Here is a 115,343-nt window from a genome sequence, read left to right as displayed (position 1 = left end):
ATGGAATTATCTGATGCTGATTAAAAAATGAATGCACAGTAATATGAACAGGAAAGAGAGGTTTTTATTCTTTTTGTTGCTGATTGGTTCTTCAGTTGCATTTTCACAAACTGATGTTTCAGGAGTGCAATTGAAAAAAGTCCGTGATTTTTCTCAGTTAATTATAAACGGGAAACCATTTATCGTATTAGGAGGGGAGTTGGGAAATTCCATCGCCTCAAACATGGAGTATCTGAAACCATTTTTTCCTAAGATAAAATCAATGAATCTCAATACGGTACTTGCTCCTGTTTACTGGGAGTTCCTGGAGCCGGAAGAAAATAAATTTGATTTTTCATTGGTTGATGGAATGATAACCGAAGCAAGAAAAAATGACATGAAGCTTGTGCTTCTCTGGTTCGGTTCATGGAAAAACAGTATGAGTTGTTACGCCCCTTCGTGGATGAAAACAAATTCAAAACGATTTCCAAGAACCGTTGATAGCAATGGAAGGAGTCATGAAATATTTTCTGTTTTTGGAAAGGAAACACTTGAAGCCGATAAGAAAGCATTTGCTGCTTTAATGAAACACATCAGGGAAACAGATGTTCAGCAAAAAACGGTTATCATGGTTCAGGTGGAAAATGAAATTGGGATGCTTACAACTGCAAGAGAAATTTCCAAAACAGCAAACAGTTATTTTAATGAAAACGTTCCGCCGGAGCTCATGACTTATCTGCAGAAAAACAAAGACATGTTATTGCCGGAACTGAAACAAAAATGGCAGCAGTATGGATCAAAACAAAATGGTACATGGGCAACTGTTTTTGGCGAAGGTGATGGAGCAGATGAAATTTTCCAGGCATGGTATTATGCAAAATATGCAAATGAAGTTGCAGCCGCAGGGAAAAAGGAATATAATCTTCCCATGTTTGTGAATGCAGCTTTACCAAGACCGGGAAAGCGTCCCGGTGAATATCCAAGTGCCGGACCTTTGCCTCATATCATGGATATATGGCAGGCAGCAGCAACATCGTTAGATATGTTGTCACCAGATTTTTATAACCCCGATACAAAATACTGGTGCGATTTGTATACAACAAATGGCAATCCACTCTTTGTTCCGGAAATGAAGCTTGATGAATCCTGTGCTGCAAAAGCATTTTTTATTATTGGTCACTATAAGGCGTTGGGCTTTTCTCCCTTTTCAATTGAAAATGCCGATGGTAAAGTAAAGGAAGCATTAGGTAAAAGTTATGATATCATTAATCAGGTTTCAGAAATTCTATTCAATAGGAAATGGCTCAGCTATGATGGCTTGCTGGTAGATAAAAAAGATGGCGCCCAGCAATTGCAAATGGGAAATTATATGCTTAAGGTTAGTCATGAATACACCATGGGATGGAGTGCAGGTGCAAAGGATTCAGTCTGGCCATCTTCCGGTGTTATGATCATTCAGCTTACTGAAAAGGAATTCATTGTTGCAGGTACAGGTGTTGTGATAACATTTGAAAATAAGGATCAAAACAAAGTCACCAACCTTTTAGCTGTCGATGAAATTGAAATAAAAGCTGGGAAAGAGAATTTTTTGCTCAGGTTGAATGGAGATGAGGATCATCAGGGCCGACATGTGAGAATTGCAACCGGCAATTGGCAGATACAGAAGGTAAGGTTGTATGATTCTCCTGCAAAGGTTGATCAGTAAATCATATTCTTAATGAGTAATCAAAATAGTATTATCATGTTAGTTTGTTTAGGGTCATTAGCAATCAAAAACAGGGGGAATGTTTTCATTCTCCCTCTATTTAATCATTCTAAACCGTAATTTTGACAATTATGTTATTACTTGGAATTGATATTGGAACCTCATCTGTAAAAGTATCTGTTGTTGACGCACATTCTCAAAAGTGTATTGTATCCACGTCGTATCCTGAAACGGAATCAGAAATTATTTCAAAGCAGGCTGGATGGGCCGAGCAGTCGCCATCGATGTGGTGGGAGCATACACAGCAGGCTATTCTGAAAGCAAACGCAACAAAGAAATATCATTCAGCAGAAATTGAAGCTATCGGTATTTCTTACCAGATGCATGGATTGGTAACGGTTGATAAAAAAGGAAATATTTTAAGAGACAGTATCATCTGGTGCGATAGCCGTGCTGTTGAAATCGGTAATAAAGCATTTGATGAAATCGGCCCATCAACCTGTTTGCAGCATTTATTAAACTCTCCCGGAAATTTTACAGCCAGTAAACTGGCTTGGGTAAAAGAAAACGAACCGGAGTTGTATGAGAAGATTGACAAGATAATGTTGCCCGGGGATTATATCGCATTGCAGTTTACAGGTACGTTAACAACAAGTATATCTTCTTTATCTGAAGGCGTATTCTGGGATTTTGTAAAAAACGAATTATCGCAGGATGTGTTTGATTATTTCGGGTTCAGCAAATCCATTATCCCTGAAATCAAAGATGTTTTTTCAGAGCATGGAAAACTCAGTGCGTCCATTGCATCAACTTTATCATTAACAGCAGGCATTCCTGTAACCTACAAGGCAGGTGATCAGCCCAACAATGCATTATCTCTGAATGTGCTTGAAGCGGGTGAAGTAGCCGCAACAGCAGGAACAAGTGGTGTAATTTATGGTGTAAGTGATCAGTTGACATTTGACCCGCAATCAAGGATCAATACATTTGCACATGTTAATCATACAAAAAATCAAAAGAGGCTGGGTGTACTGTTATGCATTAATGGAACTGGTATCCTCAACCGCTGGATGAAAAATGCAACAGGTAATCCAACCTATCAGCAAATGAATGATGCAGCGCAGAAAATTGCAGTGGGCAGTAATGGATTATTTATTCTTCCTTTCGGAAATGGTGCAGAAAGAATGCTGGAAAATAAAATCGCAGGGGCACATGTAAATAATCTTGATCTCAATATTCATACAAACGCACATTTGTACAGGGCATCACAGGAAGGAATTGCCTTAGCGTTCCGTTATGGGCTGGATATCATGAAAGAAAACAAAATGAATCCTTCCATCATCCGTGCAGGAAGGGCCAATATGTTTTTAAGCGATGTATTTACAAACAGTTTTGTAAATACCTTAAATATTCCTGTTGATCTGTATAACTGTGATGGAAGTGTAGGTGCCGCTATTGGTGCAGGAATTGGTGCAAAGGTTTATGCAACGGCCAAAGAAGCATTTGTGCATACAAAACCATTGGCAACTATTGAACCGGGCACATCAGCAAAACAGTATGATGAATTATATGAGCAATGGAAAGTATTGCTTGAAAAAAGTTTGAGTTAAATAATCTTAGTCATAAACAATCCTGCAGCAATTGCTGCAAATAAATGAAGAAAACCATGAATGTAATTACAGGACAAACAGAATTTTTTAAAGGCATTCCGCAAATTAAATTTGAAGGAACAGGATCAGATAATCCTTTAGCCTTTCGCTGGTATGATGAAAACAGGGTAGTAGCAGGAAAAAGCATGAAAGAGTGGCTCCGTTTTGCATGCGCCTACTGGCACAGCTTTGTTGGAAGTGGTGCTGATCCTTTCGGCGAACCGACCCATATTTTTCCATGGGACAAAAAATCAGATGCAGTTGAAAAAGCAAAAGATAAAGCTGATGCTGCCTTTGAATTTATGACCAAGCTCGGATTACCTTTTTATTGTTTTCATGATGTGGATGCAGTTGAATATGGAAATGATATCAATGAAAACGACCGCAGGCTGCAAGCTATCACAGCATATTTTGCAGAAAAGCAGAAAGCAAGTGGCATTAAGTTGCTGTGGGCTACTGCCAATTTATTTTCAAACCGTCGTTATATGAACGGTGCTTCCACCAATCCTGATTTTCATGTACTCACTCATGGTGCGGCACAGGTGAAAGCTGCATTAGATGCAACTATTGCTTTGGGTGGAGAGAACTACGTGTTCTGGGGCGGAAGAGAAGGATATATGAGTCTGCTCAACACCAATATGAAAAGAGAGAAAGAACATTTAGCCGGGTTCTTACATGCTGCAAAAGATTATGCAAGAAAAAATGGTTTTAAAGGAACTTTCTTTATCGAACCAAAACCATGTGAGCCAAGTAAACATCAGTATGATTATGACAGTGAAACAGTAATTGGTTTCTTACGTCAGTATGATTTACTGAATGATTTTAAAATTAATATTGAAGTAAACCATGCAACACTTGCAGGTCATACATTCCAGCATGAATTACAGGTAGCAGCTGATGCTGGCATGCTCGGTTCAATGGATGCCAACCGTGGCGATTATCAAAACGGATGGGATACAGATCAGTTCCCCAATAACATTAATGAACTGGCTGAAGCAATGCTGGTGATTATTGAAGCAGGTGGTTTTGCAGGAGGTGGTATTAACTTTGATGCAAAGATCCGCCGTAACAGTACCGATCCTGCAGATCTGTTCTATGCACATATTGGTGGTATGGATGCATTTGCACGTTCATTGATTGTTGCAGATGATATTCTGCAGAAATCAGATTACAAAAAGATCAGAACAGAGCGTTATGCTTCTTTTGACAGTGGCAAAGGAAAGGAATTTGAAAACGGCAAATTATCTCTTGAAGATCTGAGAGCGTATGCTGTTGAAAATGGAGAGCCTGCTGTTATAAGCGGTAAACAGGAATACCTGGAAAATATTGTCAACCGCTATATCTGATAAGCCGTTTATTGAATTTGTATAGTTGAAGCAACAGGCCGGTTCGGTTCAGAAATGTACAGAACAGCCTGTTGTTTCATTTCAGGTATCTTTGCCTGGTCAATGATTCACAGAATAAATATAAACAGAAGATTATGTTGATGCATCAAACTATGAGATGGTACGGGCCAAATGACCCTGTAAGTTTATCTGATATACGCCAGGCAGGATGTTCCGGTGTTGTTACTGCCCTGCACCAAATACCTGTTGGGGATATATGGACAGCTGATGAAATTCTCATCCGTAAACAAATGATTGAAGATGCAGGAATGACATGGACAGTGATTGAAAGTCTTCCGGTGAGTGATGATATTAAACGGCAGTCGGGCAATTACATGTATCATATTGAAAATTACAAAGCAAGTCTGCGTAACGTAGCTGCCTGTGGTTTAAAAGTAGTGACCTATAACTTTATGCCGGTGTTAGACTGGCTTCGTACTGATATTGCATACCCCATGGTTGATGGCAGTACGGCTTTATATTTCAACAGGGTTGATTATGTAATTTTTGATTTATTCCTGTTGCAACGGCCCGGCGCTGCTGATGATTATTCAGCCGAAGAAACAGGAAGGGCAAAAGAACGTTTTACTGCAATGACGAAAGAGCAACGGGCAAAGCTCTTCAACAACATGATGTTGGGATTGCCCGGAAGCGATGATGCATTTACACCTGAACAGGTATTAACTGAGTTAACGAAGTATCAGGGCATAGATGTTGCAAAACTAAAGGAGCATCTGTTTTATTTTTTGAATCAGGTTATTCCTGTTGTGGAAGAATGTGGATTGAAGATGGCGATTCATCCTGATGATCCTCCGTATTCAGTGCTGGGCTTACCAAGAATCATGAGTACAGAACAGGATGCTGCTGATTTAATTGAAGCAGTTCCATCGCCGGCAAATGGTTTTTGTTTTTGCACCGGTTCATTTGGTGCCAGGGCCGATAATAATATTCCGAAAATGCTCAAACGTTTTGGTGATCATATTCACTTTCTTCATTTGCGTAATACCAAGCGTGATGCAGAAGGAAATTTTTATGAAGCTGATCACTTAGCTGGTGACACAGAAATGTATGAAGTAATTAAAGAAGTGGTACTGCTGCAACGCAGAAGAAATATTTCTATTCCCATGCGGCCTGATCATGGCCACCAGATGCTCGATGATCTCAATAAAAAAACATATCCCGGTTATTCAGCCATTGGAAGATTGCGTGGCCTCGCTGAATTGCGTGGCGTTGAATATGCGTTACATAAAAGTTTGGCTTAACAAGTAAGTATAAGCTGTTTCAACATCGGCAGGACTTATTATTTAACCAGAGAGGTTGAATTTCTTTCAATCAATGCAGACGACAAGACAACTGTTGTATTGTTCATGAGTGTATGATTGTTTTTCTCAATCATTTTAAACAGAAGTTCAGCAGCTGTTTTACCAATTTCAAAGGCCGGTTGTGTAATAGTGGTAAGCGATGGGTTGAGGATCGGCGCTGTTTCAAGTGTGGAGAAAGCGATTACTTTTAAATCTTCAGGAATACGTACACCCGATTCAAGGCTTGCCAGATAAATCTGCATGGCTAATCTTTCTACTGAAGCAACTATTCCATCTGCATGATTTTTTTTAGACAGCAGTTCTTTAATCTGTCTGAAAGTTTGTTCAGGGCTTCCTGAACAATAAATAACCGGATCTTCTTTGCTTATATCTATTCCGGCTTCTGCAATTATTGATTTAAATCCCTCGGCCCTTTTTGTACAAATCGGCAGGGAAGAAGAGACGGATAAAAATACAGGATGTTTGCAGCCCTTTTCGATTAAATGTTTTGCAGAAAGCCGGCCACATTCGAAATCATTTGTGATGACTTTAGCTGTATCAGCAAACTCAAATTCCCTGTCGAAGAAAACAAAGGGAATTTTTTCATTTGTTAACTTAAGGATGTGATCTGCATTGGTTGTTTCATCTGATATGGAAATTAAAACACCATCAACCCTGCCACTGCAGCAATGTGAAACAATGTTTTTTTCAATTTCAAGTTTTTCATGTGAAAGATAAATCAGTACATGGTAGTTTTTTGATTCTGCTACTGATTGAATACCATTAATTGCCAGCGAAAAAAAATTGTCGGCTACTTCAGGAAGAATAACGGCGATAGTTTTACTTTTCTTTTTACGTAAGCTGCTTGCATAGGGGTTAGGAGAATAGCCAAATTTTTCTGCAGCTTCTAAAACAGTATTTTTTGTGTGCTCACTTATTTCATGACTATCCCGCAGCGCTTTTGATACAGTTGAAATAGACAGGTTAACCAGCTTAGCCAGTTCTTTGATATTTATTTTTTCATTAGTTCAGTTTCAGCGCTTTCGCTATACTTATATGACTGTTTTTCAGGCGAAATGCTGCTTCATTACGAAAACGTTTTCGTAAATAAAGCTATGGCTTTTTGCAAAAGTGTACTTAAAAAAAATCAATTTACAGTCGAAACAAGTAACAAGCCAAATTCGATTGCATGGAGCCAATAAACAAACACTTCACTGAAAGTGAGGTGAATCCTTTAAGCAGTCTTGATCAATGGGAAGAAGATGTACTGGAGCGTTATCCAGATCCCGAATCTATTGCCACTGCAAAATCAACCACCGAATACCGCAATTATGAAGATCCCGCAAGAGATTCTGTAAAGGAATTCTACCGGTTGAATCATACTTACCAGACATATGATTTCGTTAAGCAAAAGCAGGAATATTTTCTCAAGTTCGATAAAAAAGAGATGCCTTTATGGAGTGCTTTTGATTTTCTGAACCAGCTGGTTGATGATTCTGATCCTGATACAGACCTGGATCAGTTTCAGCATTTACTACAAACTTCAGAAGCTATCAGACGGGATGGACATCCAGACTGGATGGTGCTTACCGGGCTGATGCATGATATGGGAAAAGTGCTTTGTCTTTTTGGTGAACCTCAGTGGGCTGTTGTTGGCGATACGTTCCCGGTAGGTTGCGCCTACTCTGATAAAGTAGTTTATCCTGAATTTTTTAAAGATAATCCGGATTATAATAACCCTGCTTACAATACTCCACTCGGGGTTTACAACAAAGGCTGTGGATTGCGGAATGTTCATATGTCCTGGGGCCATGATGAATATGTGTATCAGATGCTGAAAAATTATTTACCCGAACCGGGCTTATACATGCTGCGCTATCACTCCTTTTATGCCTGGCACAGAGAAGGGGAATATGAATACCTCCTCGACGACCACGACAGGGATATGCTGAAATGGGTAAACCTGTTTAATCCTTACGATTTGTATTCCAAAAGCCCGACAGTACCCGTTTGGCAGGAATTAAAACCTTACTATGAAAACCTGGTAAGAAAGTTTTTACCTGAAACATTAAAGTTCTGAGTTAATACCATTGGCATTTTAAACTCCGTATTAACTCTGACTATTATTTGCCAGGGCCAGAAAGTGTAAAGTCAAGTTTAACATAAACAACTTTTTCGATTAACCCCAAAAAACCGATTATGAGATTGCTTCATTTAAAAATGCTGAAAAAGAAGGCTTTTGAAATCCTTGCCATCTTTTTATTGTTGCCGGTAGTAATGCTGGCACAACCAACAGGAACAAAAGACGTTAGTGGAAAGGTTACCGATAATTCCGGTAATCCTTTAGCCGGTGTAACAGTTGCTGTAAAGAGTACATCAACCGCAGTTGTTACAAACGCTGCAGGTATGTTTTCCATTAAAGCAAAACAGGGCGATGTACTGGTATTCAGTTTCGTTTCTTTTGCTCCAAAAGAAGTTGCCGTAACAGGTACTTCAGTATATAATATTACAATGGAATCAGCTGCCAGTGCATTAACAGATGTAGTGGTGGTGGGCTACGGTCGTTCTTCTAAAAGAACAGTTTCCAGTGCCATCACTTCTATTAAACCAGAAGATCTCAATCGTGGTGCTATTGGCGATGTGGCCCAGTTGTTACAAGGTAAAGTACCAGGTCTTAACATTACAGCCAGTGGTGATCCTAACCGCCCGGCTGCTGTTATTCTTCGTGGTGCTTCAACCGTAAACAGTCCGCAAGGCCCGTTTTATGTTATTGATGGAATACCAGGTGCAGATATTAATGCTGTTGCTCCGGATGATATTGCTTCAATGGACATTTTAAAGGATGCATCTGCAACGGCTATCTATGGTAACAGAGCAAGTAACGGTGTTATTATGGTTACTACCAAGAAAGGTAAAAAAGGCAAACTGCAAGCCGCTTATAACGGCTATGTGGGTTTTGAAAGTGTAAGCAGCAGTTTAGATTTAATGGATGCAAATCAGTTAAGAGCATATGCGCAAAAAAATAATTTTACGCCAAGCACGAACGACGATAAAGGTGCCAATACCAATTGGATGAAGGCTGTGCAAAAAGAATCAGCCTTATCTCATAATCATAATCTTTCTTTCAGTGGCGGTACAGATAAAAGTATGTACAGCGCAAGCTTAAATTATCTGAAAAAAGACGGTATCATGTTGCAAAGTAGTTTGGAACGGGTAATTGGCAGAATCAGTGCGGAGCACCATGCATTAAACGACAAATTGATTTTGGGTTTGAACATTATGAGCAGCAGCAGCAAAGCTTCCAACGTTCCTTTACAGAACATGGTGTTTCAGCAATCAGTAAAATTCAACCCGATGTCGCCGGTATATAATGCCGATGGTACTTTTTTTGAAAACCCAAATAATACCCAGTATTTTAATCCGGTGTCCATTATCAAAAATGCGCTTGATGATACCAAGTACGGTTCATTGCAGGGAAATTTTACAGCAGAAGCTAAACTGCCTTTTAATTTAACGGCTAATGTAAACCTGGCTTACCAGCGTGGTACCTGGCTGCATGGAGAGTATTATAACAGTTACTATTCACGTAACTACAGTACAGGAAGTTTTTATACCAATGGCGATCCGGGTGGTGGCCGCAGTCTGCGTAATTTTTATTCCAATGGTCTTGCCTACAGAGGCTATTACCAAAGCAGTTCTAAAACATTGGAATCTTATTTAACCTGGGGTAAAAAATTTGGAGCACACAACATCAAGGCTGTGTTGGGTCACAGTTGGCAAAAAAATACCAACAACGATGGGTTGCAAACAAGCCAGACTAATTTTGTAAACGATTATACAGGATATACAAATTTGGGTCTTGGTAACTACCAAACAGTAAATGGTTTTGCAGTAGATTATGGCGGAGCTGTTTATGAGGAAACAAATTTCATCTCCGACTTCTTCCGTGTTAACTATGATTTTAATGAAAAGATACTGGTACAGGCTTCTGTTAGAAGAGATGGCAGCTCTGTATTTGGTAAAAATAAAGAGTGGGGCTATTTCCCTGCTGCAAGTGTTGCATGGCGTATTTCTGAAGAAGATTTTATCAGGAACATCGCTTTCATTAACGATCTGAAGCTGAGAGTGAGCTATGGTGAAACAGGAAATGCTTTTGGCCTGGGTGCGTATAATGCTCAACGCCTTTACAGTAAATCGGGTACTTATTATAACAACGGTGTTTTTGCAGCATCGTTCAGATCTTCTCAAGGTTCTAACCCCGATTTGCAGTGGGAAGTTACAGCTACCAAAAACATTGGTTTGGATTATGGATTCCTGAAAGGAAAAATCAACGGTTCGATCGATTTGTATGAAAAAACCACTACCAACATGGTGTTCCCTTATGCCGTAGCACAATCGATTGACCCAAGTGGTTTCTTATGGTTGAATGTGGGTAAAATCAGAAACCGTGGTATTGAGTTTAGTGTAAATGTAAATGCAGTAAGCCAAAAGAACTTCAGCTGGAATACAGGTTTAAACCTGGCAACTAACCAAAATGTAATATTGGATTTAAAAGGACCGGAACAATATGGTGTAAATGCTGATTCTACTTATTATACGCAAATTGACGGACCCGGCACCACCGGTAGTCGTCTTCAGATATTGGCAGTAGGCGGTCCATTAGGTCAGTTTTATTCGTTCCAGTACGCAGGAAAGGATGGTTCGGGTAATTCGTTGTTTTATAAGAAAGACAAAACAACAACAACAAGCCCTTCTAATGTAACAGATTACTTTTCACTGGGCAGTCCGCATGCTAAACTGATGTTTGGATGGAACAACTCTCTCCGTTATAAAAACTTCGACCTCAATTTCTTTGTAAGGGGTGTGCTTGGTAATAAGATATTTAATGCAACCCGTGCAGATCTTTCTTATGTAGTAACTGCAGGGCAAACCAATATTAGTCCTTATGCAGCCGATGATAAAAGAACTGATTCACGTAACAACAACTTTTCATCACGCTACGTAGAGAATGGTTCTTACCTGCGTTTCGACAATGCAACTTTAGGTTATCGTTTCAATATCAAAAACGAATACATCAGTATGTTACGGTTTTATGCTACAGTAAACAACCTCTTTGTAATTACAAAGTACAAAGGAATCGATCCTGAAATTAACCAGGGCGGTGCATCTTTAGGTGTAGACTACAATAGTTTCTATCCAAAAACACGCACTATTCTTTTAGGTGTATCAGTTGGTTTTTAACGATTAAAAAACATTTTATGAATAAGAATTTGAAACAATTTCTAATAGTGATAGCAGCCGGCTTATTTATAATGAGCTCCTGCCACAAAATTGAGGTGAAGCCCAATTCACTTTACACAGAAGATGTATTCCCTAAGACAGACGCCGAATTTCAGTCGGTGATGGGTACCATTTACACAAGCTTGCGTGGACACTATTCTCTTGGTTACTGGTTTGCACAGGAAATCAGCTCGGATGAAGCCATACTGCCAGTATATGGCGGTAACTGGTTCGATGGACAAGGATATATTCAACTGCACCGTCACGACTGGAACAAAGATCATGGCTGGATAACAACAGTTTGGAATGATGCTAATTCAATCGTAGGTCTTTGTAACCAAACAATGTATATTTTCAAAAGTGCACCGGAGGGCGATTCGAAAAATACAGCAATTGCAGAATTGAAAACATTAAGAGCATTTGCTTATTGGGAACTGCTGGATATGTTTGGTAATGTGCCTTTAGATACGATTTATCCAAGCCCTGGTGTGCAGGCAAAAGCTACACGTGCACAGGTGTTCAGTTTTGTAGAATCTGAATTAAAAGCTGCGCTTCCTTATTTAAAAACGGCCACAGGAAGCAGCACTTACGGTAAAGTAACAAAATGGATGGCCAATGCGCTGCTGGCAAAACTTTATTTGAATGCAGAAGTGTATGCAGGCACTGCTAAATACAATGAAGCTATTGCAGCTTGTGATGCAATCATCAGTTCCGGAAACTTTGCAGTTGAAGGAAGAAGTACTTACCTCAATCAATTTGCGCCCACAAACGGCCCCGCATTTAAGGAGTTTATTTTTGCAATCCCCTACGATCCTTCTACAAGCAATGGTTATTTATTTCATGGCCGTTACGATCTTAACCGTAACCTCGGCATAAAGTATCGTTATTCAGGAAGTACACCGGGCAGTTATTCATTCAATCAAATCATTTTGAATCAAACTTCCGGAAATGGTTTGATCAATGCAAAGCCCAGCGGCCCCGTGCTACATTATCCAGTTTTTATAATAGTTATTTTAAAGCTGACGCTAATGATATCAGAAATAATCAATGGCTGGTCGGCAATCAATTCTGGCCCGATGGCAGTCCGATTATGGTAAAAACCACTAAAAAAGGGTACGATCAGTTTTATACAGGCACCGATGGTGGTGATAACTATACGTATCAACTCTATATTGATTCAGTTATTTCTGCACGTTTGAATCCTACTTCCATCGATTTAGGCAACGATGAAATTGCATGGAACATGGGTATCCGCAATGTCAAGTTTGCACCTGATGCAAATTCATCAAGCCGTAATCAAAGTAATGATGCACCGATATTCCGCTATTCAGATATTCTCCTGATGAAAGCAGAAGCTATCTTAAGAGGTGGTACGGCAACAAGCAGCCACACAGCTCTTTCTCTTACAAATATGGTACGCAGCAATCGCAGCACTTCGGCTGCATGGACTTCAGTAACACTTGACGATTTGTATGCTGAACGTGCACGTGAGTTTTCATGGGAGTGCTGGCGCAGAAATGATATGATACGTTTTGGTAATTATGAAACATCGTATGGCTTCAAAACCAATTCAGATACTTATCGTCGTATTTTCCCAATTCCAACTGCGGCAATGAACACAAATCCTAAATTGGTTCAGAATCCAGGATACTGATTTTTTTCATATTAGCAGTACATCTAAACCCGGAGTCTATACTTCGGGTTTTAATTTTAAATTGTAGAAAAATAGTTCAGCATGAAGCGTAAATTGATGATCGTTTTATTGTACTCAGGTTTAATTAATGCTTCGGTTACTGCACAGGTATTAATTAAAGACAGCCTGAATTATATTCAATCTCCAAAGATTTCTGCCAACTCCTTTGCATTAAACTTTATAGCGATGGGTGATTGGGGAAGAAATGGAGAAGATCATCAAAAGCAGGTAGCTGTGCAAATGGGTAAAACAGCAGCTGAAATAAAAGCGCAGTTCATTATTGCAACAGGTGATAATTTTTATCCCAGTGGTGTTATCAGTGAACAGGATCCATTGTGGAGATATTCTTTTGAAGATATTTACACTGCTTTTTCGTTGCAATGGGATTGGTATCCTGTATTGGGTAATCATGATTACAAAAGTAACCCCGATGCACAGGTGGCATATACAAAGATCAGCCGCCGATGGAAGATGCCTGCCCGTTATTATTCGAAATTGATTCCAATTCCAGGTGATACTTCCAGTAAGGTTTTGATTTTATTTATTGATACCAATCCATTGATTCCGGAATTCTATTCTAACACGGAATACGGGCCGAATGTAAAAACACAGGATAGCAGCAAACAAAAAAAATGGATCGCAAAAGAACTCAGTAATACTGATCCAAAGATTAAATGGAAAATTGTGGCGGGTCATCATCCGATGTATTCAGGCGGCGGCAGAACAGATGCTTATGATACAAAGGCTATTCGCCGTTCGTTAAAACCCATCTTTGATAAATACGGAGTGGATGTTTATTTAGCAGGGCATGAACACAGCCTGCAGCATTTGGTGGCTGATACAAAAACACAGCATTTTATTTCAGGTGCAGCATCTGAAAAAACAGCTGTGCATTTAACACCCGAAACTAAAATGGTTGCTTCGGAATATGGGTTTATGATTTTTTCAGTTACAGGCAAACAGTTGCTGGTACAAACCATTGATGCTGACGGCAAACTTATTTACAGCACAAGTATTGATAAGTAAGAACAATAATTCAGCATAGTTTTAAAACGATCTTGCATGAAAAGAATTAAAAGAAAATCTTTTATAAAGATGACCGCCTTAACTGTGCTGGCATCTTTGAATCATTCTTCTTTACTGAAAGCAGCAGCAGAACCTGCCAATCGTTTTTTAGTACCGGATGATATCATGAAACGGTTAACAGCTGCCAATGATCTGCAGGTTACATCTTTATTACAAACAGTAACTGAAGGAAATATTGTATTCAGCAGAAAGATTGGGTATGATTTTGCAACTTTGTCTGCAGCTTATGCTTCAGCAGGTTCGCAGTTTTATCACAGTCCATTGATTATTCCCAAACTGGAATTATTAACCCGTGCTATTGCAAGTCAGCAGGCAGAAGATGGTACGGTTAATATTGCCAACCTGGAGTCTCCTCCCGATACCGGCTTTTTAGTGGAATTACTTTCAGCTGCTGCATTTATTTTGATAAAAGATAAGTCAGCTGAATTACAGCATACAAATACTGCCATCAAAAATATTTTGTTGAAAGCTGGCGAAGGATTAAGAACAGGAGGTGTGCATACGCCCAATCACCGCTGGGTTATTTGTGCGGCATTGGCAAGACTTCATTCACTTTATCCAAATAAAAGATATACTGAACGTATTGAAGAATGGCTGGCTGAAGGTATTTATATGGATGCTGACGGGCATTATCCCGAACGAAGTGCAAGCATTTATGCAGTAGTGGAAGATAATTCACTCATCACCATGTCGAGGTTATTAAATAAGCCGGCATTGCTTGATTTTGTAAGGAAGAACCTGGAGATGACCTATTATTATATGGAACCCAATGGCGATATGGTGACAGCTGATTCAAGAAGGCAGGATCAATGGGTGGCAAAAAATGTGATGGGCTATTATTTGCATTACCGTTATATGGCTATTAAAGATGGCAATAAAAAATTTGCTGCCATTGCACAGCAAATTGAAAACATGAAAGGCTTTGAAGAAGAGATTATAAAGAAGGACCTGTTTCATTTTTTAGAAAACGTAACATTGCAAAAACCACTACCTGCACAGGCCGTACCTTCAGACCAATATGAAAAATTATTTACCACTTCACAATTGCTGCGGATAAGAAGAGGCAATACTACTGCTACATTATTTGGTGGTGTTGACTGGCCATTAATCATTGCATCGGGCCGTTCCTGCAGCCCCAACTTTTTTTCTTACCGTAAAGGCAATGCCATTTTAAAATACATGCGGCTCTCAACTTCTTTTTTTGGCATGGGATATTTTTACAGCGAAGGATTGAAAAAGGATGGCAGTAAATATATACTGCACAAGAAATTAACTGCACCTTATTATCAACCACTGCCAAAAAATCTGCGAAACAGTAAAGGAGATTATAAACTGGTGCCAAGTACTGACGGACGTTTCTGGAATAAAATGGATTTTAAAAAGCGGCCGGTAAGTAATGTGAAAACACAGGATACAAGAATTACATTTACAGAAACGAATGGAGCAGTACAATTAGATATAAGTGTTACCGGACAAGCTAACGTGCCTGTAACAATTGAACTTTGTTTTGCTGAAGGCGGACAATTAACCGGTGTTACTTCACCCGAAAATGGAAACAGTTTTTTAGCAAATGATTTTGCTTCATATGAAATGGGTACTGATGTGATACGGTTTGGGCCCGGAGTAATGGCACATAAAAAAATTACTGACCTTGGAGGAGAGAAGTACAGCACACATTTCGGAAGTTTACGAACTGAAGGTATGCATGTGTATATAACAGGAATGACGCCTTTTAAACATCAGCTTACCTTCAGTTAAATACGCTCAACTTCATTCATTACAAATGACGCAACAGAACCAAACCAACACAAAAGAAAAACCAGCAGGAAGATTACTTTCACTGGATGCACTGCGTGGCTTTGATATGTTCTGGATTATCAGTGGTGAAGGGATTTTTCATGGGTTTGCAAATGTGGTGCTGAAGAAGCATTCTTTATACCGTAACCCGGTTGACTGGCAAATTGCAGCAAACGGTGATTTAAGTTTTTGGGAACGCATTGCTGCAGGCATCAGTAATCAGTTACATCATACAGTTTGGAACGGGTTTACTTTTTATGATATGATTTTTCCGCTGTTCATTTTTATTGCCGGTATATCCATGCCGTTTTCATTCAGTAATCAGCTGAACAAACCCGGGCTAACAATTGCTGCAGCAAAGAAGAGCATTTACCGTTCTTTAATCAAACGTACACTGATCCTGCTTTTCCTTGGCATGGTGGTGAACGGCTTGTTTCAGTGGAATGGATATGAACATACAAGATTTGCCAGTGTACTGGGAAGAATTGCTTTGAGTTGTTTTTTTGCTGCCATCATTTTTTTAAATACAAAACTGCGTACACAAATCATCTGGTTTTTTGGATTGCTGTTTTTTTACTGGGCAGTAATGATGCTTGTGCCTGTTCCCGGTTTTGGCGCAGGTGTATTAACACCTGAAGGTAATTTTGAAGGTTATATTGACAGGCTTTTTTTACCGGGAAGGTTTCATAACACTACGTTTGATCCTGAAGGATTACTTTCTACTATTCCGGCTGTAGGTACAGCATTGCTGGGCGTTTTTACAGGACAGTTTTTGCGTAACAACGAAATAGCTCCGGCTAAGAAAGTACTTTGGTTAATTGTTTCTGCTCTCGTATTACTGTCAGTTGGGTTGGTATGGAATATTGTTTTCCCGATTAATAAAAGTATGTGGACGAGTTCTTTTGTGTTGTTTGCAGGAGGCTGGAGTGTGTTGTTACTGGCTATCTTTTACTATATCATTGATGTGGCAGGGTTTAAAAAATGGTGCATGCCATTTGTATGGGTCGGTTGCAATTCTATTTTGATTTATATGGCAGCACACGGGGTTGTAAACTTTGAATCAACCTCGGCATTCCTGTTTCATGGTTTGTACAGTAAAACACCTGAGGTATGGCATGATGCATTGATGTGGATGGGTGTGGCAGTCATTCAGTTTGGAGCATTGTATTTTTTATATAAGAAAAAATGGTTTTTAAAAATTTAGTTTTTTAGAGTTGCCAACCTTTAAAAGGTTGGCAACTCTAAAAAAGAATATCAATAACGAGTGTAAATTATTTCACAGGAATGAACACATTACAAATCGCTGATTATATTGTCTTCTTTATATATTTTATCTTGGTATCAGCGTATGGTATCTATATCTATAAAAAGAAAAAAGCAGCCACCACTAGCTCCAATGATTTCTTTTTGGCCGAAGGTTCATTAACCTGGTGGGCAATCGGTGCATCATTGATTGCATCAAATATTTCAGCAGAGCATTTTATTGGCATGAGTGGTTCAGGTTTTGCATTGGGTCTCGCTATTTCAACGTATGAATGGATGGCGGCAGCTACGCTGATTATTGTGGCCATCTTTATTCTGCCTATGTACCTGAAGAATAGGATTTTTACTATGCCGCAGTTTTTGGCCAAGCGGTATAATGATACAGTGAGTACCATCATGGCGGTGATCTGGCTGCTGGTTTATGTATTTGTAAATCTTACTTCCATTATTTATCTCGGTGCATTGGCAATTTCATCCCTTGCGCCCATCAGTTTTGAATGGTGCATTGCAGGGCTCAGTACCTTCTCTATTGTGGTAACACTTGGTGGTATGAAAGTAATTGGGTACACAGATGTATTCCAGGTATTGGTATTGATCATTGGTGGATTAGTAACAACATATTTATCTCTAACCTTATTATCAGAGGAGTTTGGATTTGGAAAAGATATATTGAAAGGGCTTTCCGTTTTGCGTAAAGAAGCGCCGGAACATTTTCACATGATCTTTGATAAATCCAATCCGCATTATATGGAATTGCCCGGACTGTCGGTTTTAATTGGCGGTATGCTGATCAATAACCTGGCTTACTGGGGATGCAATCAATACATTGTGCAACGGGCCTTGGGTGCTGATCTGAAAACAGCCCGTAAAGGAATTTTGTTTGCAGCTTTTTTAAAAATGCTGGTTCCTGTAATTGCAGTATTGCCTGGTATTGCCATGTATGTGATGCATAACAATGGAATGTTTCAGACAGAGATGGCTGATGCAGGAGTGGTAAAACCTGATCATGCATATCCCACATTAATGAATTTATTACCTGCCGGATTAAAAGGCGTTGCTTTTGCTGCATTAACAGCTGCTATTGTTGCATCACTTGCAGGAAAGGCCAACAGCATCTCCACGATTTTTTCATTAGACATTTATAAAAAGTATTTTAACAAGAACGCATCTGAAAGAAAGCTGGTACTTACCGGAAGATGGGCTGTTATTATTTCGATGCTGATTGCTGCAATAGTTGCACCTGCATTAAAATCCTTAGACCAGGCTTACCAGTTTATACAGGAATATGCAGGTTTTTTCTCTCCAGGAGTATTGGCGATTTTCCTGTTGGGAATGTTCTGGAAAAGAACAACAGCAGCAGCCGGTCTGGCTGGTGCATTGCTGACTGTGCCTATTTCAACTGTATTGAAATTTTTACCAACATGGACAAACGGAGCTTTTCCTGATTATCCTTTTTTAGACAGGATGACGATTGCCTTTTTGCTGTAGTGATCATTATGGTTGCTATCAGTTTAATTAAACCAAAACCGGCAGGTGATAAGCATGTAATTGAAATGGATACATCTTTATTTAAAGTATCGCCGGGCTTTATTGTGGGTTCCTTTATTATTTGCGGTATACTGGCTGCATTGTATACTGTGTTCTGGTAAGTAGCGAAATGTATAAAGAAAGATTATAGTAGTTCTAAATAGAGTTTAAGTTCATGATGGAGGAATTCAACCATACAGCAGATAGAAATATTTTGAACATCTGTATTAAAATGATACTGGTTGCTTTGATGATTGTTCTTTTTCACAAAGAAACGTTCAGTCAAAACCTGTTACAGTATGTGCAGCCTTATTCCGGTACAGCTCCTTCCACTACATCAGCAGCATTAAAACACAGTGAAGCAGGAAGTGAAAAAAATGCCAACACTATTCCTTCTGTTGGTTTACCATTTGGCATGACACAATGGGTTGCCCAAACAAGAACAACAGAAACAAAATGCATTCCGCCTTACTATTATAAAGACAGTTTACTAACAGGCTTCCGGGGAACACACTGGATCAGCGGATCATGCATGCAGGACTATGGAAGTTTCACCGTCATGCCGATTGCAGGAAAATTGAAAACAAATAATTATGCAACTCCTTTTTCGCATAAGAATGAAACAGTAACACCTGCTTATTATAAACTTGAGCTGAAAGAATTTACTTCTGAAATGACTGCCTCTTTGCGCTGCGGTATAATACAGTTTACCATGAAACAGGATGATAGTTTGTATGTTCTTCTGATGCCTAACAGCGATTATGAAAAGGGATTTGTAAAAGTTGATGCTGCAAAAGGAATTGTTTGGGGTTATAATCCTGTTCACCGCATTTACCAGGGCTGGGGACAACCTGCAGGATTCAGCGGATGGTTTTATGTCAGGTTTGAAAAAGCAATTGTTTCAAAGGGAACATTTGCAGAAGGAAAAACCTTTCAAATCGACAGTATTCAGCAGCAAAAAGGAATTGGTGCATATGTGGGCTTTAAACTAAATAAAGGCGAGAAACTTATTTTAAGAATCGGAACTTCTTTCAGCAGTATGGAAGGAGCGAAGAAAAATCTGCAGAGTGAAATTGGAAATAAGCAATTTAATGAAGTTTTAAAAGCAGCTAAACTGCAATGGGAAAATTCTCTGTCAAAAATTACCGTACAAACAACTGATGAAAAAGCAAAGCGTATTTTTTATACAGCTATGTATCATTCCATGCAGCATCCCCGGTTGTATAATGATGTGGATGGAACCTATCCAAAATTTGCCGGAAAGAATGAGTTAATGAATGCAGGAAACCGGAATTATTATGACGATTTTTCTATGTGGGATATTTACAGGGCACAATTGCCTTTGTTTGAGATACTCGATGTTTCAAAAACAAATGATTTTGTTTTCTCGATGATTGAAAAAGGGAAGCAGGGCGGATGGTTACCTATTTTTCCTTGCTGGAACAGTTATACTTCTGCCATGATTGGCGATCATGTTACTGCATTCATTGCATCAGCTTATAACAAGGGCATCCGCAATTATAATATACAGGAAGCATACCGTTTGATGCGTAAGAATGCATTTACAGTTGCAGGCGAAACAGATTATGTAAATGGAACGGGAAGAAGAGCTATGATCTCTTACTTAAAGTACAATTATATTCCACTTGAAGACAGTGTGCCGGTTGCCTTTCATAAAAAAGAACAGGTAAGCCGTACACTGGAATATACTTATGATGATTACGCACTGAGCATTGTAGCGAAGGGTTTGAAGAAAACGGAAGATTACAAGGCGTTATATCAACGTTCATTTAATTATAAAAAAGTATTTGATCCATCAGTACAAATGATGAATGGAAAATATGCTGATGGAAGTTTTTATCAACAGTTGAATCCGGATAAACGGGAAGCTTTTATAACAGAAGGCACTGCACGCCAGTATACGTTTTACGTGCCGCACGATATTCCGGGATTATCGAACCTGATGGGCGGCAGAAAGAATTTTGAAAATTCATTAGACAGTTTGTTTGCAAAAGGCGAGTACTGGCATGGAAATGAACCGGGACATCAGATTCCTTATCTCTATAACTATACTGCATCTCCATGGAAAACGCAGAAAATTGTGAGAAATATATTACAGGAAGAATATACAGACGGACCAGGTGGATTGAGCGGTAATGATGATGCTGGCCAGATGAGTGCCTGGTATGTTTTTGCAGCGATGGGTTTTTATCCGGTTGATCCTGTTTCAGGAGAATACCTGTTGAGTTCTCCATTGTTTGATAAAATAAGCATCAGCGGAAACAACGGAAAAAAATTCGAAATCATATCACATAAAAATTCTTCTGAAGCGGTTTACATCAGCAAAGTACAATGGAATGGGAAATTGTATAGTCAGAATTTTATCACCCATACAATGATTGCACAGGGAGGTAAATTAGAAATATGGCTGCAGCAGCAACCCTCAGAGTGGGGAGCAAAAATGAGTAACCAGCCAAAGGGATTATCGGGCAAATAAAAAATGAACAGATGAAAAAGATTCTCTGCATATTGGTAACAATAACTACAGTCTTGCAACTTTCAGCGCAAAAAGTATTTAACATTAGAACATATGGTGCAAAAGGAGATGGTATAACCAATGATGCTGTTGCCATTCAAAAAGCAATTGATGCATGTACTATAGCAGGAGGAGGAAGAGTACTTGTACCTGCTCCATTTACATTTATAGCTGGGCCATTCAATTTAAAATCGAATATTGATTTTCATGTGGAAGGTGGAGCAATGGTAAAAGCAAGCGCAAATGAAAAGCTTTATACAAAAAGTGCATTCCGTACAAACCCGGGTGAAGGAAGTATTTGGATTGGAGCTGAAAATATACAGAACCTCACCATCAGCGGCAGTGGAAAAATTGATGGAAACGGCATTGCATTCATGGGCGATGAACTGGAAGATTCTTATGTGCTGAAACCTTTCAATGTGTTTGATCCACGTCCGCATGTGCTTACAATCATTGGCGGTAACAATATCCGGATTCATGATGTACATATTGGTAACTCAGCTTACTGGACGGTTCATTTGGTTGGTTGTAATGATGTGCTGATAGCAGGAATTACACTACTGAACAGTTTAAAAGTCAGAAACAGCGATGGTATTGATCTCGACCACAGTAAAAATGTACGGATCAGTGATTGTTATATTGAAAGTGGTGATGATTGTATTTGTATCAAGAACAGGAGAGAGTTTGAAGAGTTTGGAAAATGTGAAAATATTACTGTTACAAATTGTACCATGACTAGCCGCAGCTGTGCAATAAAGATTGGTTCAGAAAACATGGATACAATTCAGCAGGTGCTGTTTAATAACTGCATCATTAAAAACAGTAACCGTGGTGTTGGTATCCAGCATAGAGATGAAGGGGTGGTAAGAGATGTGGTCTTTTCAAACATGATTATTGAAAGTCATTTGTTCAGTGATGTGTGGTGGGGAAAAGCGGAACCAATTTATGTAACTGCTTACCGTAGGGCAAAAGGAAATAACAAAGATGCCAACTGGCGTTTTCCGAAAGGGGCCACAGAAGGAAGAGTGGGGCAAGTGAGCAATATCACGTTCAGCAATATCAAATGCATCAGTGAAAACGGCATCTATGTAAGTGGTGAATCGCAGGATAAAATTGACAACATCATTTTCGACCAGGTGGATGTCATGATTAATAAAACGACTGCGCTGCCGGGTGGAGTATATGACCGCCGTCCCTGCGAAGTGGATGGATTTGTAAAAGGACGCACTTCAGGTTTTTATATTGATGGTGCAGGTTTGGTCAGTATCAGAAACAGTTCTGTTCAGTGGGGCACAAACCGCCCCGATTATTTTGCACATGCCATTGAAAGCAGTAGTAGTCGCATAATAAATATTATCGGGTTTACGGGTGAAGCAGCTAATCCTCAAAGATTCCCGGCAATAAAAAAGTAAAAAACGAAACCGATTTTTGAAATAAAGAAATGTGTATCTGTAAACTTCAATTCTATTAGAATAAAGCGGCGCTTCAATATTCATTATGGAATCAGGAAGTGAAGTCTTATTTCTTTTTTGCAACGCACATCCAGTCCCAGGGAAAAGGTTCAGTGAGCCATTTTGGTGGATTGTTGAATTCTGTTTTCCAGGTATAGTTTATTTTTTCAATCTGTTCAACGGCAAAACCTTCCAATGTAAGCAATAACTCCAGTTCTTCTTTCAGGTAATGTTTGGTAGGCACATTGTCAATATCCGTTACACCCTGTTTTATATTTTTTGCAAGGGCGAATGCTTTTTCAACCGATTCTATCTTTTCTTTATTATCATTATCAACATTCCAGCGGTTGGCAATGATGTTGGTATAAAGTTTTGATTCAAGTGAGGGGACTACCAGTATAAGATAGCCGTCCTCATTTAAGCAGATATTCAGTGCCTGGAAAAAATTGATGCGCTTTTTGAGATTATCAGTAAGTATGGCATTAATACATACAGCAACATCGCAGGGCGTAACAGTAAGTGTATCGGCACTCATGTCCATCCGCTGGTATTCAACATTCAGGTAGTCTTTACATTTTTCCTTTGCCAGTTCAAGATTAATGGCAGAAATGTCTGTTGCAATAACCTGTTTAAAAGCGGTTGCTAATAATGGAATCCATTTGCCAATGGCGCAACCAATATCTGTAACTGATTTTTCTTTGGATGCAATCCGTTCAATGGCAGTTACAATTTTGCCCGACTTGTCATTTTGTAACACATCAAATATTTCCACGTTATAGTTCGGTGCAATGCGTTCCCAGTATTTCCTGTCCATGTATTGGTATTTGTTAGTAAGGCAATGAAAACTGTTTAAAGATAATTTTTTTGTTTCAGAAGAAATCAACAGGAACTATCTTTAATATAAAATCATTTTCGGGCTATTCATAATAATTCAGTAATAATACAGAAGATAATGAATGAGATCAGTATAAGACTTGCAAACAGCGAAGATGCTGAGCTGATTGCAGAAATGAGCCGCATAACATTTTATGATGCTTTTGCAAAAGACAACACAAAAGAAGACATCGACTTCTTCCTGAACGAACAGTTTACAAAAACTGCATTGACGAAAGAAGTAGAAGAAGCTGACGGTATTTTCATACTGGCTTATGTAAATAATGAGGCGGCTGGTTATGCAAGAATGCGTTTAAAAAACAGCGAGAACATATTGGCAGAAGAAAATGCAATTGAAATTGCACGCATTTATGCATTGTCATCCGCAATTGGGAAAGGCGTGGGAAGTGCCTTAATGCAGAAGTGTATTGACATTGCAGCAGAACAAAATAAAGCGGTGATCTGGCTTGGTGTTTGGGGAAAAAATGAACGGGCAATTGCTTTTTATACCCGTTGGGGATTTGAGAAATTCAGTGAACACAGCTTCCTTCTGGGCAGTGATTTACAGACAGACTGGCTGATGAAGAGAGCTGTAGTTCTGCCTTAACTCACTGATTTCCTGTTGAAAGCCTGTTAAAAAAAGGCGATAACACTGAAATTAGCCTTCGAAACAATGAAACTTCCGGAAAAACGTTTTATCTTGTACTCTACTGTTTATTTATCCAATTTAAAACCAATAACCATGAAACGTTTTGAAAAAACTCAGGTTGTATACAACCGAAAAGACATTCCTCTGATTGTGTTCCTGATCTTCTTTACGCTGGCAGTTATCATCAGCATAAAATTCAACGCATAAAGTTTAACTGAACCGCAGAATAAAAGTAAGCTGATTTAAGCCATGGGTTTCCATGGCTTATTCTTTCTTTAATACGATTTTCTGGCCTTCATCTTTTTTGATCGATTCAAAACTGTTTGCCACTTCATTGTATTGCTGGGCAGGTATAATATGTTTGTTCAATGTGAGTTGTGTTACTACTTTCAATTCATCTCCCGTTTCGTTTATCTGAACTTCGGTTTTATAGAAAACGAAGTTGTTTTTAATTTCTTTATTTGGTGGCAGGTTTTCTTTCTTAAAGTTGCCGGGTAATTTATAAACAGTTGAATCAGATTTTATATAAGGAAAGTCGAAGAGGTATTCAAACTTTCTTGTTTCTGCTGTTTTGATTGTTTCATCATTCAGCTTGTATTGGCGCAAGGGGAAAAAATGCTTTGCTCCGGCTTTGAAATCAAAAAACTGCCTGTATTCCATGTTCAGCTGTATTACATGCCCGTCAGCTGAATCAGTTACAATTTTTAATTCATAATCATCGGGGGCCTTATAACCAAATACATTCACCAACGCTTTTTTAATATCGTCTTTTGATTTTGAATCAGTATAGGCATAAATATATTCCCAGAATTCACCCGATACAAAAATGCGGCTTTTCACAAATGCACTGCCATCATCAAACAGTTCAACATTAGTTTTTGCCTGCCATTGATTGTCTGAGCTTTTACTTACAGGTGTATTCACCAACACCCCTCCGTTTTCAGTAATCAGCAGTGCATTTCTGTTTTCAGTGAAGTTTCCTAAAATGCCGGGTTCAGGAAGTTTAGATGTGCATTCCAGCCAGACTGTATCCTTATCATTCGGCACACAAAGTATTACATGATCAAAGCCTTCATTTGGAAAGGACGGATCTGCAGGATAGGCATTCTTTCCTGATTTAATGATAGCTGCATATGACTTAATACCTGCTGCTTTCAAAAGGTGTTTCATGTAATTTGACAGTGCTTTACAATCACCATACTTTTTCTCTTCAACAAAGGATGCAGGAAAAGGTTTCAATCCGCCGATTCCCAATTGTATACTTACATATCTTGTATCGGTCTGCATTTTTTTATACTTAGGAGCTATGCTTATCCTGGGAATTGTTAAAACAGATCCATAGCTTTTACTTTCTGCCGGGAATATTTTTTGATTTTTAACCTGCCACTCATAAACTTTATTATTTCCATCTGTGGAAACTGCAGGGGTAAGCGTTGTATTATATGCTTTATAGCGAATATCTAAATCCGTTGGTACAACAATTTTGAAACGGCTTAATTCAAATGATTCATCAGACGAGCCAAATTTCCAATCGGGGAAATCGATATAACCGTAGAGTTTTATTACAGAGGTTACTTCAATTGTAAAAGGAGGCTCCGGCATTGGAGCTTCAAGGTAATAATATTTATTGTCGGTTGCCAGTGAACTTTCATAAGGGTTGCCAACAACAGAAAAATCTTTCTTCCTGTATTTTTTTATTTCAAGTCCCAGGTCATTGTAAATTCTTACTTCCGCTTCATCCAGTTTTATTAATTTATCAGTAAGGAAAACAATGCCACTATGCCTGAGTCCGTCTTTATTGAGAATGGTAATAATCCTGTGATCACTGACTGTGTATTTTGACGCAGAGTTGATTTCAACTACAGTTTCATCCAGTCTGAATACCGCATCAGCACCTTTCTTTAAACTGTCGGGTATTGTTAACGATGAATAAGTAAGCAGGCCTTGTGAAAAAGCGATATGCTGAATGAAAAGGAAGAATACCGTAAGGATGTTTCTCATGGTTTTGGGTTAGCTTTTTTCTTAAACACGATCTGCTCGTTTAAGCGTTCAAACAGTTGCGCATAAAACTCTTTAAAATCAGCATATTCATCAGCATAGTATGTAGGACGTTTTATTTCAAGTATAATACGCAGTGATAGACTGTTCTCGTTTTTCTGCATGAAACGCTGCAGCACTATACTTGTATCGGGCATGATCATTTTAATATTCTTTGGCAGTTCTTCCGGCTCCATATTTTCAGGAAAGTGAATGGTAGAAACAATGGTGTAATATTGGGTAAAACCAAATTCAACATCTGTAAACCGCTGATCGGAAAGAAATTCATTCTTCTCCAGTTCCATAAGGAAGTTTGGTGAATAGAAGAAATAGTCTCCGCTTGCGTTAAGTTGTGTATTGAATTTTACCTGGTTTTCAAGAGGCAGAGAATCATTCGCTTCATTTTTCACCTGCAAAGAATCGAATTTGAACTCAGGATGTGGTTCAGAAAAATATTCAGTGAGATATTTTTCTTTGCCTTTATTAAATGAAGAAAGACGCTGATTTTTTGCATATTCATAAGCCAGCAGGTAAGCTGAACATTTCAATATTCCTTTTTCATCCAGGTCTGCTGAGATGGAGGCACTGATTCTGAACCGGTGTTTTGTGTCAGCAAGAGGAATAAAGCCTGCTTTTGTTTTATCTACCAAATATCCATCAGTAAACTGAACATCCCAGGGAACCATAAATGCAGGGTTATGAGGATTACTGGCATCCAGTATATAACGGTTGCCATCAACTTCTGTTACCACATACACATTGTTAAACTGGTAAATAAACGGGTAAAAAGTATTGATCCTGCCATTATCTCTTGTGCTCACAAGTAATGGGTAGGCATTTACTCCTGCATCTCTTAGTAAATTGATCACCAGAAGATTCATATCTGCGCTGTTGCCGGAATGTTTTTCTAAAGCAGTCTTCAATCCATTAGAAGAATACCTTCTGTTTTCTCCGTTCCAGGCTACGTTCTTTTTTACGTAATTAAAAACAGCAAGAATCTTTGCATAGTCAGATGTTAGTTTCTTAAGTTCATCTTCCAGTGGCAAATTTTTCAGGATGTTTTTTTTCAGCTGCAGGCCAAAATCTTCATCATCCAGCAATTCTTCATTCAGCTGGGTCCATGTAGTTAAAATGGGTTGATTATTGATTGATCTTAGCTGGAAATCTATCCGTTGTAAATAATCCTTTGTACAGCTCATGTATGGCTCTCTGTCAAGACCTGGAATATCGGTCATGATGAACCGTTTTGTATTGTTAATCCCTTCAACAGTTTCTTTTACAGGAAGAGTGCGTTTTACCTGGTAAGTAAATTCAAGCACCGAAGGGATGGTTACATTGTATTCACTGTACCTTACAGGAAGGCTGCGTTGAAAAATCCAGTCTTCTATTTCTATATAATTAGTTTTGGAGTGATCGTATTTGTATTCAATAACACTTCCCACTTTTACATTTGGCAATGTAAAAACAGCCATTTCATAATTTTCATCAACCCGCTGCTCCAGTACAGACTTTCTCTCCAGTTTGGTTCTTTCAACTTCGCCTTTTTCATTAAGGTTATAAGTATAGCCGTCAATGCCTCCAATTTTTGGCGGTTATTTTTGGAGTAATAGGGAATACGCACATTTGCAAGCTCAAGTCCTTTTCATTCAGGATTTTGATACGTATGCGATAACTTGTTTCGTTGATAAAGTTTGATGTACTGATGAAATAGTTTACTTCACCATAATCAATGAGGTATTCTGCCACAGCAGATTTATCGTAGCTGCATTCCTTGTATTCAAGATCAGCTTTGTCAATTTTGCCAAACGAGGGGATTTTTTGAGCAACTAAACCTGAATGGAAAATAAACATGGATAACAGGCACAGGAGGGTTCGCATGATGCAGTGTTTTTGGTTTGTGCAATAATAGAGCAGCAGGGTAAGATTACCAATGATTCAGTGAAAAAAAATCCCCCTTAGTTTTAAAACTAAGGGGGATTACTTATTTGTAAAATCGATGATTAATACTGCTCCAGACCACTGAAGAAAAAGCTTCCTTCAATTTTTGCATTTTCATCACAGTCGCTTCCGTGTACAGCGTTTTCACCAACTGAAGCTGCATAGAGCTTACGGATGGTTCCTTCATCGGCTTTTGCCGGGTCGGTTGCGCCAATCAGTGTGCGGAAATCTGCCACTGCGTTATCTTTTTCAAGTATGGCTGCAATGATTACACCGCTGCTCATAAATTCAACCAGTTCACCAAAAAAAGGTCTTGCCTTGTGAACAGCGTAAAATTCGCCTGCAGTTTCAGTAGTTAGTTTGGTTTGCTTTAATGCCACCACACGAAAGCCTGCCTTGATGATTTTGTCTAAAATAGCACCTGCATGGCCGTTTTTCATGGCGTCAGGTTTGATCATTGTAAACGTACTATTGCTCATAGTATTCTTTGTTTTTTGCGCCGCAAAGATAGGGAAGATGAGAGAAGGAAGGGATTTCGTAATCGGGAATTAGTAATCAGGCATGGAGAATCGGCAGGCTGTTCATAACTCTGTACTTATCCAAATTCCTGACTCCCACCTCCTTCTTTTCCCCTACATTTGCAGCCGCCCGATATGCAAGCAATCAACGAATTATACCCCTTACTGCACAGTCCCGGAAAAGTGGTTATCACCACTCACCACAAGCCCGATCCCGATGCTATGGGATCGTCGTTGGGGTTGTATCATTTATTAGTACAGCTTGGACATACCGTTCAGGTCATTTCTCCCACTAACTGGGCTGCTTTTTTTAAACTGGATGCCCGGTTGTGAAAATGTACTCAACTACGAAACGAATATCGATAAGTGCAATACGATCTTAAACGATGCCGATTGGATTTTTTGTCTCGATTTTAATGCACTCAACCGTACCAAACGTATGGCAACAGCATTGGAAAATGCAAAGACACAAAAAGTGTTGATTGATCATCATCGTGAACCACAGACAGAAGTATTTGCTTATGGCATCAGTAATACCGCCAAAAGCTCAACCTGTGAAATGGTGTATGATTTCATTATGCACAGCGGTCATATTGAAAAACTTACCAATGAAATGATGCAGTGCCTGTATGCCGGAGTAATGGGCGATACGGGAAGTTTCCGTTTTGCATCAACCTCTGCATCGGTATTTGAAATGATTGCCGATTTTAAACGCAGGGGCCTGGAGCACACAGTTATTCACGATCATATTTACGATAACTTTTTAGAAAACCGTTTCCGTTTTATTGGTCATGTTCTCATGAACAGGATGGAAGTGGATTATGAAATCAACACCGCACTGATCTGGGTTACCAAGCAGGATTTGCTCCGATTCCAGATTAAAACCGGCGATACAGAGGGTTTGGTGAACTATCCGCTCGGTATCCAGGGTATAAAACTGGCGGCTTTGATCATTGACAGGGACGAAAAAGAAAATGGAGCTTCCGCAGCAAAGGAGAGTTTGATTGTAATACTTTTGCACGCCAGCATTTTAACGGGGGTGGACATTTCAATGCGGCAGGTGGAGAAAGAGACGAAAGCCTCGAAGCAAATGTGAACTTATTTAAAACGGTTATTCAGAATTATAAATCGCAATTATCAACTATTTAAATACAAACAATGAAGAAAATTCAATCCATTTTTGTTGCCATGCTTGCTATAGTGGTACTGGCATCATGCGGGGGCGGCTCTTTCAAAAAAGCAAAGAGTGGTTTACTGTACAAAATTATCTCTGATGGCAAAGGTGCTCAGCTGAAAGCTGGCAGCTTTATCAAATTCAATGCAATTGTAAAGCAAAAAGATTCTGTTACCTATAATTCATATGGTAAGATTCCTGCGTTTACTGCAGTTGACAGTGTTGGGCGTCCATATGATCTCTCTGAAATCCTTCCAATGCTTCATGCGGGCGACAGCTGTATTATTGTTCAGAGTGCTGATTCAATTGCAAAACTGAATATGGGTCAAATGCCTCCCGGTTTAAAGAAAGGTGATAAAATCACGATCTCTATTCGCATTACAAAAGTAATGACCGACCTTACTGCTGCTCAAAATGAATTCAATGCTGAAATGACTGCACAGAAAGAAAGAGAATTCAAAGCTGTTGAAGCCTATCTCAAATCAAAAAATATTACTGCAACCAAAACTCCTTTGGGAACCTATGTTGAAATTCTCAACCCGGGAACCGGTGATAAACCAGACAGTGGAAAGCAGGTTTCTGTAATGTATACAGGTGTGAATTTTGAAGGAAAGAAATTCGATTCAAATATTGATACTTCTTTTGGCCATACTGATCCAATGAGTTTTGTTATTGGTGCACAGGGAATGAGTCCTGGTTTTGAAGATGGCGTGAAGCAACTGGCAAAAGGCGGTAAAGCAAGAATCTACGTTCCTTCAATGCTTGCTTATGGCATGCAGGGTAATCCTCCTGTAATTAAGCCTTACGAAAACCTGATGTTTGAAGTTGAAGTACTGGATATAACAGTTCCAAAACCACAACCTCAAGGACCTCCGGCTCCTCCAACAGGTGGTAATCCAAACCAATAATATAAAATATTGAAATAGCGAACCGGAGACAGGAAACTGTCTCCGGTTTTTTATGCACGGTCTTAAGCCCTCTACTGACCGGTAATTACAAGTTTATGCATTTATAATAGCTTGGTGTAATTGAATTGCTTCCACTGCTTCCTTCACATCATGCGCTCTTAAAATAGAAGCGCCTTTTGTTAAAGCAATTGTGTTTAGCACTGTTGTGCCGTTCAGGGCTTCTTCGGGAGTTGTGTTCAATGTTTTCCAGATGGTTGATTTGCGGCTGAGTCCTGCTAATACAGGAACATGAAAAATTTGAAAGGCTTCGAGTTTTTTCAGCAGTTGAAAATTATGCTGAATGGTTTTGCCAAAGCCAAAGCCGGGATCAATGATACTATCTGTAATACCTGCCTGTTTGCATTCATTCAGTTTGTGAATGAAGTACTCAATCACTTCTTTTGCTACATCTTCATAAGCAGGTTTTTGCTGCATGGTTTCAGGAGTGCCCTTCATGTGCATGGCAATATAGGGGACATGAAGAGCAGCTACTGTTGAAATCATTTGCTTATCCATTTCACCTGCACTGATGTCATTCACCATATCTGCACCCGCAGCAACAGCTTCTTTAGCAACTGTTGAATGATAGGTGTCAATTGAAATAAACGTATCAGGAAATTTTTCTTTGATTTGCTGAATTGCCGACAATACTCTTTGTAATTCTTCCTCTGCCGATAAGCGGTCGCTGCCGGGTTTGGTGCTTTGTCCGCCTATATCAAGAATAGCTGCGCCCTCATTGATCATTTGTTCTGCCTTTGAAAGAATCTCATCTAATTGCTGCACACGGCTGCCGCTGTAAAATGAATCGGGTGTAATGTTCAGAATGCCCATTACAACAGGCTTTTCGATGACCAATAATCTTCCTTTGCAGTTGAGTGTGTACATTGTATTTTTGAGGACTGTGAAACAAGCACGAATTAACGAAACAATTCTGAACAAGTAATGAGTACAATTGATCAATATACAAAGGCAATTGCTGAATGCAGGGATATTTTTAAGAAGAAAACCATTGATTACGGAACTTCATGGAGAGTGTACCGCACTATTTCCATCGTTGACCAGATCTATATCAAGGCTAAACGTATCCGTACCATCCAGGAAAAACAGGAACAAAAGATCGGCGACAGCTTTGCTTCAGAATTCAAGGGAATTCTCAATTATGCTGTTATCGGATTGATTCAACTCGATTTAAAAGAAGGCGAAGCAGAAGAACTGCCGGTAAATAAAGTGCTGGAACTGTACGATACAAAAATGGCCAAAGCCCAGTTACTGATGCTGGATAAAAATCATGATTATGGAGAAGCATGGCGTGAAATGAGCCAGGAAAGTTTTGTTGATTTGATTCTGGCCAAGCTGCAACGCATCAGGCAGATTTTGCTGAATGATGGTAAAACATTGGTGAGTGAAGGAATTGATGCCAATTATTATGATATCATCAACTACGCCGTTTTTGGATTGATCCTGATTGGAGAAGGAGTTCACCAGGGGTGAGGAGATGATGGAAGTACGTGGTAAGATGTAGGAAGAGCGATGTACGATCGGAACGCTGAAGGCGGTCTGAACGATTTTTAAAAGAGATAACAATTCGCATGAAAGTAATACTCACAATTATCCGCTGGTTTGTTGGAATTCTGTTCATCTTTTCCGGATTGGTAAAAGCCAATGATCCCTTGGGCCTGAGTTACAAAATGCAGGAATTCTTTGAAGCATGGGGATTACAGGGATTTCATGAATATACGCTGGGATTATCCATCCTGATGAATGCATTTGAAATAATTGCCGGTGTTGCTGTGATTATTGGCTGGCGAATGAAACTCTTCAGCTGGCTGCTATTACTTCTTATTATCTTTTTCACTTTTTAACCGGCTATGCATGGCTGGCAACTAATCCTGATGGAACAGCGAAGTTTGCATCCTGCGGATGCTTTGGTGATTGCATTCCGTTATCTCCAAAACAATCTTTCTTCAAAGACCTGCTCTTGCTGGTATTGATTCCGATTATTTTGATGTATCGGAACAGCATAAAACCATTGTTTGCAAAAAACTGGTTGAATGTGATGAAAATTACGGCAGCAGTGATCCTGAGTTTTGGATTTCAGTGGTACACACTGAAGTATTTGCCCGTGGTTGATTGTTTGCCCTTCAAAAAAGGGAATGATATTTTTGAATTAAAGAAAATGCCGGCTGATGCAATCCCGGATAAGTTTGAGTACATCTTCATTTATGAAAAAGAGGGGAAGAAGCAGGAGTTTACGATGAAGAATCTTCCTGACAGTACCTGGAAATTTGTTGACCGTAAACAGTTGCTTGTTACAAAGGGAAAAAACAATGAACCGAAGATTAAAGACTTTGATCTGAAAACAGCTGACGGTGCTGATTTAACAACGGATGTGCTACTTCAACAGGGAACCTATTATTTATTGTTTATAAAAAGTACCGATGATCTTCATGCAGATGATCCATGGATAAAAGAAGTTTCAGCTATTGCAGCAAAAGAGAAACTATTTATTGTTACGGCTGTGCCAGATGCTGCCCGACAATTGTTCAAAGACAACGAAGTATTAAGTCGGCTCACCGTTCTTTCCTGTGATGTTACAGCGATTAAAACAGCTGCACGTGCAATCCCAACTTTATATAAAATGAATGGCCCGGTGGTAGTGGAAAAATGGAGTGGGGCGAATTTTAAAAACGTAAAATAATATCTTCGCTATTGGGCAGATACATTCTTAAAAAATTCTTCTACGGCATCCTTGTTCTGGCAGGTGTGGTTACGGTTGTGTTCTGGATGTTCCAGGGGTTTGGCGACCCTGCAAGACTGGTGATGGGGCAAACAGGCGACAGTGCCACCATCGCCAATATTAAAAAAGAATTGTATCTCGATCAACCCAAATGGAAACAGTTTTTATTGTATGTGAATGATGTGTCGCCCATTGCCATTCACAGCAAAGAAGAAATTGAAAAGAAAAAATTGCAGGGATTATTTATTGGAGGAGAAAAAAACTTCGCTGTCAAACTTCCTTACCTGCGCCGCAGTTATCAAACAAAAAAAGAAGTGGGAGAGTTGCTGATGGAAGCATTACCCGGCACCATTCTGTTAGCTGTGGCTGCAATGATTTTGGCAACAGTGCTTGGTGTTTTCCTGGGTGTAATTGCAGCAGTTAAAAAAGATACCTGGATGGACACCACAGCTGTGTTCAGCAGTATCATTGGTATTTCAGCTCCATCTTTTTTTATGGGAATTGTGATTGCTTACCTGTTTGGATTTGTATTGAACAAATACACCGGCTTAAACATGACAGGCAGCTGGTTTGATATTGATGTAGAAACGGGCAATCGGTACTATACCTTACAGAACCTCATCCTTCCTGCAGTAACATTAGGTATTCGTCCCTTAGCAATCATTACACAACTTACACGCAGTTCCATGCTGGATGTATTGAACCAGGATTATGTGCGTACTGCTTATGCAAAAGGATTGAGCAGGAGAGTGGTGATCTGGAAGCATGCTTTACGCAATGCACTCAACCCGGTAATTACTGCTGTTACAGGATGGTTTGCTGAATTGCTGGCCGGTGCTTTTTTGTTGAGTATATTTTTGGGTGGAAGGGTATAGGAAAAGTTACGGTAGATGCGCTGGAGAAATTAGATTACCCTGTGGTAATGGGAAGTGTGTTGATCAGTGCTTTCATTTTTGTGTTGATCAATATGCTGGCTGATGTATTGTATGGAGTTGTTGATCCCCGTGTAAGAGTCAGCTGATTTTTTCTTTCGTTTATTCAAAACTGTTTATATGAGAATCATTCTTTTCATTGCAATTTCAGTGTTCTTCTTTTCCTGTAAAGAAAAAACAACAACACTAACTGTTGCTGATTACTTTAACTATGGTGATACAGGTGTACAGTCGGCCGGCATTAAAATGATTCCCATTCAAACTCCTGTTGGTGAATTTAAAGTATGGACAAAACGCTTTGGCAATAATCCACGAATTAAAATTTTATTGCTTCATGGTGGTCCGGCAATGACGCATGAGTATATGGAATGTTTTGAAAGCTTTTTTCCGAAGGAAGGGTTTGAGTTTTATGAATATGATCAGTTAGGATCCTACTACAGTGATCAGCCGAAAGACAGCAGTCTCTGGACAACAGCCCGTTTTGTAGAAGAAGTAGAACAGGTGCGTAAAGCTATTCATGCCGACAGCAGTAATTTTTATGTACTGGGAAATTCATGGGGCGGTATTCTTGCAATGGAATATGCATTGAAGTATCAGAGCAATCTTAAGGGAGTGATCGTTGCCAATATGATGGCCAGTATTCCGGAATATGGAAAGTATGCCAATGAAGTACTCGCAAAAGATATGGATTCAAACGTATTGAAAGAAATCAGGGCTATTGAGGCAAAAGGTGACTTTGCAAATCCACGTTACATGGAATTACTGCTTCCCAATTTTTATAAAAAACATTTATGCCGTTTGGAAGAATGGCCCGATGGGTTTAACCGTACCATGAAGCATGTGAACAGTGAAATTTATGTTATGATGCAGGGGCCTTCAGAATTTGGTGTTGCAGGAAGGTTGCTGAACTGGGATATAAAAAGCCGGCTGAAAGAACTGAAAGTGCCAACGCTGATGGTAGGTGCAAAGTTTGATACCATGGACCCCAAAGCAATGGAAGAGCAAAGTAAACTGGTGCAGAAAGGCCGTTATCTCTACTGCCCCAATGGAAGTCATTTAGCAATGTGGGACGATCAGCAGGTGTTTATGAACGGAGTAATTAGTTTTATTCATGATGTGGATGCTGGAAGTTTTTAAGCGAAAAAAATAACTGTATAAAAAGCAAGACACCGCCTGGAAGGCAGCGTCTTTTAACAGCTGACCGATTGCTCGGTTAGATTTATCAGGATACTACATCCATTTAGTAAGGTATTCGTTGAATTCCTGCCTTAATTCTTTCACTACTTTTTCAAAAACAGAGAATTCATCTTTCAGTTTTTCGTGCTCTGCTATCCGTTCTTCTTCAATCTGGTTAGCATGCCTTTCAGCATCCAGTTTTACTTTATGCACATGTTCATTTATGTTGTGACGCAGTTCGTCAATATTGTTTCGCTGTACGATAAACTGGTTCTGAAAATGTTCAACTCCTTCCAATGCTTCATGACTTGTATTTTTCGAGACAATCTCTGCAAGTCTTTTTTGAAGCAGATCAAATTCGCTTTTGTAAAATTCAATTGCATGTAACCATTCCTGGTGTTCTGTACCGCTATGAGAAACTGTTAAAGAGCTCATGGGTTTATACTTTAGAGGTTTTAGATATTGTTGTCACTCTCAAAGTTGTATGACAACATGCAGATAAACCATGATCTGAATCAGTAAATGAAATGAGATAATTCATGCCGGAGCTGAAAGGGCTATTTGATAATAACTTCTTTCACCGCATGTTCGTTAAAAAGCTCGTTGATGCGGTTGCGGATTTTCTCCCGTTGAAAGATCAGCTCCTGTTTTAAAGGGGCCATGCTGGTGGTAATAATGAGCTGCTGGTTGATGAGTTTAATATCTTCTGTGTACTTGGCAATGGTTTTGCCCATCAGGTCTTCCCATACATCTTTTATTTCCAGGGCACGTACTCTTTGTTTGAGTTTACTCTGCTCTAAGAACTGTTTCATGGCTTCCTGTATGGATACTTCGCTCATGTTGTAAAGTTAATTGATCGTAAAGTAATGAAGGGTGAAACTTATAAGCTGATCACCTGCACTTTCATTCCCAGCTCTTCAAATGCTTTCGTCATCCGCTGCTGGTGTGTATCAGTTAAAAATACCTGCCCGCCATGTTGTGTACATACATAATACAGGAGATTGTGCATCCGTTGCTGATCTAATTTTTCAAACACATCATCTAACAGCAAAAGAGGAGCAAAGCCTTTATGTTGTTTGAGTGTTTCAGCTTCAGCCAGTTTTAAACTGAAGAGCATACTTTTTCGCTGTCCCTGCGAAGCCGTCAGTTTAAAAGGCTCTTCATTCATTTCAAAGAGAAGGTCATCTTTATGAATACCGGTCGAAGTGCGTTGCAGCAGGTAATCTTTCTCCCTTGTTTGTTTCAGCAATTGTTCAAAAGGTTGCTCCAGTAACTGACTTTCGTACTGCACATGAATGGCTTCTGCTTTACCTGCAATAATTTTGTAAAAGGCTATTACAGCCTCATTAAACTTTGGTAAAAAGCCTGCTCTTTTTTGATGAATGAAATTTCCGGCAGCAACTAACTGTTCATCCAAAACATCAAGTAGCGCATTATTTTTTGTTTGGGTCTGTGCAGAATTTTTTAAATAGCTGTTGCGTTGCTGAATTACTTTATTATGAATAATGAGCTGTTGCAGATAGTTGGGGTCGAGTTGAGAAAGCAGCGTGTCTAAGAATCTGCGTCGTTCTTCACTGCCACCAATAATCAGTTCCACATCATCAGGTGCAATCACAACACAGGGATATTTACCAATATGCTGTGAAAATTTTTCATATACTGATCCGTTGCAACTAACTTCCTTTTTGCCATTTTCCCGGAGAATGATGGTGGTATTGATCTCTTCAGCGGCTTCTTTTAAAACACCCTCAATGCGGAACCCGGCTGCACCATGAAGAACATTGTTACTGTCGATCCCGGTAAAATAGCTTTTTGTAAAGCAGAGATAGTGAATGGCATCGAGCAGATTGGTTTTGCCAATCCCGTTAGCCCCGGTTATAGCAACAATGGGCTGATCAAAGACAAAGTCCTGGAAAGTATAGTTTTTAAACTGCGTTAATGAAATTGACTTCAGCGAAAGCATGGGCTGCAAGATAAGAAGGAAGAGGTAGGAGGCAAGAGGGAAGAAGTAAGAATGGCACTCTGAGTGATTATGCCCCTCTGGAGGGGATACATAATACTACATATAAACAATGATAAAAGGGGTGGGTTGTTGAATAGAATTATCAAGCGTACAAGTGAGTGACACAACTACAGCTAAATATTGGCAAAACAGCCGGTTACACAAAAATCCACATCGCTAAAAAGGCGATTTAAATTTGACTGTGTACCTTATCTTTGCCACTCTAAAAAATTACGAAGTGGCCACTAAATTTACAAAAGAAACCTACTTATACTGGTACGAGTTGATGCTTTTGCTCCGTCGATTTGAGGAAAAAACAGGTCAGCTGTACGGAATGCAGAAAATCCGTGGATTCTGCCATCTTTATATCGGACAGGAAGCAATTGCTGCAGGTTGTATGACGGCAACAAAGCCAGAAGATACTATGATCACTGCTTACCGTAACCATGCGCTGGCTATTGCAAAAGGCGTTAGTGCCAAAAGCTGTATGGCCGAATTGTATGGTAAGGCAACCGGTTGTTCAAAAGGAAAAGGTGGAAGCATGCACTTTTTTGGTGTGGATGTTGGTTTTTTTGGGGGCCACGGAATTGTGGGTGCACAGATTGGTACCGGTGCCGGGTTGGCTTTTGCAGAAAAGTATAAAGGAACTGATAATGTATCTCTTACTTTCTTTGGCGATGGTGCTGCACGTCAGGGTATGCTGCACGAAACCTTCAACTTGGCCATGCTGTGGAAACTGCCGGTAATTTTTATTTGTGAGAACAACAACTATGCGATGGGTACTTCGGTTGAACGTACCAGTAACGTGGTTGATATTTATAAATTGGCTGATGCATATGATATGCCTGCGGACAGTGTTGACGGAATGGATATGGAAGCTGTTCATGAGAGCGTAAGCCGTGCGGTGAGCCGTGGTAGAAAAGGCGAAGGCCCAACCTTGCTGGAGTTTAAGACCTACCGTTATAAAGGTCACTCAATGAGTGATCCGCAGAAATACCGCTCCAAAGACGAAGTGGAAGAATACAAAGAGAGAGACCCGATTGAAGTTGCAAAGCGAAAATTGCTGGATGTGTTTGGTGTAAAAGAAGATGAAATTGAAGTGATCAACGAACGTGTACGGTTAGAAGTGGAAGAGAGTGTTCAGTTTGCAGAAGACAGTCCGTTTCCGGATGCAGATGAATTGCTGAAGGATGTATATGTTGATGCAAACTATCCATTCATTACAGATTAATTGAGTTAGAACTAATTTTTATAAATCGAGAATATAAAATGTCTGAAATTAAAAAAACAACAGCGGAAGAGTTAAACGAAGTGCATGCCATTAAGAAAGCCAAAGATTTCTGGGGTAAATTTTCAAAGCCCGTTACATATATCGGTGGTTTAGTGATTTTGCTGGCAGGAGGTTATTTAGTTTACAAGAATTTCTTCAGTGGCCCGAAAGAACTGAAAGCAACAGAAGCCATGACACAGGCAGAAGCCTACTTTGCAAAAGATTCACTTGATCTGGCATTGAATGGTGATGGTGCTTCGGCTGGGTTCTTAAAAATTATCAAGACCTACAGCGGAACAACTGCTGCAAATCTTGCTCATTACTATGCCGGTTCTATTTACCTGCGTAAACTGGATTACAAGAACGCTATAACACAGCTCGAAGATTTTTCAACAGATGCTACCCAGATTCAGAGTGCAGCATGGCGCATGCTGGGCGATGCATATATGAGTACTGATAAGAAAGAGAAAGGTGCTGAGTATTATGAAAAAGCAGGTAAGCTGAATGAGAAAGATGAATACACTTCATCTGAAAACTTATTCCGTGCAGCTATGGCTTTTGAAGTAGCCGGCAAAAAAGATAAAGCAGCTGATTTGCTGAAAATTCTGAAGGAAAAATATCCCAAGACACAAACAGGCGGACAGGCGGATAAATATCTTGCCCGTTTGGGAGTTGTGAACAATGATTAATTAAACAATCGCTTAACCAATTGTTTTATGGCAGAGGTTAGCAATAGTAATTTATATCAGTTAACTGCAGGCACTCATGATTTTTCGGGTGCCTGTGTTGTGCTGGTACGTACCGAATGGAATGCGGCCATTGTGGATGAACTGGAAAGAGGCAGCCGAAAGGTATTGGAAGAGTTTGGCGTAAAAGAAGTTGTAACTGTTACAGTACCCGGTGCCGTAGAAATTCCTTTTGCTGTAAAAACGTATTGGGAAAATAAATCAAGACACATCAATACCCGTCCGCATGCTTTTATTACTCTTGGTTGCGTGGTAAGAGGTGGTACACCGCATTTTGAATATGTATGCAAAGCAGTTGTGGATGGTGTAACACAATTGAACATGCTGATTGATGTGCCTGTGATCTTTGGTGTATTGACAGTGGATAATCCGCAGCAGGCTGAAGAACGCATTGGTGGCATACATGGCCATAAAGGTGAAGAAGCTGCTATGACTGCACTGAAGATGATTGTATTGAACTTATCTTTAAAGAAATAACTTGCTTCGCCCGGAAAAAGAAAGCAGGAATGTCTTTTGTTTTTCTTCCCGTCTTACTTTCATTCCGGCATTATAACATTTACACCTTATCTCCTTTATTCATATGAATGTTCAAATATTTATTCCCTGCTTTGTTGATCAGCTTTATCCGGAAACTGCTTTTAATATGGTGAAGGTGCTGGAAAAGTTTGGCTGTACAGTTTCCTACAATACCAATCAAACCTGTTGCGGACAACCGGCTTATAATGCAGGCTTCCAGGATGAATGCAAGGATGTGGCAGGAAAGTTCATGAAAGATTTTGCCGGAACAGATTATATTGTTGCACCCAGTGCTTCCTGTTCCGGATTTGTGCGAAACTATTACAGTAAAATCTTTGACAATTCCTCTGTGCATAATGAAGTAAAAGGAATGCAGAAACGACTGTTTGAATTCAGTGAGTTTTTAACGGATGTGCTGAAGGTTGGAGATGTTGGTGCAAAACTGGAAGGGAAAGCAACTTACCACGACAGCTGTGCTGCATTGCGTGAATGCAGGATCAAAGCTGGTCCACGCAAATTATTAAGTCATGTAAAAGGACTGGAGCTGGTGGAAATGAATGATAATGAAACCTGCTGTGGCTTTGGTGGAACCTTTGCTGTTAAGTTTGATACCATCTCTGCTGCCATGGCCGATCAGAAAGTAAACAATGCACTTGCCACAGGTGCTGAGTATATGATCTCTACCGATCTCAGCTGTTTGATGCACCTTGATGGATATATTAAACAGAAAGGCCACAATCTTAAAACCATGCATCTTGCAGATGTGCTGGCGAATGGATGGTAGTGCATTCAAAATGAAAAATGTGAAATGAAAAATAACAAATGAAAAAGTGGCGGTTCGTCCAACTTTTTTATTCTTCATTCTTTATTTTTAATTCCTAATTTCTTCCTTATGGCTCATTGGTTAGTAAAATCAGAACCGTTTAAATACAGCTGGGAGCAGTTTGTAAAGACAAACAAACCACCTGGGATGGTGTACGCAATTATGCTGCACGCAATAATCTCCGTGATATGAAGAAAGGAGATGAAGTATTTTTTTATCATAGTAATGAGGGATTGGAAATTGTGGGCATTGCAAAAGTTGCCAAAGAAGCTTACCAGGACCCTACAACAGATGAAGAGGCTTGGGTAGTGGTTGATCTGAAACCAGTCCGTAAACTAAAGAAACCTGTAACACTTGTAGAAATGAAAGCAGACAAGCGTTTAGCAAATATGGATCTATTGCGCCTCGGCCGTTTGAGTGTGGGAAAGGTAACAGATGAAGAATGGAAGATTGTGCTTGAGCTGGCAGGGGAGTGAGCTAAGAGTTCAAAAGAGTGAAAAGAGAAAAGAGTTGAGTGTAAACTCAACTCTTTTTTATTGATCATCTATTTATAAAGCTTGAAATATTTTTATTGATAAAAACATCGATTCTCTTTTAACTCTTTCCTTCCTTTGTACTCTTAGCTTTCTTTAACAATTCCGAAAGGTTACTTTTTATTGTTAACAGGTATCAATGTCAGATTCTGTTGCAAAAGAATCTGTTCTTCTCGCAGGATACATCAGCAGTTGAATGATTTGTTTTGCCGGCAATGAATTCAGCAATTCCTCCGCTGCTACTGCATCTTGATTTTCTTTATTCCTCATCAATTAAAAAACATTTCAAAATGAAAAAAATCATTTTGGCTGTCATTTTACTGGCAGCCGCTGGCGGAGCTGTGTATTATTTTCAAACAAAGAAACCTGCTACCACCTCAGTAAGTTCTTATCAAAAGCAATTCTCGGCGAATGGAAAATTGATTCGATTACTTAAAAGACAGCAACAGCATTGGTTTGCTGCTGCTGTCGCTCGATTCTAATCTTACAAAGTATACGTTTCGATTTACTGCTGAAGGGGACATTACACAACTGCTCAATGATAGTATTACACCACAGAAAGGGAAGTATGAATGGAAAGACAGTACCCGGCTAGTTATCATTGAAGGCGATTCATTAACTGATCAGGAAGTAATGCAGGTACTTACGTTTACACCTGAACAATTAAGTTTAATGAGTGCCGATAGTGCAGTAGTGCACTTTAAGAAAAAGAAGTAAACTGTTAAGTCCGGCTGATGAAAACATTGGCCGGACAATTTTATGTAAATCAAAATTTCCTGCATCTGTATAAAAAATAATTTATGAGATACATTCATTTCATCTTCATCGCCTTTTTATTTTTAGCATGCGGCCGTTCTGAATCTTTGAAATACAAAACAGAAGCTGTAGCATTTGCTGCACCTGATACAAAGCAGGAAGAGCAGAAAGAGCAAACGGCTGTTGCAGATACGGCAGCTTCCTTTTCACCTCCTCAGCCTGGAGAACCGGAACAAACAAAGCAATCACCAAATCCTTCTCAATCACCAGCAAGCAAACCCGACTGGAACAGGAAGATCATCAAGACAGCAGCGCTGAATGTTGAAGTAAAAGACTATCAAAAATTCAATCAGCTGGTTCATTCAGCCGCCAATCAATTCGCTGGATATATTGCAGATGAACAGCAAACTGAAACCGAATACAAAATTGAAAATATAATTACCATTAAAGTTCCGGTTGATCAGTTTCAATCGGCAGTGGATTTTCTTACAAGAGGTGACGGTAAGATCAATGAAAAGAAAATCAGTTCTGAAGATGTAACAACACAGTATGTAGATACAAAATCAAGACTGGAAGCAAAGAAGCAGGTTCGACTGCGTTATCTTGATCTGTTGAAGCAGGCAAAAAATATGGAAGAGATTCTGCAGGTGCAGAATGAGATCAATGAAATACAGGAAGAAATTGAAAGTGCTGCAGGAAGAATTAACTACCTGTCCAATGCATCAGCAATGAGCATCATCAACCTTACTTTTTACCAGGTGGTGAATGCTTCTGCAAAAGATGCTGATCATGCCGGCTTCTGGACAAAAACAAAAGAAGCATTTGCAAGCGGATGGAATGGTTTGGGTGATGTGTTGGTAGGCATCGTTTATATCTGGCCACTGCTGATTGGAATTGTACTTGCTGTATTTCTGATCAAACGAATTTCACTGAAAAAGAAAAACACAACACAGGGATAAGCATTCATAAAAAAGTGACCCCGGTAAGTAAGCCGGGGTTACTCCTGTGTTAAAGATTTTCTTTCACCAGTTCAATAAACTCATTTCTGTCAATCATTCTTGCGCCCAAACTTTCCAAATGTTCAGTGTAAACCTGGCAGTCGATTAATACAACGCCTTCCTTTTGTAAATGCTGCACAAATGCAATGAATGCATACTTGCTGGCATTACTCACTTTCGCAAACATGCTTTCACCAAAGAAAAGCTTGCCCATGCGGATGCCATATAAACCACCAACCAGGTTGTTATCCTTCCATGCTTCCACACTTACTGCATAACCGAGTTTGTGCAGTTGAGTATAGGCATCTTCAATTTCAGCAGTGATCCATGTTCCGTTTTGTCCTCTACGTTTTTGTCTGCCGCAGTTACGGATCACTTCTGTAAAAGCTTTGTTCATGGTAATCTTAAACGATCTTCGAGTGAACAGTTGCTGCATACTTTTACTAACATATAATTCTTCAGGAAATATTACAAACCGTGGATCGGGACTCCACCAGAGTGGTGGTTCATCATCATTATACCATGGAAATATACCACTGCGGTAGGCAAGTAACAAACGTTCAGTACTCAGATCGCCACCAATTGCCAGCAAACCATCTGCTGCAGATTGTTCAACTGGGGGAAACCAAAGCTTATCTGTTAATACCTGTAAAGACATGTGTAAAATAACGGGAATGTAGGGAAGAAAAAAATCAGGCAACCACTTCAACTGTTGCGCCAATGCCCCTGTCTGTAATTGCATCGCATAAAGGTTTCAAATCATCATAAGAACCATTCTTAACAGCATACTTGCCTTTTGTATGAATAAACCAGGCACATTGTTCAGCCTGTTCGGGTGAATGTCCGCATACATCAACCAGTGTTTCTATCACCCATTCAAAGGTATTTACCTCATCATTCCACATGATTAAGTGACAGGGATTTTCAACATCTGTGAGTACATCTGTTTCAATCAGTTCTTTGGTATGTGTGGAGAATTTGATCATGCTCAGTGCAAATTTAAAAAACGGCGGCCAGAAAAAATAATTCATTCGTAACCTTCAAGCAACAATTAAGGCCCAAATTTTGTCTAACAATCAACTTAGCCAACAATTTCATGAAATTTCGACTGCTTAACAGAAAGAAAGACACTGATAAGAACCCTCCCGATGGGAAGGCAATCGTCCTGTCCATCAATTCCACCAATCGTGGACTTGATTTTCTTGTTGAGCTTTTTCAGAAAATAAGACCTGCCAATGTAAATAAAACAGAAGAAGCAGAACTCAAGTTCAAAGCTTTGCTGTTCCAGTTGCAGGATGATAAGTCGCTGCTGTTTTCACTCCGCCGGTCACTGCTTTCTCAATTCGTCAACAGTGATATTACAACCGCATTAACTGAAAGCGGACTCATCAGCTCAAGAGGATTTATACAGGAACTGATTTCAAAAGTGAAACATAAGTTTCTCCCTGCATTATTGAAGCCAACAGATTTTTTGTTTGTGGTTGAGCAGATCTTTTACAAAAAAGATGATTATGTGTGGATGGAGAATATTGATGAAGATTTGTGGGTCAGGTTTTTTGAAATGATTGGTATAGAAGTGAATCTTTCAGAGCCGCAGCTGATCAATCAGCTGTCACAATCAATGCAGGTATTGTCGTACCGCCTGTCGATGATGGGTTTGGAAAAAGAAGTAACCCGGCAGTATGAAAAAGTGAACGATGCCACTTTCCCTTTTTTGGAACAGAACCGTTTGGTAAACCTGCTCATTGAGAAAAAGCAGAAAACCTATCATGAACAGAAGAAGATTCTGGAAGGTATTGCTGAAGCATTGCACAATTGTTTACAGAGTATTAAATGGATCAAAGATCAGCGCAAAGAAGTGGGTACAAGTCTTGCAGAAACATTTTTGCTGACACGCATGGAGCAGCATGTGGAACGTATCTTCATGATCATTGATGCGCTTGATAACGATAACCACTTCAACACAAAACGGTTTATTCATTACTTCATAACTGTTATAAGGAACCAGAACAGGAAAAACAGTTTGGGTGAATTCCTTTCGCAGAATTTTGGATTATTGGCTTACCAGATATCTGAGCATGGTGGCAAGCGTGGCGACAGCTTTATTACAAAAACAAAGAAGGAGTTTTATTTACTTTTTTTAAGCGCATTGGGTGGGGGTTTTATTATTTCATTCATTGCTATTACTAAGAATCTTCTGGGTAAAGTTGTTGTTGCACCTTTCTGGCATGGTGTATTATACAGTACCAATTACAGTATTGGATTTTTATTGATTCAGTCAACCGGTTCAACACTTGCCACAAAACAACCGGCATTTACGGCTTCAGCAGTTGCCAGTTCATTAGACAGTAATAAACTGCAGGGCAGGCCCGATCTGAATAGCCTCGCCACAACCATAGCGCAGGTCTCCAGGAGTCAGATAGCTTCATTCGCAGGTAATCTTCTCGTGGTTTTTCCATTGACCTATTTACTGGCGATGTTGTTTTTTGAAGCAACCGGAGCGAAGATCGCAACAGGCGCAGAAGCTCTTGGATTATTAAATGCACAGCATCCGTTTAAAAGCCTTGCTTTATTGTATGCCTGTTTTACCGGCTTCTTTTTGTTCTTGAGTGGATTGATTGCAGGCTGGGTGGAGAATTATGTGGTGTATGCACAGTTGCCGCAACGCATCAGGTTACATCCTTTCCTGCATCATAACCTTGGGAAAAGGCAAATGCGCTGGTTGATTGATATGGTTGAAAACAGGCTCGGTTCTGTTGCAGGCAGCATATCACTTGGTTTTTTCCTTGGAATGGCATCTTTTTTCGGAAAAACATTTGGAATCCCTTTCGATATCCGTCATATTACTATCTCCGCAGGTAATACAGCCATCGGCTTTTTTGGAATGGAAGGCTTGGTTGATTACCGTTTTTTATCAATCATTCTTCTCGGAGTTGCATTGATCGGTTTCCTCAATTTCTTCGTAAGCTTTGGTTTTGCATTTTATGTGGCCGTAAAATCAAGAGGAATCAGGCTGAAAGAATATCCTGAGTTCTTAGGGATATTATGGAGATATATGAAAAAGAGGCCTGCAGATTTTGTACGGCCACCGAAAAATGCAGGAGTATAATCAATGCGGTTATAAGAATGTACAGGTTGATTTCTCTTCAAAAAAATATCTGGAAAAGTCTGAAAAAAAGTTTTTCCGAAAACGATCATACCCTTATCTTTGCCCTCCCAAAAAGGGAGCATAGCTCAGTTGGTTCAGAGCATCTGCCTTACAAGCAGAGGGTCCGCGGTTCGAGCCCGTGTGCTCCCACAATAGCTTCGGAAATTTTCCGAAGCTTTTTTGTTTATGTACAGTTTCTATATTTTATTCTCTGCTTCTGCCAACAAATACTACATTGGTCATACCGGTGATCAGATGGAGGAACGACTTCGTAAGCATAATTCCAATCACAAAGGATTTACAGGTGGTATCGGCGATTGGGTTATTGCTTATACCAAAATCTATTTAACAAAGAGTGAGGCTTACAAAAGAGAACGGGATGTAAAAAAATGGAAAAGTAGAAAACTTATTGAAGAACTTATTGCTAATGAAGGATAAACTCACTTTGTTTAGAGCATCCCGATTTTCAATCGGGAGGGTCCGCGGTTCGAGCCCGTGTGCTCCCACAGAAAAGACCCCGATAAAATCGGGGTCTTTCTTTTTATATCTGCTTCTGTAATTTTTCTGAACAAAGTGCCAATATAAAAGGACTGGCCTTTTTGGTAATTTCTCTTATTCCAGCACCATGCATTGATATCCATGATTATTCATGACTTCAATAACTTTTTCAGGGATGATATGACTGGCTTCCACTCTCAGTATTTTATCACAATCATGCATGTCAAAATTAATCCTGCTTTCATTGAAGTGCGTGACAAGCAGGGCCAGCATCCGCTCAGCCTGTGTACGATCAACTACATTTGTTTTGAATACCTCAATCATACTGTTGATTTTTTTACTCATGAGATAATAATTTTATGACTGTGGAAGTTTTGGTTCGTCCAAGTATAAAATTTCAGGGGTGAAAAATCTATTGTATTTCTCAGATCCTTTCCCGGCAGATTAACAAATATTTTGGTTGGCATGATGTATTCTTTAATGATGATTGGTTTACTGTACTTTAAAACAGTTAAACAACTATTGTTCTGCCAGTTGTTTTACATTTTCCAGTGCTTTTGGCCAGATGTTTTCAAACATATCTTTAAATTCTTCGGTGATATCCATATCAATATGTAACTCTGTTTTATTGCCGGCTTCTTTCAGTGTATAATTTTCTTCTGAACCCGACCATACTTTTACTCTTTCACTGGTTGTGTCTTCAATTCCATTCATTACTTCACCCAAATGCTTGAACGACATAAATTCATTTGGCTTATTTACTGCCACCATGCTCACCATACCCTGTCCTTTCGGATCAAGAAATAAAACCTTGGTTCCTTCTTTCCAGTTATCAGTTACAGCATGAGAACCTTCTGTAAATGCACTGGTCCATTTTCTGTAACTGTTTTCATCCCAAAGAACATTCCACACTTTTTCTTTTGGGGCATTAATGCTGGTTGAGAAACGAAGCTTTTCCATTTGTGTAAGGTTTATAAATGAATAATCAGCCAGGCTTTTACTTCTGACCTTCTTTCTTTTTGTTTAAATAATACTCCCTTTGTTTTTTATCTAATTTTTCAATGGAGTAACGAAGTAAAGTGCGGGGCATCGAGGCTGAATACTTATCTAAAAATTCCAGCAGTTTTTTCCTGTCTTTATCACCTGCAAAACGCAGCATCCATCCAGTTCCCTTATGCACTAAATCTTCTTTGTCTTTCAACAGCATCTCAGCAATCTTAAACGTATCATCTGTTTCGCCCTGCCTGATGAAATAACAGGTGCTGAGGATCGCTGTTCTCCGTTCCCACATATTTTTTGAACTTGCCAGCTTGTAAAGAACTTTGCGTGGCTTATCAAACAAATAACTGCCTGTCATATGCAAACATCCCAAATCAACCAGGTCCCAGTTGTTGATCCTGTCGTGGCGTTTCATGTACAGTGTATAAAATTCTTTTCTTCTGCTCTCCGTTATTTTTTTACTGCGTGATGCCTTGTCCATAATACTCACTGCACCTGCTCTAACTTCATGAATGGGACTCTCCAGTAATTTTTCAATCTCCCTGATGGACATTTCACTAAACTCTTTTGCCAATGCAAAAAGGCTGCCCATTTTCACACCTATAAACTGATCGCCTTCCCCATACTCACCTTCACCCGATTTAAAATAGCGCTGTATCTTTTTCAGTTCAGTTGCCGATTGCATCTTTGTTAACCGTTCAACAAATTGCTTTGCAGTAACATCAACTGATGTTTTACTGACTGTTTTCGCTGTTTTAACGGTTGGCATTGGTTACAGATGTTAGTGCTCTTAAGCATTCTCTAAATCAGCGATAATAATTTTTTTCATTTTCAGCATAGCCTGCATTACCCGTCCTGCTTTTACAGAATCTTTATCACTCAATAATTTTCCAAGTACAGGTGGTACAATTTGCCAGGATAAACCATACTTATCTTTTAACCAGCCGCACATACTTTCCAGTCCGCCATTGGCTGTAAGCTTTCCCCAGAGCTCATCAATTTCCTCCTGTGTTTCACAACTCACCACAAACGAAATGGCTTCTGTGAATTTAAACATCGGGCCACCATTTAATGCAATAAAATCCTGCCCATTGATTTGAAAGACTACTGTTAATGGCTTGCCTCCCGGCCCCGGCGCTGCGCCTGTTTTTTTACCATCTTTAAAAACAGAGATATAGAAATCAACGGCTTCTTCCGCATTACCGTCGAACCATAAGAAAGGAGTGATCTTTTTGCATGTATTATTATTTAAGACGATTAAGAATTGTTTTTACTTTAAAGCGGTTAAACTTTCTTTGTTTTTTTCAGCTGTTCTTTTTCAAGATTCATTTGTACCCTGAATTTTACGATCTGTTTAATGAGTGCAAGAGGAAGTGATTTATCAAGCGGAAACTGAACTGCACCCTTCGATCCTTTATAAACAGACAGCTCTTTTTTAAAGGCTTAAATTCCTGAACCGGTGGGGTAGAAGCCAATATGATTTTTATACGCTGCAAAATATACCAGCATACCATTATAAGTATAAGCGGGCATCTGGTAGCTGATCACTTCCTCTGCCTTTGGCGCAGCGGCTTTAATGGCAGCACGGAGTTTCTGCAGCATTGCCTGCACTTCAGGAGGAAACTGTTTAATATATGCATCCACATTTACAGGTGCTGTTTTATTCATTGCCATTTTATTCGGTTTATATGTTCAGCAATCTGTTTATTTTTTTTCAAGATTCGCTTTCAGGTTTTCGAAGTTCTGCTCCATATCTTTCCCCACTAATTTGTTCATGAACGGGTTCATAATATTCATGGGATATTTTGATTTGCCGGTGAACACTGTTGATACTTTTGTGTTACCGCCATCAACCGCACTTACAGTGGTGGTTGCATAATTCGTTCCTTCAAATGGTTTTTTAAAACGGATTTCCACTTTCATACTTTCTCCTTCTTTCAGTTCCATAATTTCCTGCGCACCAACTCCCACATTCTTATCATCACTTGACCAGGAAGAGATAAAACCAACTGTGCCATCAGTGCCTGTGTACACAATATTGATCTTTGGATCTCTCATTACCCATACACTGTAATGTTCCTGGTTCCTGATCATTTTCAGGTAATCAAACACTTCCTGTTTTGGTTTTTGAATGATGACCTGTTTTTCCAGCCTAAACTCTTTTTTTACAAAGAGGGCAATCAAAAGAATAAGTGCAATAATGCCAACAATAAGGAATAAGATGTAGCTGAGAATTTTCATGTTAAATAGTTTTTGCTGATAAATGGCTGATAGTAAAGTATTAATTTTTTACTGTTCTTTTTCTGCTGAATGGAAATAAAGGATGAATAATTGGGGCAGCCTGATCAGCGGAAAGAAACTGCTTAAAAAAGGGCGGCACAGCCCGATGTTTAGTCCGGTATATTATTGGCTTCATGATCGCTGGTTGAAAGGTGATTGTTTCACAGTAAAGTTAATTCTATACCTGAGGAAATCCGGGTGCTTCTAACGTCAATATTGGGGGCATTTGCGACAAATAATTTTTTATCTTACAGTTTAAATAAGTCAGATATGATAGAGGTTGGAATCATCATTGTTCATGAATACCGGTTGCTGAGTATTGCTGCTATTCTTGATGTGTTTGAAGCCGTGAATAAAATTCAGAAGGAGAAGGGGCTTCCGGGTCAATACAACATCACGCTGTTTTCACTGCCGGGTGCAGAGCCTGTTACTTTTCATGGCTATGAAACAAAACCTATTCATGGAAGAAGTAAAACCGGAGCTGATATTGATTCCTTCTTTCTCAACAGAAAATATTCAATTGGCTGTCCAAAAAAGTGCAGGATTTATTCCATGGTTAATAAAGCAGTACCAGGCTGGAGCAGAAATTGCCAGTTTGTGCAGCGGTGCATTTTTATTTGCTGCCACGAAATTGCTCGATGGAAAAGTGGCCACCACGCATGTGGATGCAGGCAGCGGATTTGCCGCCGCTTTTCCTGAAGTAAAGTTGAGAGTTGATAAAACGGTAACACAGGACGGCCGGCTTTATACCAGCGGTGGTTCCACTTCTTCTTTTCATTTGTTACTGCATCTTGTACAGAAGCATTGCGGAAAAGATATGGCTGTACGCATTGCCAAAATCTTTGCCATTGATATGGACAGGCATAATCAATCTTATTTCAGCACCTTCCGTCCATCGCACCAGCATAACGATGAACTGGTGGCACTTGTGCAGCAGAAAATTGAAACAGGTTATCATGAAATTGAAACCATTGAAGCAGTCATCAAAGACATTCCTTCGAGCAGGAGAAATTTAGTGCGCAGGTTTAAACAGGCAACAGGTATTGCACCCATTGAATACCTGCAGCAAACCCGCATTGAAGCATCGAAAAAATTACTGGAGCAAACCAGCCAGCAGATGACGGAGGTAATTGCACATACAGGTTACAACGATCCCAAAGCATTCCGCAAAGTATTCCGCAAGATTGTGGGAATGACGCCGACTGATTACAGGGAGAAGTTTCAGATAAAGTAGGTTCGTTCATTAACCGATAAGAAAAAATTTATGTTGTCTGCTCTTGTTTTTCATGGCATCAACTGTTGCCACGCTCGTTTCACAGTTCCGTTTTCATAGCATCTTTTTCTGCGTGGCAGTTTATACTGAGCTTAGTCGAAGTATCGCACTCTTGTAAGTTCCATATTTCATAGCAGCAGGAAAACCGGTCGGCACCCAATCGGTCTGAACGATTTATTCAACAGTGGCATTATATTTCCAAATGCACCGTTCGTATATTCACAAACTCGAAAAGTTTTTTTAAGGTTGTAATTTCAATTGATTGATTTTCATGTCCTTTTTCTTTTGAGGACTGCATCGTATATCATAAATTAGCGTATTGTAGGCTACTTTATGACATTTACTCTTCAACAATTAACTAAGGACATAGTCAATGTTGACGTTGCAGACATTTTATCCTGTTGGCAATGGCGTTTGACTGAAATGCAAGCTATAGTGACCATTTCATGTTTAGGAGATATTTTTTATTGGGTCATGACAATGCTATTTACTGGCTTCAAACTGATAGTGGCGACTTAACTAAGGTTGCTGAAGATCTGCAACAGTATCAACAATTCTTGGACGACGAAGAAAAGACTGATAATTGGTTTCTTCCTTCACTTATCGAAAAATTATTAATTGCAGGAAAGGTTTTAAAGGATAACGAAATTTATAGCTATAAAAAATTACCAGTTATTGGTGGTGAATATTCTATTGAAAATATTGAACCTACCGACATGCGTGTTCATTTTGCATTCAGTGGTCAGATATGCGAGCATATAAAAGATTTGCCTGACGGAACTAAAGTAAAAATCAAAGTTGAAAAATAACCCATCTGGCGCAGGCCTCAACGCCCCGGTTCGTGACTCACGAACCGGAAGTTGTTGCTTAAAATTGGTTCGTGAGACACGAACCATGGCGTGAGTGTTTTTAGCAACTAGTAAAACTAAGATAGCTAAAAGAATTATCGTTGCAAATACGAACACAATGCATACCGAAGGTTTTTCTGCAAGGCCAGTAAAATAAAAAATACTATTCCCTGAATTCTCCCTGGTTAATTAGCTTTTCATCAAATTCTTTTTGACCAATGGTTAACCCGTAATAATAGTTGCCGATAAATTTAAAATCTTTTACGATCGCATCTTTAAACATTGCTGATTCTGTTAAGCAATTTTTTATCAGTGCGCCTGTTAGATTGGTGTTTCTTAAATCAATTTTCTTAATGTTGCAATTGAGGAATTGTGCATTTGTTAAGTCACTTCCTCGGAAATCAAGATATAAAAAACAATTCTCAAAAATAATATTAGAAAAATCTTTGTTGGTAAATCCGTCTAAGTATTCAAAGTCTAAGCTGGTAAAATATCTTTCACCGTCTTCGTATGCTTTATAGAATTCAATTTTTGTCATAACTAAAGGTTAATAATCTACTCGTAAACTTTAAGTAGACTCCAATGCTCTTTTATCTTCTTCCCGTTTGAAAACTCGTCTAACCAATTTTTCTTAAACTTTGGGTTCATGTTTAATGTATCAGGCAGGTAAGTCAACTTATATTGAGGCGTAATCCAAAAAATAACGAAGTCGCCGATGTCACTTCTGTAAGAAGTTCCAATAAAATCAAATTTATCTTTTAAGGCAGTTAACTCAGCGAATTTTAAAAAAGGGTCTTTGTTTGGGAATAAATCTTTTGTTAAAAGCGAAGTGTCATTTATATGATCTTGTCCAAGGTTGTCAACCTGCAGAATTCTTATTATTGTGTCGTTTCGTTGAAAAAAGTGTATTGGTGATATCTTGATGTGTCAAAGAAAAAGATGATACAAAATCATTAACGAAATTCAACGGTAAATAAACAGTCAGAGCAATGCTATCATGATTTACTTTATAAGTACATGAATAAAGTATAGTATCTGCTGAAAGCCTTTGCCAAAAGTCATGGTCTCCTCTTCGTCCGTAACTGTATTCCTTTAAGAGGGTTAATGAATTGCCGTCAATATTGTTTGCGAGGTTTAGAGCCGTTTGTTCAGCGATTTTATCTGCATGAACCGAAGTGTTACATTTAATATTAAATGTAACACTTAAAAATGTTGCTATGTAAAATATAAAACGTCTCACAATCTTGAAGGAAACACTAAGATAGGTAAAAGAAATGTCGTTGTTCATGCGAGGCAACGACGGCGGCGTGTTTTTTCTGTAAGAGCAATAAAGGGAAAAATAGCAAGTAAGTTTGTTCAATGCTTTATCGGTAGGTAAGGATACCGGCGATAAAGTAAGACCTGACGAAGGCAGAAAAGCAGAAAGTTATTTAGCAGGAAGATTCTTTTTCTTATAAGTGAGATAGTAAATAATAAAATCCAGCTCATTTTCTGACATGGATTTTTCAGTAAGCTTTTCAGTATGTTCTTTATTCGTTTGCCTGAAATTCCGTTTGTAAGTATCCAGTTGCGCAGGGGTGAAATCGGGTACAACTGTTTTTCCGTTTGTTTTTTTGTTATGACAATCAGCGCAGATGATTTTGTATAATGCCTTCCCTTTGTTATACCGTTCAAGAAAATTCGGGATCACTGAAGGGCTCATGCCAATGGGTAAATCGTATTCAACTTTTTTCTGTGTGGCACAGGCTATTGCAAAGAAACTAAACAGTATGGCGAGTTTGTATTTCATTGTTATTAATACTCTCCGCCAACTTTTCGTTTATTTAATTCCCTGTTTGCAGAAACAGGTAAGCTTTGCGGCGGATGGTCAAAGATAACTTTTTCAGTGAGCGATTTCATGAAAGCAAGTAACTGACTTTTTTCAACAGCTGTGAGATGCAGGAATCAGCTGCCAGTGTTTGATTGGGAACAGTGAGCTTATGACCTGCACCGCCGCCGCCTTCATAAAAATCAACTACTTCTTCCAGCGTTTTAAAAACACCATTGTGCATATAAGGTTTTGTATTCCCCGTATTTCTTAAAGTAGGGGTTCTGAATGCATTCATTGTTTCAGGTGCTGGATTTTTTTCAAACCTTCCTTTGTCTGTGCTCAACGCTTTAAAATTAACATCAGCAGGAACACCAATTACTTCAAATTCATTTTCAACATAAGGCGGTTTCATACCACTGAATGTTGGAACAAAATGACAGGTTGCACACTGGGCCTTGCTCATGTATAAATTAAATCCGCTAATGATGTCATCATTTAATTTCTGCCTGTTATTAAAGGCTTCATCAAAAGGGGAGTAATATTCGCTGAATTTTCCGTAATACATTGTAAGAGCTGATGCAATATGTTCAAACGTAATCTCCGTTTCCTGTGGCGTGTAGCTGAGCAATTTTTTAAAAGTCTTTTTATAGGTGTTACAGCTCAGTATTTTTTCAGTACTTCTTCTTTACTTCCCAGTTCAATTGGATTGGTGATAACTGTATGTGCCTGTTCCTGCAGGGTAAGAACTTTTCCATCGAGATGCAGCAGGTGGTAATAGATTGAATTAAGCAGAGTGGGGGTGTTCCTGGTTAACCGTTCTTCATGATTAAACTGTATAGCTGTGCTGATGGCAGTATCAGTAAAAAATTCTGTTGACTTATGGCAGGAAACACAACTGCGTTGATTGTTACCTGAAAGAATGGGATCGTAAAACAGAAGTTTGCCAATGCTGTCGATTTCTGCCAATACCTGCGGGTCATTAATTCTTCTGTAAATTCCTTTTGTGCTTTGAGCAAAGAACAATGATTTGTCAAAAATTGAAAGGGTTGAATTGTTCAGGGTAAAATCAACATAGCTTTTTGTGTATACATGATACTGTATTATCAACTGCTGGTTTAATGCAAACAGTGGATTGACATAGTCCCTGATAAATGTAAAATGATCAAACTTTGTAAAATCTTTTTCCTGGTTCTGTACAAATGTTATGGCTTTGCTGTACAGGCTGAGATAATTTTCTGTAAGAGGAAAGGCAATGAAAGTTTCATTGTAAGCAGAGTAAATTTCAGTTACATCCTGCAGCATGTTTTGCAATTCGGGAATGATCCGTTCTTTATCGGGGCACTCAAATCCGGTAGTATAGAGAGAAGCAAGATTTAACAGGTAAAGTCTGTTGCATAAATAGAAGCTGTTATGTGTGTTGAGATTGACTGTTGTTGAGTCTGCCCTGAATGTTTCTTCTGCTTTGATTGAAAGCTGTATCAGCGACAGCAAAGAATCTTTTTGAACATCATCGCTGTTTAAATAATTCTCTGCATTAATAAGTCCGGCACCTTCACGTTTATGCGGCTGTTCATATTTTTCAAATACCTCTGTTTCCCATTCAACAGGTAAGGGCCCGTTGATGCTTCTGTAAATGGTAGGATCAAGGTAACGCAGCCAGAAGTCAATCGCTTTTAATTTTCTGCTGGCAGTTTCAATTCCTGTAAGAATTTGCTGATGTGCAGAAGAATCGGACAGATCATTTTTTGCAATAAGGCTGTACAGTTTTTGCTGTTCATCAGAAAACAGATTCAGTTTTTGGTTATAAACAGAACGGTAGGTGGAAACAGGATTGCTCCGAAACGCAAAAACAGAAATGAATGCAAGAAGGATGAATAACAGTACAGTTTTTTTCATGGGCATTTTAACTGGTTATCCGGGTGCTGTGCTTTTACGGCACCGGTCTTTTCAGCAGATGAATGTTTGGTCAAAGATAAACCGGAAAATCAACATTTTATTGTACGGAAAAGGTCATAAAACGGCAATGGTTCGTGTTTTACGAACCATTGCAGCAGAATTTCAGAAAGGAGCAAAGTTTTCAGGCTTCAGGAATGCGTTTTCAGTTTTTTATGATAGAAGATACAGGACAATGTTCCGGGTGTAGATGGCAGCAGCATAAAAAATCATAGAGGTATCTAAGCTATTGATTGCAATTACTGAAAAAGCAGCGCCAATTTATTGTTTATTTGTCAGTTGATCATAATGCAGTAACCAGTGATGACCAAACTTATCAGTAAGGTCACCAAATAATGCACCCCAGAAACTGAGTTCTAAGGGATGATCCTGTTTACCTCCTTCCGATAATTTTGTATAAAGCGTTTTTATTTCTTCTTCGCTGCTGCAATTGAGAATCAGTGAAACTGAATTTCCTTTGGTTAAGCCGTTTTCGCCTACCATATCAGAAGCCATAAGGGTGGCTGATCCACTGGTTAAGGTTGAATGCAGGATGCAGTCCTTCATCTGTGCAGGCATTTTATCAGCCAGCGGCGATTCGCCAATGGTTTGAAAATTGAGCTCACCGCCTAAGCAATCTTTATAAAAAGTCATTACTTCCCTGCAGTTACCATTTAAAGTAAGATAAGAGTTGATCTGTTTCATTTCTGTTTACAGGGATTATGCATTTGCTTCTGTATACTTTTTGAAATTATCAAGAATGCTCTGCCATCCTCCCTTTTGCAATTCAATTGAATTTTCAGTTTCGGCTTCAAAGGTTACTGTTACAACTGTTGAATTGCCACTGCTGTTAAATAAGATCTTTGCTTTTCTGTTATCGCCCAATGTGTAAGCAATCAGTTCATTTGATTTTACTTCATCATAGATTCCCCAGAAATCGAAACCGAAACTTCCATCTTTTGCTTCCATGCGTGAAAGGAATTTTCCTCCCACCCGTAAATCATTTTCTGCATGAGGTGTATGCCAGTCGGGGGAAGCGTTGTTCCATTTTTTAATGTGTTCGGGAGATGTATAGAATGACCATACTTTTTCAACCGGTGCCTGTACGGTTGCTTCTACTGTGATTGATGTTCCTGTTTCCATTGTATTTTTTTGGTTGTGAAAATCAATCCCTGTTTCAACAGTACAAAGATGCGGAGCCTCCGTTGAAAATAAGCTGTACAAAATGGACAATAAAAGGGTGTTTTACGACAGTATCTTCTTTTATCTTTACAGCAACCAACCATTTTGCCAAATGAAAAATGTGAGCATTCTTGTTCCGGAAAGTTCGGTCATGCAGGCCATTGCTGATCCTCAGTATTTATTTTCTGCCGTTAACCAGTTCCTGGCAGCATCCGGTAAAGAACCACTGTTTCATGTTGAATTGGTGGGAGCTACAAAAGAAGTAAAGATCAACGAAGGAATTTTTTCTGTACATACTGATAAGCAACTGAAAGACGTAAAGAAAACAGATATCGTTTTTATTCCTGCTTTGTTTGGTGATATGCAAACAGCCATTGACAAAAATAAAATACTGATACCCTGGATCAATGAACAGTATGAAAATGGTGCAGAGGTTGCTTCTCTCTGCGTAGGAGCTTTCTTACTTGCTTCAACAGGTTTGCTCAACGGGAAAAAATGTTCAACACACTGGGGCTTTCAAAATGAGTTCAGGGAAATGTTTCCTGAAGTAGAAGTAATTGATGGAAGCATTATTACTGAAGAACATCGTCTTTATTCAAGTGGCGGCGCCAACTCTTACTGGAACCTGCTTTTGCATTTGGTTGAAAAATATACCGACAGGGAAACAGCAGTACTGGCTTCTAAATATTTTGCAGTTGATATTGACAGAGACAGTCAAACAGCATTTGCTATGTTCAAAGTGCAAAAGAATCATTCAGATGCTGCCATTAAAAAAGCGCAGGAATATATTGAACAGCATATCAGTGATAAAATTGCAGTTGATGAATTAGCCGATCTTGTTGCTGTTGGCCGCAGAAGTTTTGAGCGCCGGTTTAAACAGGCAACTAATAATTCAGTGCTGGAATATATTCACCGCATTAAGATAGAAGCGGCCAAGCGCAGTTTTGAAACAAGCCGAAAAAATATGAATGAAGTAATGTTTGATGTGGGCTATACCGATACAAAAGCATTCAGAACCGTGTTTAAAAAAGTAACAGGGTTAACACCCATTGAATACAGGAATAAGTACAATAAAATTCCGGTGAAGAATTAGTTGTTTTTCGGAAATAAATGATTCTTCTGTCAACAGGTTCAATTCACTACTTTAATATAGCCGAACCCTTCTGCCTGTTTTTTTACCAGTTCGTAAAGACCATCAGGAACTGTCAATACACCGGGTAACAATTGACTTTTTCAATGTTGTGTACTTTCATGGCCTGCTGGCAAACCACAAAGCTTGCTTTTTTTTTCAGCAGCAAGTTTTCTCAGATCATTTGTTACAGACGATTTTTCCTGCACAACCATATCAAGTGATTTTCCATAGAACACAACCTCAATTTTTGCATCGGGGTTTGAACTGATGATCATGTTGATCCAGCGGATAACACGCTGATGAACTGCTGTATCGGCAGTAGTAATGTCAAATACTACATTGTAAGGTTTTGACTGGGAAAGAAGTGTACTGCTGAAACACAGGCATATTGCGGCAATCAGTATTATACGTTTCATAAAAGATTTTTTAGAATGTATAAATTAAAACATCTGCCTGTAAAAGCAAAGTGTTCAGCAGGAATAATTTGACGGTATTTAAGTTCAGGCAGTTACTCAATCCTTGTTAGTGTCATTTCCCAATTCCATTCCCATGTTTTTCCATGATCAGTTGAAAATGCCTGCGACCATTTTGGGTGATCAGGATTTGCAGTATCCCATTGGTAGAGTACTACAATCTCTTTTTCATTGAAAACATCATTGGCATAAAACTTTCCCAATCCATTTTCAAAGAACCGGTAACAGGATGTTCATCCATTGTTGCTCCATTACTGTCTACCCAGTAAATTGTCCACAGGTTTGTTTTTGCATTAAAAGACGGATAGCCATACCTTCAAAAGGCTTGCCGTCAAATACGGCATAGTAGTTTTCTACATTACCGGTTCCGGCAAGGGTTTTCCGCATATGAAGTTCCGATTCAAACTCTGCCCATTCATTGCTGTTGTTCAACCTTGTTTTTAATTTACGGTTATGTACTTTCCATTTGCCTTCTAAAAAATCAAAGTCGTTTTGTGAAGAGCTGGCTGATGGCTGAACAGGGAAGTTTATTGCAGCAGCAGTTGCAGATTGTTCCATTGTGTTTGTATTTTAATTTTGCTTACAGGCTGTAAGCTGTGTGATTGAAAAAAAGAGTAAATAATAGCAGGTTGATGTTGGTTTGTATCATATTGTTTCTTAAATGAGTCAGAAACAAACATACATGCGGGCACTGACAACCCTATGGCAGTGTCATTTATTTTTTTAAAATAATTGGATGTATTTTTCTATAGTACAGTGTTTAACAACAGAGAGTGGTTTTCTGCTGTAAACAAATCAGAAATAATCTTCACCTTAAAATCCCTGTTTGCTTTTAAATCCTGTCTAACACTTCTTTTGTCAAATCACTTTCTGCATCGCCGGTATTTAAAGTTGTTGCTGGTTCAAACAGCATAACAGAAACTTCCTGTTCAGCCACCGGTCTGTGTTCAACTCCTCTTGGTACAATTAAAAATTCATGTTCGTTTATTACAACTGTTTTATCCCTGAACTCCATGTTGAAACTTCCCTTCAGTACATAAAATAGCTCATCTTCATTATCGTGTTTGTGCCATACAAATTCTCCTTTAAATTTTACCAGTTTTACGTGTTGTCCATTCAGCTCGCCGGCAATTTTCGGGCTGAAATAATCAGAGAATAAGGAAAGCTTTTGTTCAATGTTTACTTTTTCTGTCATGATGATAGTATGATTGATAAAGTTAAATGATTCAGGACTCAGTCGGGCAGGCATCCAACAACAGAGAAGGTTACAAAATGTGGAATGGTATTGTCACCAACTTTGTATTTTGAGACATTGATCAGCTTTTGTACAAGATAGAAATTTTTTGTTTTCAAATTCCCCGATACAATTGGGGCAGGATCAAATGGCATCAAGTGATCCTTCGGAACACTTGCCAGAGGGATTTGTTAGCGGTTGTTTGTCTGTCCGCAATAGGTTTTTATCATATCTTCTGCATCGTTTCTGTCTTCGTCATTCAATGCAAATTGTTTTGCTTTAAAAAAGTACTCACATGCTTTGTCAGTGTTGCCACTTCTTATGTAAATCGTTCCTTGCCAAGACATACAATTACTTTTCTCTTCATAATTGTCGTCAACTAGTCTCTGAAAGTCCGTAAATGAACTTCTAAGACTGTCCATGAAATATTTTACTTGTGCTCTTTGGTATAAAGCTACATGATATGACACTTGTGTCCTTGTTTCTTCGTCTGGATAAGGCAGGTCTTTGTTGTAGCTAATGACAAAGTCGCCATGTGTCTGTAGTGCTATTACTTTATTGAAATCGGCTAGGGCTTCTTTATATTTTTTTATTTGTAAATAAGCAAACCCTCTGTTATAAAAAGCTAATTGAAGTTTACTGTTTCGATTAATTACTTCGTTATAAATTTCAATGGCTTTGTCGTACTTCTTTTGTTTATTAAGATTATAAGCCTTGTCCAACAATTGCTCATTGGTCTGCTTACAGGAGGTAAGAAGTGAAAAAAGTGATATGATGAAAAAAAATGGTTTGAGGCGCATTTTATAATAACTGCTAACACCTTGCTTGGGGTTATAATTTCTATAAAAATCTGTTCATTATCAAAACAATTTAATACAAACCCATCCACAAAAAAAGGACTTCAAAAAGAAGTCTTCATTATTCAGTTTGTAGAAAAACCTGTTTCTCCGGCCAACTCAACTTCACTGTAATCTTTCACTACATTATACAATGTATCACGTTCAACGGGTTTGCGTTTTACCTGTTTAATCAATGCCACCAATTGTTCAGTGGTCATAGCAGGTGATTGTTCTTCGCTGCCAGCCATGCTGTAAATTTTTGTGGTATCATCAATTGTTCCGTCAATATCATTTACTCCAAAAGATAAAGTCATCTGTGCATTATGTCTTCCAAGCATTGGCCAGTATGCTTTCAGGTGAGGGAAGTTGTCTAAGAACAATCTTGCAATGGCATACATCTTCATGTCTTCCACTACAGTACTTTCTGCAATATGGCTCATATCATTATCCATGTTACGGAACTTCAGCGGAATGAAAGTCTGGAAACCATTTGTTTCATCCTGCAGATTGCGTAAGCGGTTCATATGATCAATGCGGTGCCAGTATTTTTCAACATGTCCGTAGAGCATGGTTGCATTACTGTGCAGCCCAAGCTTATGTGCTGTTTCATGAATCTTCAGCCAGCCATCTCCATCTACTTTATCAGCACATATTTTTTCACGGATCTCGGGGTGGAAAATTTCTGCACCACCACCGGGTATAGAATCCAGTCCGTGACTGATGAGTGTTTTTAATCCTTCTTCCACACTCACTTTTGCTTTGCGGAACATATAATCATATTCAACAGCAGTAAATGCTTTGATATGTATTTCAGGACGGTGATCTTTAATTGCTTTTAATAAATCAGCAAAAAACTGCAGATCCATTTTAGGATGCACACCACCTACAATATGTACTTCAGTAACGGGAATACCATCATACTTCTGTACCATGTGCAGCATCTGTTCAATACTCAGTTCCCATCCTTCTTCTTTTTTTGCATATATCTTGGAGTAAGAACAAAAGTTACAGCTGAACACACAAAGGTTGGTGGGTTCTATATGAAAGTTGCGGTTGAAATAAGTGGCATCGCCATGCAGGCGTTCACGCACATGATTGGCCAGTGCGCCAAGAAAGGGGAGACTTCCTTTTTCAAATAACAGTAATCCGTCGGCTTCGGTAATGCGTTCTTTGTTATAAATCTTTTCAGCAATTGCCTGTAATGAACTGTCTACACGGTTGCCTTTGATCAATGCTTCTAAACCTGTTTCCATTTGTTTTTTTTTATTCCGTCCGACGAGGGCGTCAGACGGGGCGTGAACTTCCCGCAAAGTTACGCCGTGAGCAGTTTCGGTAAGGCATCTTTTCTCCACGTCTTACTGATTGCTGTCAGGCCTTCATCTGACCTTACTCTTAATTTATTTTCAAAACTTTTATCGTTTGGGTTTCTTTGGCCCTGTATACAATCTGCACTGTGTAGATACCACTGCTGAGAGCGCCGAGATTTACTTCGAGGTAACTGGGGCCAAAATTATTCCCGGGTATGCCCATTGCTATTTTCTTCTGCCAAACCAATTGCCCGATGTGATTGTACACATTGATGTATTCAATATTGAGCGGTTGCTGGTAATACTGCAGTACAAAGCTTTCCTGAAAGGATTGGGAGTAATCATGATTCCCTTTCGTTTCAAATTAGGGTTGGCATCTTTTACAGTGATATTGATATCATCGATATAAATATTGTTCTCGTAATTGGTTGTATTCTTAATGACGGCCTGCACATAGTCGGCAGTTGAACTGGAAAAATCACCAAGGAATGCAGTATCCATTCTCCATTGACCGGCGGTTGGAACAAAGGCCGTCTTGATTCCAATATTTCCGGTTGTTACCAGGTCTTTGCCCCATTTCTTATATACACTTGTATAGCTTAATCCGCAATCAGAAGTTACCAGTACTTCCAGTGTGTCGGTTGGATTGAATAAAGAATCAGGCGGACTGTAAGTTGCTGCTGCTACCTGGAATGTGAGGAAGGCAGAATCTTTTCCTTTTACAGGGATCAATGGTAAATACATCCAGTCGGTTGAACCATTCAATGTATAATCAAAGTTGTTGATGAACATGGATGCATTACCTGTTTTGGCTGCTGCTGTTGTGCGTTCCCAGGTAATGTCTGCATCAGTATTAAAACGTTGCCAGTTGTTGGGAGGGAAGCTGACATTTTCAAAACCTTCAGAATACGGAAGCGTAACTAATGGAAAAACCACCCCGCCAAGATGCCCCGTATCATTCGCCACTTTCTGATCAACAGCTCCGTTTGGATAGGATGTATATACTATGAGGTTACTGTTTGTGCCGGGGTTCAGTGTCATTGAATTGAGAATAATATCAGCAGTTGCCTGCGGTGCAATTGTACCTGTCCAGTTGGTAACTACTGCTGCACCTGTTCCAAATTTTGCTGAGATGGTAAGGCTGGTAATATTATCTGTTCCCACATTCTTAATAGTAATGAGTGGTTTATAAGAACTGCTGCAGGTAAAAATCAAATCGGTTGTATTTCCGCAGAGTTCATAATAAGCATCTCTGAATTTTTCAAAACGTACATCCCTGTTCAGTGAAGGAAGCGGAGTACATCCATCAGAGCTTGTTAACGCCAGCATCCAGGGAGTAGAAAGTAAAACAGCTTCCATGCGGTTGTATTGTTCTGGTGTGTACATCACCATGGCACGGTCATCAACATAATCCATATAATTCATCCACATAATGCCGGGTGCGGTTGCTGTACATGAATCTGTAATTATGCTGTCTGCAGCGGGTGCTCCGAATGTGCATTTAACTTGTTTAGGTGTATCTCCAATGCCGTCTTCATCCTGGCAGTTCTGTGCGCCATCACAATTGTTAGGACCCCAGATATGATTGAGATCGAAGAAGTGACCAATTTCATGTGTAGCTGTGCGACCGAGATTAAACGGAGCCTGAGCAATAGATCCTCTGCCGAATGAACGGAAACTGTTTACAAATCCTCTTTCAACTAAAGGAATTACAGAAAGTGGATCGGATGCAAAAAAGGTATAACCCAGAAAACCGGAAGGCATCTGGCAAACCCAGATGTTGAGATATTTTGTTGGATCCCATGCATTGCTGCCGCCTTTGCAGGTATACTTCACCGGATCATTATCGCCTGGTGATGAAATGGTGGAAGAAGTAACACGAACAATTCCATTGCTTGCATCTCCTTTAACATCTCTGCGGGCAAGACAAAAGCGGATATTACTTTTTCCAAACAATGGTTTGAAGGCAGCAGGAATTCTTGTTGAGTCAGCATTTAATCCTGCATAATCTTCATTCAAAACATCTATCTGCGATTGTACCTGTGCATCAGTTACAGTTGCGGGGTTTGATAAAACAACATGTACAACTACAGGAATTGTATAAGTGGCATTGGTACGCTGAGCTATTTTGATCTGTTGAAAAGCCTGCAGAGTTTTTTGCCTGTTCTGCTCCATTTCTTTTTTTAGCGATGGATACTTTTTGATGAGTTCATCCATTACTGTTTGTGTGCCGCAGCGGTGATTGCTTCCGGTTGGTACAGATGGAGCCTGCTTTTGTTTTTGTGCGGATCCGGAAAACATTAACAGGGAAAAAACAAGGGAAATACAAATACCTTTCAATGTCATTGATAATAGTTAATATGTGTGAATGTACGACAGGAATTAAAAAAAAGATGCATGTATCCGGTTAAGACATGGGCTTTGCCGGTAAACGCTGCCCAAACGGGAATAATCAGTGACTGAAACAGCATGTGTAAGTTTAATGACATTGAGCAGTCAGACAGTACAATATTCTAAAAACAATTATCTTTCCTTTTTATAGAAGAGGATATTTACAATCAAAACCATTTTGTGATGAGTATAAAGTTTCGTCTTACGATTTTGAGTTTTTTAGAATTCTTTATCTGGGGTTCATGGTTGATTACAGTTGGCGCTTACTGGTTTCAGAACAAACAATGGTCGGGTGCTGAGTTTGGTGCCATCTTTTCCACCATGGGTATTTCAGCTCTCTTTATGCCAACCATCACAGGAATTATTGCTGACCGGTGGGTAAATGCTGAACGTCTGCTGGGAATCTGTCATATCATAGGGGCTGTCATTCTTTTTTTGATTCCGACTGTTGATAATCCCACAACCTTTTTCTGGGTGATGCTGCTGAATATGATCTTTTACATGCCAACCATTTCACTGGCGAATACAGTTTCTTACACAGCATTGAAAAATGAAAATAAAAACATCATTAAAGATTTTCCGCCGATCAGGGTATGGGGAACCATTGGTTTTATTGTGGCGATGTGGATTGTAAGTCTGTTGCATATTGAAACATCTGCCAGCCAGTTTTATGTGGCATCTGTTGCTTCACTGTTATTGGGTGTTTATTCATTCACCTTACCAAAATGTCCTCCTTTATATGTGATTGAAAAAGGCAGATCATTTGTTGATACATTTGGTTTAAAAGCCTTCTCACTGTTTAAAGATGTGAAGATGGCCATGTTCTTCATTTTTGCGATGTTGCTGGGTGCTGCGTTACAATTAACCAATGCTTATGGCGATACCTTCCTGCATGACTTTGCAAAAGTAGATGCTTATAAAGATGCCATTGCTGTGAAGTATCCGGCCATCATCATGTCTATTTCGCAGATGTCAGAAACGGTCTTTATTCTTGCCATACCATTTATGTTGAGGAAGTTCGGTATTAAGAAAGTGATGCTGTTCAGCATGTTTGCATGGGTACTTCGTTTTGGATTATTTGCTTATGGTAATCCTGCTGAAGGTTTGTGGATGATTGTTTTATCCTGCATTATTTATGGATTGGCATTCGACTTCTTTAATATTTCCGGTTCATTGTTTGTTGATTCGCAATGCGACAGTAAGATCAGGGCCAGTGCACAGGGTTTGTTCATGATGATGACCAATGGATTTGGCGCATTGCTCGGAAGTTCTGTAAGTGGAGTTGTGATTGATAAGTTTTATACACTGAGTGATGGATCGAAAGACTGGCATGGCATCTGGATTGCTTTCTCTTTATATTCACTTGTTGTTGCAGTTGCATTTGGTTTATTGTTCCGTCATAAGCATGATCCAAAAGCACTGGAAGCTGTACATCATTAATGATATTAAAAGCATAAAAAGAGCGGATCATTGATCCGCTCTTTTTTTTCGATGTCTGCTCATCCGCCAACTGGCGGATGACTGTACATCGTTTTACTATGTGTTGTTCAGTCACCCGTTGGGTGAACAGACAACAAATCAATTCTTCTTCACTTCCTTCGCCCATGCATCTTTCAATGTTACTGTACGGTTGAAGATGAGTTTGGTTGAGGTGGTGTCTTTATCCAAACAGTAATATCCTTTACGCATAAACTGGAAACGTTCAGTTAACGTTGCTTCTTTCAAAGAAGGTTCCGCATAACCGGTTACCACTTTCAATGAATCAGGATTGATATAATCTTTAAAGTCGCCTTCTTCATTCGCTGCATTTTCAACACGGAACAAACGGTCATATTCCCTTACTTCCACTTCAACTGCATCAGCTGCATTTACCCAATGTAAAGTGCCTTTTACTTTCAGTCCCGATGCATCGCCACCACTTTTGCTTTCAGGTAAGTAACTGCAATGAAGTGCAGTGATATTTCCTGCCGCATCTTTTACCACTTCATCGCACTGAATAATGTAAGCGCTTTTTAAACGAACCATTTGCCCCGGTGCCAATCGGAAAAATTTCTTTGGCGGATTTTCCATGAAGTCATCTGCTTCAATCAATATTTCCCTGCTGAAAGGAAGTTGTCTTTCGCCTGTGCTGAGATCTTCAGGATTGTTTTCTGAATGCATCAGTTCAGTTTGCCCTTCAGGATAATTCGTAAGAATTACTTTGATGGGATTGAACACGACCATTCTGCGTTGAGCAATTTTATTCAGATGTTCACGAACGCAGAATTCAAGTAAGGAAACATCAATCATGTTTTCTCTCTTGGCAATACCGATACGGTCGCAGAAATCACGAATGCTGTCAGGAGTATAACCACGGCGTCTTAAACCTGTGATAGTGGGCATACGTGGATCATCCCAACCTGTTACATGTTTTTCATTTACCAGTTGCAGCAGTTTGCGTTTGCTGGTAACTGTATAATTGATATTGCGTCGTGCAAATTCGTATTGATGCGATGGATAGATTTCCAGTTGTTCAATCAACCAGTCGTATAACTCACGGTGGGGAACAAACTCCAGCGTGCAGATAGAGTGGGTGATGTTTTCAATTGAATCACTCTGACCATGTGCGAAATCATACATGGGATAGATGCACCATTTGTCACCAGTGCGGTGATGATGGGCATGTTTAATGCGGTACAAGATCGGATCACGCATCAGCATGTTGATATGCGCCATGTCAATCTTTGCACGCAGGGTATGTGTACCATCGGGGAAATCACCATTCTTCATCCGCTCAAATAAAACCAGGTTTTCATCGATACTGCGGTCACGGTATGGGCTGTTTTTGCCAGGTTCTGTTGGCGATCCTTTCATCGTTGCCATTTCTTCTGAAGTGGAATCATCTACATAAGCCAGTCGTTTTTTGATGAGGGTGATGGCATATTGATAAAGTGTTTCAAAATAATCAGAAGCGTATAGTTCATGTTTCCATGTAAATCCAAGCCAGCGGATATCATCTTTGATGCTGTCAACATATTCTGTTTCTTCTGTAACAGGATTGGTATCATCAAACCGCAGGTTGGTATAGCCGGGATATTTCTGTGTTAAACCAAAGTTTAAACAGATACTGGACGCATGACCAATATGGAGGTAACCATTTGGCTCTGGCGGGAAACGGGTAACGATGGATTGATATTTTCCACTCTTCAGATCCTCTTCAATCAATTCTTCAATAAAATTCAGGCTTTTCTCTTCACTCATGTCTTTCTTGTAATTGAGGTGCAAAAATAAGGGTTATAAGCAAGCCAATAGCCGGTAGTGGATAGCTGATAGTTATTAGCTGTGGTTACTAATAACTATCGGCTACAGGCTAAAAACTTTACCGGAGAATAAGCAAACTCTTTCTAACGATCTCCACACATTCACTGATTTGTTCTTTTGTGATCACTAACGGTGGGGCTAAACGTATTTTATCGCCATGCGTTGGCTTGGCAAGTAATCCATGTTCTTTCATTTCTACACAAAGATCCCAGGCAGCTTCCGGGTTTTGATGTTTGATGATGACTGCATTCAGCAATCCTTTTCCTCTTACCAGGCTGATGAAAGGGGAGTTGAGAGCGTTTAGCTCATTTCTTAATTGCTGTCCCAATACCTCAGCTTTTTCAGCAAGCTGTTCATCTTTCAATACTTTCAATGCAGTGATGGCTACATGACAGGCGAGGGGATTACCACCATAAGTACTTCCGTGTTCACCTGGTTTTATTGTCATCATGATTTCATTATCCGCAAGTATTGCACTTACAGGTAACACACCTCCGCTTAAAGCCTTGCCCAAAAGAAGAATATCCGGGCGAACATTTTCATGATCGCAGGCAAGCATCTTACCGGTACGGCACAAACCGGTTTGTATTTCATCAGCTATAAATAATACATTGGCTGCTTCGCAGTATTGTTTGGCAGTAGATAAATAACCTTCATCGGGAACAACCACACCTGCTTCACCCTGAATAGGCTCAACCAAGAAACCGCATACATGCTCATCCTGTAATGCTTCTTTCAGAGCAGCTAAATCATTATAAGGAATTACTTCAAAGCCAGGCATATAAGGTCCAAACTTTGTGTAAGAACTTGGGTCGGTGCTGAAAGAAATGACTGCGCTTGTACGACCATGAAAGTTATGGGCACATACAATGATCTTTGCTTTGTTGTCTTCAATCCCTTTCACTTCATAGCCCCATCTGCGTGCAAGCTTGATGGCAGTTTCAACAGCTTCCACACCAGTATTCATCGGTAACACTTTATCATAACCGAAATATTCAGTAACGAACTTTTCATATTCACCCAGCAGGTTGCTGTGAAAAGCCCTTGAGGTTAAAGTGAGTTGCTGTGCCTGTTCAATCAGTGCAGCAATAATCTTTGGGTGACAATGACCCTGATTCACTGCAGAGTAACCGCTTAGGAAATCGAAATAACGTTTATCGTCTACATCATATAAAAACACGCCTTCGCCTTTTTTTAATACTACAGGCAATGGATGATAATTATGTGCGCCGTATTTTTCTTCGAGGTCAATATAATGCTGTGAACCGGCTGAAACAGATACTGTTGTATGCATAGAATGAAAATTAGAAATGAAGAAACCAAAATGTAAAATGAAAAACTAAAGTGTAACGCATTGTTCCCCCTTCAGGGGGTTAGGGGCTTCTTATCCTCGATGATTGAGGAGATCGAGATTCAGCTGAAGTATATGAGTTGCGTTTACCATGAAGCCTCAAAAATACTTTCTTACTTTCATATAATAAAATCGGGATTAATATGAGTTATACAGTTCCTGCACAAACAAGGATTGGTCATGTACATTTAAAAGTGTCTGACCTCGACCGTTCACTTGGCTTTTACCGTGATTTGCTTGGATTTGAAGTAATGCAGAAATACGGATCGCAGGTAGTGTTCATTTCGGCCGGAGGATATCATCATCATATCGGGTTAAATACCTGGCACAGTAAAGGGGCAGGTCCGGCACCGGTTCATTCGGTTGGACTGTACCACACAGCTATTTTGTACCCGACAAGGAAAGATCTGGCAATTATTCTGAAGCGTTTGATGGATGCAAAGTATCCTTTAACCGGGGCATCAGATCATGGTGTAAGTGAGGCGATTTATTTAAATGATCCTGATGGAAACGGGGTGGAACTGTACTGGGACAAGCCCAAAGAACTGTGGCCGCTGGATGAAAAAAATAATTTAGTGATGGTTACTGATGAATTGAACCTGAATGAATTACTACAATTAGCCGATAATTAAATTAGCTTATAGAAATAAGATGAAGGGAATAAAAGTGAAGGCTTTTGTTCCTTGTTGAAAATGCCAAACACTGTACTGCCACTACCCGTCATAGAAGCATACAAAGCACCTGCATCGTACAGTTGTTGTTTGATGGATGCAATCTCCGGATGGGCTTTACTCACCGGTTCTTCAAAGTCGTTAATGAGCTGATCTTTCCAAGTACTTACTGGTTGCTGAATGATTGTTTTAAGGTCTGGTCTCTTGGAGCGGCCTGACAGATTCAGATTTGCAAAAGCCCAGCCGGTATTTACATGAATACCCGGATTGACGATTGCAAAATGATAGGCCGACAAGTCAAGTGGAACTTCCTCCAAAATTTCACCTCTGCCAGTTGCAAAGGCAGGTCTGTTGATGATGAAGAAAGGGCAATCACTTCCAAGTTGCAGGGCATAATTAATCAACTCTGGCTCGATAATTCCAGTTGAAATTTTTCATTCAGCAGTTTCAAAGCAAAGGCTCCATCGCTGCTACCGCCACCCAAGCCAGCTCCCATGGGAATGGTTTTGTGCAGGTGCATTTGAATGGATGGAAGTGCTGGAAAATCTTTTTTCAGAAGATCATATGATTTGATGCATAGATTGTTGTGAGAATCACCTTCAATTATTAGTCCGGTTGAATTAAATGAGATATGGTTATCTCGACTCCGCTCGATAAGCCCGCCAGACCCTTCGACTTCGCTCTGGGTTCTGACCACTTCCAACGCATCTCGTAATGGAATGGGATAAAAGACTGTTTCGAGATTATGAAATCCATCTTCCCGTTTGTTGAGAATCTGTAAGCCGAGATTGATTTTGCAATTGGGAAAAACGATCATTAATGGATAGTTGTATAATTGATAGTGGAAAATTAGTTGAATGGAGGCGGAATTATCAATTGTCCATTAACCAATTATCAATTATTTCTTGCGGTTGCTCAATTCATCCCTGATGGAGATGGCCCGGATATAATCTTCCTGCTCTAAGACTTCGTTCAGCAGGGTTTGTAATTCTTCAATGCTTAATGATTTGAGATCTTCCTTTCCTTCACCCCCGGTAGTAACCGTTACTTCTTCTTTCTCTTTTTTCTCTTCATCATCTTCCATCAAAATTCCGGCGCTTTCGAGGATATGCTCGTAGGTATAGATGGGGCAGCCAAAACGTACAGCCAATGCCAGGGCATCGCTTGTACGGCTGTCAATTTCAACCGTATCATTATCAGAAGAACATAAAAGCTTGGAGTAGAAAATACCTTCCTGAAGATCGTTGATCACAATTTCGTGCAGATCCACATTAAAAGCCAGCATGAAATTTTTCATGAGATCATGAGTCAGTGGGCGGCTTGGCTGCATGCGTTCTAGTGCAACAGCAATTGCCTGTGCTTCGAAACCACCAATAACGATGGGTAAACGGCGCAGTCCATTTACTTCGCCAAGAACCACTGCATAGCTGTGTGTTTGCGTAATGCTGTGGGAAAGTGCTACTATTTCCAGTTCAATTTTTTTCATATCCCGAGGGCAAATTTAAGGGCTTTGCTTTTTAATTGAGTTATTCAACTGAATTATTTCATCTTAAACATTCTGGTTGGTTTAAACAATGAAAAAACGCCGTAAAAACGGCGCTCTCAGTTTATTATATATGGAAGTAATTTAAGCTACGCCTTTCAGCTTTTTTACTTCCAGAATCATCTTCGGCACAATTTCAAAGGCATCTCCCACAATACCATAATCAGCTGCTTTAAAGAATGGTGCTTCAGGATCTTTGTTGATCACCACAATTACTTTACTGCGGTTTACACCTGCCAGGTGTTGAATAGCACCGCTGATGCCGATGGCAATATATAAGTTGGGAGCAATGGAACCACCTGTTTGTCCCACATGTTCATGATGCGGACGCCAATGTTCATCAGCAACCGGGCGGCTGCAGGCTGTTGCAGCTCCAAGCAATTTTGCCAGTTCTTCAACCATGCCCCAGTTTTCGGGTCCTTTAAAACCACGGCCACCGCTTACTACTATATCAGCCTCACTTAATGGAACTTCACCAGTCACCATATTAGTGGAAGTTACTTTTACTTTCGGAGTTTCAACAGTTATGTTTGCTGCAACTACTTCAGCTGTTCCTTCACCTGCAATTGTTTGAAATGAATTCGGGCTGATGGATAAAATCTTTACGGGAGTATTTACAGAAATAAATGCAAATGCTTTGCTGCTGAACACGCCTTTCTTTACCACAAATCCATTACTGGTGTCAGGTAATCCTACAGCACCTGCAACCAAGCCTGCTTTAAGTCTTGCACTCAAACGGGGAGCAACCGCTTTCCCGGTTAAGTTATGTGATAACACAATTACACTTGCAGCATTTGCAGTTGCCACATCAGCAATTGCTTTTGCATATACCTGTGCATCCACATGAGCCAATGCGTCACTGTTTACCTGGTAAATTTTAGTTACACCGTATTTGCCCAGTGCGGCCACATCATCAGCAACTGTACCTAATAAAACAGCTTCAGCACTTGTGCCGAGTTGTTTGGCCAATTGTGCGCCATAGGTCAATGCTTCAAAGGAAGATTTTTTTACATGACCATCAGCGGCATCTATAAAAACGAGAATACTCATAATTGATAATTAGTTAATTGATAAATGATAATTATTTCAGTTTGGATTTAGAAGTTTTTACACTTGCTGTAAGCAATTTCAGTAACTCTTCACAATCCTTATTCAATGAGTCAAACATTTCTTTTGTTATAAAATCTGAAGCAACAAGCAGGTCCAGCCAATACTTTGATTCATTTGCTTCTTTCAGCCCGATTGTAAGTTTATGGATAAAATCTTTCATGCTTTCACCATGTTCTGCTTCACGGATTAAGGCTCCAATAGCTGTTCCGCTTTTCAGAATTTGTTGTGAAAGGATATACTCATTATGCTGCTTTTTTAAGTATTTCCAGAGGTTGACAATCCTTACAGCAAATTCAAAGCTTTTTGTTTTAAGTATATTCTCTTTCATGGAAGCAGTTATCAATTATCCATTAAACAATTATCCATTTTTAAATTGCTTTTGCTTCTTCATGAAGTAAACGAATCAGCTCGCCTACATTTTCCGGATCAACCAGTTTTACACCAGATTTTGCAGGAGGTAACTGAAATGATGCGACGCTGGTTAATGCTTCCACAGCAACCGGTTCAACAACTTTCAATGGTTTGGTACGTGCACCCATGATTCCTCTCATGTTGGGGATGCGTTGTTCGGCCATTCCTTTCTGACAACTTACTACAACCGGCAGATTTACTTCGCAGGTTTCTTCACCACCTTCAATTTCACGTTCAATGGTTGCGATTGTTCCATTCAGTTCAAATTTGGTGGCAAGCGAAACATAAGGTTGGTCAAGTAGTTCAGCAACCATACCGCCAATAGATGAACCGTTGTAATCAATGGTTTCCTTACCGGTAAAGACTAAATCGTAAGCTCCCTGTTTTGCAATTTCAGCAATTTGGGAAGCGATATAAAAACTGTCATGACTGTCTGCATTTACACGAATCGCTTCATCACCACCCAATGCCAATGCTTTGCGGATGATGGGTTCTGTATCAGCAGCACCAACAGTTACTAAATGAATAACAGCGGCGGGGTCTTTTTCTTTCAGTTCAATGGCCCTCACAAGGGCATACCATTCGTCGTAAGGATTGATAATCCACTGTACACCATCCTGTACAAACTTTGTGTTGTTATCTGTGAAGGCTATTTTTGCCGTTGTGTCCGGCGTTTTACTGATACAAACTAAAATTTTCATGCGTTCATTTTTATTTTATTGTCAGCCACATAGTATATCCACAAAAATTATCATCGCTGGTGATATAAATTAGCTTGATAATTTTTATGGATATTGCATGCAATCATTTTTAATCAGGGAAATAAATGGTTGTTTATGCAACTAAAACAAAGATAAAGGTTTGATTTTGAAAACAAACACCTGTTCTTAAAAAATTAACAGCCACATGGATCGTGTTGAACAATTAAAGAAATTCCTCGAAGGAAACCCCAACGACAGCTTCCTGAAGCATGCGCTGGCACTGGAATATATTAAACTGGGCGATGATGAAACAGCCCGTCAATTGTTTGAAGAATTACTGGCAAATGAACCCGGCTATGTGGGCTCATATTATCACTTGGGCAAATTGTTTGAACGAAATGATGATACAGAAAAAGCGATTGAGTGGTACCTGAAAGGGATGGAAGTTGCCAAAGAAAAAGGAGAGCAGCATGCTTTAGGTGAATTAAGAGGAGCCTGGGAGGAACTGACGTTTTGATTTATTATGCCTAATATTTTCAACGATACAGTTTCAAAGAGAGCCTATTTCATCACATCGGCTGCGATATTAATCGGGATGCTTCTTGTTTTTATTCCTGATACCAGTAATGTACACGGCGGAGGGATTATTATTGTAATGGGAGGATTTTTTCTCATTGGCTTATCTTTCCTGGGGCTTATTCTTTTTTTAATAATGAGATTTTTATCAAAGTAATAGATTGTTCAATGCTTTCAATAAATGCTTTTCAACAATACATTCAACAGCATAATCTTTTCTCACCAAAAGATCAGTTGCTCCTTGCGGTAAGCGGAGGAGTGGATAGTGTTGTATTAACTGATCTCTGTTTTAAAGCCGGGTATCATTTCACCATTGCTCACTGCAATTTTCAATTACGTGGAGAGGAGAGTGAAGCTGACGAAATTTTTGTGAGATCACTGGGAGAGAAGTACAGGGTGGAAGTAAAGGTTCAGCGTTTTGACACAGAAAAATATGCTGCTGAACATAAATTATCCATCCAGGAAGCTGCAAGAGTATTGCGTTATGATTGGTTTGAGGAACTCGTCAATGAGAAATTACTTGCGGCACAACCGGAGTTTCTGCATCCGGACAGCTTTTCTGTTCTCACTGCTCATCATGCAGATGATAATAATGAAACCCTGCTGATGAATTTCTTCCGTGGCACAGGTTTGCATGGACTTACATGTATTCCTGTTTCTTATGGTCATATCAAACGGCCATTGCTCTCTTTTAGCAAGCAGGAGTTACTTGCTTATGCTGAAGAAAATCAACTGAGGTACAGAGAAGATTCATCGAACAGTTCAAGCAAGTACACCCGAAATTTTTTTCGGAATGAAATCATTCCGGCTATCAGCAAGGTATATCCGCAGGTAAAGGAAAATCTTGCTGATAATATCAACCGCTTTAAAGAAATTGAACAGCTGTACAATATGTCAACGCAGTTGCTGATTAAAAAGCTTTGCCGGGTAAAAGGAAATGAAATTCATATCCCGGTGAAACAATTGATGCTGTATAATAACCGGGCATTGATCTATGAGATCATTCACCCTTTTGGCTTTTCAGAAAAACAGGTAGATGAATTGCTGAAGCTTGCTGCAAGTGAATCAGGAAAGTTCATCGATTCGCCTGCTTTGCATTTCCGCATCGTGAAAAACAGGCATTGGTTTATTATTACGCCTGTGCAATCAACAGAATCTGCAACAATTGTTATTGAAGAAAAAGATGGATCGGTTTTGTTTGAAGCCGGAAGTTTATCCATCAAAAAATCAATTGCTGCTAATACAGAGTTAAGCACATCCAATGATATGGCTATGCTTGATGCAGATAAAATTACATTTCCGTTGTTGCTCCGAAAATGGAAGACAGGAGATTATTTTTATCCGCTCAACAACACTTGGCTCCATCAATATTGTAAATACTACCCCCCAAACAGCTCCCCATAAATGTGCACTGTGGTTGATGTTATCTCCGCCACGTCTGTCCATGTAAAATGTATACCCAACATAAAGAAGTGCAAAAACAATTGCCGGTAATGGCAAAAAGAAAACATATAAGGTTTGCCATGGAGCTAATAAGATAAATGAAAATAAGACGGCGGTAACTGCTCCTGATGCACCAAGACTTCTGTAACTGTAATTGTTATGATGCCTGATATAGGATGGAATTTCAGAAACAATAATCCCGGCCAGGTAAAAAAATATGAAACCAAGCTTGCCGATCTTTGCAATAAAGAATAGTTCCATGGCCCTGCCAAAGAAATACAGAGTAATCATATTAAACGCAAGATGTGGAATATCTGCATGAATAAAACCAGAAGTAATAAAACGGTAATACTGATTTTTATTTTTGATCATCGGCGGCCAGAAGATGAGGTCGTTGATGATTTTTTCACTGTTGAAAGCAGTGAACGAAATAATACAGGTAATAGCAATAATAGCAAGTGTAATTGTAAATTCCATGGTTTAAATGTAGATGCTAAATTTTAAAAAGAAAAATTAAAAGAATTCTTACAAAGTTGCGGGCAGATGAATTGGCAGTTCGTACATCTGACATCGTACTTCGTACATTTTTTAACTATGATGATATTTTTCATTCCTGTTAATGCTGCAGGCACGGTATACCTGTTCAGCAAGGATCAACCGCACCAGCTGATGCGGAAAAACCAGCTGCGATAAGCTCCATTTAAAGTTGGCTCTTTTCATCACTGCTTCATCAATGCCATAAGCACCACCAATCAGGAACACAAGATTCTTTATACTTTCATTGCTTCTCTTCATAATAAAGTCGGCAAGTCCTTCACTGCTCAATTGTTTTCCTCTTTCATCTAAAGCAATAAGGTAGTCTTCTTTCTGCAGCCAGTCAAGAATCATTTCACCTTCTTTCTTTTTCAGGTCGGCTTCACTCAGCATACCTGAATTTTTGGGCAAAGGAATAATGGTCCATTCAACCGGATAGTATTTAGAGATGCGTTTTGTGAATTCTTCCACACCTGTTTTTATATAAGGTTCATGTGCTTTGCCTACCGTCCAGAACTGAATTTTCATATACCTGTAATAAAAGATGAAATTGAATCAACTTATTCTTTGTAAATTTCGGTATAACCAATCTGATATGAGAATAATTTCTTTTGCATTAGCAGCTGTCTTTATTTGTATTTCCTCATTTGCACAAATCCCTAAAGCTCCTTTGAAAAATGAAGGTGATGGTTCGTATACACAACTCATTTTACGGGGAGTAATCATGATTAACGGTACTGGTACTCCGGCAATGGGTCCGGTTCATAGTGTAATTGACAAGAACCGAATTCTACAAGTTGCCAATGTGGGAAATCCGGGAGTAGCCATCAATCCTAACAACAGGCCCAAGTTAAAAGAAGGTGGAAAGGAGATAAATCTCGAAGGACATTATGTATTACCAGGCTTTATTGATATGCATGGACATATTGGTGGAACCGGACAGGGAGTTAATGCAGAATATGTATTTAAATTATGGATGGCTCACGGCATTACAACCATCAGGGATCCTTCCTGCGGCAATGGATTAGATTGGGTGCTGGAAGAAAAAAGATTAAGCGCAGAGAATAAAATTACGGCTCCACGCATTTTTGCTTACACTGCTTTTGGGATGGGAAGTAAACAACCCGTAACAACAGTTGAGCAGGCAGTTGCCTGGGTTCGTGAAAATGCACAGAAAGGTGCAGACGGAATTAAATTCTTTGGTGCAGCGCCGCAAATCATGGATGCTGCATTAAGAGAAAATAAAAAACTGGGATTAAGAAGCTGCTGTCATCATGCACAGATGGACGTTGCAAGATGGAATGTGGTTAATTCAGCAAAAGCAGGTTTAACATCTATGGAACACTGGTATGGTTTACCGGAAGCTTTGTTTACCAAACAAACCATTCAGCAATACCCGCTTAATTATAATTACAGCAATGAGCAGCATCGATTTGAAGAAGCGGGTAAATTGTGGAAACAGGCTGCTTCTCCTTACAGTGAACATTGGAATGCTGTGATGAATGAATTACTATCGCTTGACTTTACACTTGATCCTACTTTTAATATCTATGATGCCAACCGTGATCTGATGCGTGCAAGAAGAGCGGAGTGGCATGAGAATTATACCTTGCCTTCACTCTGGAAATTTTACGAACCCAGCAGGGTATCGCACGGAAGTTACTGGCATAGCTGGGGAACAGAACAGGAAGTAGAATGGAAAGAAAATTACCGGTTGTGGATGACCTTTATTAATGAATATAAAAATAGGGGAGGAAGAGTAACAACGGGAAGTGACAATGGATTTATTTATCAAACCTATGGCTTTGGTTATATCCGTGAACTGGAGTTATTTCGTGAAGCAGGGTTTCATCCGTTGGAAGTAATTCGGTCAGCAACTTTATATGGTGCACAGGCATTGGGCATGGAAAAAGACCTCGGCAGTATTGAAGTGGGGAAGCTGGCCGATCTTGTTGTGATAGATGTAAACCCATTGGAAAATCTGCAGGTGCTTTATGGAACAGGTGCTATCAGGCTGAGTGCAGAAAACAAAGTGACAAGAGCAGGAGGGATAAAGTATACAATTAAGGATGGTATAGTTTATGATGCAAAGAAACTGCTGAATGATGTGAAGCTGATGGTAGATGAAGAAAAAAAGAAATCAGGTTTTCAAATAAAGCAACCAGGAATGGAATAGCTACTGAAGAAGTTAAACAGCTTGATAGTATTTCAGCACAAATTTCTAACTTATACTTTAACTTTAAATAAAAACACATTTTATGAAACTTGTATTTGCCTCTTTATTTGTTTTAATGGTCAGCTCTTCCTTTGCACAAATTAAACTTCCTTCAACAGGGGGAGGTGGTATTGGAAATCTTGTGAGCCAGTTTACAAATGCTGTTAAGCCCACTTCATTTACTGATGCATGGGCAGGTAATAAAGGCAACTTTCTGAGTAATGCCGGAAAAAATAACGACGCAGTTGGAGTAGGTAAAAGTATTGCATCACTGGCTGGATTTATTAAGCCCGGTATGTTTAAGCAGGGGTTTAATGTGCAGAACCTTATCAGTACTGCCGGCACTGTAAAAACGATGGCACAGGCAACAGGAGTATTAAAGAGTTTTGAAGGTGGATTAAAACCGGAAGCTTTTGCCAGCGGATGGGCTGCAAAAAGACCGGCGTGGTTGAATGCAGTTAACCTGATTAAATAATTCTCATCTGAATTTGAATTATAATCAAAGCCACTCAGAAAGTGGCTTTGATTATTTTCGGGGTGAATGAATTTTTCTTTTTTTGGTCTCATTTTAAAATACCCTACTGATAAATATATGATGAAGGCAAGCGAAATGCCAATGAAATTTGTAATTACATCACGATAGGAAAAACTGATTTCAAAAAGAAGTTTTTGCATTACCTCAAAAAAAGTGGAGAATAGAATTAAAAATAAAAAAAAACTCAGATTCAGTTTTTGAAAAGGAAGTAGCCTGAATAAAACAAGCGTAAAGAAAAAGAAGAAAAAGATATGCTGGAATGCATCAAACCACCAGATACCTTTCGAATCAATCAGCTTTTCAGGATGAAACTGGGGTATTATAAAAACAATAGCGGTTAGGAAGATAATTCCTAACAGCATCCAAAAAGTTGTTCGGTTTTTATTCTTTCCCGGGTGTTTATGATGATGAGATATAACTTTCCGGTTTCTAATATGTATATGTTCAGGGTCAGACATAAAAAGAATTGCAGCAAGTCATAATTAATCTTATCTGCAGTTGGTTTGCTTTTAAATAAAGATCACTCAATCTGTTTAATAATTTTTGCCGGGTTCCCGCCAACAATAACATTCGGAGGAATATTTGAAGTAACAACAGATCCGGAAGCAATAATGCTGTTGTCTCCAATAGTTACTCCCTTTAAAATAATGGAACCCCAGCCAACCCAAACGTTATCGCCAATAATAACTTCAGCCTTTTTTACCTGGTTAAAATCTGTCGGATAGCCCATCGATACTTTTTGTCTTAACATAGGATCAATCGGATGGAAATCAGTATCGGAAATAAACGTTCCGGAAGAAATGAGACAATTCTTGCCAATTTTTATTTTTTTGTAAGCTGTCATTCCTACTCCATTAAGAATGGTATTATCACCGATTTCGAATACTCCAGTTGTACCACAAACAAATTTACACCTCATCACTAAGGGCACATTACTTGTTTTAACACCTGAATCCAGCACAATTCTATCACCAAAAACAATTTTACTTGTACCCGGCATCTTCAAATACGGGATTTTTCCGAAAATAATCAACCGTCCTTTCAATTCAAGCGATTTACCATACTTCAATTTCAGTAAAGCTGTTTTCAGCAAACTTAGAAAACTAACCTTTCTTTGATTTGTAAGTGTTTCCATTCCGATTTTCATTCATTTAAAAAATAAGAAAGAACAGGAATCTAATTTTTAAACTGCTCAGCAATTTTTAACCCTTTAATGATCTGATCATTCAGTGTATCGGTAAAAAACGATTCTGTATTCCTGGTAAAAAATACGTTCGGGTATCTGTCATATAAAACATCTCTTTCATTTTCCAGCAGTTTCCAGTTTTCACGGCTTGGAAGTAAAAGGACATTTTTTAGTGTTTTAAACCCTTCAATAGAGATTGCTTCTGTATCAGAAACAAAACCAAGAGTGGCAAAATCCTGTTTAACTCTTTTAATAATATCTGCTTCCTCTGTTAAGCCAAGACCTTTTAAGTAATCAGGATTCAATTCTACTGTAATTCTTGCATTTGGTTCATCAAATCCTGAACTCTCAGTTTGATTGCATGCCCTGTAAAATAAAGTCTGCCTGTCGGGCGACCATAAAACACTAAATGTTTTTAACAATTTGATCCTTGGAATGGTCATGAACACAAGTGTTGCAGACCATCTGTCGAAAATGTTTGCAGGCTTATCCGTTACGGCAGAAACTAATTGATCGTGTGTTAAACTCCATATTAGTTTTGGAGCAGTAACGTCAAGGCCGCTTTTTAATATAACAGTTGTTTTACCCGGTATATCATCTACTTTTTCAATCGCTTCTCTTACAATAGTTATACCTGCTTCTTCCAGCCTTTTTGAAAGTGTTTCTCCGAATACTCCAACATATCCTGCTTTTGGATAACAGAAGTATGTGTCATGAAAATTCTGCGGACTATCGCTGTATTGTGAAAAAATAGTTTCGGGATAGTATAAAGGCAACCAGCCAATTCTGTGATACAATGCAATCAAACCGGTTGTTGAAAGGTTCGACATCTTTTGAAAGTAGGGTTCAAATAATTCAGAATGCAATGTTGCCCCATGATTGGCAACTGAAGCTTCATAATAACTTTTTTCAATATAAAGTTGATTCGTCTTTTTGTTTTTTGGGTGTAATTCACTCTCTGGCTGAGAGGTGATTAATTGTGTTTCAGCTTTTATGCGGTTGGCTAATACGGGATGTTGTAACACATCTAATCTGTTTGTCATGATTATATCTGGATATAACTGACCGTCATACACAGTGTATGGAGTTTGCATTCTTACCAGTTCAATATGGCTTCGGGTATAGTTTTCAATTACTTTGGTAAACCTTCCCCAGTCATTCCGCACATTTGGCTGATAAGACTTAGGGTCTAATAAACCGGTATCGTTGAAAGCAGTAAATTCATGTGAAATAGCACCGGGGTCAAAATTACTTCCATTGACATTTATTTTTGTAAAATGCCCCCCCCATGCCGGTAACGGATTGATAACGCAAACTTTTTTACCTGATTTTGAAAGTTCTAATGCTGCGATCATTGTTGTTAAATAATTCCCGGCAAGGATAAAGTCGAAATTGTTTTGAGACATTAGGTTATGTTTTAATGATGAATTTAAATAAAATTTTGGGTAGAATTGGGTTGTTTACATACTATAATTTAAAATGCATTTTTATCACCTTTAAAAATCTGGTATATCGTTAAGAAGATAATTCTTACATCGAGCCAAATGCTCCAGTTTTCCATATACCACAAATCATGTTCAACTCTTTTTTCCATATCTTCCAGTCTTTTCGTTTCACCACGATATCCATTCACTTGCGCCCAACCAGATATGCCCGGTTTCATAAACTGGCGAACCATAAATTGGTTAATTCTATTTGAATAATCATCAGTATGTTTTAACATGTGGGGCCGTGGGCCAATAATACTCATATCACCAAGAAATACATTTAAGAATTGGGGAAATTCATCCAGGCTTGTTTTTCTCAGTATTTTACCAACCCTTGTTATCCGGTCATCTTCTTTTGAAGCCTGTTTTAAATTGGCATCATTATTTACTTTCATACTCCGGAATTTAAAACAGTTAAACGGCTTATTATCTTTTCCGGTTCGCTTTTGTAAGAAAAATATTGGTCTTCCGGATTCCAGCCAGATCACCAAACTTATTAACGGAATTAGCCAGGAAAGTACTAATACAATTGCCAGGCTGCTGACGAGTATATCAACGAGCCGTTTTTTGATTCTGTTTGAAACATCTTCAAGAGGTTCTTTACGTCTTGAAAAAACCGGCATTACTCCAAGGAAATCAATTTGTACCGGGAAATGCACAAAGAAATTAAAATTTGGTACAATTCTGAAGCGAATACATGCATGATCAGCCTGCTGAATCAGTTGATAAATAATTTCATTCTGCTCAGGAGTAATAGTTGAAAAAATTTCAGTAACCTCATTTTCTTTTGATACCTCGATTGCGCTCGATAATTCTCCTATGATTGGATGGTTTGATAATTCATGAACTTCTTTTTGATCTTCACAGTAACCGATAATATGTGTGCTGATCGGGTCTTCTTCCAGCTGCTGTACCAGTTTTTTTGAAGTTTCGTTATAACCGATGATCAGCACTTTCCTCATGATGATTTCGCCTTTTCTGAAAAACTGAAGAACAAAAAGATAGGCAACTCGGTTTAGCATCAAAACAGCACAAATGGAAAGAAATAATGTAATGATGAATAAACGGGATAAGTCTGCTTTAGATAAAAAGATGTATAGAATAACAATAGCAAGAAGCGCAAGATAGCTTCTCAATGTAGATCGGCTGAAGGATTCAAATGATGAAATACTTCCCTGTTGGTATATTTTGAAAAGCCAGCTTGAAAATATCCAGGAGAGGTTGAAAAATAATGACAGGTAAATGTATTCAACTTCCATAGCGTCTGTTATCCTTTCATTGTTCAGATACATAACGAACAGGAAAGTAAGATTAAGCATTAGCAGATCCAAAACCAGGAAACTGATTTTTAATAGTCGGAAGAAGTGGAGACTCATAAAAAAAATATTATGATGAAACGAAAAATATTAAATTACCGTGATCCTCTAAGTTTTTCTCTTATAACCAGCCCGATGAAAACAGGCCCGTAATACAGGTACCTTTTCCACATTCTTTTTGGTTCCTTAAGCAAACGTATAAACCATTCTAATCCAAGCTGTATCCATATTTTTCCGGGGCGTTCTACAGTGCCGGCGTAAAAGTCAAATACTGCACCAATTGACCCAATGATGTTAACTGACAGGTTCTCTTTATTCTGATGCACCCATTTTTCCTGTTTAGGTGCAGTCATACCAATAAATAATACATCTGGTTTAAAAACGTTCACTGTATTGATCATTTTTGAGTTATCCTCATTTGTAAACTTCTGTTTAAATGGAGGTGAATAACTCCCGAACCGGATATTTGGATATTCACCTTTCAATTTCTGCTCAATTAATTCTAATGTTTTAGTGGATGAACCTAAGTAAAAGCAGGACCCATTTGTAGTATTCAGTTCGTTCAGTAAAAAATAATGTAAATCGGCACCAGCAATTTTTTTAATTGTTTTACCATGAAGGAACCTGTAAGAAAGAGTAATTCCAATTCCATCAGGCAGAAGGACATCAGATTTTTGCAAAGCTTCTCTGAAATCGAAATCTTTTTCTGCAATGCAGTATGAGTATTGATTAATAGTATTGATCACATTTTTTTTTGTGAGATCAATATCCTTAAGCTGACCTGTAAAAATTGGGTATGCTGACATGGGTCTTTTTTATCCTGGTTAATTGGGTAATACGGTTGCTGTTTCTGCTTTTGGTTTCCGGTCTTTTATTTCAAACCTGTCTTTCAGTTTTAAGAATGGCTGTTCAATTAATTTATAGGATAATACGGCAACGATAAAAATATAAACAATATTTAAAGGGAATTTTGAAAGGGCTCCCATATTTCCGGAAAAGAAAAGCTGTTGCCATATATAAATACTGTACGATAAAACGCCGAGATAGTCCATAACCGGATTGTTAAGGAACCTGAACCATAGATTATTTTCATAGTTTATTGAAATAACAATAATCAAACCAATGCAGATATTGGTTATAGTGCCAAATGAACCTGCAAAGGCTATTGCAGCGTGTTCAGCAAACTTAAAGTCAGGAAATAGCAATGTTATCATTCTTTTTGTGACAAGACAGCACAGTAGAATAAAAAAAGGCGATAGCAGGATGAGTTTACTTTTAGTTTTAATATAGGCGTATATGTCATCATAGTAAATTGCGAACAAACATCCCCACATCAGTGAATCTGCCCTTGTAAAAAAATGCATAACAGAAATATCTGTAAATAAGCGGACAAAGGGTACAATGATTACAATTGCAAGTGCAAACCTGGTTCTGTATTTTTTAAAGAGATAAAAGACGGAAGGCCAGATAAAATAAAAATGTTCCTCTACAGACAGTGACCAGAAATGCCCTGTTTCCCAATCGCCTGGGTCATTAAAATTGAAATACTTTGTATATGTTATTGAAGTAACCCATGAAGTAGGAGTAAGGTAAAAAACATTACACAATTGTAAGATGAAATATACAAGAAGAATGAAATAGTATACTGGGAAAATTCTGATAATTCTTCTTATATAAAAACTCTTTAAGGATATTGTTCCGTAACGTTTTTCTTCTTTCAGTAACAGGAGCGTAATTAAAAAACCTGAGATAACGAAGAATATATTGACCCCTATCTGGGCTCCGGGTGCATCAAGCCGTTTCAGGTTTGCAACCTGGATGTGACCAAAAAGTACAAATAATATACTCAGTGCTCTCAGACCATTTAGACTTGGTATTATTTTCTTCATTCTGTTATTTTACTGATTAAGGGTAATGGCTTTTTCTAATGTTGCAGTTATTTCCTTTTCAAACATTTCAAGTGTAAAATGTTTTTTATATCGTTCAAACCCCTTTTTACCCAAGTCTCTTCTTAATACCGGGTTTTGAATCAGCACCTTCAGTTTAGCAGCTAATTCACCAGCGTTTTTCTGAGGAACTAAAAAGCCTGTTTCACTTTCTTTAACAATATCACGAATCCCGCCTTCGTAAGTTGAAACGACCGGTAAACTGAATTGCATCGCTTCAAGAAGAACTAACGGAAAACATTCATTGTGGTAGTATGTAGGAAATACAAAAACATCGGCCAGTTGAAGTACCTGATTTTTTCAGGGCCATATTTTTTCCATGCACGATTATATTTTCGGTAAGCTTATATGTTGCAACCTGTTTGTAAAATTCAGTTTCAGTCACATCCCCCCAAGGGCCAACAAAATGGCAAACAAAAGGGATATTTTCTTCTTTTAATATTTTACATGCTTCAAGTAAAACATAAACCCCTTTCTCTGCCAGTAAATTAGAAAGAAAAAGCAGGTTACAGGGAGTATCTTCTTTTTTCTCTTCAAGTAATACTGAATCTGTTTTTTCTTCAGGTATGCCGTTTGCACAAAAGAATACGTTGTCAGACCTCACATATTTCTGAATATCCGGGTATAAGGAAGGTGATAACAAAATTGACTTTGTATTTCTGAAGGCAAACCGATACAGATAGTCAGTAAGAACACTTTTGTTATCTGCAATGCCTTTGTTGTGAAAATGGTATATAATTTTTTTGCCGGAAAGCTTTAGCAGAAAAACAAACAGCAAGTCTTTATAAAAGCCGGGGCCCGCAGCAGTTAAGGTTAAGTAATACAGGTTGTATTTTTTTGTTAACAGTGATTTCAAAACATTTTTCAGTAATTTAAGCAACACAAAGAACTTTCTTCCACCTGCTTTACCTATCTCATCTATGCTCTCTGATGTGGAGAGGTTGATATAATCCGTCTCGAAAGTTTGATTGATAAGCTTGCTTTCTTTGATAAACTGGCCTACCATTCCTGCACCATGAATGGGAAGGGGGAGGTGAAGAATAAACAGAATTTTATTTCTCATCATTTTGTGCCTGTATTAAGGGTTTGAAAAACGCTTAAATAGCTCCTGCCCATTTTTTCAAATGAAAAATTTTGAGAAACATAATTAAAGGCAATAGCTTTTAATTCAGCGGTATTATATTTCTCGCCTGTTATTTTTTCCAATATTTCAATAAACGAGTCAGGTTTTTGGGCTTTTGCTAAAAGAGGCCAGCCAGGTGGAAGTGTTTCTGCTAATCCTGGAATATCACTTGCAATAACCGGTACTTTTGAAAAGGATGCTTCAAGGGATAAAAGAACCAGGCCTTCATGCCTTGAAGGCATTATTAAATAGTCAAAAGAAGATAATTTTGATGCCAGCTCAGAAACAGGTTCATGGAAAATACAGTAACTGTTTTTTTTACAGAAGTCCACTATCTGCCCTTGATAAGTGCCGTGCCCTATAATATGAAAAACAATTTTCTCTTTTATATTTGCAGAACAGTTAGTTATAATGCTGAGCAGAGTGTCAGCGCCTTTTTGCAGTTCAAGTCTTCCTGCAAAAGCTATATTGATTTTGGTGCGATCAAGAGAGTATGGAAAATCTGATGACACAGGATTTTTAATTCCATTTAATATGACCTGCTGATTTTCAGATGAAGCCAGCCTGCAATTTTTTCTTAAATTATTATATGCTGTTAATGCGGGCCGGGATACAGCAATAATAGTGTCGTTAATAAATGATTTTTCCGTGATCCTGCCAAGTAAGGAATGTGTTGGCCAGAGTTCTGTATTATGTATCGTTCTGATGATTTTGAATCTGGCTTTGGAAAACATTTTTACCGTCAGTGCTAAAACAAAATCCGGTAAATCAGTATGAGAATGAACAATTTCAGGTTTCCTTTTCCGGATGTAGTACCACAAAGTAAAAGGTGCAATCACGAGACTCAGATATTTGCTCTTCAACCCAAGTGTGTGAAATTCGATGCCCTGCTCAGTTAATTTTTTCTTTTTATTGTCAGAGTAAGTACTCTCTGTTTTATACAGCTCAAAAATAACTGGCTTAAAATTTCCTTCGGCTGTATTTAAATAATCAGCTAGTGAAAAAGCGATATTTTCTGCTCCGCCAAGATTGATGGAAGTAATTATTTGAAAAATCACTCTCATACTACTGTTTATTCGGATTACGGTAAAAGAAATTGAACCATACAATTATATAAAGCTTCTTTAACCACCTTGTCCGTTTATTATATGTGTATTTATCAGCCTCTACATCAGGCAGAATAAATAAAGGATGCTTCATATTTGAATAATCTACTACAGCTGCTTTGTTCGCTATAAATGTATCTTTTTGCCTGTTTTGATGAGTAGCATCTGCGGTGAAACCAATGTTTTCAACAAGGTTAGCATTAGGCACAATTGATAATCCATTATTCACCAGCTGATAATAAGAATACTGGTAATCCCATGTGTCAACTTTTCCTGCTGTTACTTTTCTGTAATCATATAAAGCAGTAAGCGCATGAATTTTTGACGCCTTTAAGTTTGCTTTTAAATCTGTTTTTTCTAACTCATTCAGTGATTCCAGATTTAAATTATAATGTTTCCATACTCTTCTCCAGCTGGCCCATCCCCATATTGGTGTTTCCTGTGAAAAATAGTAATCAGCAGTGCCTCTTTTCTTTCCAGCCTGAAGATTATAACCGCTTAAATGCCAAATACGCTGATCATTTCTGTACTTCTCAAGTAACTGGCTGCAGAATTGAAAAAATGAAACAGATGGCAGGCAATCATCTTCAAGTATAATACCTTCTTCTACCTGATCAAAGAACCAGGTGATAGCAGAACTTACAGCTTTACCGCAACCCAGGTTATTTTCACGGAACAGTGTTTTAACTTCACAATCCCAATTTACCTGCTCAATAATTTTTCTTGTTTCTTCGCACTTTTGTTTTTCATCTTTTTTTGATTCTCTCGGGCCATCTGCAGCAACATACAAATATTTTGGCTGCAGAACTTTCAGCTGGTTGAACACCTGCTGAGTAGTATCTGCCCGGTTGAAAATTAAAAACAGAATGGGTGTTTCAAATGCGTTATTCATTCTTAGTGATGTAAGGTTAAGATTTTAATTTATTCCAGAGTGAAGGAAACAGGGTCTTCATCCAGAGTTTACTGAAAGCAACAGGTGTGTAAAACGGGAAATGCCATTTTATAAATAAAAGATATTCTGCATAAGCTAAATATTTTGGGTTTTTCAAATAACTTATTCTTTGCTTTAATGAATACTCCGATGTAAGCCAGTTCTTTCCATGATCGTCTTTACATACTCCGCAAAAACCGGGGCAAACTAACAAAGGTATCCCGGTCTTTTTTGCTTTCAGTGTATAATCGTAATCTGCAAGACGCTGTGTAAAGCTTTGATTTAATATACCGATTTTTGATACTGCATTTTTCATTACCAATAGAATGTTTGCATGGGCTAAATCACATTCTACAGGCTTGTACTGGTCAGGTTCTGTTAAGATTGATTTCCCTGTAAACTTATTCAGCAATGTTCTTCCTCCATAACTAACTTTGCCAGTTTCAGGATCTTTGTTGAACCGATATAAATACCTTCCTGCTGATATTTATCCAGTGAATAGCTATGTACTCAGCAAACTGCTGAACATATTGCTGCTCATAACTACATCATCATTGATCAGCAGGTAGCCATCATAAGCTGATTTCAAAGCCTCACTCCATGCCATACGCATACCACCAACCCAGAACAGAGAACCAGTGCCGTAAAGCACATTTACAGCGGGGAAACGTTCTTTAACCAGTTTGCCGGTATTATCCGGTGAGTTATCATCAACAAGGTAAATATCAAAAGTTAATTCAGTTCCCGGTTTCTGATTATATATTGATTCAAGGCACTCAATTGTTTTTAAGTGCCTGTTGTAACAGGTAAGTATAACAGCTATTTTTGGTTTCATTTTAATTCTGGAAAACAGGTGATGATAACAGGTTGGTGAAATAGTCTTTTTATTGGTTAAGTAGTTTTTTATATATAGCGGCATATCTTTCTGCAATTTCTTTCCAGGTATGCACTGAAAAGGTTTGAAACGTCTTTCTCTCCGACAGTTTAAAAAAATTAATCAAACTCTTTGTTGCTTTTTCCTTATCAGTAGGGGATGAAAAATAAATTGCATTTGGTTTTTCATAACCTTTTGCCCAAGGCAGGTCGGATAAAAGAACAGGTAAACCTGTTGCACCTGCTTCGTAAACTGATATGCAACCGCTTTCTCCAAAACTGAGGAGTACAAAGCCTGAAGCTTTTTTAAGAAGGGCTACTTTTTCCTGCTCTGTAACAAATCCCGAATATCTTACATATGTTCCATCAACCTGCTCTAGAAATTCTTTATAGTATGCTGATGATTTATCAAACGGGTGGCCGATAAATAAAATTGGAATTTTATTCTCCTTGCAGATTTTTGCAGTAAAGACTGCATTTTTTCTTTCTACGATAGATCCAAGTGAAATCAGAAATTTTGCATCCCCTTTTGTAATATCTCCCTGGAATTTTTCAAGCGAATCAACAGCATGAGGGATAACAAAAGCTTTTGAAGGATCTACATTATATAAATTGATTGCGGTGTTCATATCATTTTGATGCATATAAACAATCGCATCAAAATAGTTGAGTGCTTTCCAGGGAAACAATACATTAAATTTCTCTGGTAAAAGGTTAATAAGTTTATTCTTTACTTTATGATAAAGCAATTTTGTTGATGAAAGATTTGTCAGCCCGTCAAGGATATGTGTATATACCAACTTGTATCCTTTTGCTTTCAGAGCCTTTATCTTATGAAAGTCATTGAAGCCAAAAAATTGAATAACATTTCCTTCCAGTTTCGGGTCGTGCCAGTTCTCATATTCAACATCAACCCCAATTTGTTTCAGGTTATTGAATAGTTTCTCTGCATGTACCTGTTTCCCGCCAGGAAAAGATAGGAGTAGGTGATATCGCTAAATAGAATTTTCAAGGGTTAAGATATTTTGATATGTTGATGAATATTGCGACAAAATTTTACTCCGGCTGTGAAATGCCGATCCATTCTCCCTGGCGCCGGTTGACAACTTTTCTGCAAGATGATCATTCAGGAAAATCTGCCGTATCTGCATGGCTAATTCATATGCATCGCCTCTTCTGAAAACTAATCCGTTTTCGCCATCAGAAATTATATCCGGTGTTCCTCCGCAATTTGATACTACACTTGGAACCCCAATTATCTGTGCTTCCCCTAATGCATTTGAACTGTTTTCCATAAAGGAGGGCAGTGCAAAAAGATGTGTTTGCTGTAAAATGGACGCAATTTCTTTTCCTTCCAGTTTTCCGGAAAAGTTAATATGATTTTGTAATTGATTTGTATCGATAATTTCCTGAATCATTCTGAAATAAGCATTTCCAGAAATTTTACCGGTCATTTTTGAAGTCAGTTTACCGGGCACAGTTACTTTCAGCTCAGGGAATTCTTTAACCAGAAAACTAATAGCTTGCAATAAAACATGAAAACCCTTTACAGGATTTGTGAAAGAGCTTGTGTAAATGCTGTATCTTTTAATTTTCTGCAGGTTCCAGGTAGCAGTATAGAATTCATCACGAAGTAATTCATTCCCGGAAAAATAAACAGCTTGACTGTTGTTTTTTAATACAAAATTTTTATCAAATTGAGTTCGGCCTATAAAATACTTATTGGCCCTTACCGTTTCTTTTTCACATGCAGCGTTCAGAAACCATTGACAATGCATATCAACAAACCCGTTTCTCAGTATATACTCTTTCAGCGTCTTTTCTTTTTTCCACATAGGCAATGCTATATCACCCAAAACTGAATTATACCATTCCGAAATAAATCCCTGTAAAGAAATAACTACCGGGGTCGTTATTTTATTTGTTAGTAACCCGTAGGGTATTTCAGTTCCATGGATATGAATTAAATCAGGCCTGCACTCAGTAATGATCCACTGCAAGTCAGCTTCTGTTTCAGATGACAGGCTATGGTACACTTTTTTTGCCGGATACCTGAAATTGTATGTATCAGCAGCGATTATTTTTTTCTCTTTACCCGGGAAGGCAACAATAATGCGGTTACCTGTTTCAGCTTTCAGGAGTTTAAGCAAAGACTCTTTCCAGAAACCACTTGAAGACTGGCCCTGTTCTATCGTTGTCCTGATGGGATCATGTGTAATCCAGAGTATTCGCATAGTAATTAAAGCTGTTAATTATGATATTCTATAAGCTAGTTGTATTAGCCTGTCTGATTTTATTTAGTTAGTACAACCTGTTATACTGACAGTTCATATTCATTATCAAATTCTTCCTCTTCCTCCTCTTCCTCATGCTTTTCCTGTGCTATCTTAATCGCTGGCGCTGTAAAAAACATCAGGAAAATAGGAAAATTTAAAAACTGTTCTCCCTGCAGTACCAGAACAATAATGATTGTTACAAGGAGGCTGTTTATTATTGAATATGAATTTTTAGCAGCAAAACGATACACACAAACCAGCCAGAAAAGCAGAAAAGGAATTCCCCACCAAACAATAAAGTTTGACATGCCATTTCCATGGCCGATATCCGAATCAACCCAGGGATGAAAACGATACCTGGTTTTACTGTCTAACCCGTTTCCGGTAAATGGCTGATCCATGATATAAATCATATCCATATTAAGCGCACCAAATCTTGTATTCGAAACATCAGTGGCTTCCATTTCAGAAGCCTCGTCATATTGTTCTTCTATTTTTGCATTTAGAAAATCGAGATTGTAATAGGCGTAAAAACTGATTAAAAAAATAATTGGCAATACGAATATCCTGCCATATTTATAGTTCTTAAAGACATAGATGAAAATAAATATTGCCAATATCAGGAAGCCGGTTGTGGACATTGTTGTAAAGAGGCCGATAACGATCCAAAAAGCATGTTTTTTGTAGTTGCCTAAGATGAAATCTTTATTCAGCATTACAATAAACAGTAAAGCTAAAATCAGATACCCTGCAAATGCACCCGGTTCCCAGAACATCCCTGCATTTCTTAATGTTTCTTTCGGCAGATCGAACGATGTATAAATAAGTAGAGACTTCTGATGGGGTGACTCCATTCCAAGCCCAACAAATGCAAAATAGTTTAAAATGAAAAAAGGTATACTGACTTTTGCAAGGAAGGATAACATTTTTATATAAATATCCAGCAGATTGATATCCTTGCAGTAGTAAAGCAGCATTAAAAACATGCCCAGCGCAATTTTAAGCACTAATGCGATAACTCCAGGATAAGACACAGATCCTAATGAATATTTTTGAAAAACGGAAAGTACAATAATGATGAATATTACGAGGGAAAGCTGTTTTAATGCTTTAGTGAGTTCTCTTGCATTTATATATAGTAAAGAATATAAAATGAATAAAGCTGAAAAAAGGATCAGCAGATTCTTCGAATAACCTGCGGATGTAAAAATAGGGTTGCCACTGAAACATAAGATCAGAAATATTGGCAGATAGTCAGCAAAAGAATATTTAACAGCCATAGTATTCATTCAAAAAAGCTAGTTAGTTAGTGGTTAAAAAATTGTCCCAATCCTGATAAATTGTTTCAGGATTATATCTTTTAATTGCATCAACCCTTCCGGAGGCTCCCATTTTTTTTCGTAAATCCAAATCTTCTATCAATGTACATATCTTTTCGGACATGTATTTTGTGTTTGGGAAAGGCACCAGGAACCCATCCTCTGCTTCATTAATCAGTTCATTCGGGCCGCAAACGATATCAAAGCTGACACAGGGCAGGCCGGCAATTTTAGCTTCCAGCAGCACCAATGAAAATGATTCAAACTCAGACGAAAGAACAAAAACAGATGAGTTTAAATAATAATCTTCAATTTGATCGGTTGGGTCAATAATACTGATCGACTGGTTTAGCCCAAGATCATTGATCATTTTTATACATCTTTCTTTCTCAGGTCCGTCCCCAACAATCTGAAGTTGCCAGTCAGTATGAATCTTGTGTACATGAGCCCAGGCTTCAATAAGCAGATCTCTTCTCTTGGCATCATTAAAGTGTCCAACACTAAGTACTTTTTTTGAACTTAATGCCGCAGGCATATCTGGGAAAAATGGATATGTGTTTGGAATCTTTATCACATTACATCCCAATTGTTCGTATGTGCGTTTCTCATGTTCCGTTAAAACAATGACCTTTTTAAGCCGTGGATAGTTGATCCTGATCTGTCTTTGTGCTTCCGGATATTTGTCATAAGCCCAGTAGGGATAATGCTCAAAGGAAATCAGATTTTTTTAAACTTTGTTTTAAAACAGTCGTTTGTAATTGCTGCAGAAAATGAAATTATTAAATCTTCTTTTTGACTCTTTGCTTCCCTATAAAAGACTGCAGTAAAATAGCTCCTGCTATTTTGTTTATTATTTTAAGCAGAATATTAGCAGGATTTTTACTTCTCAGATTTCCGAACCAATACTTTGCAACATGAATTGACTTATTCAGGTTATAGATATTGTTGCTGCCAATGATATTTGTAAGAATCGTAACAGAATACCCCCTTTCAGATAGAACATTTGCAAGGTTTACTAATACCCGCTCAGTCCCCCCCCCTGTATGCAACGATGGCCCAAATAGAATGATGTCGTTTTGTTTCATAGTGTTAACATGTCATTGCCTAGTCAGTAATTTCTCAAAACGTAATTTCCAGTTTAAAAAGCTCAACCAGTTTAGAAGTGAATTATAAGTGTTTAGACTCCTGATTATACCTAAAGTTGCTAATTTCAACAAGAGGTATTGAAGAGAGTAATGCGAAAAATGAATAAAAAGTCTTTTATTCAGTAATTCCTTTAAATAAATAATTTTAAAGAAACGCCTCACATCATCAATATAATTCAGGTTAAGTTTTTGTTGTAATGAAATATTGGTTTCATGCACACGGTAAAATACAAGTGGTTTATTGATATGAAAAAATCTGACACCCGATTTTGATGCTTTTAAGAAAAAAGGATAGTCCTCCAGCAATTTAAAGCGTTCATCAAAGCCATTCAGATTTTCTAAAACTTCCCTGTTTATAAAGCAGGTTGGTGCAGGAAGAATGCTGTTTTTCAGCAGTTCCCTGTACTGCTCTTTGTTTGCCAGCGAAAAAAAGCGCAGCAATTTATTGTTTTCAGTTTCTTCGCCATTTGTGGTGGTATTTGAGAAAATAAATTTTATTTCAGGGTTGGTATTTGCCTGTGCTATAAAGGTTTCAATACAATTTGGGTATAAGTAATCATCGCCCGCAAGAAATTTTATCCATTTACCGGTAGATGCAGCCATTCCTCTGTTGAGGTTTGCAGAAGTGCCTGTATTTTTTATTGATTTTACAATTTCTGTTCTGACAAACCTGCTGTTATTTTCTGACAGCCATTTTTCACAAATAGGTATTGTTTCATCTGATGAGTTATCATCTGAAATAATTAATTCTATATTCTGATATGTTTGATGCTTAGCTGAATTTAGTGTTTCAAGAATAAATTCAGCTGAATTATAGCTAATAATTATAAATGATATGACAGGTTCATTTTGATTCATTTGCTGAATTTCGATTTTACACTTGTTAGAATAGCGGGTATATCAATTCTTTTTTTCAGTTCTGAGTAGGAATAAAAAGAAGAGATTGTTAACAGGAATATAGATGGAATATATGCAATTGGATATGCATAATTTAATACTACAGCAAAAGCTGCAGATGTAAGAATAAACTGAATCAGAAAGAGCTTTAGAAAAGCTTTATCAAATGCAAAATTGTATTTTATTTTGGCAATGAAAAATACCAGCGTCAGGTAAAGAACATAACTTACTAAAAAAGCAATTCCCAGGCCATTCAATTTAAAAAAGTGATAGAGTAATATACTGCTGCCCAGTGTTATTACATTTGAGATCATTTCTGAAATAAAATACAGCTTCCGATCCCCTTTAGCCAGTAAAATAAAAGCTACTGACCATGATCCCGCTTTAAACAGAATCCCAATCAAAGCCCATTGAATGAGGCCAATCACTGGTAAGAAACTATTAGTAAGAAGTATTTTAACCAGAATCGGCAGTGAAGAAAACATTAATAACAGGATAGGCCCTAAAATTAAAACAGCCATTTCAGCCTGTTCATTTACCAGTTTTTTTATTTTCTGGTTATCGGAATTAACTTCAGATAGGCGGGGGAAATAATCAGTTCCCATCGCTGTAAACACCATGTCTACATATCCACTGAGGATGGCCCATGCGGCAGCGTATAAGCCAACCTGTTCCAGGCCGCCGGTTCTGCCTACATACATTCTGATTAAATACATTACACCAGCCGATGCAAAGCCGGTTATCATTACAACACTGCCCAATTTGGCCATATCAATTCCATCCTTAAAAGACTGCTTAAGTGAAATTTCTGTTTTCTCAACTATAATAGCCCGGCTAAAATACCAGGAGAGAATTAAGTTAATACAAGCAGTAATTATAATTGCAGGAACAATCCCTTCTATTTTAAAAAAGTAATAGAGCGGGAGCGATAAGCAAAGGCCAAGAAAGGAGCCTAATACATTAGCTTTGGCAAGTTGCTTCAGTTTTCGTAAGCCTTGCAATAATGCTAATTGGCCACTTGTTAAGGCTTGCAGCAATAGTGTTACAGATAACCATATAAACGCCCATGTATATTTCTCACTTCCAAAAGTCCACTCACTTAGTTTTTGTGATAGCGCAAGAGTTATAAAGGCACCTGCCATTCCTGTAAAATTTACCCATCTTTTCAGTGTTATAATTGTTCTGCTCAGCAACGTTTCATCCTTCAGTGCTGATGACTCTGATATAGTTCTCACTGCACTGAACCCAATCCCAAGATTTGAAATGGAGGCAATCATGTTAGTTGTTGCAGTAAATAAACCCATCAGGCCAACACCACCAGTACCCAGTAATACAGCTACGAACTTCGATCGTATTATACTCAGTATTATATTTACAAACTGCACCCCGCCAAAAATGCCGGTGGCTTTCACAATTTGTTTATATGAGTTCGATTTTTCCATTGTTTCTTTTGGGTAGCGAATAGAGCTGGTAGAATTTATAAAACAATTTTTTCGTTGTATTGATTAATTGCTTCTACCACCTCAAGAATTTCTTTTTGAGTTAACACAGGGCTTACGGGTAAACTCAAAACATGGTTATGAATTTCATCTGTTACAGGTAAGCTTTGGTGTTTTAATTCAATATAGGCCGCCTGTTTATGAGGCGGGATCGGATAATGAATTAAACTCTGTATCTGGTTGCTCTCAAGATATTTATGAAGGTGATCCCTGTTGGTTGCTCTTACAACAAACAGATGCCAAACATGTTCTTCTTCACTTTCAGGTGAAGTAGGCAGAATGATTGATGGGTTACTGATATTTGAAATATAGTAGTTTGCTATTTGCCTGCGGTATTTATTCTCATTTTCTAAATACTTCAGTTTAATATCAAGAAAAGCAGCTTGTATTTCATCGAGCCTGCTGTTTAACCCCTGGTAAATATTTTCATATTTCTTATGCGAACCATAATTGGCCAGTGCACGAACAATATCTGCCAGTTCCTTATCATTTGTTGTTACTGCGCCTGCATCACCAAGTGCACCTAAGTTTTTTCCTGGGTAAAAACTAAATCCTGCAGCATCTCCTAAGGCGCCTGATTTTATGCCATTGTAAGATGCTCCAATAGCCTGAGCATTATCTTCGATAATTTTTAAGTTGTATTTTTTTGCCAGCTCCGTTAATTGTTCTGACCATGCAATACGTCCGTATAAGTGAACGGTCATAATGGCTTTGGTACGACTGGTTATATGCTTTTCAATTTTTGAAATATCAAGATTGTAAGTATCAATATCTGGCTCAACTAAAACAGGCGTTAAACGGTTGTCTGTAATGGCAAGGATACTTGCTATATATGTATTAGCCGGTACAATTATTTCATCGCCTTCTTTTAAGACACCCATTTTCATATAAGCATTCAAGATCAGACGCAATGCATCTAAACCATTTGCAACACCAATGGCATGATTTACACCAATAAATTTCTTTAGATTGGCTTCAAACAGTTTCACCTTTTCTCCCAGCAAAAACCAGCCGGAATCAATGACTTCTGAAGCCGCAGATTTAAGTTCCAGGGCATACTGCTCATTGATTTTTTTTATATCAAGGAACTTAATCATGCAAGTGGTGGTTTAAATGTTTCACTATAATAATGTTAGCGTTTTGGTTAGTAATTTCAAAAATGTATCAGTATTTTTTAGTTTACTGATATTGTTAATTGGGGGATTTTAAAAAAATCATATGTACTGATGGCAGAAGGTTTAGCCGGAGCGCCAATCATTAACTTTCCGTCTTCTGTATTTTTTACAATTAAGGCACCGCTTCCAACAAAGTTGTCTTTGCCCAGTTTTATTTTATCGTTAAAAGTACAGTTTACTCCAAGAAATGAATTTGCTCCAATTGTGCAAAAACCGGAAATGACACAATGAGAAGAGAGGGTAACATTGTCTTCAATAATGGTTTGATGTCCAATATGATTTCCACTCCATAATATTACATTATTGCCAATTTTCACCTTGTGCTGAATGACGTTATTCTCCAGTACAAAGGCATTTTCACCTATTTCTGCATTATGCCATATAAAAGCTTTTGAGCTGATATAACTGGCGCAAGTGTATCCCTTTGCTTTTGCTGCATTGTACATTTTCATCCTGGATCTGTTCAGCTTAGTGAATGATGCTCCTACAAATAATTCAATATCAGTTTTGGGGTAGATACTTTCGATAAGCTCAAAATCTATTACTGGTAATCCCAGGTGTAAGTTTTCTGTTTTATATTCTTTATCAACAGCAAATGCTACTACTTCATAGATTGAATCATAGGTGAAATATTCATACGCTAAGTCAGCAGTTTCGCCGAGCCCGTAAATGACTAATTTTTTAGTTTTCATGTGAATTTTATTAGAATTGGTTATAAAATATACCTGTACGAGGGGCATATTCAGGGTTAAGAACGAAATTCAGTTCAATTTATTGAGTTTCAGTACTACTATTAATCTTCGGGCTGTTTAATTTCATATGCATAGTTTCCCGGAGAACCCCTCTGCCTCCAAATCCCTCTTTAAATCGAAAAAGGCCGAAATTTATTTTTCTTCCTGCTTCCTCATTTGCGGAACCAAGGTTCAGATAACTAAATCCCTGTTCCCATCCCCATTTAAGAATGTAATCAATAACTGCATTCAAAGGTCTTGAATTCTGATAGTTAAGATCTGAAGCAATATATTGTGCGTGCAAAACATTTGGTTTACTGATAAAAAGCACAATTCCACCCACTAGTTTTTCGTCAATAAAGGCGCCAATGAGCTTTATTTTGTCTTCAGATACCTGATTTTTCAGTTGATAGAACTGTTCTATAGTATGAGTTGGTTTGGCTCCATGCTTTTCTGATAGATTAGCACTTAAATGCTGCCAAAACAACTCATAGTCATCGGTTTCTCTAACGGAAACAGCCGATTTTAATGCTTTTTTTACACTTCGCTTTGTCCCGTCTTCATATCTGGATTCCGGATCAGCACACAATTTGATTGCACATTCGAGTTCTCGGCTTTTAATGGAAAAACCATGAAACCACATGGCATAATCTGTTTCATCAGAAGGAAGTTGATAAAAAATCCTGAAGGGATTCCGGATGATAATTTCTTCTGCATTCTTACTTTTAGCAAAGTTGATCGTTTCTTCAACAATTGCTATTGCCTCTTCCACACCAATCGATTCATCAACAATAAAGCCTCCATATGTACTTCTTGGGTGAGAGATGAAAGTTAGTAACCCATTGATTTCCATTAAACAGGCAGGTAAAACGGCTTTCAGCTTTCCGTTTTTATAAAACAGGAGAGAGGTATCATCTTTCTGGTTTTGAGGGTTGTGATTAAAGAATTTTCTTGAATGCAGAAAGGTTGCATTCCTGTTGTTATCCTCAATAAATTTATCCCAGGTTGATTCGAGTGATTGGTTGTATTGTTCAACAGTAATTTCCATTTTTAGTTTTTATGTGTATTCATAGATTTTATATAATCCTGAATCTTGCTGATATCTCCGGCAATATAATCAGGATTTGAATCAAGTAAAGCAGCCATGTTATAAAACCCTGAAAGAACAGATATGCTTTTTATGTTGAGGCTTTTTGCTGTTTGAACATCCTCTGGTGTATCCCCAACTATAAAGTCATTTTCAGTGAGCGTAATCCCCTGCAACCGGATTTCTTCTGCTTTTGTTTTTGGTGATGAAGCAATAAAACAATCAGTGAAATAATCCGTTAGTCCTATGGTTAATAGTTGTTTCAATGTTGCGGCCTTATTTTGCCTGGCTGTAATAATATACAGGGAAAAGCCTAATTCCTTAAAATGCTCCAAAGAACTGATCGTGAATGGAAAGAGATTGTCAAAATTCAGGTATTTTTCTTTTCAATATTTTCAAGCCAGTCTTTTTTGAAATCAGAGGCTTGTAAATCAGAATATTTTAAGATGTTACAAAGAATCCAGCGTTGATCATGCATGCTTCTTTTCAATTCCCAATAATTATTAAAATCCAGAATTGTTTGGCCGGTTAAGTCGCAAAACAGACTGTATAACCTCATTCTTGCATCAATTAAGGTTCCATCAAGATCGAAGAAGATGTTCATGCGAATTTGTTAAGAGGATCAATATTTGAATCTGTTTTAAAGTGTTTTTGTTAAACAGTTATAAGTGTGTTATCAATATCTTTTTGTGTCATTAATTTTGGCAAAGTATCCATACCCCGCATCCAGAACAAACCATCAGGCAAAGGGTTGATTTTTTTTGATAAGGAAGGGAATTCATTTTTAAGGGCAATGTCTCTCACTATTTTCGGCATGTTTAACCCCGCTTGTGTAAAGAAAAGGATTGTTGTAAAAAACCTTGAAATATTTATTTCTGTTGGGTTTGGAAACCCCTGCTTGTCATATCCCATGTCAACCCCATAAATTCCATGCGGCTCTGGATCAATTGCTCTAATTGAATCAAGGGCAACAGTTGTAACAATGTCATTTGAATAAGTTTGCCCTACCTTGGTAACCCCGGTTATTCCAGAAACTGTACGGCTGCTATGAGCCCAGCTTTTTCTGATTCGTGTTTGAGCCACTACCAATTCACCATGATACCATATAGAGAGCCAGGTTACCGTATCAGGTGTTAATAGTTCTGCGGCAACAAAATCATTCCATCCATTATAACGGTTAATCCAACGTTTCGCAAACTCATAGTCATTTGTAGGAAGAGCTCCTTTGCCACCACCACCAATGGAAGAGGCTCTTAGCCAGATTTTCCCATCATTGTCTGCAAGTTGATCAAAAGCTTCTTTTAAATCATGTTCATTTTTTATCAGCTTGTTTTTAGGGACTTTTATGCCTGCCTGCGCCCATTTGTTATAGCTTTTGTATTTGTTGATACAGGTATCGATAACTTCATCTTTTGGCATATATGTTTTTGTTCCTAACTGATGAATATCTTCCCGGTGTTTTGAAATTTCATAAGTCTCCAGATCATTAATAAAAAATACAAATTCAGGACGTTCAAGTGAAAGAACTTTTATTACTTCTTTCTTATAGTCACAACTGTTTGCATAATGTACAAGATATTTTTTATTTGAATTGGATAGAACTAAATCGAATGGATCGCTTCCCATACCGATTATTTTTCATTTGGGTCGGCAAATAAAAGCGAATTTATGACTCCTTCTGCTGGTGCTCCACCGGCTCCGGTAACAAATTGTTTTCATTTTACAGAAATTAAAGGGTATTTACTTGGGTTTAGGGCAGTATAATATTTCGTAAACAGGGTTACGAAATACTTCTATTAATTAATCAGTTTAGTTTTCCATTTCTGATGAAATTTAAATAATCTTTATAATGCCTGAGATAGTCATCTTCATAATACTTGTCAGAAGCTAAAACCAGGCAAATAGAACCGGAAGAAAAATTTTGTAATTCTCTCCAGATTCCGGGAACAATTAATAAACCGTAGTATGGATGATTGAGGTAGAATTTTTTTGATTCTTTTCCGTCATTCAATGTTACTTCAAAGCTGCCACTTGCTGCAACAATCAGCTGATGAAGATTTTTATGAGCATGGCCACCTCTTGATTCGCCTCCCGGAGTGTCATACAGATAGTAAATGCGTTTTATTTCGAAAGGAACATCTTCCATTCCCTGAACAGGTGTAATGTTACCGGCTCTGTTTTGTATTTTCGGCAAATCAATAAGTCTGCAGTCGTTAACGTTTGCGTGTAAAGTAATCATAAGGTTACAAGTTTTGAAATTCGTTAAAATCCCGGATGTATTCTGACTCTTTATATTCCTGGTCAGCTACAATCAGAACCAAAGAGTTGGTAGAAAAATTTTCCATTTGCCTCCAGATCATTTTTGGGACATACAAACCCATATATGATCGGTTTAATGAAAATCTCTTTTCTTCTTTCCCATCATTTAGGATGACATCAAAACTGCCGGATAAAGCAACTATAAATTCCTGAAGAGTTTTGTAAGCATGTCCACCCCTTACTTCACCACCCGGAACATCATAAATCCAATAGGCTCTGGAAATGGAAAAAGGCACATGGTTGTCATTTTCAAAAAAAGACAAATTTCCACGTTCGTCTAAAAATTTTGGCAGCTGTATTATTTTAACTTCATCGAGTGGCATTCGGTAAGAGTTTTCGTAGTTAGGGTTACAAATAAAGGTATTGCAGAAAAACTAATTCAGGAAATAATGTATATGAAATTATAGATAAGGTTCTACTAAGGAAAAACCAAATTAGCAAAATCAGGTTTTCTTAGATGATTTATTTGCTTGATCACAGTAAAATTTTACTGTGATCAAGCAAATAAGATTTGTCATTTTACCATTTTTAGTGGTGTATAAATGGAAGGAATTGTTTTTGTTATTACTTCAACATTTGAATTTTCAATTTCTGCATACATTAAATAGCCCATTGAAGGCAGGTAAACCTTAATTGTCTTGTTTTTTGTTGAAAGAACTTGTCCTTCATACTCCATTAAAGGGCCGCCTAAAATCCGTACATTATCATTTATGCCGATAGGAGTTCTTTCAAGTTTTACGTTTTCATTTTCGGTCAGGAAACGCTTCACTGCTTCAATTTCAGATTCCCGGATAACGGCAGGTTTATTTAACCAGTATACAAGGTTAATAACGCCGTCAGTTTGTCTTATACTTGAAAGTTCAAGTTCTGAAACTTTTATAAAAACATAAGATGTAAATAATGGCTCATAAACAATTTTCTTACGGTCGCTCCATTGCCGTATAACTTTGTTAATGGGTGAGAAGTTTTCAATTTTCTTCTTTGTAAGCGCATCTGCCACCTTTTTTTCTGCTCTTGGGCGGGTGTAAACTGCGTACCAATTTTTTGTGTTGTTCATAATAACGGGCTTGGGTTTGCTTTTTTTAAATTAAACGGAAATCTTATTTCCGGCGGTTAATCATTAATTGGAAAAAAGCTTACAGCCTTTAGTTGATTATTCATAGAAATGGCTTCGCCAAGGTTAGTCACGTGGATAATTATATATATGTTGTCATCTTGTTGATTATTCCGGTAAATATTGAAAAAAATACCAGTCAATAAGTCTTAATTAACTATGCTGCACTTGTTTTTGCTCCTCTTTTCTTATCTCTTTTTGTTTCATTACTGATATATCCATATCCATATCCGTACCCATAGCCGTTCTTTCTGAATCCTCTTGATTTAACACCATTAAAAACAATCGCTAAATTCTTAAGTACATTTATTTTATTGTTTTCATCAATCCTTTGCACAGCTGTTTTTGGTGTATATCTATGCCTGACTATATAAAGAGCTGCATCACAATAGGCCGAAAGAACATAGGCATCTGATAAAAGACCAACTGGCGCAGTGTCAATAATAATATGGTCGAAACTGTCAGTTACACTTTCAAGTAATTCCTGAACACGCTTGTCCATAATTAATTCAGAAGGATTATCGGGCAATTTTCCAGCTGAAATAATATATAGATTTTCATGAATGTTCGTCTTCTTTATAGTTTCTTCAATTTCTGCCTGACCTTTAAGATATTCTGATAAGCCTTTAATGTCACTTTCAGGTACATTTAATTTTTCGCTGAGAGATGGATTACTCAGATCAAATTCAAGCATCAAAACTTTTTTACCTGCCATTGCAAGGCTAACACCCAGATTTGCGGAAACAAAACTTTTACCTTCTCCGGAAATAGAAGAGGTGATTAATAACTTCTTCTTATTTGCATTAATGCCTAAATATGGAAGGGAAGTTCTTAAGTTCCGAAATTGTTCAGCAATGAAACTTCGTTTACCTGCACCGATTACCAATGATTCTTTAGACTCATTAAAGGAAATCTCGCCAATAACAGGAACTGAAGTGAATTCTTCAATTTCATGACGGAATAAAATGGTAGGATTAATTAGTTCGTTTGCTGCAATAATAACGACTGCAATAAGCATTGAGACAGCAATAGCAATTAAATAAATCAGCTTGTTATTTGGACTTACTGGCCCAAACGAAGATTGTGCTTTATCAATAATCCTGCTGTTAACTACGGCTGATGACAATGATAATGCAGTTTCTTCCCTCTTTTGAAGCAGGAAGTTATAAACGTTATTTATTATACTGTGATTACGGCTGATTTCAACCAGGTTCCTTTCTTTTTGAGGTATTGAACTGAGCATTGATGAATACCTGTTTGTAAGACCAAAGAGATTGTTTCTGTTTGCTTCCAAACCACTTCTCTGGTTTCGGATATTTTCAATAATGCTTGGTTTTATTTTTTCAATCTGGTCAGTTATTGAAACAAGCGTGGGGTTATTTTCACCAGTTGTTTTTTTAAGCCTTTCGTACTCCAATTCAGAGTTAAATAATTTAGTAATTAATTCACTCAGCAAGGGATCAGAAATTCCAACAGTAGAAGGTACAATGCCACCTGTATTATTTTTTGCTTTCACATAGTTCTCAACCTGGTTTAATACGGCTAACTGAGTATTTACTTCAGCAAGCTTTTGGTCAACAGCTCCAACATTTTGTAAATACATTGACCCCTGTGAACCGATTTCAACAGCCCCACTGCTGGTTTTATACTGTTGTAACTTATTTTCAATAGTATCTAATTGTCCACCTACCTTTTTAAGGCGCTCTTCAAGAAATTGTAAGGTGTTACTTGCAAGAACATTTCTGTCATTTAGGGCAGCTTTATTATACGCAATCATCAATTCATTGAGGATATCTTCTGAGCATCTTGAATTGCCATCTCTAATTTTCAGAAATATTACAGATGAAAGCTTGTTTGCTGAACTTACCTGTAATTTTTGTAACAGGATGGAGGCAATTAACTTTGGTTCGTATAAATTAAAAAACAGCGGAAATTCACCGGTGTTTTGTGCACCTGTTGGTATAAACTTCAATTCAGCAAATGGGGTTTTAACCCATTGATTTATTGGATAAACCTTGTTATCAACAGTTACCTGTTGTTTTAGCTGATCATATTTAAGTGAAATTTTTTCGTGAGCACCAATAAGAGAATCAGGGTATTTTGCTTCAATCTTAATTGGTGAACTGGAATAAGCAGAAACTGATTTTAGTTTTTGTTCTTCATAAACAGGTGCATATAAGAACAGTTTTTTTACTACCTCATACATCAGGCCCCTTGATTTAATCACTTCCGATTCATTTTCAATAATCTTTTTCGTAGAAAGCTGATTAAGCGACTCAATTACTTTTGAATCGTCTTCTCCTTTCTTTTCATCTTTAATTAAAAGTGATGCACTCGATTCGTATAGAGGAGTGGCAAATTGAAGATATCCCCAGCCCGCGGCAACTGACAAACAAATAAAAACAAAAAACAATGGCCAATAGGGGAAATACTTAAACCAAAGCTGCCCCAGCAGGTTCTGCTCTTTTTTTTCTGATTTCTGTTCTTTAATTATCCGCATGTTTTTCGTGGTTTAACTTATAATATTAACCTGTCAAGAATTATAATAAGTAAAGACAAGCTGCCTAAACCTAATGATATCCATGATTGGTTAATAGATGATCTGGATGCTTTTACAACAGTTTTATCCGGTTCAACATATACAATGTCGTTTGACTTTAAATAGTAATAAGGAGAGGTTAAGAGCTCATCTGAATTCAGGTTCAATCTCTTCAGCATTTTATTTCCTCCTTCTTCCCGAATTAAAAGAACATTTGATCTTTTTGCGTAGATCGTTAAATCTCCAGCCATTCCTATTGCTTCAAGTAAGGATATTTTTTCGTTTGGAACAGTTACAACCGAGGGATTTTTAACTTCACCCAGAACAGTAATTCTAAAATTTAAGAAACGGATACTTACGATTGGGTCAGTCAGTAGCTTGCTTTCAATCAGTTTCTTTGTAATCTCAGCTTTCAATTGCTCTTTTGTGAACCCTTCTGCTTTAATATTTCCAAGAATCGGGAACTGAATAGACCCATCAGCACTAACAAGATATCCATTAGCACTTCCAATTGTATTGGCTGATGCATTAGCTGGATTAAATATAGCTGTTGCTTCAGGGTTCAAACTGCTTACAGTAATACTCAGTAAATCATTTTTTTGGATGACAGATTCCGGTACAGGAATCTTTGAAGCAATTGTAGTTTCTGTAACGGTATTAAAATATGCTACATTTTTGGTGTCAACACAACTTGCTGACAGAAAAAAAAGTACAACTGGAACCAGATATAATATTTTTACAGTTTTCAATTTCATAAATGCTTTTTCGCAAAAAGAAACATTTTTAATGTAACCTTTTAACTCTTGTTATTCAATCTTTTTTGATATGGCGGCTTCGAGTAGGACTGAAGAGGATTGAAGCGGTCTTTGAGAGAGGATTCAGGATTAAGGTTTTATACGGGTAAGCGTAAATCCTTATGCAAGATAGTATTATTACTGAAAAAAAGAAATATTTGTTTGGTTTCTATCGAAAATATGATCGAAAAGAAATATTTTACACTGTAAACACATGTTCTTTTGAAAAAACAGTACTTATCCACACAAAATACACTATAACCAGTTAGTGGTATTTGTGGCATAATATTTGAAAATTCCTAGCAGGCTTTTGATAATGTTTTATTAAAAAAGTGTTAGAGAATGTGTTGTTTTAAAGTCGAATCCAATATACTATTTAAAAATTCAAATCCGTATCTAAATGAAACCCATTTTTTACTTCTTTGGGAGTAAACTGTCGCATGTAATATTAGTTTTAAGTTTTTTAAGTATTGTTCAGGCTGTACAGGCAACCAGTTATTACTTTTCAACTTCAACAGGCGATGATTCCCGTTCAGCAGCTCAGGCACAAAATCAGGCAACTCCTTGGAAATCTATCAGTAAGCTAAACTCTATGTTTGGTAGTTTTGTTGCTGGAGATGAAATTCTGTTTAAAAGGGGTGAAGTTTTTTCAGGATCTATCAACATTACAAAGGCAGGGTTGATTTTTTCAGCTTATGGAACGGATGTTGCCAATCCGGTAATTTCAGGATTTACAGATTTGGTTTGGACAAATATAGGTGGCAATAAATGGGAAAGCCAAGCTCTTTCTGTGAAACCATACTTAGTATTAATTAATGATAATTATACATTGCCTTCCCGGATGCCTAAAACCGGATATTATAATTATGAAAGCTCAGGCGGAACTAATAGAATTACTGATAATCAGCTTACCGGCGACTGGAATGGAGGCGAAGTTTTTGTACGCAAGAATCATACAATCTGGGATAAAGGGGTAATAACCCAATCAGGAACTTCAATTACTTTTCCCAATTTATACGGGGATGGATTTATGAATGGTTATGGATACTTTATTCAAAATCACGTTTCTGCATGTACCCAGCAAAATGATTGGGCATATACTTCGTCAACTAAGAAAATAACACTTTACTCTACTGCTGTTCCGGTAAATTGTAAGGCTGCACAGGTTGCTTCTCTTATAAATGATAATGGATATAAAGCAACAGTTGATGGTATTGATTTAACCGGAGCGAATGAATATGCTGTAAATGCAATCAACATAACATCAGGGGGCTTCATAATTAGAAATTCAAATGTTACCAATAGTGGTAATCAGGGTATATATCTTTGGAATTCTCCAAATTCTCTAGTAGAAAATTGTACACTTTTAAACACAAACAGTTTTGCGGTTCAGGCATCTACCTGTGCTAATGTTGTTTTCAGAAACAATACTCTGATAAATACGGGAATTGAAGGACAAGGAAAATATGCTGAATATGTAGCAATGGAAGTTGCAAATAGCTGCACCAACGCTCTTATTGAGTATAATACAATTACCAACACAGGTCATAACGGTATTAATATTTATTTTTCAAATGGGGTTATTGTCAGAAATAACTATGTGAATACTTTTTGTAAGACAAAAGATGACGGGGGAGGTATTTATTCCTGGCTGGGAAGTGGAAATGGAACCTATTCTGGCATACAAATTCTCAATAATATTGTGTTGAATGGGATAGCTGCCCCACAAGCTAGAACTGATGTTACCTATCAGGCTGCTTTTGGTATTTATCTGGATGATAATGTTGGGAATGTGTTGGTTTCAGGAAATACGGTGGCAAATTGTGCTATGGCAGGTATTTACCTTCATAGCACTAATAATATAAGTTTGATAAACAATACTTCATATAATAATGGCAGTTCAAGTATTGACCCGGCAGGGGCATCTCAGATTTTCTTGGCGTCAAACAGTTTCCAGATAAATAATATGACATGCACCGGGAATATCTTTTTTGCTAAAGAAACATATCAATATCCTTTCCAGGCTGATTACAATACCAATACAATTGCCAGTTCTTTTGTAAACTTGAATAATAATTACTATTGTCATCCAATAAAAGAAAGTTCTTATTCCGCCAGAACATATGTTTCAGGAACTCCAACTGCAATATTTCACACTTTACCTGGATGGAAATCATATACAGGGCAGGATGCTGCAAGCAGTTATACGGCAAAAACGATTACGTCAACTTCTGAATTAAGATTTGAGTACAACCCAACTGCAACATCAAAAATGGTCAGCCTGGGCGCAACTTATATTGATAGTAAGGGAGCAACCTATGCGGGATCGATTACACTTGCTCCTTATTCATCAGCTGTATTGATTTATCAATCAGGGACAATTAATCAGCCACCAACAGCCAATGCCGGTGCAAACCAGGCAATCACTTTACCTGTAAATACCGTAACACTGAACGGCAGCGGAACAGACATAGATGGCTCAATTGCCTCTTACCAATGGACCAAGATTGCCGGGCCAGCTACTTTTACTATTGCCTCAGCAACTTTAGCACAGACAGCAATCAACAACCTTATTCAGGGAACATACCAGTTCGAATTGAGAGTAACTGATAACCAGGGAGCCATTGGCAGAGACACCATCTCTGTATCAGTGAACCCTGCACCAGTGGTGAACGTAGCACCCACCGCCAATGCCGGTGCAAACCAGGCAATCACTTTACCTGTAAATACCGTAACACTGAACGGCAGCGGAACAGACATAGATGGCTCAATTGCCTCTTACCAATGGACCAAGATTGCCGGGCCAGCTACTTTTACTATTGCCTCAGCAACTTTAGCACAGACAGCAATCAACAACCTTATTCAGGGAACATACCAGTTCGAATTGAGAGTAACTGATAACCAGGGAGCCATTGGCAGAGACACCATCTCTGTATCAGTAAACCCCGCACCAGTAGTGAACGTAGCCCCAACAGCTAATGCCGGAGCGAACCAGACAATTACTTTACCAGTAAATACAGTTACGCTGAACGGCAGCGGAACGGATACAGACGGAACAATTGCCTCTTACCAATGGACCAAGATTGCCGGGCCAGCTACTTTTACTATTGCCTCAGCAACTTTAGCACAGACAGCAATCAACAACCTTATTCAGGGAACATACCAGTTCGAATTGAGAGTGACTGATAACCAGGGAGCAATTGGAACAAGCACAGTAACAATAACTGTAAACCCCGCACCAGTAGTGAACGTAGCCCCAACAGCTAATGCCGGAGCGAACCAGACAATTACTTTACCAGTAAATACAGTTACGCTGAACGGCAGCGGAACGGATACAGACGGAACAATTGCCTCTTACCAGTGGACCAAGATTGCAGGACCAACAAGTTTTACTATTGTATCAGCTGCATCTGCACAAACAGTCATTAACAATTTAGTACAGGGAACTTACCAGTTCCAACTGCGGGTTACTGATAACCAGGGAGCAAGCGGAACAAGCATTGTTACAATAATTGTAAACCCTGCACCAGTTGTGAACATCGCACCAACAGCCAACGCAGGATCGAATCAAACAATTATCTTACCAGTAAATACAGTTACACTGAACGGCAGCGGAACAGACGTTGACGGAACAATTGCCTCTTACCAGTGGACCAAGATTGCTGGACCAACAAGTTTTACTATTGTATCAGCTGCATCTGCACAAACAGTCATTAACAATTTAGTGCAGGGAACATACCAGTTCCAACTGCGGGTTACTGATAACCAGGGAGCAAGCGGAACAAGCATTGTTACAATAATTGTAAACCCTGCACCAGTTGTGAACATCGCACCAACAGCCAACGCAGGATCGAATCAAACAATTATCTTACCAGTAAATACAGTTACACTGAATGGCAGCGGAACAGACGTTGACGGAACAATTGCCTCTTACCAGTGGACCAAGATTGCAGGACCAGCATTTTTTACCATTGCTTCAGCAACCTTAGCACAAACAGGTATCAATAGTTTAATACAGGGAACTTACCAGTTCGAGTTGAGAGTAACTGATAACCAGGGAGCCGTTGGCAGAGATACCATCTCTGTATCAGTAAACCCTGCACCAGTAGTGAACGTAGCCCCAACAGCTAATGCCGGTGCAAACCAGACAATTACTTTACCAGTAAATACAGTTACGCTGAACGGCAGCGGAACGGATACAGACGGAACAATTGCCTCTTACCAGTGGACCAAGATTGCAGGACCAACAAGTTTTACTATTGTATCAGCTGCATCTGCACAAACAGTCATTAACAATTTAGTACAGGGAACTTACCAGTTCCAACTGAGGGTTACTGATAATCAGGGAGCTTTTAGTACAAGTACAGTAACAGTAACTGTTCTTTCACCAGCACCTCCACCTGCTCCAATTGCGCCAGTGGCTAACGCAGGTTCTGACAAGACGATTACTCTTCCCACTAACAGTGTAACACTAAATGGAGTCGGAACAGATGTTGATGGAACAATTGCTTCATACCAGTGGACAAAAATATCAGGACCTGCCACATTCAGCATTGGTACTCAAAATCAGGCTAACACTGCTGTTAATAACCTGGTTGAAGGTGTATATCTGTTTACATTGAGAGTAACTGATAATACAGGAATGACCGGTTTAGATACAGTAAAAATTACAGTGAACTCTGACATCACCAGTCTTACGACTACCACAACTGCAAGTAAACTTTATCCTAATCCTGCTGCTACTTATATCAATGTTTTAGTTGACGGGAAAAATATCAGTACAAAATCGTTTATAAGTATTTATAATACGAATGGTATAATTGTATATCAGCAACGGTTAGAAAAAACGCAGACAACTACAGTCAAATACATTGATGTCAGCAGATTAACAAAAGGAGCATATGTACTGAAGTTAACCTACAGTCAAACGAAGACAGAAACCATGAAATTTATGTTACAGTAATAGAAATCTTTCGAACATAAAAAAACCTCTTAAAAATAAGAGGTTTTTTTGTGACCGCGTTAGGATTCAAACCTAAAACCTTCTGATCCGTAGTCAGATGCTCTATTCAGTTGAGCTACGCAGCCTTCCGTTTTGTGGGCTGCAAAAATAAGGGAAAATTGACAAGAGGCAAAAGCATTTTTGAAACATTTTCGTTAATGTATTTCTTAACAAGTCACAGGTGCCTTTAAAAAATCCGGGTAAACCAAATAATACCGGTGGTTTCATATGGTGCATACTGTTTGTCTCAATCCTACGCAACCGTTTTCGTGTAGCAGGCCGCTTAAGTTTTAATATATTTGGGCCGATTAATAAAGAAAACCAATCGTATGCCCAAAAAGATTGTACCAATAGACCTTATAGACAGTTTTGAAAAGATCCCTACTAAAATTTTTCATACAGCCAGGGAAGGCTCCGTATTTGCAGCTCAGCAAGTTGCCCAACTGATCAGGGCAAAACAGGAAAATAATGAAAAATGTGTATTGGGACTGGCAACAGGATCAACACCAAAATCACTGTATTCGGAACTTGTACGGATGCATAAGGAAGAAGGGTTGAGTTTTAAAAATGTGATTGCATTTAATCTCGATGAGTATTATCCGATTGAAAAAGATGCCATCCAGAGTTATCAACGCTTTATGAAGCAGCAGTTGTTTGATAAAGTAGATATTGATCAGAAAAATTGCCATATACCTGATGGTACAGTGGAGAAAGAAAATATCAAACAGCATTGTTCTGCTTACGAGCAGATAATATCAGATGCAGGCGGAATTGATCTGCAAATACTTGGTATTGGAGTAAACGGTCATATTGGATTTAACGAACCGGGATCAAGTGTATTTACCAAAACAAGATTAACCACACTCACCAACTCAACACGTCTTGCTAACAGTTATGAATTTGCAAACATCAGTGCAGTTCCCCGTTTGGCAATAACAATGGGAATTGGAACAATTGTAAAAGCAAAAAAAATCATTCTCATGGCCTGGGGCTCTACAAAAGCACCGGTTATTCAACAGTCTGTTGAGGGTGATGATACAGAACAGGTACCAGCCTCTTTACTCCAAAACCATGATGATGTAACATTTTTTATTGATGAAGCAGCTGCCGGAGAATTAACACGTTACAAAAGTCCGTGGCTTACAGGCGACTGTGAATGGACAAAGAAAATGATCAAAAAAGCCGTGGTAAACATGGCATTGAAACTGGGTAAACCGATTTTGAGTTTAACCAATACAGATTATAATGAATATGGTTTAAGTGATCTTCTTGTTGAGAAAGGCGATGCTTATGAAATTAATCTTGAAGTTTATTATCTTCTGCGTGACAGTATTACCGGATGGCCGGGTGGCAAACCAGATGTAATAATGCCTTCGCATCCTGAACGCAGCGAGCCTTATCCAAAAAAGTTATTTTATTTTCACCACACCCTGATGATGATATTATTTCGATGGGGGGGAACATTTCCAGCGACTGCATGATCAGGGACATGAAGTGCATGTAGCTTATCAAACAAGCGGCAATATTGCTGTAACAGATGAATTTGTTACACGGTTTATGGATTTTGCTGTTGGTTTTGAAGAGATGTTTGGTGTTGACAGTCAAAAATCAAAAAGCATTCTGGCCGAAGCAAGAGGATATCTGGAAAACAAAAAATCGAACCAGGTTGATACAGCCGACATAAGAAATATCAAAGGATTAATCAGAAGATGTGAAGCAGCAGCTACCTGCAGATATGTTGGTTTGAAAGAAGGGCAATGGCATTTTCAAAACTTACCCTTCTATGAAACGGGAACTATTGAGAAAAGTCCGATGGGAGAGGAAGATGTGCTGCTTACCATGAAACTGTTGCGTGAAATAAAACCACAGCAGGTGTATTGTGCAGGTGACTTTGCTGATCCGCATGGAACCCATCTTGTTTGTTTTAATGTAGTTCTGGAATCATTGAAACGAATTAAAGCTGATGGAGATGAATGGATCAACGATTGCTGGCTCTGGTTATACAAAGGTGCGTGGCAGGAATGGCATATTGAAGAAATAGAAATGGCCATACCAATGAGCCCTGAACAGGTGATGAAAAAACGCTTCGGTATTTTCATTCACCAGTCGCAGAAAGATATGGTGCCATTTCAGGGTAGTGATAGCCGTGAGTTCTGGCAAAGGGCGGAAGAACGTAATTCTGCAACTGCTGATTTGTATGGCAAACTTGGACTTACACAGTATGCCGCCATTGAAGCATTTGTGAAATGGCACTTCTAAAGCTGTATAGAAAAATTGATAACTATAAAATCCAGAAAAATGAGTGTGGTTTTCTTTTCAACTGACGAAGCATCTTTTTTAAAGGGAATTCTTGAAGAAAGAAAAAAAGATGTGGAAGGAGATATTACTCACTTCATTCAAAGTGACATAAATTTTTATTATGCTCCTGTAGTTTCATGCATTGAGAAATTGAAGTCCGGAGGAGTAGATAATTTTAGCAAGAGAGAAGTCGAAATAATTAAAAGTTGCATAACCGATAAATATGATTCCTTAAGTGGGAAGAATGAAGGATTTGAAGATGAAAGTGTAAAGAATACGATTAGTTCTGTAATGCTAAAAATAAAATAGCACACTTTTTTATTTGTTTGCTGTGAAGAAGTTTATAATATTATTGTACAGAGAAGTATATAAAACTATTTCAATATTCCTTCCAAACTTCCTCCCTTCACAAATAACCGGTCAATCTTTTTTTCAACAGCAGGATCTTTCTCAACAGGTGGTGCATGATGCGGCTTTAATCTTGCATCAAAAACCACAGGACCATGGCAGCCCCAATGCTTATGATTGATGAATGAATTGATGCCATACACATCATGTGAAGGATTACACCTTGTATAGGTAATCCATAAGTAATTGCGGAGATTGGCAGAGGTGAATGAACTGTCGTCACAGACAATAAGCTGAACAACTTTTTCCAGTTCATTGTTCATGGTTGATAGCTGATGACTTAATACATCCATCTCCTTTGCCGCTTCATCATAGGTTGTAAATTTCTTTGTTTTCAATGCAACAACACCCGGCATACAAAGCTGTGCATTTTCAAAATTCTGTAACTCTTTTAATACTACCGGAACTTCTCTGCACAATTCTCTTTTCTTTTCACCATAGGCAGCGAGCACTAATTTACTTCCACTGTTTAAACCTGTTCCTGAATAATCTAATGTATCAATGGTAGTATTGGTATAAAAATGCAGGTCTCTTGCAAGATCGATCCGTTCAAAAATATACTCTAAGTATTCCTGTACCTGATGTGTGTGCAGTTGATTGCTGTCATCAGCAGTAATAAATAAAAATTTTGCCAGACTTAACTGTCCCGTTCCCAACACATGATTGGCAATGGTTAGAATTTCAGCAGGTTGTTTTGCCGGCATGTATGGAGTGTAACGCTCACTGCCGATAGCAAGTAATAACGGATGCACTCCTGCCGCATCAACAGCATGCACTTCTTTTAATCCGGGTACTTCCTGCGGAATGGCATTGCCTGTTAACTCATGAATCAATTCCCCAAAGCTGGTATCTTCCTGTGGCGGACGGCCAACAACTGTAAATGGCCAGATGGCATTTTTCTTTGCATACACATTGTTCACTTTCATCAAAGGGAAAGGATGTGTTAAACTGTAATAACCCAAATGATCACCAAACGGACCTTCAGGTTTATTATGAAGAGGATCGACTTCACCGGTGATTACAAAATCGGCATCGGTACTGATGGCATCACCCAGTTCATCATACGCATAATGAAATCTTCTTCCTCCCAACACTCCGGCAAAAGTCATTTCACTGATGCCTTCAGGCAAAGGCATTACTGCACTTAATGTATGTGATGGCGGGCCGCCAACGAAACAGCTGACTTTTAACGGCTGACCTTTAGCATTTGCTTTTGTTTGATGAATACCAATACCACGGTGCAATTGATAATGCAGACCGATTTCTTTATTTAATTCATATTCATTTCCACTTAACTGAATACGGTACATGCCAAGGTTTGATTGCATGATGCCTGGTTTATCAGCATCTTCCGTATATACCTGCGGCAGTGTAACAAACGCACCGCCATCCATGGGCCAGTGATGAATCAAAGGCAAATCGCTGATCTTTATTTTATCAAACGAAAAAGAACTTTTCTTTTTTGGTAAAGCTTTCAATGCAGCTAACCCCGTACTGAAATTCTGAATGGGATGTTTGATGGCTTTGATGGGATCGCCTTTGAGTTCTATTAATTTCTGTACCAGTTGAAATGTATCACGGAAAATAAATTTGCTGCGATCTAATGTGCCGAAAATATTGGAAGCAGCACGGTACTTACTTCCTTTTACATTTTCAAACAGCAGGGCAGGGCCCTTGGCTTCATATACACGGAGATGGATAGCTGCCATTTCAAGATAAGGATCAACTTCTTCTTTGATCCGCACAAGATGACCATTCT

96 protein-coding genes, 3 tRNA genes and 12 pseudogenes (1 of these 111 running past the window's edge) are annotated in these 115,343 nt (G+C 38.5%); 43 read left to right on the top strand and 68 right to left on the bottom strand.

All coding sequences use genetic code 11. From position 1 onward, the window contains the following. Window positions 1-43 precede the first annotated feature (43 nt). The 4 genes from IPK31_19710 (at window position 44) to uxuA (ending at window position 5,980) form a co-directional block, all read left to right on the top strand. Window positions 44-1,684 (top strand): DUF5597 domain-containing protein, encoded by a 1,641-nt coding sequence (locus IPK31_19710; GenBank protein ID MBK8089959.1) that lies wholly within the window; start codon window positions 44-46, stop codon window positions 1,682-1,684. 131 nt (window positions 1,685-1,815) lie between these two features. Continuing rightward, the gene (locus IPK31_19705) at window positions 1,816-3,294 is read left to right on the top strand and encodes a carbohydrate kinase (GenBank protein MBK8089958.1); all 1,479 of its coding nucleotides are present in this window, start codon (window positions 1,816-1,818) and stop codon (window positions 3,292-3,294) included. Between the two features lie 56 nt (window positions 3,295-3,350). Then, window positions 3,351-4,679, top strand: a complete 1,329-nt coding sequence (gene xylA / locus IPK31_19700) for a xylose isomerase (protein MBK8089957.1) — start codon at window positions 3,351-3,353, stop codon at window positions 4,677-4,679. 131 nt (window positions 4,680-4,810) lie between these two features. After that, window positions 4,811-5,980, top strand: a complete 1,170-nt coding sequence (gene uxuA, locus IPK31_19695) for a mannonate dehydratase (protein ID MBK8089956.1) — start codon at window positions 4,811-4,813, stop codon at window positions 5,978-5,980. Window positions 5,981-6,018: 38 nt separating this feature from the next. Here uxuA and IPK31_19690 read toward each other — a convergent pair whose 3' ends face one another. Then, window positions 6,019-7,029, bottom strand: a complete 1,011-nt coding sequence (locus IPK31_19690; protein MBK8089955.1) for a LacI family DNA-binding transcriptional regulator — start codon at window positions 7,027-7,029, stop codon at window positions 6,019-6,021. A 179-nt stretch (window positions 7,030-7,208) separates the two neighbouring features. Between IPK31_19690 and IPK31_19685 the strand changes: the two genes are divergently transcribed. From IPK31_19685 to IPK31_19645, 9 genes and pseudogenes are all read left to right on the top strand, one after another. Then, window positions 7,209-8,099, top strand: a complete 891-nt coding sequence (locus IPK31_19685) for an inositol oxygenase (protein ID MBK8089954.1) — start codon at window positions 7,209-7,211, stop codon at window positions 8,097-8,099. A 119-nt stretch (window positions 8,100-8,218) separates the two neighbouring features. Continuing rightward, window positions 8,219-11,260: a SusC/RagA family TonB-linked outer membrane protein gene (locus IPK31_19680; protein ID MBK8089953.1), complete on the top strand. Its 3,042-nt coding sequence runs from the start codon at window positions 8,219-8,221 to the stop codon at window positions 11,258-11,260. Between the two features lie 952 nt (window positions 11,261-12,212). Next, window positions 12,213-12,953, top strand: a complete 741-nt coding sequence (locus IPK31_19675) for a RagB/SusD family nutrient uptake outer membrane protein (protein MBK8089952.1) — start codon at window positions 12,213-12,215, stop codon at window positions 12,951-12,953. An 81-nt stretch (window positions 12,954-13,034) separates the two neighbouring features. Continuing rightward, window positions 13,035-14,018 carry a metallophosphoesterase gene (locus tag IPK31_19670; protein MBK8089951.1) on the top strand — a complete coding sequence of 328 codons (984 nt, stop codon included), beginning with the start codon at window positions 13,035-13,037 and terminating at the stop codon, window positions 14,016-14,018. Window positions 14,019-14,054: 36 nt separating this feature from the next. Further along, a complete protein-coding gene (locus IPK31_19665; GenBank protein ID MBK8089950.1) occupies window positions 14,055-15,836 on the top strand; it encodes a hypothetical protein in 1,782 nt (593 codons plus the stop codon). Between the two features lie 25 nt (window positions 15,837-15,861). Next, window positions 15,862-17,079, top strand: a complete 1,218-nt coding sequence (locus IPK31_19660) for a DUF5009 domain-containing protein (GenBank protein MBK8089949.1) — start codon at window positions 15,862-15,864, stop codon at window positions 17,077-17,079. 80 nt (window positions 17,080-17,159) lie between these two features. Continuing rightward, a pseudogene (locus IPK31_19655) lies at window positions 17,160-18,787 on the top strand (sodium/sugar symporter). A gap of 56 nt (window positions 18,788-18,843) precedes the next feature. Beyond that, entirely contained in the window at window positions 18,844-21,162 is a 2,319-nt protein-coding gene (locus tag IPK31_19650; GenBank protein ID MBK8089948.1) for a GH92 family glycosyl hydrolase, read from the top strand. Between the two features lie 11 nt (window positions 21,163-21,173). Then, window positions 21,174-22,613 carry a glycoside hydrolase family 28 protein gene (locus tag IPK31_19645; GenBank protein ID MBK8089947.1) on the top strand — a complete coding sequence of 480 codons (1,440 nt, stop codon included), beginning with the start codon at window positions 21,174-21,176 and terminating at the stop codon, window positions 22,611-22,613. 106 nt (window positions 22,614-22,719) lie between these two features. Here IPK31_19645 and IPK31_19640 read toward each other — a convergent pair whose 3' ends face one another. After that, window positions 22,720-23,466, bottom strand: coding sequence for a class I SAM-dependent methyltransferase (locus IPK31_19640; protein MBK8089946.1), 747 nt, complete (start codon window positions 23,464-23,466; stop codon window positions 22,720-22,722). Between the two features lie 138 nt (window positions 23,467-23,604). Between IPK31_19640 and IPK31_19635 the strand changes: the two genes are divergently transcribed. After that, complete coding sequence (locus IPK31_19635; GenBank protein MBK8089945.1) at window positions 23,605-24,132, top strand: GNAT family N-acetyltransferase; 528 nt, start codon at window positions 23,605-23,607, stop codon at window positions 24,130-24,132. Window positions 24,133-24,438: 306 nt separating this feature from the next. On the opposite strand, the gene IPK31_19630 is transcribed toward IPK31_19635, so the two are convergent. From IPK31_19630 to IPK31_19615, 4 genes are all read right to left on the bottom strand, one after another. Further along, window positions 24,439-26,175 carry a DUF3857 domain-containing protein gene (locus tag IPK31_19630; GenBank protein ID MBK8089944.1) on the bottom strand — a complete coding sequence of 579 codons (1,737 nt, stop codon included), beginning with the start codon at window positions 26,173-26,175 and terminating at the stop codon, window positions 24,439-24,441. After that, window positions 26,172-27,683: a DUF3857 domain-containing protein gene (locus tag IPK31_19625; protein MBK8089943.1), complete on the bottom strand. Its 1,512-nt coding sequence runs from the start codon at window positions 27,681-27,683 to the stop codon at window positions 26,172-26,174. Before IPK31_19625 ends, IPK31_19630 begins: the two co-directional genes overlap by 4 nt. A 97-nt stretch (window positions 27,684-27,780) precedes the next feature. Continuing rightward, a complete protein-coding gene (locus IPK31_19620) occupies window positions 27,781-28,089 on the bottom strand; it encodes a hypothetical protein (GenBank protein ID MBK8089942.1) in 309 nt (102 codons plus the stop codon). Window positions 28,090-28,211: 122 nt separating this feature from the next. Continuing rightward, window positions 28,212-28,628 carry a nucleoside-diphosphate kinase gene (locus tag IPK31_19615; GenBank protein ID MBK8089941.1) on the bottom strand — a complete coding sequence of 139 codons (417 nt, stop codon included), beginning with the start codon at window positions 28,626-28,628 and terminating at the stop codon, window positions 28,212-28,214. Between the two features lie 174 nt (window positions 28,629-28,802). On the opposite strand from IPK31_19615, the pseudogene IPK31_19610 reads away from it, so the two are divergent. Both IPK31_19610 and IPK31_19605 read left to right on the top strand, forming a co-directional pair. Beyond that, a pseudogene (locus tag IPK31_19610) lies at window positions 28,803-29,816 on the top strand (DHH family phosphoesterase). A 9-nt stretch (window positions 29,817-29,825) separates the two neighbouring features. After that, on the top strand, window positions 29,826-30,749 hold the full coding sequence (locus IPK31_19605) for an FKBP-type peptidyl-prolyl cis-trans isomerase (GenBank protein MBK8089940.1): 924 nt from the start codon (window positions 29,826-29,828) through the stop codon (window positions 30,747-30,749). 93 nt (window positions 30,750-30,842) lie between these two features. On the opposite strand, the gene folP is transcribed toward IPK31_19605, so the two are convergent. After that, window positions 30,843-31,673, bottom strand: coding sequence for a dihydropteroate synthase (gene folP, locus IPK31_19600; protein MBK8089939.1), 831 nt, complete (start codon window positions 31,671-31,673; stop codon window positions 30,843-30,845). Window positions 31,674-31,730: 57 nt separating this feature from the next. On the opposite strand from folP, the gene IPK31_19595 reads away from it, so the two are divergent. The 4 genes and pseudogenes from IPK31_19595 to IPK31_19580 all read left to right on the top strand — a co-directional run bounded on the left by IPK31_19595 (window position 31,731) and on the right by IPK31_19580 (window position 35,594). Next, window positions 31,731-32,279 carry a DUF1599 domain-containing protein gene (locus IPK31_19595; GenBank protein MBK8089938.1) on the top strand — a complete coding sequence of 183 codons (549 nt, stop codon included), beginning with the start codon at window positions 31,731-31,733 and terminating at the stop codon, window positions 32,277-32,279. A 98-nt stretch (window positions 32,280-32,377) separates the two neighbouring features. Next, window positions 32,378-33,486: pseudogene (locus IPK31_19590) on the top strand (DoxX family protein). Between the two features lie 11 nt (window positions 33,487-33,497). Then, window positions 33,498-34,546, top strand: a pseudogene (locus IPK31_19585) (ABC transporter permease). 31 nt (window positions 34,547-34,577) lie between these two features. Then, on the top strand, window positions 34,578-35,594 hold the full coding sequence (locus tag IPK31_19580) for a proline iminopeptidase-family hydrolase (GenBank protein MBK8089937.1): 1,017 nt from the start codon (window positions 34,578-34,580) through the stop codon (window positions 35,592-35,594). A gap of 93 nt (window positions 35,595-35,687) precedes the next feature. On the opposite strand, the gene IPK31_19575 is transcribed toward IPK31_19580, so the two are convergent. From IPK31_19575 to recF, 3 genes are all read right to left on the bottom strand, one after another. Further along, window positions 35,688-36,068: a hypothetical protein gene (locus IPK31_19575; GenBank protein MBK8089936.1), complete on the bottom strand. Its 381-nt coding sequence runs from the start codon at window positions 36,066-36,068 to the stop codon at window positions 35,688-35,690. A gap of 122 nt (window positions 36,069-36,190) precedes the next feature. Continuing rightward, window positions 36,191-36,472 (bottom strand): DUF721 domain-containing protein, encoded by a 282-nt coding sequence (locus IPK31_19570; GenBank protein ID MBK8089935.1) that lies wholly within the window; start codon window positions 36,470-36,472, stop codon window positions 36,191-36,193. Window positions 36,473-36,513: 41 nt separating this feature from the next. After that, window positions 36,514-37,596 carry a DNA replication and repair protein RecF gene (gene recF, locus IPK31_19565; protein MBK8089934.1) on the bottom strand — a complete coding sequence of 361 codons (1,083 nt, stop codon included), beginning with the start codon at window positions 37,594-37,596 and terminating at the stop codon, window positions 36,514-36,516. A gap of 277 nt (window positions 37,597-37,873) precedes the next feature. On the opposite strand from recF, the gene pdhA reads away from it, so the two are divergent. The 8 genes and pseudogenes from pdhA (at window position 37,874) to IPK31_19525 (ending at window position 43,238) form a co-directional block, all read left to right on the top strand. Next, window positions 37,874-38,866 (top strand): pyruvate dehydrogenase (acetyl-transferring) E1 component subunit alpha, encoded by a 993-nt coding sequence (gene pdhA / locus IPK31_19560; protein ID MBK8089933.1) that lies wholly within the window; start codon window positions 37,874-37,876, stop codon window positions 38,864-38,866. Between the two features lie 38 nt (window positions 38,867-38,904). Continuing rightward, window positions 38,905-39,594 carry a tetratricopeptide repeat protein gene (locus tag IPK31_19555; GenBank protein ID MBK8089932.1) on the top strand — a complete coding sequence of 230 codons (690 nt, stop codon included), beginning with the start codon at window positions 38,905-38,907 and terminating at the stop codon, window positions 39,592-39,594. 27 nt (window positions 39,595-39,621) lie between these two features. Continuing rightward, the gene (ribH, locus tag IPK31_19550; GenBank protein ID MBK8089931.1) at window positions 39,622-40,128 is read left to right on the top strand and encodes a 6,7-dimethyl-8-ribityllumazine synthase; all 507 of its coding nucleotides are present in this window, start codon (window positions 39,622-39,624) and stop codon (window positions 40,126-40,128) included. Window positions 40,129-40,231: 103 nt separating this feature from the next. Then, window positions 40,232-40,951, top strand: coding sequence for a (Fe-S)-binding protein (locus tag IPK31_19545; GenBank protein MBK8089930.1), 720 nt, complete (start codon window positions 40,232-40,234; stop codon window positions 40,949-40,951). Window positions 40,952-41,059: 108 nt separating this feature from the next. Continuing rightward, window positions 41,060-41,466, top strand: a pseudogene (locus IPK31_19540) (EVE domain-containing protein). A 347-nt stretch (window positions 41,467-41,813) separates the two neighbouring features. Next, complete coding sequence (locus IPK31_19535; GenBank protein MBK8089929.1) at window positions 41,814-42,005, top strand: hypothetical protein; 192 nt, start codon at window positions 41,814-41,816, stop codon at window positions 42,003-42,005. Beyond that, the gene (locus tag IPK31_19530; GenBank protein MBK8089928.1) at window positions 41,980-42,240 is read left to right on the top strand and encodes a hypothetical protein; all 261 of its coding nucleotides are present in this window, start codon (window positions 41,980-41,982) and stop codon (window positions 42,238-42,240) included. Before IPK31_19535 ends, IPK31_19530 begins: the two co-directional genes overlap by 26 nt. A gap of 83 nt (window positions 42,241-42,323) precedes the next feature. Further along, window positions 42,324-43,238 carry a DUF4349 domain-containing protein gene (locus IPK31_19525; GenBank protein ID MBK8089927.1) on the top strand — a complete coding sequence of 305 codons (915 nt, stop codon included), beginning with the start codon at window positions 42,324-42,326 and terminating at the stop codon, window positions 43,236-43,238. A gap of 49 nt (window positions 43,239-43,287) precedes the next feature. On the opposite strand, the gene IPK31_19520 is transcribed toward IPK31_19525, so the two are convergent. Both IPK31_19520 and IPK31_19515 read right to left on the bottom strand, forming a co-directional pair. Then, window positions 43,288-43,935, bottom strand: coding sequence for a leucyl/phenylalanyl-tRNA--protein transferase (locus IPK31_19520; GenBank protein ID MBK8089926.1), 648 nt, complete (start codon window positions 43,933-43,935; stop codon window positions 43,288-43,290). Between the two features lie 34 nt (window positions 43,936-43,969). Then, window positions 43,970-44,263 carry an ATP-dependent Clp protease adaptor ClpS gene (locus IPK31_19515; protein ID MBK8089925.1) on the bottom strand — a complete coding sequence of 98 codons (294 nt, stop codon included), beginning with the start codon at window positions 44,261-44,263 and terminating at the stop codon, window positions 43,970-43,972. A 110-nt stretch (window positions 44,264-44,373) separates the two neighbouring features. On the opposite strand from IPK31_19515, the gene IPK31_19510 reads away from it, so the two are divergent. From IPK31_19510 to IPK31_19495, 4 genes are all read left to right on the top strand, one after another. Then, on the top strand, window positions 44,374-46,386 hold the full coding sequence (locus IPK31_19510; GenBank protein ID MBK8089924.1) for a hypothetical protein: 2,013 nt from the start codon (window positions 44,374-44,376) through the stop codon (window positions 46,384-46,386). Window positions 46,387-46,500: 114 nt separating this feature from the next. Further along, a tRNA-Val gene (locus IPK31_19505) sits at window positions 46,501-46,575 on the top strand. 36 nt (window positions 46,576-46,611) lie between these two features. After that, window positions 46,612-46,863, top strand: a complete 252-nt coding sequence (locus IPK31_19500; GenBank protein MBK8089923.1) for a GIY-YIG nuclease family protein — start codon at window positions 46,612-46,614, stop codon at window positions 46,861-46,863. Beyond that, window positions 46,856-46,929, top strand: a tRNA-Glu gene (locus IPK31_19495). The genes IPK31_19500 and IPK31_19495 overlap by 8 nt, the downstream gene beginning before the upstream one ends. Before the next feature lie 108 nt (window positions 46,930-47,037). On the opposite strand, the gene IPK31_19490 is transcribed toward IPK31_19495, so the two are convergent. The 6 genes and pseudogenes from IPK31_19490 to IPK31_19465 form a co-directional block, all read right to left on the bottom strand. Beyond that, window positions 47,038-47,247 (bottom strand): hypothetical protein, encoded by a 210-nt coding sequence (locus IPK31_19490; protein ID MBK8089922.1) that lies wholly within the window; start codon window positions 47,245-47,247, stop codon window positions 47,038-47,040. Between the two features lie 195 nt (window positions 47,248-47,442). Further along, the gene (locus tag IPK31_19485; GenBank protein ID MBK8089921.1) at window positions 47,443-47,883 is read right to left on the bottom strand and encodes an SRPBCC domain-containing protein; all 441 of its coding nucleotides are present in this window, start codon (window positions 47,881-47,883) and stop codon (window positions 47,443-47,445) included. A 37-nt stretch (window positions 47,884-47,920) separates the two neighbouring features. Beyond that, on the bottom strand, window positions 47,921-48,691 hold the full coding sequence (locus IPK31_19480; protein ID MBK8089920.1) for a DNA alkylation repair protein: 771 nt from the start codon (window positions 48,689-48,691) through the stop codon (window positions 47,921-47,923). Window positions 48,692-48,712: 21 nt separating this feature from the next. Continuing rightward, on the bottom strand, window positions 48,713-49,180 hold the full coding sequence (locus IPK31_19475) for a VOC family protein (protein ID MBK8089919.1): 468 nt from the start codon (window positions 49,178-49,180) through the stop codon (window positions 48,713-48,715). A 26-nt stretch (window positions 49,181-49,206) separates the two neighbouring features. Continuing rightward, a pseudogene (locus tag IPK31_19470) lies at window positions 49,207-49,596 on the bottom strand (DUF1801 domain-containing protein). A 30-nt stretch (window positions 49,597-49,626) separates the two neighbouring features. Then, window positions 49,627-50,163 (bottom strand): SRPBCC family protein, encoded by a 537-nt coding sequence (locus IPK31_19465; protein ID MBK8089918.1) that lies wholly within the window; start codon window positions 50,161-50,163, stop codon window positions 49,627-49,629. A gap of 309 nt (window positions 50,164-50,472) precedes the next feature. Here IPK31_19465 and IPK31_19460 point away from each other — a divergent pair. Both IPK31_19460 and IPK31_19455 read left to right on the top strand, forming a co-directional pair. Beyond that, window positions 50,473-51,436, top strand: a pseudogene (locus tag IPK31_19460) (helix-turn-helix domain-containing protein). 506 nt (window positions 51,437-51,942) lie between these two features. Next, window positions 51,943-52,284, top strand: a complete 342-nt coding sequence (locus IPK31_19455) for a DUF1851 domain-containing protein (GenBank protein MBK8089917.1) — start codon at window positions 51,943-51,945, stop codon at window positions 52,282-52,284. Between the two features lie 202 nt (window positions 52,285-52,486). On the opposite strand, the gene IPK31_19450 is transcribed toward IPK31_19455, so the two are convergent. From IPK31_19450 to IPK31_19430, 5 genes and pseudogenes are all read right to left on the bottom strand, one after another. Then, window positions 52,487-52,861 (bottom strand): pentapeptide repeat-containing protein, encoded by a 375-nt coding sequence (locus tag IPK31_19450; protein ID MBK8089916.1) that lies wholly within the window; start codon window positions 52,859-52,861, stop codon window positions 52,487-52,489. A gap of 888 nt (window positions 52,862-53,749) precedes the next feature. Next, complete coding sequence (locus tag IPK31_19445) at window positions 53,750-54,112, bottom strand: hypothetical protein (GenBank protein ID MBK8089915.1); 363 nt, start codon at window positions 54,110-54,112, stop codon at window positions 53,750-53,752. 5 nt (window positions 54,113-54,117) lie between these two features. Further along, a pseudogene (locus tag IPK31_19440) lies at window positions 54,118-56,029 on the bottom strand (cytochrome C peroxidase). Between the two features lie 318 nt (window positions 56,030-56,347). Beyond that, a complete protein-coding gene (locus IPK31_19435; protein MBK8089914.1) occupies window positions 56,348-56,770 on the bottom strand; it encodes a VOC family protein in 423 nt (140 codons plus the stop codon). Between the two features lie 15 nt (window positions 56,771-56,785). Further along, window positions 56,786-57,208 (bottom strand): SRPBCC family protein, encoded by a 423-nt coding sequence (locus IPK31_19430; protein MBK8089913.1) that lies wholly within the window; start codon window positions 57,206-57,208, stop codon window positions 56,786-56,788. A gap of 151 nt (window positions 57,209-57,359) precedes the next feature. On the opposite strand from IPK31_19430, the gene IPK31_19425 reads away from it, so the two are divergent. Next, entirely contained in the window at window positions 57,360-58,340 is a 981-nt protein-coding gene (locus IPK31_19425; protein MBK8089912.1) for a helix-turn-helix domain-containing protein, read from the top strand. A 140-nt stretch (window positions 58,341-58,480) separates the two neighbouring features. On the opposite strand, the gene IPK31_19420 is transcribed toward IPK31_19425, so the two are convergent. The 7 genes from IPK31_19420 to IPK31_19390 form a co-directional block, all read right to left on the bottom strand. Beyond that, window positions 58,481-58,795 (bottom strand): hypothetical protein, encoded by a 315-nt coding sequence (locus tag IPK31_19420; GenBank protein ID MBK8089911.1) that lies wholly within the window; start codon window positions 58,793-58,795, stop codon window positions 58,481-58,483. 92 nt (window positions 58,796-58,887) lie between these two features. Next, the gene (locus tag IPK31_19415; protein MBK8089910.1) at window positions 58,888-59,055 is read right to left on the bottom strand and encodes a hypothetical protein; all 168 of its coding nucleotides are present in this window, start codon (window positions 59,053-59,055) and stop codon (window positions 58,888-58,890) included. A 55-nt stretch (window positions 59,056-59,110) separates the two neighbouring features. Then, window positions 59,111-59,410 (bottom strand): hypothetical protein, encoded by a 300-nt coding sequence (locus tag IPK31_19410; GenBank protein ID MBK8089909.1) that lies wholly within the window; start codon window positions 59,408-59,410, stop codon window positions 59,111-59,113. Between the two features lie 274 nt (window positions 59,411-59,684). After that, window positions 59,685-60,047, bottom strand: coding sequence for a cupin domain-containing protein (locus IPK31_19405; protein MBK8089908.1), 363 nt, complete (start codon window positions 60,045-60,047; stop codon window positions 59,685-59,687). 230 nt (window positions 60,048-60,277) lie between these two features. After that, on the bottom strand, window positions 60,278-60,886 hold the full coding sequence (locus IPK31_19400) for a tetratricopeptide repeat protein (protein ID MBK8089907.1): 609 nt from the start codon (window positions 60,884-60,886) through the stop codon (window positions 60,278-60,280). 122 nt (window positions 60,887-61,008) lie between these two features. After that, the gene (gene mqnE / locus IPK31_19395; protein ID MBK8089906.1) at window positions 61,009-62,178 is read right to left on the bottom strand and encodes an aminofutalosine synthase MqnE; all 1,170 of its coding nucleotides are present in this window, start codon (window positions 62,176-62,178) and stop codon (window positions 61,009-61,011) included. 279 nt (window positions 62,179-62,457) lie between these two features. Beyond that, on the bottom strand, window positions 62,458-64,578 hold the full coding sequence (locus IPK31_19390) for a choice-of-anchor J domain-containing protein (GenBank protein MBK8089905.1): 2,121 nt from the start codon (window positions 64,576-64,578) through the stop codon (window positions 62,458-62,460). Window positions 64,579-64,806: 228 nt separating this feature from the next. On the opposite strand from IPK31_19390, the gene IPK31_19385 reads away from it, so the two are divergent. Further along, the gene (locus tag IPK31_19385; GenBank protein ID MBK8089904.1) at window positions 64,807-66,063 is read left to right on the top strand and encodes a nucleoside permease; all 1,257 of its coding nucleotides are present in this window, start codon (window positions 64,807-64,809) and stop codon (window positions 66,061-66,063) included. Between the two features lie 138 nt (window positions 66,064-66,201). On the opposite strand, the gene IPK31_19380 is transcribed toward IPK31_19385, so the two are convergent. Together IPK31_19380 and rocD are read right to left on the bottom strand one after the other, a co-directional pair. After that, window positions 66,202-67,863, bottom strand: a complete 1,662-nt coding sequence (locus IPK31_19380; GenBank protein MBK8089903.1) for a glutamine--tRNA ligase/YqeY domain fusion protein — start codon at window positions 67,861-67,863, stop codon at window positions 66,202-66,204. 118 nt (window positions 67,864-67,981) lie between these two features. Then, window positions 67,982-69,217, bottom strand: coding sequence for an ornithine--oxo-acid transaminase (gene rocD / locus IPK31_19375; GenBank protein ID MBK8089902.1), 1,236 nt, complete (start codon window positions 69,215-69,217; stop codon window positions 67,982-67,984). 200 nt (window positions 69,218-69,417) lie between these two features. Here rocD and IPK31_19370 point away from each other — a divergent pair, with 200 nt between their 5' ends. After that, window positions 69,418-69,906 carry a VOC family protein gene (locus tag IPK31_19370; GenBank protein MBK8089901.1) on the top strand — a complete coding sequence of 163 codons (489 nt, stop codon included), beginning with the start codon at window positions 69,418-69,420 and terminating at the stop codon, window positions 69,904-69,906. Here the strand turns inward: IPK31_19370 and IPK31_19365 are convergent. From IPK31_19365 to IPK31_19345, 5 genes and pseudogenes are all read right to left on the bottom strand, one after another. Then, window positions 69,903-70,762 (bottom strand): annotated as a pseudogene (locus IPK31_19365) (4-(cytidine 5'-diphospho)-2-C-methyl-D-erythritol kinase). The gene IPK31_19370 and the pseudogene IPK31_19365 sit on opposite strands and share 4 nt — an antisense overlap. Window positions 70,763-70,843: 81 nt before the next feature. Next, window positions 70,844-71,431, bottom strand: coding sequence for a bifunctional nuclease family protein (locus IPK31_19360; GenBank protein MBK8089900.1), 588 nt, complete (start codon window positions 71,429-71,431; stop codon window positions 70,844-70,846). A gap of 141 nt (window positions 71,432-71,572) precedes the next feature. Further along, window positions 71,573-72,538, bottom strand: a complete 966-nt coding sequence (locus IPK31_19355) for an electron transfer flavoprotein subunit alpha/FixB family protein (GenBank protein ID MBK8089899.1) — start codon at window positions 72,536-72,538, stop codon at window positions 71,573-71,575. Between the two features lie 31 nt (window positions 72,539-72,569). After that, window positions 72,570-72,926, bottom strand: a complete 357-nt coding sequence (locus IPK31_19350) for a four helix bundle protein (GenBank protein MBK8089898.1) — start codon at window positions 72,924-72,926, stop codon at window positions 72,570-72,572. A 40-nt stretch (window positions 72,927-72,966) separates the two neighbouring features. Then, on the bottom strand, window positions 72,967-73,710 hold the full coding sequence (locus IPK31_19345) for an electron transfer flavoprotein subunit beta/FixA family protein (GenBank protein MBK8089897.1): 744 nt from the start codon (window positions 73,708-73,710) through the stop codon (window positions 72,967-72,969). Window positions 73,711-73,915: 205 nt separating this feature from the next. On the opposite strand from IPK31_19345, the gene IPK31_19340 reads away from it, so the two are divergent. Beyond that, a complete protein-coding gene (locus IPK31_19340; protein ID MBK8089896.1) occupies window positions 73,916-74,227 on the top strand; it encodes a tetratricopeptide repeat protein in 312 nt (103 codons plus the stop codon). Window positions 74,228-75,534: 1,307 nt separating this feature from the next. On the opposite strand, the gene IPK31_19335 is transcribed toward IPK31_19340, so the two are convergent. Further along, window positions 75,535-76,206 carry a rhomboid family intramembrane serine protease gene (locus IPK31_19335; protein MBK8089895.1) on the bottom strand — a complete coding sequence of 224 codons (672 nt, stop codon included), beginning with the start codon at window positions 76,204-76,206 and terminating at the stop codon, window positions 75,535-75,537. Window positions 76,207-76,317: 111 nt separating this feature from the next. Then, window positions 76,318-76,791 (bottom strand): 23S rRNA (pseudouridine(1915)-N(3))-methyltransferase RlmH, encoded by a 474-nt coding sequence (locus tag IPK31_19330; GenBank protein MBK8089894.1) that lies wholly within the window; start codon window positions 76,789-76,791, stop codon window positions 76,318-76,320. Between the two features lie 67 nt (window positions 76,792-76,858). Between IPK31_19330 and IPK31_19325 the strand changes: the two genes are divergently transcribed. Next, window positions 76,859-78,439: an amidohydrolase family protein gene (locus IPK31_19325; protein ID MBK8089893.1), complete on the top strand. Its 1,581-nt coding sequence runs from the start codon at window positions 76,859-76,861 to the stop codon at window positions 78,437-78,439. 82 nt (window positions 78,440-78,521) lie between these two features. After that, the gene (locus tag IPK31_19320; GenBank protein MBK8089892.1) at window positions 78,522-78,953 is read left to right on the top strand and encodes a hypothetical protein; all 432 of its coding nucleotides are present in this window, start codon (window positions 78,522-78,524) and stop codon (window positions 78,951-78,953) included. A 580-nt stretch (window positions 78,954-79,533) separates the two neighbouring features. On the opposite strand, the gene IPK31_19315 is transcribed toward IPK31_19320, so the two are convergent. The 27 genes and pseudogenes from IPK31_19315 to IPK31_19185 form a co-directional block, all read right to left on the bottom strand. Further along, window positions 79,534-80,148, bottom strand: a complete 615-nt coding sequence (locus tag IPK31_19315; protein ID MBK8089891.1) for an acyltransferase — start codon at window positions 80,146-80,148, stop codon at window positions 79,534-79,536. Between the two features lie 41 nt (window positions 80,149-80,189). Beyond that, complete coding sequence (locus IPK31_19310) at window positions 80,190-81,605, bottom strand: hypothetical protein (GenBank protein ID MBK8089890.1); 1,416 nt, start codon at window positions 81,603-81,605, stop codon at window positions 80,190-80,192. Window positions 81,606-81,673: 68 nt separating this feature from the next. Next, a complete protein-coding gene (locus IPK31_19305) occupies window positions 81,674-83,062 on the bottom strand; it encodes an undecaprenyl-phosphate glucose phosphotransferase (GenBank protein MBK8089889.1) in 1,389 nt (462 codons plus the stop codon). A gap of 35 nt (window positions 83,063-83,097) precedes the next feature. After that, complete coding sequence (locus tag IPK31_19300) at window positions 83,098-83,808, bottom strand: WecB/TagA/CpsF family glycosyltransferase (GenBank protein MBK8089888.1); 711 nt, start codon at window positions 83,806-83,808, stop codon at window positions 83,098-83,100. Window positions 83,809-83,826: 18 nt separating this feature from the next. After that, window positions 83,827-84,891 (bottom strand): acyltransferase, encoded by a 1,065-nt coding sequence (locus IPK31_19295; protein MBK8089887.1) that lies wholly within the window; start codon window positions 84,889-84,891, stop codon window positions 83,827-83,829. Between the two features lie 9 nt (window positions 84,892-84,900). Beyond that, window positions 84,901-86,011 (bottom strand): annotated as a pseudogene (locus IPK31_19290) (glycosyltransferase family 4 protein). Next, window positions 86,011-87,135, bottom strand: a complete 1,125-nt coding sequence (locus IPK31_19285; protein ID MBK8089886.1) for a glycosyltransferase family 4 protein — start codon at window positions 87,133-87,135, stop codon at window positions 86,011-86,013. Before IPK31_19285 ends, IPK31_19290 begins: the two are co-directional and overlap by 1 nt. A 1-nt stretch (window position 87,136) precedes the next feature. Further along, on the bottom strand, window positions 87,137-88,069 hold the full coding sequence (locus tag IPK31_19280) for a nucleotide-diphospho-sugar transferase (GenBank protein ID MBK8089885.1): 933 nt from the start codon (window positions 88,067-88,069) through the stop codon (window positions 87,137-87,139). Window positions 88,070-88,085: 16 nt separating this feature from the next. Next, window positions 88,086-88,424 carry a hypothetical protein gene (locus IPK31_19275; GenBank protein ID MBK8089884.1) on the bottom strand — a complete coding sequence of 113 codons (339 nt, stop codon included), beginning with the start codon at window positions 88,422-88,424 and terminating at the stop codon, window positions 88,086-88,088. A gap of 186 nt (window positions 88,425-88,610) precedes the next feature. After that, a complete protein-coding gene (locus tag IPK31_19270) occupies window positions 88,611-89,027 on the bottom strand; it encodes a glycosyltransferase family 2 protein (protein ID MBK8089883.1) in 417 nt (138 codons plus the stop codon). Then, window positions 88,993-89,781 (bottom strand): glycosyltransferase family 4 protein, encoded by a 789-nt coding sequence (locus IPK31_19265; protein ID MBK8089882.1) that lies wholly within the window; start codon window positions 89,779-89,781, stop codon window positions 88,993-88,995. Before IPK31_19265 ends, IPK31_19270 begins: the two co-directional genes overlap by 35 nt. 195 nt (window positions 89,782-89,976) lie before the next feature. Next, complete coding sequence (locus IPK31_19260; protein ID MBK8089881.1) at window positions 89,977-91,215, bottom strand: glycosyltransferase; 1,239 nt, start codon at window positions 91,213-91,215, stop codon at window positions 89,977-89,979. A gap of 80 nt (window positions 91,216-91,295) precedes the next feature. Further along, window positions 91,296-92,291, bottom strand: a complete 996-nt coding sequence (locus IPK31_19255) for a hypothetical protein (protein MBK8089880.1) — start codon at window positions 92,289-92,291, stop codon at window positions 91,296-91,298. 268 nt (window positions 92,292-92,559) lie between these two features. Further along, window positions 92,560-93,150, bottom strand: a complete 591-nt coding sequence (locus tag IPK31_19250) for a glycosyltransferase (protein MBK8089879.1) — start codon at window positions 93,148-93,150, stop codon at window positions 92,560-92,562. A 523-nt stretch (window positions 93,151-93,673) separates the two neighbouring features. Then, the gene (locus IPK31_19245; GenBank protein ID MBK8089878.1) at window positions 93,674-94,579 is read right to left on the bottom strand and encodes a glycosyltransferase; all 906 of its coding nucleotides are present in this window, start codon (window positions 94,577-94,579) and stop codon (window positions 93,674-93,676) included. Beyond that, window positions 94,576-96,060, bottom strand: a complete 1,485-nt coding sequence (locus IPK31_19240) for an O-antigen translocase (GenBank protein ID MBK8089877.1) — start codon at window positions 96,058-96,060, stop codon at window positions 94,576-94,578. Before IPK31_19240 ends, IPK31_19245 begins: the two co-directional genes overlap by 4 nt. Window positions 96,061-96,095: 35 nt before the next feature. After that, window positions 96,096-97,214, bottom strand: a complete 1,119-nt coding sequence (locus tag IPK31_19235; protein MBK8089876.1) for a DegT/DnrJ/EryC1/StrS family aminotransferase — start codon at window positions 97,212-97,214, stop codon at window positions 96,096-96,098. A 77-nt stretch (window positions 97,215-97,291) separates the two neighbouring features. Then, the gene (locus IPK31_19230; protein ID MBK8089875.1) at window positions 97,292-97,984 is read right to left on the bottom strand and encodes an acetyltransferase; all 693 of its coding nucleotides are present in this window, start codon (window positions 97,982-97,984) and stop codon (window positions 97,292-97,294) included. A gap of 79 nt (window positions 97,985-98,063) precedes the next feature. Continuing rightward, the gene (locus tag IPK31_19225; protein ID MBK8089874.1) at window positions 98,064-99,071 is read right to left on the bottom strand and encodes a GNAT family N-acetyltransferase; all 1,008 of its coding nucleotides are present in this window, start codon (window positions 99,069-99,071) and stop codon (window positions 98,064-98,066) included. Window positions 99,072-99,073: 2 nt separating this feature from the next. Beyond that, window positions 99,074-99,445, bottom strand: coding sequence for an HAD family hydrolase (locus IPK31_19220; protein MBK8089873.1), 372 nt, complete (start codon window positions 99,443-99,445; stop codon window positions 99,074-99,076). A gap of 35 nt (window positions 99,446-99,480) precedes the next feature. Next, window positions 99,481-99,714, bottom strand: coding sequence for a hypothetical protein (locus IPK31_19215; protein MBK8089872.1), 234 nt, complete (start codon window positions 99,712-99,714; stop codon window positions 99,481-99,483). Window positions 99,715-99,764: 50 nt separating this feature from the next. Next, window positions 99,765-100,780, bottom strand: a pseudogene (locus IPK31_19210) (carboxylate--amine ligase). A 134-nt stretch (window positions 100,781-100,914) separates the two neighbouring features. Next, a complete protein-coding gene (locus IPK31_19205; GenBank protein ID MBK8089871.1) occupies window positions 100,915-101,349 on the bottom strand; it encodes a WxcM-like domain-containing protein in 435 nt (144 codons plus the stop codon). Window positions 101,350-101,353: 4 nt separating this feature from the next. Then, window positions 101,354-101,752 carry a WxcM-like domain-containing protein gene (locus tag IPK31_19200; protein ID MBK8089870.1) on the bottom strand — a complete coding sequence of 133 codons (399 nt, stop codon included), beginning with the start codon at window positions 101,750-101,752 and terminating at the stop codon, window positions 101,354-101,356. A gap of 191 nt (window positions 101,753-101,943) precedes the next feature. After that, a complete protein-coding gene (locus tag IPK31_19195; GenBank protein ID MBK8089869.1) occupies window positions 101,944-102,486 on the bottom strand; it encodes a UpxY family transcription antiterminator in 543 nt (180 codons plus the stop codon). Window positions 102,487-102,700: 214 nt separating this feature from the next. After that, the gene (locus IPK31_19190; GenBank protein ID MBK8089868.1) at window positions 102,701-105,043 is read right to left on the bottom strand and encodes a polysaccharide biosynthesis tyrosine autokinase; all 2,343 of its coding nucleotides are present in this window, start codon (window positions 105,041-105,043) and stop codon (window positions 102,701-102,703) included. 17 nt (window positions 105,044-105,060) lie between these two features. Then, complete coding sequence (locus IPK31_19185; protein MBK8089867.1) at window positions 105,061-105,837, bottom strand: polysaccharide biosynthesis/export family protein; 777 nt, start codon at window positions 105,835-105,837, stop codon at window positions 105,061-105,063. A gap of 439 nt (window positions 105,838-106,276) precedes the next feature. Between IPK31_19185 and IPK31_19180 the strand changes: the two genes are divergently transcribed. Next, window positions 106,277-110,839: a right-handed parallel beta-helix repeat-containing protein gene (locus IPK31_19180; protein MBK8089866.1), complete on the top strand. Its 4,563-nt coding sequence runs from the start codon at window positions 106,277-106,279 to the stop codon at window positions 110,837-110,839. 51 nt (window positions 110,840-110,890) lie between these two features. Here the strand turns inward: IPK31_19180 and IPK31_19175 are convergent. Then, window positions 110,891-110,964: transfer RNA gene (locus IPK31_19175), tRNA-Arg, on the bottom strand. A 243-nt stretch (window positions 110,965-111,207) separates the two neighbouring features. Between IPK31_19175 and nagB the strand changes: the two are divergent. Continuing rightward, window positions 111,208-113,137, top strand: a pseudogene (gene nagB, locus IPK31_19170) (glucosamine-6-phosphate deaminase). Window positions 113,138-113,176: 39 nt separating this feature from the next. Further along, a complete protein-coding gene (locus tag IPK31_19165) occupies window positions 113,177-113,485 on the top strand; it encodes a hypothetical protein (protein MBK8089865.1) in 309 nt (102 codons plus the stop codon). Between the two features lie 65 nt (window positions 113,486-113,550). Here IPK31_19165 and IPK31_19160 read toward each other — a convergent pair whose 3' ends face one another. Then, window positions 113,551-115,343, bottom strand: the 3' portion of a protein-coding gene (locus IPK31_19160; protein ID MBK8089864.1) for a UbiD family decarboxylase. The gene runs 43 nt beyond the window's last position; 1,793 of the gene's 1,836 nt are visible here — the last part of the coding sequence; the start codon falls outside the window, past its right edge — the gene reads right to left on this strand; the stop codon is at window positions 113,551-113,553.

Source organism: Chitinophagaceae bacterium (assembly GCA_016713085.1).
Taxonomy (GTDB): Bacteria; Bacteroidota; Bacteroidia; order Chitinophagales; family Chitinophagaceae; genus Lacibacter.
This window is presented reverse-complemented; position numbering and strand designations above follow the sequence as displayed.

What these genes read in the sequence shown, in the direction of transcription:
- IPK31_19710 (MBK8089959.1), top strand. Translation starts at nt 44, where the DNA reads ATGAACAGGAAAGAGAGGTTTTTATTCTTTTTGTTGCTGATTGGTTCT.
- IPK31_19705 (MBK8089958.1), top strand. Translation starts at nt 1,816, where the DNA reads ATGTTATTACTTGGAATTGATATTGGAACCTCATCTGTAAAAGTATCT.
- xylA (MBK8089957.1), top strand. Translation starts at nt 3,351, where the DNA reads ATGAATGTAATTACAGGACAAACAGAATTTTTTAAAGGCATTCCGCAA.
- IPK31_19685 (MBK8089954.1), top strand. Translation starts at nt 7,209, where the DNA reads ATGGAGCCAATAAACAAACACTTCACTGAAAGTGAGGTGAATCCTTTA.
- IPK31_19680 (MBK8089953.1), top strand. Translation starts at nt 8,219, where the DNA reads ATGAGATTGCTTCATTTAAAAATGCTGAAAAAGAAGGCTTTTGAAATC.
- IPK31_19670 (MBK8089951.1), top strand. Translation starts at nt 13,035, where the DNA reads ATGAAGCGTAAATTGATGATCGTTTTATTGTACTCAGGTTTAATTAAT.
- IPK31_19665 (MBK8089950.1), top strand. Translation starts at nt 14,055, where the DNA reads ATGAAAAGAATTAAAAGAAAATCTTTTATAAAGATGACCGCCTTAACT.
- IPK31_19660 (MBK8089949.1), top strand. Translation starts at nt 15,862, where the DNA reads ATGACGCAACAGAACCAAACCAACACAAAAGAAAAACCAGCAGGAAGA.
- IPK31_19650 (MBK8089948.1), top strand. Translation starts at nt 18,844, where the DNA reads ATGGAGGAATTCAACCATACAGCAGATAGAAATATTTTGAACATCTGT.
- IPK31_19645 (MBK8089947.1), top strand. Translation starts at nt 21,174, where the DNA reads ATGAAAAAGATTCTCTGCATATTGGTAACAATAACTACAGTCTTGCAA.
- IPK31_19640 (MBK8089946.1), bottom strand. Translation starts at nt 23,466, where the DNA reads ATGGACAGGAAATACTGGGAACGCATTGCACCGAACTATAACGTGGAA.
- IPK31_19635 (MBK8089945.1), top strand. Translation starts at nt 23,605, where the DNA reads ATGAATGAGATCAGTATAAGACTTGCAAACAGCGAAGATGCTGAGCTG.
- IPK31_19630 (MBK8089944.1), bottom strand. Translation starts at nt 26,175, where the DNA reads ATGAGAAACATCCTTACGGTATTCTTCCTTTTCATTCAGCATATCGCT.
- IPK31_19625 (MBK8089943.1), bottom strand. Translation starts at nt 27,683, where the DNA reads ATGGCTGTTTTTACATTGCCAAATGTAAAAGTGGGAAGTGTTATTGAA.
- IPK31_19620 (MBK8089942.1), bottom strand. Translation starts at nt 28,089, where the DNA reads ATGCGAACCCTCCTGTGCCTGTTATCCATGTTTATTTTCCATTCAGGT.
- IPK31_19615 (MBK8089941.1), bottom strand. Translation starts at nt 28,628, where the DNA reads ATGAGCAATAGTACGTTTACAATGATCAAACCTGACGCCATGAAAAAC.
- IPK31_19605 (MBK8089940.1), top strand. Translation starts at nt 29,826, where the DNA reads ATGAAGAAAATTCAATCCATTTTTGTTGCCATGCTTGCTATAGTGGTA.
- folP (MBK8089939.1), bottom strand. Translation starts at nt 31,673, where the DNA reads ATGTACACACTCAACTGCAAAGGAAGATTATTGGTCATCGAAAAGCCT.
- IPK31_19595 (MBK8089938.1), top strand. Translation starts at nt 31,731, where the DNA reads ATGAGTACAATTGATCAATATACAAAGGCAATTGCTGAATGCAGGGAT.
- IPK31_19580 (MBK8089937.1), top strand. Translation starts at nt 34,578, where the DNA reads ATGAGAATCATTCTTTTCATTGCAATTTCAGTGTTCTTCTTTTCCTGT.
- IPK31_19575 (MBK8089936.1), bottom strand. Translation starts at nt 36,068, where the DNA reads ATGAGCTCTTTAACAGTTTCTCATAGCGGTACAGAACACCAGGAATGG.
- IPK31_19570 (MBK8089935.1), bottom strand. Translation starts at nt 36,472, where the DNA reads ATGAGCGAAGTATCCATACAGGAAGCCATGAAACAGTTCTTAGAGCAG.
- recF (MBK8089934.1), bottom strand. Translation starts at nt 37,596, where the DNA reads ATGCTTTCGCTGAAGTCAATTTCATTAACGCAGTTTAAAAACTATACT.
- IPK31_19555 (MBK8089932.1), top strand. Translation starts at nt 38,905, where the DNA reads ATGTCTGAAATTAAAAAAACAACAGCGGAAGAGTTAAACGAAGTGCAT.
- ribH (MBK8089931.1), top strand. Translation starts at nt 39,622, where the DNA reads ATGGCAGAGGTTAGCAATAGTAATTTATATCAGTTAACTGCAGGCACT.
- IPK31_19545 (MBK8089930.1), top strand. Translation starts at nt 40,232, where the DNA reads ATGAATGTTCAAATATTTATTCCCTGCTTTGTTGATCAGCTTTATCCG.
- IPK31_19535 (MBK8089929.1), top strand. Translation starts at nt 41,814, where the DNA reads ATGAAAAAAATCATTTTGGCTGTCATTTTACTGGCAGCCGCTGGCGGA.
- IPK31_19525 (MBK8089927.1), top strand. Translation starts at nt 42,324, where the DNA reads ATGAGATACATTCATTTCATCTTCATCGCCTTTTTATTTTTAGCATGC.
- IPK31_19520 (MBK8089926.1), bottom strand. Translation starts at nt 43,935, where the DNA reads ATGTCTTTACAGGTATTAACAGATAAGCTTTGGTTTCCCCCAGTTGAA.
- IPK31_19515 (MBK8089925.1), bottom strand. Translation starts at nt 44,263, where the DNA reads ATGATCAAATTCTCCACACATACCAAAGAACTGATTGAAACAGATGTA.
- IPK31_19510 (MBK8089924.1), top strand. Translation starts at nt 44,374, where the DNA reads ATGAAATTTCGACTGCTTAACAGAAAGAAAGACACTGATAAGAACCCT.
- IPK31_19500 (MBK8089923.1), top strand. Translation starts at nt 46,612, where the DNA reads ATGTACAGTTTCTATATTTTATTCTCTGCTTCTGCCAACAAATACTAC.
- IPK31_19490 (MBK8089922.1), bottom strand. Translation starts at nt 47,247, where the DNA reads ATGATTGAGGTATTCAAAACAAATGTAGTTGATCGTACACAGGCTGAG.
- IPK31_19485 (MBK8089921.1), bottom strand. Translation starts at nt 47,883, where the DNA reads ATGGAAAAGCTTCGTTTCTCAACCAGCATTAATGCCCCAAAAGAAAAA.
- IPK31_19480 (MBK8089920.1), bottom strand. Translation starts at nt 48,691, where the DNA reads ATGCCAACCGTTAAAACAGCGAAAACAGTCAGTAAAACATCAGTTGAT.
- IPK31_19465 (MBK8089918.1), bottom strand. Translation starts at nt 50,163, where the DNA reads ATGAAAATTCTCAGCTACATCTTATTCCTTATTGTTGGCATTATTGCA.
- IPK31_19450 (MBK8089916.1), bottom strand. Translation starts at nt 52,861, where the DNA reads ATGACAAAAATTGAATTCTATAAAGCATACGAAGACGGTGAAAGATAT.
- IPK31_19445 (MBK8089915.1), bottom strand. Translation starts at nt 54,112, where the DNA reads ATGAAATACAAACTCGCCATACTGTTTAGTTTCTTTGCAATAGCCTGT.
- IPK31_19435 (MBK8089914.1), bottom strand. Translation starts at nt 56,770, where the DNA reads ATGAAACAGATCAACTCTTATCTTACTTTAAATGGTAACTGCAGGGAA.
- IPK31_19430 (MBK8089913.1), bottom strand. Translation starts at nt 57,208, where the DNA reads ATGGAAACAGGAACATCAATCACAGTAGAAGCAACCGTACAGGCACCG.
- IPK31_19425 (MBK8089912.1), top strand. Translation starts at nt 57,360, where the DNA reads ATGAAAAATGTGAGCATTCTTGTTCCGGAAAGTTCGGTCATGCAGGCC.
- IPK31_19420 (MBK8089911.1), bottom strand. Translation starts at nt 58,795, where the DNA reads ATGAAACGTATAATACTGATTGCCGCAATATGCCTGTGTTTCAGCAGT.
- IPK31_19410 (MBK8089909.1), bottom strand. Translation starts at nt 59,410, where the DNA reads ATGGAACAATCTGCAACTGCTGCTGCAATAAACTTCCCTGTTCAGCCA.
- IPK31_19405 (MBK8089908.1), bottom strand. Translation starts at nt 60,047, where the DNA reads ATGACAGAAAAAGTAAACATTGAACAAAAGCTTTCCTTATTCTCTGAT.
- IPK31_19400 (MBK8089907.1), bottom strand. Translation starts at nt 60,886, where the DNA reads ATGCGCCTCAAACCATTTTTTTTCATCATATCACTTTTTTCACTTCTT.
- mqnE (MBK8089906.1), bottom strand. Translation starts at nt 62,178, where the DNA reads ATGGAAACAGGTTTAGAAGCATTGATCAAAGGCAACCGTGTAGACAGT.
- IPK31_19390 (MBK8089905.1), bottom strand. Translation starts at nt 64,578, where the DNA reads ATGACATTGAAAGGTATTTGTATTTCCCTTGTTTTTTCCCTGTTAATG.
- IPK31_19385 (MBK8089904.1), top strand. Translation starts at nt 64,807, where the DNA reads ATGAGTATAAAGTTTCGTCTTACGATTTTGAGTTTTTTAGAATTCTTT.
- IPK31_19380 (MBK8089903.1), bottom strand. Translation starts at nt 67,863, where the DNA reads ATGAGTGAAGAGAAAAGCCTGAATTTTATTGAAGAATTGATTGAAGAG.
- rocD (MBK8089902.1), bottom strand. Translation starts at nt 69,217, where the DNA reads ATGCATACAACAGTATCTGTTTCAGCCGGTTCACAGCATTATATTGAC.
- IPK31_19370 (MBK8089901.1), top strand. Translation starts at nt 69,418, where the DNA reads ATGAGTTATACAGTTCCTGCACAAACAAGGATTGGTCATGTACATTTA.
- IPK31_19360 (MBK8089900.1), bottom strand. Translation starts at nt 71,431, where the DNA reads ATGAAAAAAATTGAACTGGAAATAGTAGCACTTTCCCACAGCATTACG.
- IPK31_19355 (MBK8089899.1), bottom strand. Translation starts at nt 72,538, where the DNA reads ATGAGTATTCTCGTTTTTATAGATGCCGCTGATGGTCATGTAAAAAAA.
- IPK31_19350 (MBK8089898.1), bottom strand. Translation starts at nt 72,926, where the DNA reads ATGAAAGAGAATATACTTAAAACAAAAAGCTTTGAATTTGCTGTAAGG.
- IPK31_19345 (MBK8089897.1), bottom strand. Translation starts at nt 73,710, where the DNA reads ATGAAAATTTTAGTTTGTATCAGTAAAACGCCGGACACAACGGCAAAA.
- IPK31_19340 (MBK8089896.1), top strand. Translation starts at nt 73,916, where the DNA reads ATGGATCGTGTTGAACAATTAAAGAAATTCCTCGAAGGAAACCCCAAC.
- IPK31_19335 (MBK8089895.1), bottom strand. Translation starts at nt 76,206, where the DNA reads ATGGAATTTACAATTACACTTGCTATTATTGCTATTACCTGTATTATT.
- IPK31_19330 (MBK8089894.1), bottom strand. Translation starts at nt 76,791, where the DNA reads ATGAAAATTCAGTTCTGGACGGTAGGCAAAGCACATGAACCTTATATA.
- IPK31_19325 (MBK8089893.1), top strand. Translation starts at nt 76,859, where the DNA reads ATGAGAATAATTTCTTTTGCATTAGCAGCTGTCTTTATTTGTATTTCC.
- IPK31_19320 (MBK8089892.1), top strand. Translation starts at nt 78,522, where the DNA reads ATGAAACTTGTATTTGCCTCTTTATTTGTTTTAATGGTCAGCTCTTCC.
- IPK31_19315 (MBK8089891.1), bottom strand. Translation starts at nt 80,148, where the DNA reads ATGGAAACACTTACAAATCAAAGAAAGGTTAGTTTTCTAAGTTTGCTG.
- IPK31_19310 (MBK8089890.1), bottom strand. Translation starts at nt 81,605, where the DNA reads ATGTCTCAAAACAATTTCGACTTTATCCTTGCCGGGAATTATTTAACA.
- IPK31_19305 (MBK8089889.1), bottom strand. Translation starts at nt 83,062, where the DNA reads ATGAGTCTCCACTTCTTCCGACTATTAAAAATCAGTTTCCTGGTTTTG.
- IPK31_19300 (MBK8089888.1), bottom strand. Translation starts at nt 83,808, where the DNA reads ATGTCAGCATACCCAATTTTTACAGGTCAGCTTAAGGATATTGATCTC.
- IPK31_19295 (MBK8089887.1), bottom strand. Translation starts at nt 84,891, where the DNA reads ATGAAGAAAATAATACCAAGTCTAAATGGTCTGAGAGCACTGAGTATA.
- IPK31_19285 (MBK8089886.1), bottom strand. Translation starts at nt 87,135, where the DNA reads ATGAGAGTGATTTTTCAAATAATTACTTCCATCAATCTTGGCGGAGCA.
- IPK31_19280 (MBK8089885.1), bottom strand. Translation starts at nt 88,069, where the DNA reads ATGAATAACGCATTTGAAACACCCATTCTGTTTTTAATTTTCAACCGG.
- IPK31_19275 (MBK8089884.1), bottom strand. Translation starts at nt 88,424, where the DNA reads ATGAAAAATGCAGTATCAAAAATCGGTATATTAAATCAAAGCTTTACA.
- IPK31_19270 (MBK8089883.1), bottom strand. Translation starts at nt 89,027, where the DNA reads ATGCCGCTATATATAAAAAACTACTTAACCAATAAAAAGACTATTTCA.
- IPK31_19260 (MBK8089881.1), bottom strand. Translation starts at nt 91,215, where the DNA reads ATGCGAATACTCTGGATTACACATGATCCCATCAGGACAACGATAGAA.
- IPK31_19245 (MBK8089878.1), bottom strand. Translation starts at nt 94,579, where the DNA reads ATGAATCAAAATGAACCTGTCATATCATTTATAATTATTAGCTATAAT.
- IPK31_19240 (MBK8089877.1), bottom strand. Translation starts at nt 96,060, where the DNA reads ATGGAAAAATCGAACTCATATAAACAAATTGTGAAAGCCACCGGCATT.
- IPK31_19235 (MBK8089876.1), bottom strand. Translation starts at nt 97,214, where the DNA reads ATGATTAAGTTCCTTGATATAAAAAAAATCAATGAGCAGTATGCCCTG.
- IPK31_19230 (MBK8089875.1), bottom strand. Translation starts at nt 97,984, where the DNA reads ATGAAAACTAAAAAATTAGTCATTTACGGGCTCGGCGAAACTGCTGAC.
- IPK31_19225 (MBK8089874.1), bottom strand. Translation starts at nt 99,071, where the DNA reads ATGGAAATTACTGTTGAACAATACAACCAATCACTCGAATCAACCTGG.
- IPK31_19215 (MBK8089872.1), bottom strand. Translation starts at nt 99,714, where the DNA reads ATGAACATCTTCTTCGATCTTGATGGAACCTTAATTGATGCAAGAATG.
- IPK31_19205 (MBK8089871.1), bottom strand. Translation starts at nt 101,349, where the DNA reads ATGATTACTTTACACGCAAACGTTAACGACTGCAGACTTATTGATTTG.
- IPK31_19200 (MBK8089870.1), bottom strand. Translation starts at nt 101,752, where the DNA reads ATGCCACTCGATGAAGTTAAAATAATACAGCTGCCAAAATTTTTAGAC.
- IPK31_19195 (MBK8089869.1), bottom strand. Translation starts at nt 102,486, where the DNA reads ATGAACAACACAAAAAATTGGTACGCAGTTTACACCCGCCCAAGAGCA.
- IPK31_19190 (MBK8089868.1), bottom strand. Translation starts at nt 105,043, where the DNA reads ATGCGGATAATTAAAGAACAGAAATCAGAAAAAAAAGAGCAGAACCTG.
- IPK31_19185 (MBK8089867.1), bottom strand. Translation starts at nt 105,837, where the DNA reads ATGAAATTGAAAACTGTAAAAATATTATATCTGGTTCCAGTTGTACTT.
- IPK31_19180 (MBK8089866.1), top strand. Translation starts at nt 106,277, where the DNA reads ATGAAACCCATTTTTTACTTCTTTGGGAGTAAACTGTCGCATGTAATA.
- IPK31_19165 (MBK8089865.1), top strand. Translation starts at nt 113,177, where the DNA reads ATGAGTGTGGTTTTCTTTTCAACTGACGAAGCATCTTTTTTAAAGGGA.